Origin of the sequence: Pseudomonas sp. Ant30-3 (assembly GCF_000690905.1) — a bacterium.
GTDB lineage: Bacteria > Pseudomonadota > Gammaproteobacteria > Pseudomonadales > Pseudomonadaceae > Aquipseudomonas.
On the sequence record NZ_JMCL01000030.1, the window covers coordinates 113,156 to 222,810 of the forward strand.

Consider the following 109,655-nt stretch of genomic DNA (forward strand, 5'->3'; position numbering starts at 1 on the left):
GGGTCGATCAATAAAAAAATGAGACATGGCAACTAAGTTCCTTAAAGGGCAGCGGCACTGAAATCAGTCACCAAATCAACATTGCTTGCTTCAGTCGGCTTTACCTGAGCCCCTGGCTTCAAGCGCTGCAAACCCTCCGTGACGACCTTGTCTCCAGCCTCAATACCTTTACCGACCAGCCAAGCGTTACCCACGGTCCGCAGTGTTTGTAGGTCGCGAAGTTCGACCGTGTTATCCGGCTTCAGCACCCAAGCCGTGGCGACACCTCGGCTATCGCGAATGATGGCTTGCTGCGGCACCAACTTGGCCCCTTCTTTCACACCTTCCTTGAGTTCCGCATGAACGAACATGCCCGGAAGCAGTTTGTGATCCGGGTTGGGGAACACCGCTCGCAAGGTCACTGAGCCGGTACCTTCGTCGACGCTGACCTCGGAGAATTTCAGCACTCCCGGTAGGGAATAAGCGCTGCCATCGTCGAGACTCAAATTGACTTGAGCCTGATTCTCGCCGGCACTTTGCAGTCCGCCTGATGCCAAGGCGCGCTGCAGCCCCAAAATCCGGGTGATCGGCTGGGTCACGTCGACAAAAATCGGATCAAGTTGGGTGACGGTGGCCAACTCCGTGGCCTGCCCATTTGTGACCAGCGCACCTTCAGTAACGGCGGAGCGGCCGATCCGGCCGGACACCGGCGCCAGCACACGGGTATACCGCACGTTGATCTCAGCCATCTGAACCTCAGCCTGCGCCTGCTTCCATGTCGCATAGGCGTCGTCGTATTGCTGACGGCTGACCGCGTTGGTCTTGAGCAGTCGCTCGTAACGTTGAGCCAGTTTCTCGGCGGTCCCGAGATTGGCCCTGGCCTTGGCCAGTTCAGCTTGATAGGAAGCAGGATCTATCTGATAAAGCTGCTGACCCTGCTTGACCTCTGCCCCCTCTTCAAACAGCCGTTTTTGCACGATTCCACTGACTTGCGGCCGTACTTGCGCAACTCGAAAAGCAGATGTACGACCCGGAAGATCGGAGGTCAAGGTCAAGGCTTCAGCCTTGACCGTGTAAACGCCGACGTCGACTGCAGGGTTTTCAACCGCTAGTGGTTGAGATTTACCGCATCCCGCCAACAAGACAGCAGTGAAGGGAAGGATATGTAAGGCACGCAAAGGCCATGAGCTGTTCACCGGAGATCTCCTAAAAGCAGATAAAGCATGATCTGATGTATCACAATTAAATTCAGTGTACCATGATGCAGTCCGATCGCGGCAAGCGCTTTTTCCGGCTCACTTATTCGTTAGAGTTCTTGATTCGATTAGAATCGGTCACCTGTTCCCCCGCAGTGCTGGGTGACAGATACGTTCAACATCTCGATGCGGTGAGCTGTTTAATTGAAGAACACCGCGAGCAAGACGATAGAGAGAGAAATAATGAGCAGGGATTCAACCTTGGAAAATAAACACAACGGCATTCTGGTGATCGCCAAGGCTGCGGCAGTGATGCGGGCGCTAGGTGACAATCCAAAAGGACTTAGTCTTGCGGCGATAGCCCATATTGTTGAATTACCCCGCTCTACCGTTCAGAGGATCATCGCTGCGCTGGAAGTCGAGTATCTGGTCGAGTCTCTGGGTGCGCGAGGAGGCTTTCGCTTAGGACCTGCGCTTGGGCAACTTATCAATAAAACGCAGTCGGACATCATCTCGGTGGTCCGTCCCTTTATCTGCGAACTTTCGCTGCTTGTGGGGGAGTCGGTCACCCTGGCGTCATTGATAGGTGACAAAATCTATGTCGTCGAACGGATTGTTTCCGAACGGGAACTACGAATCGTCTTTCCAATCGGTATCCAACCGCCGTCGTATGCGACCTCAAGTGGCAAGGTGCTTCTCGCCGGCCTTAACTCTGAAGCCGTTATAGCGCTGCTTCCCGAGTCACTGCCCAAACTGACACCCATGACCCTGGATAAAACCGCATTGCTTACGCAATTGGACGAAATTCGCGTTCGCAGTGTTGCTCAAGATCAAGAGGAGTACATCGAAGGCATCTGTTCAGTGGCTGTATCGATCAATACGTATCTGGGTAACTATGCAATTGCCGTCGTTGCTCCGGCTTCTCGCACCGCTGCGCGAGCCGAGCAATTTGAAGCGGCCCTTGTGGAATGTAAGCAAAAAATAGAACGAATGATCGGTTCTTCTCTCTTGCCGAAAAGGGAGAACTTAAATGGCTAGAAAAACCGCCGAGGAGGCAGAGCGTACACGTCAGAAAATTTTGGCGTCGGGCGCGCAAGTATTCGCAGTAAGCGGCTTTTCTTGCGCGACGTTAGAGATCATTGCGAAACAGGCTGGGCTGTCGCGAGGCGCTGTATATTGGCACTTCAAGGGCAAGGAAGAGTTGCTGCTGGCCGTATTGCAAGACATTACGCTACCTGTAGAACGTTTTTTTTCTGCCGGGATGAACCTGCAGCGCAATATTCAGCGTTTGTTCGTCGCCATCGAACAAACCTTAATAAAGGTTGAGTCACGTCTACTCTGCGAAATCCTGTTGAAAAGAAGTGAGAACATCGCAGGTGAAGCACCTATCACCGAAAGGCTGCATAAGGTCCAAGGAAATTTCACTTCTCAGATGCAATGTATGCTGGAAAGCGCGATAGCCAAAGGTGAAGTGGACCCGTTACTGGATATCAACGTCACCTGCCGGCTGTTTCAGATGTGTTTAAGCGGTCTTTTCTTTGAGTGTGTACAGGGTGCCCTCGACATTCCGCGTCACATCAAGATGACACTCAATATGATCAGCGATGTCCTTTTCAAGCCACCACCGCGCCTTCTCAGCATTTCGAGCGGACGCACGGGATCACTCTTTGAATAACCCATAGTTTCGTAGACTGTTGGCGCTGCTCGATGAACTGCGCCAGATACGTCAGCAAGGAATTGCCTTCGAACACGAAGAACATCACAAGGGGATCAGCTCAATCACAATAGGTGTCGGACCACCCAGGGCTTTTATTACATAAACGTGGTCGGCCTGTGGCCCATTGTGGCGAGTTCGCGATCAGCGGCAACATAGAACAGATCGACGCGGAGTTGAATGCTGCGGTCGGGCACTTTCGCACATAAATATTAACGGTTTAAGACGAAAAATTTTCGTCGTTGGGTATGAGTCGTCGCGAGAAGGTTGTCCCCGCTCTCGTCACGTTACCCAGACGCAAAGCATCGCCGAAAGCCTGCTGGGTAGGTGGGCGCGATAGTACTAGCAACAAGGTGACGATATATTCCTGAGCATTGGCTTGTAGTGTGGTGAGAGTGCCGAGCCTCGCGCCTACGCCAGCAATTGGCTCACATCACCATGGAGTGCTATGAACAAAAAAGCGATCGCCATCTTCTCCTGGCCTTCGAAGTTAGGTTTCGCGCCATCAAGGCATTTGCCGGATGCGACCCCATTGCGCCGAGGTGCTGACTGCTAGCAGCCTGTCGGACTCGAATTCATGAGCAGGGCATCAATAATGGGGCGAAGCAATTTGCCTCACTATTTAGGTATTTCCAGGCATTTTTGCCCCGGGCTTCCTGGGTGCGAGCGGATTTAGCCCATTTTTACCCGCATTGGACGGATTTGTGGCGCATAACGGCCATGCGTTTCAAATTCCAGGCCAGACAGACCAGGCGCCATTCCCCGCTCACCTTGTCCTTGCCCCGCAGCAGGAACTGACGGAAGCCCATGACCGATTTGATGATGCCGAACACCGGCTCCAGGGTCTGTTTGCGCAGGGCGTAGAGGCTGCGCCCCGGCTGAGTCTTGAGCTTGTGCGCCATGCGTTGCTGGGTCGTAGCATCGGCGTCGAGCGGCGGGGGTTCCGCAAAGCGCGCCCGCCAGCCGGGGTGGTGGTCTTCGCGCGCCACCACCAGGTAGGGTTCGATTGCGGCCGCTTCGCAGGCGGCGATGTTGCTTTCGCTGCTGTAGCCGCAGTCCCCGAGCAGCGCCTGCACCTGGCCCAATGATGCCGGCAGCGCCTTGAGCTCGGCCAGCATGGGGACAACTTGTTGCTTGTCGTTGTCTGTTTGAGTGAGGCCCTGCGCCACTATGAGTAGCGTGTCGGTATCCACCGCAGCCTGGGCGTTGTAGCACTGTTCGAAGCCGCCGCCGGCCACCCGCATGATGTTCGAGTCTTCGTCGGTGAGGTTGATTTGGTCGTGCGCCATAGGCCCTTCCACCGGTGCGTTGGGCGGCGTGCCGCCGGGCTTCTTACCAGTTTCTGCCGTACGCGTCGCACGCTGGGCGAGTTTTTCCTGGTAGATGGCCTGATCCTGCTCGAAGCGCACGCCTCGATCTTGGCCTTCGCCGCAGCCATGGCGACCAATCGATCTTGCCGGCGTTTTATCTCGTCCGGCAGGTCAACGCCATCGGGGAGTTCTGTCTGGTCGGAGCTTTCTGCCAGCGCCAGGAGCTCCTGCACTTAGGTCTTGAGTTGGCGTTCGAGTGCCTGGATATGGCCATAGGAAAGTGCACTGTGGCGTGAGGCATTGGCATGCAACTTGGTGCCGTCGAGGCTGGTGGTGCCGAGCTTGAGCAGCTTCATTTCCCCCGCCAGCTCCAGCACCTGGAGGAAGATGTCGACCAACTCGTCGAGGAAGCTGGCCAGGGTGTCGTGATCGGGGTGGCTGCCGGCTGCGAGGTAGCGAAAGGCGAGCGACTCGTAAGTGGCGCGCTCAATCTTGCGGCTGGAAAAGGTGCGGTGACATAGCCATAGACCAGTAGACTGAGCAGCACCTCGGGGTGATAGGCGGCGCTGCCGCGTCCGCCATAAACCCGGGTGAGCGTGCTCAGGTCGAGCCGTTCGATGGTTTCGAGAATGAAGCGGGCCAGGTGATCTTCTGGCAGCCAGTCATCCAGCGATGGCGGGAGCAGGTAGTCAGTCTTGCGGTCGATCGGGCGAAAGCGGTTCATACGGAGGCATCGGCTGGGCGGGGCCGCGATTATCCTGGAATACAGCGATTAAGTCCGACAGGCTGCTAGGCCTTCGATTTTTTGCGCCTTCAAGATGGTACCGACGATGCAGTAGATTGTCCCGTCCAGCGACTTCCCCGTGTGAGGCTCATCTCGCGACCCATCCACACAGCCCGTTCCAGCAGCGCAGGTGTGGCTTGATCGGTATCGGTACTACTGGGCTCGGCTCCACCAATTTTGAACTGCATCCGCTGCTGTTGCCAGCATGGTGGGATCGGATCAAGCCCACTCCGCCCGCGTGGCAAGCCCGAACAACTCGCGCAAACCACTGATACCCAGCTTGCGGTACAGGCGTTTGATGTAGGTAGCGGCGCTGATGGGGCGCACGCCCAGTCTCTCGGCAATATCATCAACAGCATAGCCGGTCATCATCAGGCGCAGTAGCTCTTGTTCACGCAAGGTCAGTTCAACGTGCTGCTGCCGGATCACCCGTTCTGTCAGCAACAGGGGTATCTCGTTGGCCTGCAGGTAAGCGTGGCAGTGCAGGCGCACTGCTTGAACCAGCAGGGGGCGATGGTTTCCAGGTAATTCATGTCCTGTTCGGAAAAATGTCCATGTTCACGACCACGGTAGAAGTTCACCGATAGCCAGCAGTTGCTTTCGCAGCGGGTAAGCAAGGCTACCCGCTCGCAAATCTGTGGCTGCTCGTAGCAGATGCGCCGGTACTCGGTATGGGCAATGTCGTCGATGGACTGGCGTTGCACTATGGTGCTCTCGCCGGCGCCCCACTTGCTCATGGCCTGCTGGTTGCCGTCGTGCTTGCAGACTGCATATCCAAGACCCGATCTGTTGACGAGGCATTGGCGATGTATAGTGAGCGCCGATTTGAACGATGCAAAATCATTTGTGACGCTTCATTGCAACTTTGTCGCTATGAGCAGGAAGACCCACTGAAAAATAGAGAGCAGTCGGCGGCTCTATTGCTGAAAACCTATCAATATTTGGGGCAGCCTATCTAGAAACATCAGGTCGACGTTATCTGTCAAAAAGTCTCGATTCACCTCTCAGGGTAAATCGGGTCTGAGTTTACTCATAATTATACAACGACCGGCAACCAATCAGCGCTGGTCAGCTTTCTGAGTTCGTTACTCCCAGCAAATGGTATATGTATTCGATATGCGACTTGGCAAATTCCTTGTTTAACGGAACGTGGCCGATCATCAGTCGCATATAGATTGCAGAATAGATGGTCGCGGTAGGAATGGCAGTCACCTGCCACCCCCCCGCACAGATCCGTACGTGCAGAATTACCGCATACGGCTCCTGCCTTGGGTTTTGACGCCGAAGCGGGTTATGGGATACGGGTGCATAGTTAGCTCGCGTGGATAGGGTATGAACAACCGGGCTAGCGCAATCATGCGCTCCCAATTCAACCGGTGCCGCTGACTTCGTCGTTTAAGAGCATGCCTCCACGCCCTGATAATTTCACGGCGAAAAGCATCCAACCGCCGCGTATTGCCGGGGACATGGTAATAATTGCAATACCCTCTAAACAACCGACTCAGCCACTGACCAATCACTGGGACTGGCTCGTGCCTGCGCTTGTGAAGTTGCACTCGGATTTCCTTGAGCGTTGCCCTCATACGTTTGCCGATAGTTACGCGTCCAACCTCGAACTTCCCGTTCTTGGCCTGACTACAGAAATGCGTGAACCCAAGGAAATCGAATGTTTCGGGTTTTCCTTCCCCTCTCTTCTTACGATCCTCCACCGCGAACCGGCCAAACCGTAGCAAACGTGTTTTCTCTGGGTGTAGAGTCAGGTTGAATTGAGCGAGTCGAACTTCCAACGCATGGCGAAAACTCCGTGCATCTTCAGGCTTTTCAAACCCAAATACACTGTCGTCTGCGTACCGCACGGCAATCATTTCGCCTTGTGCCGTACGCCCACGCCATTGTCTTACCCATAAATCCATCACGTAGTGCAGGTAAATATTGGCTAGCAGTGGTGAAACGGGCGCACCTTGTGGTGTGCCTTGCTTCGCAGGAATTCGTTTTCCGTTTTCGAGAACACCTGTACGTAGCCATCGAGCTATTAGCGCTAACACACGCCTATCCGCGATTCGGTGTTGCAGGAAGCACATCATCCACTCATGGTCGATGGTGTCAAAGAACGCACGTATATCGACGTCCAATATCCACCGTACCAGTGTTTTCTGTATTCCCACCGACAGAGCGTCCAATGCATCATGTTGCCCTCGACCAGGGCGAAACCCATACGAAAGTCCGAGAAAGTTCTGCTCATAAATCGCATTGAGCACTTGTACGATTGCTGCCTGGACGATCTTGTCTTCCAAGGCAGTTACGCCCAGCGGCCGCTCGCTACCGTCTGCCTTTGGGATGTACACCCGCCGAACAGGTTTGGCTCGATAGCGACCACTGTGCACGTTGGCGTGCAGGGCTTTCAGCTTTATGAGAAGGTCTTGCTCGTACTCTCGCCACGACAGGCCATCCACACCACTGGCCGCATCTCGCTTGAGGTGTAGAAACTCTCGCGCAATAGCTCGACCGTTACGTGGTGCAGCAGGCTCGTGAACTTGACCCGGCGATCCCGCCGGGCTGCTTGACGTACAGCGAGCAACCCTGACAACACATTTGTCCGGCTCTGAGTCCGGGATGCGGAAGGCTGTTCACTGTTCCCCTTGGCTAACTCCCTTTCCTCCATTACCTCCGCCGAGCCAAGCTCATTGTTCGGCAACTTCTCAGGTACTACGGAGTTATCCGACTTCTCATGCGCGTAGACGGCAGACATTTGGCTTGTGGCCTCTTCTGCCCCGTCTGGTGTGTCATGACCAGACACGAATGAGATCTCCCAGCTTCCGTACAGTTGACTTCCCAGCATGCTCAGGGTCTACGACCGCGCAGGGCGTGATACATGACTTGCGATTATCGTCATGCACACCGTGGCCTTCCGCTTCGCATAACAGCGTCGGCGCCCCAAACTGATGATTTCGCGGCTCAATGGCTGGCCTGCTAGTTTCCCCTGCCAACGCTTCGCCATACACCTCGCGGTGCATAGCGCATGACTCGGGGTCGAGGTGTTTCGCCATAACTTCTCTCGTAGGGACTTTCACCCTTTATCAACTGCCAGCTTGGCTGGCGCACTAAGCGCTCCATAAACCCCACATTCAAAGTCACCACCTGATCCCCGATGCTGTGCTCCCGATTCTTTTCCGGAGCCCGCACCTCATGATGCGTCCCGACGCCAAAGTCGAAAAAGTCTATCTCTACCCCAAAACCGTCGACTTCCGAAAACCCATCGACGGCCTCGCGGCTCTGGTCGAACTGGATATCAAGGTCGCGGTGTTTGACCTGGTACTTTTCGTCTTCCTCAACAAGCCTCGAAACCGAGTGAAGATTTTATATTGGGGTGTGTCACGAACGCTGGCGTAAGCCAGCGATGCTGTATCAAAGATGGGGGCAGTCCAGTGGAGCTTGGAGAGTGTCTAGAAAAACCGGGACTATTCAGTACAGATTGTCGATCGCATAGGCTTGTTGGAAGCTTCCTTGATTGGCTGTAGGTGGAACTCGGTAGCGCAGCATGGAATAATTTTTCCCTAGGCTGTTGACAGACCTACCGAACAAGTCCAGAATTGCGTCCATTCCTGAGATAGGAAGGCGGAAAATATTTTGTTAATCAAATGGTTAGAGGCTGGGTTCTAGTTCCGTTTCCCGCTCCAGGATTCAGAAAAAAGCCACTCAGATGAGTGGCTTTTTTTCGTCTGGAGTTTCCCGCTGTCAGTGTTTGTGTTGGGTGCAGGTTGTTGCTTTCGGTAGGCCTGGCCCTGAAATCGGGCTAAGCCTATTGGCAGCTACAGATACGTGCGGAAGTGGAATCAGCCCTCGATGAAAACCTTCAGCGGTGGTTCGTGCATCAGGAAGTTCTGGTGCGAGATGTTCCAGGCATAGGCGCCCGCGAGAGTGAATACCAGCAGGTCACCAATTGCTAACTGCGGCACCGGTTGTTGCCTGGCGAGGACGTCCTTGGGCGTACACAACTGACCCACCAGCGTTACGAGCTGGTCGCTGATTTGCGCCGGCTGCGAGCCTCGCAGTACCGTGAACGGATGGTCGTGGCCTTGTGCCGCAGGCGTGCGGAAGTGGTGAGTACCGCCGCGTCCGATGGCAAAAAACTCACCATGGCTGCTTTTGATGTCCAGCACCTGCATGAGGTAATAGCCACAGGCAGCGCTGATGAAGCGGCCGATCTCGAAACGTATGCGGGTCGCGCCCATGTCATACTCGTCGATCAAGCCCTTCAGGCCCTGACAGAACGATGGCCAGTCGAATGACCTCGCCGCATCCTGATAGTTGATACCCATTCCTCCGCCAACATTCAGCAGCGGTAGTTGCAGGTCGTGGTCGGTGCACAGCTGACGGAAGGTCAAAAAGTAGCTGCGAATCAATTCAAGGTGCGCGTTGACATCCAGCTGGTGCGACAGCAGATGAAAGTGCAGCCCCTTGAGCTCCAGCGACGGCTCTTCGCGCAGCAATTGCAGGGCGTTTGCCAGACCTTCTTCATCCAGACCGAACGGCGTGGGTTTGCCGCCCATGACCAATCGACTCTGCGGTGCCTGAGCCAGCTTCAGATTCAATCGCAGCATTACCGGAGCCCGCACACCGCGTTCGTGGGCGATGCGCGCCAGACTTCGCAGTTCGGTCACGCTCTCCACGTGAAATGCTGAAATCCGGTACTGCATCGCGATGTCCAGTTCGCGATCGAGCTTGCCGGGGCCACCAAAAATCAGCGGCTGGTCGGGGCACTGCTCATGCAGCCATGTCAGTTCGCCGCCCGAGGCCGCCTCGAAACCGTCCACCCACGGCGCCAGGGTCTTCAGCACCATGGCCTCCGGGTTAGCCTTGGCGGCGTAGAACAGTTCGCAGTTTTCCGGCAGCACCTGACGCATTGCCTTTACATGACGTTCAAGGGCCGGCAGATCGTAGACGTACGCGCACAATGGCGCGTCGTGTTCGGCCTTGAGCTGCTCGATGCGGCGGGTGACGGAGGCAGGAAGACTCATGCGCGTTTCCTCTTTTCAGTGATCGTCAGCGGACTGGGCAGTGAGGTGTAACCGGCCTCTCGGTCGGCGCGCATCATCAGGCGCGTCATGAAGTTTTCTTTGCTCGGGAAAGGCGCGCCGGCGCACAACTCCCGCAGTTCTGTGGGATGGCCGAGAAGCGCGGATTGCGCGTGCAGCAGGTCGCCGATTCGCGCCCATAGCTGTTGTTCCAGCACGTCGCTGCCGTTGGCCAGGTGGAAAATCGCTTCGCCGAGATTGTTCACCAGTGCGCAGTAACCGACTCGCTGCCACGCCTTGTCCGCGCTGTAGTACACCGAGCTGCGAGTACGTTCATCCAGCGCACTCAGACGTTCGGCGGGCCAGATTTCAGGGACCAGCTTGGTGCCTTCCAGATCGCGAATCCAGATGTGGTCAGGCAATCCGTCTTCACTGAAACCAATCACCGTATTCTGCAGATGCGGCTCCAGCACTACGCCTTGGCGGAACAGGCAATACAGCACACCTGCGAGCATCTGGCTGGCGTAGGCATCCAGCCAGTTCAGCGTGGCTTGCTCAATGGTCAAACCCACCTTTTTGGCGTAGCGCCGCACCTGTTGGCGGCACACGCTGCGACCTTGGTTATCCCAAGTGAACAACGCCATTGCCACTTGCGGCTGGTACCGCTCGCAGTCGGCGACGGAAATGTTTTCCCGGTAAACGATACCGAAGCATTCGGTGACTTCGCGGGACTCTTCGAGCGTACCCAGGGCGCTGAGGTCCAGGCTGGTAGCGCTTGGCTCGGACATCAACATGAAGCCCGGTTGTTGTGTCGCCAACTCGCTCATGATCGGGCCGAGCAGACGAGTGAGGGCGACGGCGCTGTCCAGTTCATACCAGGCGTTCTTGCGTACGCAGTTGGTCAGACGCACATGCATCGAGAACTTCATGAAATAGGCCATCTGCGGATGGTAGAGCGTGCGCACCGACGACGTCGGGTACATGGCCTGACCGAGGGGGCCGAGGTATTCGATCAAACCCTGTTGTTGCGCACGCTGTACCAACGGGTCGGCCAGCACCCGGGCGACTTCCCAGGGGTGGCACGGGTAGGCGTCTTCGCGTCCCGACAGTTGGCGCAGAGTACTGCGCGGATCTTCGCCCTGATGACGAATAAGCGTGGGGTCGACCTTGAACCAGTGCAGCTGAAAGTGCGCACCGACTTCCGGCGAGCACGCCAGCAGGTCGTCATGGGAGACGCCTTCGCGACTTTTCGGTGTCGGATGCAGGGCGTGTCCCCACAGCTGATGCTGCTCGGAGGCCAGCAGGCTGTTGGCCGCGTCGTTGGCCGGGCGTGAATGACGCAAAAAGGTGCTAGTAACCTGCAGGCTGTTGGCGACCTGTTGCAGCATCTCGCCGACGCGGTCGGCACCACTCAACGGTGTACAGAGCAGGCGCGCCAGTTCGAGGGCTTTCAACGGGCGCCAGCTCTGGTTGCTGCCTTTGAAATAGGGCGCGCTGGTGTAATGGCAGCGACCCAGAAGGCTGGCGCGATCAATGCGTATGACCAACCGGCCAGCAGGCAGGCGAATGCTGATGCGACGGCCGTTGACCTGGCGCAGGCTCATCGGCAGATCCTGCGCCTGATAGTTCAGGTTCGCCTCGTTGCGTGGCAATGCATACTCGCGCAAATAGCAATTGAGCAGGCACTCGATGGCATGTCGCTGGGCTTCGCCATCGAGGGCGTTATCGTGCAGCGATACGGGGTTCAACGATGCAGTGTTCATAACGAGCGTCATGCCGGAATCTCCCGGGAGGTCATCAATAGAGGGCGCGCGAGCACCATGGCCGTCATGGCGGCCAGGCACGCAATAAGGAAGGGGGACGCGATGCCGCAGGTTTGACTGACCAGTGCGGCGGCGGCACCCGCAGCGGTACCGGCCCATTTGCCACTGGAGTCGAACCAGCCGAACAATCGACCGGCGCTGCCTGTTCGGCTGCGCTGGCTGAGGCAGCGGTGCAGCCCGACAAAACTGAGCAGCATGCCGGCCCCGCTGATCAGACGCAGAATAAACAGCAGCTCGGCCTGCACGCTCCAGAATTGCAGCGCGTTACTGATTGCGAGCAACGCCAGCCCCGGCAACAGCAGGTTGCTCTGCTGTCTCTGTACCCAAGGCAGGGCCAGCAGGTAAACCAGGTGCGGCAGGCTGTAGAGCATGCCGATCACGGCATCGCTGCCAATTCCCAGTTGCTCGCCGAAAGGCATGAAGTAGGGAAAGGTGACGACCATCGCGAAGCTGAACAGAAACTGCACGGCCAGCAGCCGTGGCATGTCTTGCGGCAGTTCGCCCAATGCCTCGGCTTTTTTACTGCCCAAGACATGCCTGGGGGCATCCTTGGGCAACGGCAGGATGAGTACGAAGGCCAGCAGGGGTAACCAGGCCAGATAGCGATACAGGCTCAACCCCATGCCTTGAGCAGTCAGCAGCCCCAGCAGAATCGGGCCACTGATCATCGCCAGGCGCGCCGAATACTGTGTCCAGTTCAGGGCGCGGGATAAATCGCCGCCCTTGAACTGGGTCGACAGGTAGGCATTGGATGCCGCCATCGCGCCGCCGAAGGTGCCCTGGATGATCAAGGCCAGGACGAATACCGTCAGATTGGGGCTGAAGCCTGCCAGCAGAAAACCCGCGAACAATCCGGCATGAGCACGCAGCAACGACAAGCGACAGCCGTTGCGATCGGCCCAGCGTCCCCAGATCGGCGCCGCCAGTGCGGTGCATAGCGTCGGCAACACGAACAGCACTCCCATGGCCCACCCTGGCGTGTCAGGTGCGAGGTCAGCGAGGATGCGCGGCAGGTACAGTGGAATACCCAGCGCTGTGAAGGCTGAAAGGTAATGTCCCAGCAGGACGCTGGAGATCAGTCGCCGTTGCATGGGGTGTCCTCCTGCAGGAAGTTCGCCGCGCTGTAACCATAGAATTTGTTGATGTCGCTGGCGCCTGAATGCGCCTTGCTGAACAGGCTGCCGGCGCTGAGCAGGTATTTCACTGGCAATTTCGGGCTGTCGAGCAGCCATCGGCGCGCATCGTCGCAGTCGATACCTTCGGCTTCGAGTTGTTGCAGGCAGGTCCTCAGACGCTGACGCAGCGAGTCGTACAGGCCGGATCGCGAGATCAGGCCTGCGGTCGCTATCGCTTCCAGGATCGCAACAATGTTCAACTGCAACGTGATGGTGCAGAACATCTCGGCCAGCGGCTGGCTGCTGTCGACGCGAATGCGCTCGTCCTGCAAGGCCGCCGGCAGATCAGCGAGATCCGGGCAGGCAGTGGCGAAACGCTGAGGCCACAAACGAGCGGCGTCGTTGTCCTTCATCAACAGACGCAATGGCTGACCTTGCTCGAACATCAATACGGCGTTCTGCTGGTTGGCCTCCAGCGCGATGCCGTAATGCAGCCACAGTCGCAGATGCACCTGCAGCAGTAGATCGAGATAATCATCCAGCCAGTGTTGCAACGACCCCGCGTAGAAGCGCTCGGCCAGTTGTTCAAGGAACAGGCGCCCGTCGGCAAGCGGGCTGGCCAACGCGGCGACTGGAACCAGAGTGATGTTCTCCAGCCCTGTCGGATAACGGCGCGCGATATAGGCCAAATGTCGACTCTCGGCGGCATGACCACCGTGTTTTTCGTCCACGTGCAGATAACGTGACGACAGCGCCACATCGCGCTCGGTCAGGGCCTGCAAGGTGGTCTGGAACCAGTGACCGTCGTAGAGGGTGCCGGGCTTGATCAGGCGCAAATTGCGCGCACCGAGCGTGCTGACCAACAACGGCAGTTTGATATGCCACTGAGGTTGAGTGATGCAAACCACCGTGCGCACGGACAGCGTTGGCTCGACCTGCATCGCGGTACGCGGAGCCTTGAGGGACCCATCAGGCAAGCCGTATTGCTCCAGTTCGCACCATGTCAGCGGGTGCACTGGCAGTAATGAATGACTGTTTTGCAGGGCTGATGACAAGCCGACTTCCTCGAAGTCCGGCCAGTGCGGCGGCTGCGCGCTGGTCAGGGTCAGGGCGTTGTTGGGAATCGCCAGCCAGTTGAGTTCGAAGCGCGGCGCGAACTCCGGCGCGTAGCCTCTGAGCGCGGCGGCATCGAAACCGCTTTTGGCCCGTGCCGTTGGATAAAACGGGTGATCCAGGTAGCTCGCCAGTTGATCGATCTTCAGCAACCTCTGCGACCAATCCTTCAGGTCGATCACATCGCTCAGCGCAGGCGCATGTTGCCGATACGCCTGATTACACAGGGTCCGGTGTTCGCTCGCGCAATCGGCTTCGTTCAGATACGCCGCGAACAGCGCCAGACTGTCTTCGTCCAGGCCGTGGCTCAGGTGGCCGAGCCAGAGCGCGTAGCCGCGTTGAGTCTCGCCGTGGCCTTGTGGCGACACTTTGATCCAGGCGTCACCTGTTCCGATCCAGTCCTGCAACGGATACGCCTGGACCACCGGCAGCCAGAGTTCGTCGGGGCCCAGGTGGGCGATTCGCAGCCAGCTTGCATCGGACTGATGCTGCAAGTGTTGACTCAATTCTTCCGGCATCGGGCAAATCTGTCCTGCGCTGACGATCCCCCGGATGTCCTCCCGCAGGCAGCAATCGATGATGCGTCCAGTCATGTACGCCTGATCCTCGGCGTCCGGATACCGGCTCATGACATCACCCACTTCAGGTTGTTCAGCGTCATATTCAGTTGCGCTTCGAGGCTTGCTTCATCCGGGGCGATCAGTCTCAGTACGCCAACATAGTCCTTGTTGGAATGGCTAATGGTCACGGTGTCGCCGGTGTTGTGAAGTGCGCGGTAATCGCACCAATGGCTCTCACTTTCGCGATTGAAGCTGGCACTGGCCTGTTTCAGCTGTCCCGAACAGTCGGCTACAAGGTAATGAACGGTAGCTTCGGCCTGCGCGGGTTGTGTATCGACCAGCTTTTCTCCCAGATGCAGAGCGATGATGCGGTCGAACCAGCCCTGTGGCAGGAGTCTGTCCAGCAGGAACTCGCGGCCATCACCGATGCTGCGGTAGTTGATCTCGACCAGTACCGGGCCGTGGGCGGTCAGAATGAACTCGCTGTGGCAAACGCCGAAATTGACCCCGAACGCGGCCACTTGAGCCAGGGCGCCGGCGCGCTGCGCGCGGCTGAGTTGGCCATTCCAGCGTGCGGCGAGTTCTACGAAATGCGGCGGTGCCGAAAGGGTGACGTCGAAGCCACCGATGGCTTGCAGATTGCGCCCGTCGCCCAGCGTCTCGAGGGTAAATAAAGGACCCTCCATGTACGCCTCCAGCAACAACGCCCGGTCCGGCTGCTGCTGCCAGAACTGTTCGCAGTAAACGGCCAGATCGGCGGCGTTATGACACAGTCTGACGTCCAGGCTGGCGACACCTTCACGAGGCTTGGCGACCACTGGCCACGGCGCATCGGTAGGCAGTCTGGAATTCGATGTGATCACCTGGAACCAGGGGCCGGGCAAGCCGAGACGTTGCATGCGCTCGCGCATGGCTGCCTTGTTTTTTGCCGCATAGCACAGTTGCCAGTCCTTGCCGGGGCATTCGAATAATTGCGCCACCATGGCTGTCGCGGTCTGCAGGTGATCGCTGTTGGAGAACACTGCAGCGGGGCGCAAACCCTGACTGTTGAGTGTCTCGACGACCGCGAGCGGGTTGAACACATCACATTCGATAACGTGCAGCTCATCCGGCGAAATGTGCGAGGTGGCGAGCAGGCGTCGGTGCTCCTGAGCGTGGTCAGTAATGATCACGATCGGCAACCCGCGTGCGTGCGCGGCAAGCAGAAAACCCTCGAGAATGGCTGGGTGGGCGACGTGGGCGAGAATGACGAATGGGTGTTCCATGGCAGTTTCCTGGGGGCAGCTGCTGACCGTCCCGGAGGATCGGGCAGCAGATTGACAGGGGCGCAGATGCGCGGTTTAGAAGCGGTAGTTGACGCCGAGGGTGAGCGAGCGCTCTGGCGCGGCTTGACGACCCCATGGGCTGGTGTCGATACCGCGGAAGTAGTACTCGCGGTTGAACAGGTTGCTGACCCCCACGGACGCGGTCAAAAGGCTCTCGTCCGCCAGCTTGAATTCACGCTCAAGGGCTGTGTTCCAGAGCCAGTAAGCAGGCAGTTTGCCCACGCTGGCGGTGGCATCTTCATCGCTGGAGTTGGCAGCATCGGTGTAAGCGCTGCTGACATACAGGCCGTCAAGGTTGTAAGTCCAGTGCTCGGCAAAACGGTAACGACCGTCAATCGTGAACTGATTGCGCGAGGAATACGGCACTTCGTTGCCCTTGAATGTGCCGTTGCGTTGCTTGGCATCGAGGTACGCAAAGCTGGCGTGCAGGTCCAGATCAGGGAGCGCTTGCGGCGTCCAGAAAATCTCGCTCTCGAAACCCTGGTGACGTGTGCTGCCAAGGTTATTGAAGCGGTCAGTCGTGGCGTTGTAACTGATCTGGTCGTCGAAATCGATGCGGTACAGATTGAAATCTACGCGCAGGCCGTCCCACGGTGTATAGCGCACGCCGGTCTCATAGTTCCACGCCAGTTCGGCGCCGACATCGCCTTCCTTGACGATCTGCGTGACTTGCGGTGGGCGCAGGGACTTCTGGGCGTTGGCGTAGACATACCAGGTGTCGGTCGCCTGATAACCCACTGTGAGGCCCGGCAGCCATTCTTCGGATTTGTTCTCGCGCGAGAAGCCGGTGATGCCGTCTGCGTAATCCATGCGGGCATTTTCGTAGCGCACGCCGGGGGTGATGGTCAGACGATGATCAAGCAGGCTGATGGCGTTGCTGAGGTAGAACGCGCGGGCGTCGTCATCGAACTTCCAGTCCCGGAATGGCGTCGTTCTACCGGTAGCGACGCTCTGGCGGTTGACCTTGTAATCGATGTCTTCGCTGACATAACGGGCGCCCAGCAACCAGGTCTGGCCAACCGTGTCGCCATCGATGGTGGCACTGATGCGCGGCTCCGAGCCCCAGACTTTGAAATCGCGTGGACCGTCCTGTTTGGTCACCGCCGTACCGTCCGGAGTGAACGGCAGGCCGACGACGAAGTTGCGGTAGCTGTCGTGGGCGAAATTGGTCCAGCTGTATTCCACTGAGTCGAACGGCCCTATGGCGCCCAGGCGCTGGGTGTAGGTACCCCATACGCGATTGGTGTCGCCCTCGAAGCGGTCCAGCGGGCGCGTCGATTGCCGTGGATCATCCTTGTAATCCTTAACGCTCAGTGCACCGGCCAGGTCCATATCGGCCTTGTAGTGCTGGATACCGAAGCTCAGATCGCGATCGTCGTCGATGTTCCACTGTCCGCGCAGACGGTAATTCTGAACATCGGTTTCGGAGTGCTCGCGCCCGGATTCGCCACCCAGGGTGTTGAGGTCCAGTTGCAGGCCGAAGTTGTCGGTCAGGTAGCCGCCGGTGCCCAGATAGTTGTCCCACAACCGGCGCCCGCCAGCGTTAAACGTCAACTTCTCCTGCAGCGTGGTTTCCCACTCGCGCGGAATCGGCTTGCTGATGAAATTGATTACTCCGCCAACGTTGTTCGGGCCGTATTGCACCGCGGCGCCCCCACGCACGATATCAATGCGATCGACAGTGGCCATGGTCATCGGAAACAGTGACATACCCGTCTGGCCATACGGTGCCAGTGCCAGCGGGATGCCATCCGACAACGCTTGAATCCGGCCGCTACGACTTTCGTACAGGCCGCGTACCGATATCTGTGGCAAGGCGCCGGTGCCGGTTTCGTCAAAAATCTTGACGCCCGGTACCCGTTGCAACGCATCGTCCAGACCGCGAACGCTGGCTTTTTTCAGTTCGCTTGCGTCAACGACGCTGCGGCTGCCGGCGTAGGTACGCACCTCTTGATCGCTGGCCGTGCCGAGAACGTCACCCTGAATCACCACGGGCACCAGTTCCATGCTGCTGGCAGGGCTGGCGGACGCATCGACGGGTTGTTCGGCGGCCATGGCAACCTGGCAAATACTCAACGTGATGAGACTGAGAGAAAAATGTAGGGAATTTGTTGTTTTCATGTGGGCTACGTTGGCTCATCTTTTCGGTTGGAGAGTTACGGTTGGAGAGAATGCAGGCGGGCTTTCAATGCGTTATGCAGCAAGCCCCGGTCTTCACCGGCGAGAAAACTCCGGATCCCGCGAGCGCGCCACAGCGTGTTTTGTTCGGGCGTGCGGGGATTTGGGCAGAAAGGTATTTCGGCGCTGAAGCAGGCATCGGCCATGTTTTGCAGCGTTTGCCAGACTTGAGGGTTGAGCGGATCGGGTCCCAGGCCTAGATCGAGGGACAGGTCCAGCGCGCCCTCCATGATCATGCCGACGCCCGGCAGTTGCAGGATGTCGTCGAGCGCGTCGACCCCGGCGCGGCTTTCGATCATGGGAATAATCGGCGTCTGACGATTGGCCAGATCAATGTATTCGGGTAATGGAAGGCGACCGAACCCGGTGATACGGCCACCGGTGATTCCACGCTTGCCCAAGGGAGGGAAGAAGGCCGCTTCGATGGCGCGCTGAACTTGCGCGGCACTTTCGGTACGTGAAAGGACGATGGCTTCGATACCGGCATCCAGCGCCCGACCGATCAGTTTTTCGTCCACTTCGGGTATGCGCAGCCAGGGCGAAATACCCGCGGCCTCACACGCGCGGACACAATGCATGATGTCTTCTTCAGAGCGCAGCAAGTGCTCAAGATCCAGAATCACGAAGTCATAGCCCGCAAATGCGAGCATTTCGCAGAGCATCGGGGAAGGTAGAGAGTTAAGCAGGCCGTAGACGTTGTTCCCTGCGTGTAACCGGGAGAACACTGGAGAGGTTCGTATCACTGCGCTAATCCTTCAGGCTGGGTGCGCGCTAATAGTAATCATTCCCAAACATAAGTAAACATTTTTAGTCAGCGCTACGGGATATTCGATCTATCATCCCGAGCGAATCGTCTGGCTTAAGGACGCAACGTCTAAATGGAGAACACAATGACCGACACCAAGCCACGGCTTTCCAAAGCCATCCCGATTCTGGCGTCGACGGATATCGCGCGCACACTCGATTTCTACAGAGGCTTGGGGTTCAAGGCTCGGCATGTTGAAGATTTTTCTTATGGGATGGCGGCCTGGGGCGACGTCGAGCTGCATTTCTGGAGCTGCGCTGACAAGTACATCGCCGAAAATACGTCCTGCTACATTCGCGTTGACGATATCGATGCCCTGCATGCGGTACTGAAGGGTGCGTTACCGGAACTCCAGGACGTGAGTCGCACAGCCTGGGGTACCGCCGAGATTGCGTCATCGATCCGGATGGCAACCTGCTGAAGTTCGGGCAGTCGCTCGATTGATGCCAGTGTGATGCGATGCTGCGACAACAAAAAGCCACTCAATGAGTGGCTTTTTCATTCGTGCGATTTACTTTTGAAACCGCCCATCAGTGCAAGAACGGATCAAAGCTTCGGCAACTGCCCGATACGCCCCATCATTTCCGTCACTATCTGCAAGTCCAGCAGAAACTGGTCAACCGTTTTGAACTCGTTATCGGTATGGCCGGTGTATTTCGCCTCAGGCCGCGCCAGGCCAAACTGCACGCCATTCGGTAATTCATGCACCGAAGTCGCGCCGGCCGAGGTGCCGAATTTATGTTCCATGCCCAGGTTTTCGCTGGCAACGGCCAGCAGTGCCTTGACCCATTCGCCTTCCGGATTGCGGTACATCGGTTCGGCGACCGAATAAACGAACGCCACGGCGACCTTGGACTTCTTGCTCCAGGCGTCCAGCTTTTCGGCGATTTCAGTCTTGAGCACTTCCGCAGACTTGCCCTTCGGCACGCGCAGGTTGACCGCCAGTTTGAAGGTTTTTTCATCCATGCCGACAAATGTCAGCGAGGTGGTCAGCGGACCCATGAACGCATCGGAGAAGCCCACGCCCAATTTTCCACCGAGGTAATCCAGCCCCCAGTTGTCGGCGGCGTAGCGGGCGGCGTCGGTAATGTAGTTGTGCTTGAGCGCGACTTTGCCGTCGAGGCTATTGATGAAGTCGAGCATTCTGGCCACCGGGTTGACGCCGGATTCTGGCTCGGAGGAGTGCGCTGAAACACCGGTAACTGCCAGTTTGACGCCCTTGTCGACGACTTTGGCAGTCACGCTGAAGTCGCCACCATTGCGCTTGACGTAGTCCGCTCCGGCCTTCTCGAGTGTAGCGGCCAGTTCGGCGGGTAGGTCGGTGACCAGCGTAGCGACCGAAGCAGATGGGATCTGGTTGGTCGCCAGGCCGCCGGTCATGCTGGTGATTTCGGCGCCTGTGCCCTCGGCTGGGCGCCGGGCAAAATTCGCCATGACCGTGCCGGAGCCTTTTTCAGCAATCACTACCGGGTAACCGCCGTCCAGCGCCAGGTTGTAGTTGGGTGTCGGGTTGCGTTCGAAGTAGTAAGGGATGGCGTCACTGGTGGTTTCTTCGGTGGTGTCGACCAGCAGTTTGAAATTGCGCGCCAGGGGCAGTTTTTCTTCCTTGATGACTTTCATGGCATACAGCGAAACGACGATGCCGTTCTTGTCATCCTCGGTGCCGCGACCGTACATGCGGTCGCCGATCAGTGTCACCTTGAAGGGGTCGAGCCGCGTGCCGTCCTCCAATACCCAGTTATCTGGAGTCACTGGCACTACATCGGCATGCGCGTGAATGCCGACGACTTCAGGGCTGCTGCCTTCCAGCGAAATCTCGTAGACACGGTTGTCGATGTTGCGGAATTTCAGGTTGAAGGCTTCTGCGAGGTTCTTGATCTTGTCGGCGATCTTGATGAATTCCGGGTTGTCATGCTGGGCCACGCCTTCGACCTGAAAGGTCGGGATGGCCACCAGTTCGCGCAGCGTCTCGGTCGCGGCGCTGCCGTACTTGATCCGCGCGTAGAGGCCAAGCAGACGATGAATTTCGTTCTGTTGTTCAGCGGTGAGGGACTTGTCGCCCAGGAAAGCGCCGATTGCCGGGCCAATATCATTGGATTTGGCCAGGTCGGTTTTCGCCAGGCTGGCGAGGAACTGGCGGAAATCCGTAACCGAGGCCTCGTCAAACGTCTTGAGGATGGTCGCGTTTTGTTGCGGCGTAAGGTTGGCCTGGGCCGATGTGGTTAAGGCCGACAGGCCAGCCACGAGCAGAGTTGTCGCAGCCAGATGTTTGAACGAAAAGTGCATTGCGGAGCATTCCTTTGCGGGTGTGGTGAAGGTGATTGAAACAAAACATTTCCAAGGTAACACCACTGAGCGATTGGGCAATCGCTCATTCGGAATTTGTCGCGGAGCAGGCTGAAAGGGGCGCTCAGATGTAAAAAATGAAATTCAACTGGCTACGTTATAGGGTAACAATATAATCTGTATCCCGATTCCCTCGCGACTCTTTCAACTCACCCTTTTTGCAGTGCGAACTTTTCATGACTGTTGCTACACACCCTCCTGCTGGAACGGCGATTGGCCGACTTCTGTCTATCGATGCCTTACGGGGCATGGTGATTCTCTTCATGCTGCTCGACCATGTGCGTGAAACGTTTTTCCTGCATCGGCAGGTGTCCGATCCCATGGACATCGCCACGACGGAACCGGCGCTTTTTTTCAGCCGCACCCTGGCGCATTTGTGCGCGCCGGTATTCGTCCTGCTCACCGGCCTGTCCGCCTGGCTGTACGGCGAGAAATATGCCGGCAGAAGCGATGTTTGCAGCTTTCTGTTTAAACGCGGTCTGTTTCTGGTGGTGCTCGAATTCACCCTGGTGAACCTCGCGTGGACGTTCCAGCTGCCACCCACTGTCATCTACTTGCAGGTGATCTGGGCGATTGGCTTGAGCATGATGGCGCTGGCGCTGATGGTTTGGTTGCCGCGCCCGATATTGCTCGCGCTGAGCCTGGCAATCATCGCCGGCCACAACCTGCTCGACGCGGTGCATTTCCCGATTGAATCAGCGATGCATGTGCCGTGGGCGATTCTGCATGACCGTGGCTGGATCGATGCCGTCGACGGGCTTCGTCTGCGCACTTCGTATCCGGTTCTGCCATGGATCGGCGTCATCGGGCTGGGTTACGCCATCGGACCGTGGTTCGGGCGGGCGGCCGATGCGCAGACTCGTCAGCGCAGACTGTTGATCGCAGGTGTCCTGGGATTGATCGGGTTCGTGGCATTAAGACTCTTCAACGGTTACGGCGAGGCGCCGTGGCATGAGGGTGAGACCGCCGTGCAGACGCTGATGAGTTTTTTCAACATCACTAAGTACCCGCCGTCACTGCTGTTCGTCACGCTGACCCTGAGTGTTGGCTGTTTGCTGCTTCTGTGGTTCGAACGCCTGCACACCACGCGGTGGCTGCGACCGCTGGCTGTATTCGGTTCGGCGCCGATGTTCTTCTATCTATTGCACTTGTACGTACTGAAAGTGCTGTACCTCATCGCCGTTGCGCTAGCAGGGCCTAATCAGGGCATTTTGTTCGGTTTCGACTCGATAGTCGCGGTGTGGCTCACTGCGATTCTGTTGACGATCGCACTGTATCCGCCGGTGAAATGGTTTTCGGCATTGAAGGCGCGGCGGCGTGACCTTGCGTGGTTGAAATACCTGTGACACGTGCACTTTTATAAAGCCCGAGCGCTTCGATTGCACTAAGGGAAGGCATCGCGTTGAACGTGTAGACACGCTCAACGCCGAGAAAACCTTTGTAAATCAGTGTTTTTTTAATCTGGCACAAACACTGCAACACATCGGTCAGGCCCACCGCGAATGCAATCGAGTGGGCAGCCCCCTCGATCAACGACGATCGATTCACGGGCAACATCGGTGGACCAGGCACAGTCGTCTGCAGTCGATACCGCAAAAGAACAGGCAAAGGCGCCTGGAACCGAAAGGTTTCAGGCGTTTTTTTTTGCTTTCTGAACCGCTTTAGCCGGGTGCTTCTTATGAATTCCAATGTTGCCGCGTTGAACAAATTGCAAACTCTGGTGGTGATCGGCAATGGCATGGTCGGCCATCATTGCGTTGAACAGTTGATTGAGCGGGGCGCGCTTGAGCAGTATCGGCTGCACGTGTTCAGTGAGGAGCCGATGCGCGCCTACGATCGCGTGCACCTTTCCGAATACTTTACCGGCCGCGATGCCGAGTCGTTGGCCCTCGGTCACGCTTCGCTCTATCAGACGCCGGGCGTCACGCTGCATTTGGGCGTGCCGGTGCTGGAAATCGACCGCGCGCGGCGTCAGGTGATTACCGCGCAAGGGTGCGTCGCTTACGACAAACTGGTGCTGGCCACGGGTTCATATCCGTTCGTGCCACCGGTCGAGGGCGCCGAGGGCAATTCACGCCTGGTTTACCGGACCCTTGAAGACCTCGACGCGATTCGCGCCGCCGCTGCCAACGCCAGACGCGGCGTGGTGGTGGGTGGTGGATTGCTCGGTCTCGAAGCCGCCAATGCGCTGAAAAGCCTTGGCCTGGAAGCGCACGTCGTCGAGTTTGCACCTCGCCTGATGCCGGTGCAGCTGGATGAAATGGGAGGCATGGCACTTAAGTCGCAAATCGAACGCCTCGGCGTCGGCGTGCACTTGTCCCGCGCAACCCAGTCGATCACGGCGGGTGAGCAGTATCGCTATCGAATGAATTTCGCCAACGACGAATTTCTCGAAACCGATCTCATCGTGTTCTCTGCCGGCATCCGCGCGCAAGACGCGCTGGCCCGGCAATCGGCGCTGGACATCGGCCCGCGTGGCGGCGTCGTGGTGGACAACCACTGCCTTAGCAGTGACCCGCATATATATGCCATCGGCGAATGCGCTTCGTGGAACGGCAGCCTGTTTGGCCTGGTTGCGCCGGGCTATCAAATGGCACGCGGCGTGGCAGCGGTCCTGTGCAATCAGGTCGCCGAGCCGTTCACGGGCGCGGACATGTCGACCAAACTGAAACTGCTCGGCGTCGATGTTGGTTCCATCGGCGACGCTCACGGCAGCACGCCGGGCTCACGCAGTTATCAATTCATCGACGAAGCCAGCGCCAGCTATCGTCGCCTGGTGGTGGATGCCACCGGCAAACATGTGCTCGGCGCGGTGCTGGTCGGCGACAACAGCTATTACGATACGTTGCTGCAATACATGCAGAACGCGATTGCTTTGCCGGCGGAACCGGCGAGTCTGATTCTGCCGTCGTCCGCAGGCGCGCCGACACTGGGCCCGGGTGCGTTGCCGGAATCGGCCACGATCTGCTCGTGCCACAACGTCACCAAAGGTTCGATCTGCTCGGCCATCGACGGCGGCTGCAGCGACCTTGGCCTGCTTAAAGCGCAAACCAAGGCCTGCACCGGTTGCGGCGGTTGCGCGGGTCTGCTCAAGCAGGTTTTTGAACATGAGCTGATTGCCCGAGGCGTCAGCGTTGATAAAAGCCTGTGCGAACATTTCGCCTACACCCGTCAAGAGTTGTATGCATTGGTCCGCGTCGAAGGGGTGATCACCTTTGAAGAGTTGCTCGCCAAACATGGTCGCGGCCATACCGGTTGCGATGTGTGCAAACCCGCGGTCGGTTCGATTCTCGCTTCGTGCTGGAACCGGCCGATCATGGATGCGTCGCTGGTGCCGCTGCAGGACACCAACGACACCTTCATGGCCAACATGCAGAAGAACGGTACTTACTCGGTGGTGCCGCGCATTCCCGGTGGCGAGATCACTGCGGACAAATTGATCGCGATCGGGGTGGTCGCGAAGAAATACGACCTTTACACCAAGATCACCGGCGGCCAGCGCATCGACCTGTTCGGCGCGCAATTGCACGAGTTGCCGGACATCTGGGCCGAGCTGATCGAGGCCGGTTTCGAGACTGGCCATGCCTACGGCAAATCGACCCGCACGGTGAAGTCCTGCGTCGGCAGTACCTGGTGTCGTTACGGTGTGCAGGACAGCGTGCAAATGGCCTTGACCATCGAGGACCGCTATAAAGGCCTGCGCTCGCCGCACAAGCTTAAGTTCGCGGTGTCCGGTTGCACCCGCGAGTGCGCCGAGGCGCAGAGCAAAGACGTCGGTGTGATCGCCACCGAGAAAGGCTGGAACCTTTATATCGCCGGTAACGGCGGCATGCGCCCACGCCACGCCGAGCTGTTCGCCACTGACCTCGATGACGCCACGCTGATTCGCTACATCGACCGTTTCCTGATGTTCTACATCCGCACTGCGGACAAATTGCAGCGCACCTCGGTCTGGCGCGAAAGCCTCGAAGGCGGCCTCGATTTCCTCAAGGACGTGATCATTCACGACAGCCTGGGCCTCGGTGCGGAGCTCGAAGTGCAGATGCAGCTGGTGGTCGATCGCTACGAATGCGAGTGGGCCAATGCCCTCAAGGACCCGCAAAAACTCAAGCGCTTCCGCACCTTCGTCAACGATAAACGCCCCGATCCGGACATTCATTTCGTTCAGGAGCGCGGTCAGCGGCGCCCGATCATGGCCGCCGAACCTAACCTTATTCCCGTCACCGAGGAGATTGCCTGATGAGCCAGATCAATACGCAACCCATCGCAGCCATGACCGGTGCCGAGGTGTGGACGCCGGTGTGTGAACAGCAGGACCTGGTCGACAATTCCGGGGTGGTGGTTTGGCTGGACGGTGCGCAGGTGGCGCTGTTTTATCTGTCGGCGGCTGAGGGTAAAAACCTCTATGCCATCGACAATCACGACCCGCAATCGGGGGCCAATGTGATCGGCCGTGGGCTGATCGGCAGCATCAAGGGCGAGATGGTCGTGGCATCGCCGATCTACAAACAGCATTTCCGTCTGGAAGACGGCAGCTGCCTGGAATACCCGCAACAGCGTCTGCGTGTGTGGCCGGTGCGCTTAAATCAGGGTGTGGTTGAAGTCGGCAAGGCATGACGCCAGATAAGACAGTGGCGCTGCCTGCCCTGTGGGAGCCGATCTTGCTCGCGATGGCGACGTGACATTCAGCGTTTGAGTTGACTGTCAGACCGCGATCGCGAGCAAGCTGTGCTCCCACAGACATCCATGCGTTTCAGCGGGAGATAAGCCCGTGGTCCATGGCGTATTTGACCAGTGCTGCGGGCTTATCGATGTTGAGTTTGCGCCGAATGCTCAGCCGGTGGGTCTCTACGGTGCGCACGCTGATGTCGAGTTCGCGGGCCATTTCCTTGTTGTTCAGACCTTGGGCCATTTTCGACAGCACCTGGTTCTCGCGTGGGGTCAGCTCGTTGTCGGTGGTTTTATCGGCAATCAAACGCTGGGCGATCTCGGCGCTGTAGAAGGTGCCGCCGCTGGCGATGGCTTCGATGGCGGCGATGATTTCCCGTGACGGTGCGTTCTTCAGCACGTAACCGCTGGCGCCGGAGCGCACCGATTCACTGACATATTCGTAGTTGTCGTACATGCTCAACACCAGCACTTTCAGCGCCGGATACTGACCGCGCAGAACGCGGGTGAGTTCGAGGCCGTTGATGTCCTGCAGGCTGATATCGACCAGCAGCAGATCCGGCTGGCAGCGGCCGACCATCTCGATGGCGTCCGCACCATTTTCAGCTTCACCCACGACTTCAAGTTGGGCCATGACCGACAGCAGCGCTCTGATGCCGTCACGCACCAGCGAATGATCGTCAACCAGGGCAACACGGATCGGGGAGGGCAGGTTCATCGCAGGCATTCACTCTTAAAGGGCGGATCAGCGTCTTGCGCCGGGAATTTTCATCGGCAGCAGCACATCCAGCACGCTGCTGCCCGGCATGGATATCAGTTCAAGGCGGCCACCGAAATGTTCGACACGTTCGCGCATATTGCGCAGGCCGATGCCGGCCTGGTGACGTTCGACCTGGGCGACGTTGAAGCCGATGCCGTCATCGACCACCGTCAGTCGAATGGAATCTTCGGAGCCGTGCAGGGTAATTGAAACGTGCCTGGCCTGCGCGTGGCGCTCGATATTGGTCAGGCCTTCCTGGACGATGCGAAACAGTGACACAGCAGCGCCATCGACCAAATGGCAGTCGAATTCATTGTCGTTGTACGTGACCGTGAGCCCGCTGCGTTGCTCGAATTCTTCGGCAAGCTGGCCGATGGCGGCGGACAAACCCAGGGTGTCGAGCAAAGAAGAGCGCAGGTCGTGCGAGAGACTGCGCACTTCGCCAATCGCCTCGCCCAAGCGCTGGGTGGCTTCGCGCAAAATGCTAAGCCCTTTGTCCTGGCCATTTTCCAGCACGTGGCTGGCGAGCTCGAACTGAAACTTGATCGAGACCAGCACCTGGCTGATGCCGTCGTGCAGCTCACGGGACACTCGTGAGCGTTCCTCTTCCTGCAAACTGACGATGCGCTGAGTCAGGCGCTGCAGTTTTTTGTCGGCGAGGCGGTGTTCGCTGACGTTGAGGGTCATGCCGCTGGCGAACACGAAAAGCACGGCCACCAGCGCCACGGCGGCAATCGCCAGCATCGTGGTGCGAATGCCTTGCGCCACTTCGTCGCGAGCCTGTTGGGTGGCGCGTTCGACGTCCTCAAGGTAAATGCCGGTGCCGAGCATCCAGCCCCAGCTGTCCAGCATGACGACGTATGCAAGCTTGTCGGTGACCTGGCCGGACGACGGTTTATTCCAGGCATAGCGCTGAAAGCCTTCCCCCGATTGCGCGCTTTTAAGCAGCGCCTGAATGACTGGCAAACCTTGCGGATCTTTCATGTCCCACAGGTATTGACCGACCAGATCGGACTGGCGCGCGTGCATCAGGCTGCGACCCTCGCGGTCGTACACGAAGAAATAGCCGTTGATGCCGAAGCTGAGTTTGCGCAGTTCTTCCAATACCTGACGCTGTGCCTGCGCGTTGCCCTGGCCATTGTCGTAGAGCGGGGCGATCAGGCTCTGCGCCATTTCCACGTAGTTTTTCAGCTCGGCGCGTTTGCTCGCCAGAATGCTGTCTTCGATCAACTGGGCCTGCTGATCACCGAGCTGGCGGTTCAGCGAAAACACCAACGCGCAAATGACCGCAATCGCCAATACCAGCGGCAGAATCCCGAGCGCGACGATTTTGTGTTTGAGTTGCATCTGGGGCCCTGACCGGCACATGCCTAAGCGGTGGCCGGGCATCATATGCCAAGCAGCGCGTACCCAGAAGCGTGGGGAGACGGAATGAGTGTCGGGATCAGTTCTGGCGCAATTGCTCCGCCAAAAAATCGATTAGCGCAGACACTCGCTTGCTGCAGGGCCCGCTCGACGTTACAGCGTAGAGATCAACATGAGGTAACGCATAGTCGTCCAACGCAGTGGATAGCAGATTCTGGTCGATCTCGCGCTGAATTTCCCAACGGTGTTTCAGCATGACGCCGTACCCCTTCATGGTCCAATTCCGCAGCACAGGACTGTGCGTGAACCAAAGAATGGATCAACAATGAGGGAAGACATTTCAGAAATATACCGGGCTGCCAGCGGCTGCCCGGGCCCATGCACTGCCGCGTAGAAGGAGAGCGTCATTGAAGAATTTATGGCTGGCCACGCTCGTTGCGTCCATCGTGAGTGTGAGCTTCTGGTTGGCAGTGTCCTGGTTGGCGGAGGTCGATGAACCTTGGGACGCGGGAGCCTACTGGACCGTCATCTATCCTGCAGCCCTGGCGCTGACATTGATGCTTGGGCTTTTGTTTTCAAAACACAGGTGGCTGTCGGGGCCTGTCGTTATGTTCGGACAGGTTCCCTGCGTGATGATGAACGCCGAAGCGGGGCCGTTACTCGCTGTCGGCCTCCTGTACGCTTTGTTGTTATCGATCCCGGCGGTGTTGCTGTCGTGGGCAGCGCGTCCGTTGTATCGGCGGCTAGTCGCCAACTGATGCACAAGTCGGCGTCGCCCATGGAATCCCGTTGCGATTGAAATCAAACGTGTTGTTTTGGCTTCGATCGAGCCGCACCTACGTAGAACTACGTAGATTACGCGTACGTAGTAACGCGGATTTATTTGTAGACGGCATGCGCGGATATTGGGCCAGCTCCGCTCAGCGGACACAATTATAAAAAATTACCGCCGCAGTCACTGGCTGTCGGCAGGAGACACGCTATGCCCCGTATGGCTAAACACCTCGCCTGGTTTGCCGTGGCTGTCCTGGGAGCGTTCGCGCTGAGTGTCGTGGCCTTGCGCCGCGGCGAAGCCATCAACGCCCTGTGGATCGTAGTCGCAGCAGTCGCAATCTACCTCGTCGCTTACCGTTACTACAGCCTGTTCATCGCCACCAAGGTGATGCAGCTGGACCCCAATCGTGCCACGCCCGCCGTGCTCAACAATGACGGTCTGGACTTCGTGCCGACCAACAAACACGTGCTCTTCGGCCACCACTTCGCCGCCATTGCCGGTGCCGGTCCGCTCGTCGGCCCTGTGCTCGCCGCGCAAATGGGCTACTTGCCCGGTACGCTCTGGCTGATCGCCGGTGTAGTGCTGGCGGGCGCGGTGCAGGATTTCATGATCCTGTTCCTCTCCACCCGTCGCAACGGTCGCTCGCTGGGCGACATGGTCCGAGAGGAAATGGGCCGCATTCCCGGGACCATCGCGCTGTTCGGCTGCTTCCTGATCATGATCATCATCCTTGCGGTGCTGGCGTTGATCGTGGTCAAAGCGCTGGCCGAGAGTCCGTGGGGCATGTTCACCGTGATGGCGACCTTGCCGATCGCAATGTTCATGGGCATTTATATGCGCTACATCCGCCCGGGTCGTATCGGTGAAATCTCGATCATTGGTGTGTTGCTGTTGCTGGGCTCGATCTGGCTCGGTGGGCAGATCGCTGCCGATCCGGTCTGGGCCAAGGCGTTCAGCTTCACCGGCGTGCAAATCACCTGGATGCTGATTGGCTACGGTTTTGTCGCAGCGGTATTGCCGGTGTGGCTGATCCTCGCTCCGCGTGATTACCTGTCGACCTTCCTGAAAATCGGCACCATCATTGCGCTGGCGATCGGCATCCTGATCACCATGCCCGATCTGAAAATGCCGGCACTGACGCAGTTTATTGACGGCACCGGGCCGGTGTGGAAGGGCGGTCTGTTTCCGTTCCTGTTCATCACCATCGCGTGTGGTGCGGTCTCCGGTTTCCACTCGCTGATTGCTTCCGGCACCACGCCGAAATTGCTCGCCAGTGAAGGCCATGCCCGCTACATCGGTTACGGCGGCATGCTCATGGAATCGTTCGTCGCGATCATGGCGATGGTCGCCGCTTCGGTGATCGAGCCGGGCGTTTACTTCGCCATGAACAGCCCGGCGGCTATCGTTGGCAGCGACGTAGTAACGGTTGCACAGACTGTCAGCAGCTGGGGTTTTGCGATCACTCCGGAAGCATTGCAGGCCGTGGCCACCGACATCGGTGAAACCACGATCCTGGCCCGTGCCGGCGGTGCGCCGACCCTGGCGGTCGGTATCGCACAGATTCTGCACAGCGTGCTGCCGGGTGAAAACACCATGGCGTTCTGGTACCACTTTGCGATTCTGTTCGAAGCGTTGTTCATTCTGACGGCCGTTGATGCCGGTACCCGTGCCGGGCGCTTCATGCTGCAGGATCTGCTCGGCGCCTTTGTGCCGGCGTTGAAACGCACCGAATCCTGGACCGCCAACCTGATCGCCACCGCTGGCTGCGTGGCGATGTGGGGCTACTTGCTCTATCAAGGCGTGATCGATCCGCTCGGTGGCATCAACACCTTGTGGCCGCTGTTCGGCATCTCCAACCAGATGCTGGCCGGTATCGCACTGATGCTCGCCACCGTTGTGCTGATCAAAATGAAACGCCAGCGCTACATCTGGGTGACCATGCTGCCCGCCGTGTGGTTGCTGATCTGCACCACGACTGCCGGCTTCATCAAGCTGTTCGACGCCAACCCGGCGATTGGTTTCCTGTCGCTGGCCAAGAAGTACAGCGATGCGCTGGCCAATGGGCAGGTGCTGGCACCGGCGAAAAATATCGATCAGATGCAGCATGTGATCTACAACGCGTATACCAACGCGACGCTGACGGCGCTGTTCCTGTTCGTGGTCTTCAGCATCCTGTTCTTTGCGCTCAAGGTCGGTATCGCCGCCTGGGGCACCAAGGAGCGCACGGATAAAGAAGCGCCGTTCCAACCTGTGCCAGATGCCTGAGCGAGGAGGGCCGCATGTTCAATGACCTGAGTCGCCTCGGGAAATACCTCGGTCAGGCCGCGCGCCTGATGGTGGGGATGCCCGATTACGACAACTATGTCGAGCACATGCAGACCAAACATCCGGACCAGCCGTTGATGAGTTATGAGGTGTTCTTTCGGGAGCGTCAGGAGGCTCGTTACGGCAGCAAGGCCGGACCAAAGTGTTGTTGAAATACATCTTCAGGTAACACGATAAAACCGTAGGAGCAGAGCTTGGCCAGTCTGACTCCTACGGTTTTTTTTCGTCCATGTTAAACGTGCTCACGGTAGCTCTTCCCAAGAGACCTCGGTCAAACCAGCTGAACTTGCATGTTCAAGCAAGCGCAGGTGATCGTCCTGCGGGTACGATTCCCCATACAAAAGGCCTACGCCGGAGTGCAGGCACGCGTAATACCAGGCATCTTCATCGGTCATGTGTGAATCCGGCTGGACGAATATTCGTCGAGCCTTGCTAAAGCTGTAGGTGATTTGAAAATGCCGAGGGCGCGTCATCCGATTCTCCAGGTGATGTCGCTACGACATTAGTGGCGGAGTGCCAGTTCCGTGGCTGCTGTAAAAAATTAAGTAACCGGTCAAGAAAAAGCCCGCTGATAGCGGGCTCTGACACATCACAAAGTATTCAACTGCCGCCGCTACCACCTCCACCGCCACCACTGCTGCTGCCGCCACCCACCTTGTCACCGCCGCCGGTTTTCGCACCGCCAGGGGTCGGGCCGCTGTCAGTGGTTCCGCCGTCGGCACCTTTGGGCAACGAGCCGGCATCCGGGTCGGCATTGGTGCTTGGGGAGGCAGGCTGCCGGGTGTCCGTCGCCCCATCACCGGACGTTCCCGTGCCAGTGGAAGTGGCCGCCATAACGTGAAACGAGCATGCCGAGAGGATGCCGGCAAGCGTGAGCACCGCAATTCTGTTGTTCATCATTTTGAATCTTCCTTGCGAGTGGATGACACCACATTGGAAGTGCGCTGCTTGAAAACGTGCGAGTCAGCGGACGGGCGGCATGCTCAATCGACGATTTCCACGCGCTCGGTGGCAAGAACGTATCGCTCATCAATTCATTGGAACTCCCGAGCGCAGTTTTTCGTCATCTGAATGGATGGGCTTCAGGCACATGACGCTGCAGCCCCGACACGCTTGTTTTTCATTTCGAAGGCGAGGACGACATGAATACTTCAGATAACAGGACTGACAATCAGCCTGGCAATCAGCAATCCGGGGGACCGGAAAAGGGCTTTGACCAGATCAAGGAAAATGTGACAGAGGCGCTCGGTGGTGCGCGGCAGCAAGCGGATGCGCAATTCGGTCAATACCGCGACACGGCAGCAGACCAGATTGAAGCACTGGCCCAGGGCGCCAAATCTGTGGTCTCGGAAATGGAAAGCAAGGATACCCTCGGCATGTCCGATTACCTTGCCGATGTTGCCGATTCGATGACCGGGCTGGCCAGCAACCTGCGTGGGAAAAGCGCCGAGGAACTGTTGCACGACGGTGCCGATCTGGCGCGGAAAAACCCGACACTGTTCATCGCCGGCAGCATCGCGTTGGGCTTTGCGCTGTCACGGTTCCTCAAGGCGGGTACCGCACCGGCTGCATCTTTCAACGATGATCGTGATCCGGCCGAAAGCAGCTCGATGCCGCCCTCAGGTGGTTTCGGCGCTCAGCGACCTTACGAAAGCTCCATGCCCTCGCGCAGCGGGTCCGACTCCGGGCTGGCAACCGGCATTACTCCGACCTCGCCAAATGAGCAAGACCATCCCTCGGACTTCGCCTCGTCTGCAACGCCCGGGTCCTCGACATCGACCTCGAGCCCAACCACAAATCCGACCTCCACACCGGGCTCCGCAAGCTTCAACTCGACGCCAGGTTCCTCGACTTACAAAGGAGAGCTGTGATGAACAGAGAAGATACTGAGTTGCCGGGTAGCCGTCCTGCTGCCGCGCCGGAAAACGATGCCTCGGTTGTCGGGTTGTTGCGCCAGCTATCCCGCGAAGTGCCAGCGCTGTTTACCAAAGAACTGGCACTGGCCAAGGCCGAGCTGCAGGCCAGCCTCACCACCATGAAGGCCGGGATAGCCGGTGTGGCCGGGGGCGCGATCGTGCTGCTCGCCGGTTTCATCATTCTGTTAATGGCGGTGGTTTACGGCCTGAGCATGGTCATGGCGCCCTGGCTGGCGGCATTGATCGTTGGCGTAGTGGTGATGATCATTGGCTTCACCATGCTGCAGTCCGGCAAGAAGCAATTCGAGCCATCCAACCTCAAGCCTGATCGTACGCTGGACGCCTTGAACAAAGACCAGGAAGCGCTGCGGAGGAAAGTCTCATGAACCGTGAATTCGACATCGAATCAGAAAAAAGCCCTGAAGACATCGAGCGCGAAATCGATGCTCAACGCGAAAGCATTGGCAACATCGTCGATGCCCTGGAAAGCAAGTTCACTCCGGGGCAAATGTTCGACCAGGCCATGGGCATGATGCAAAACAACGGCACCACATTCCTGACCAATCTGGGCACCAGCGTGCGCAACAACCCTGTGCCGGCGGTCGTGACGTCGGTCGGATTGCTGTGGCTGATGATGAGCCAGAACCGTCCACCTGCAGCACGTCATGTGTACCGCACAGGGCCGGATCAGGACAGAACAGGCCAGTGGGCCGATGGTCTGTCTGATGGCGTCGACAGCGCCCGCGACCGTATGCATCAGACCGCCGATTCGCTCAAGGGCGGCTATCAGTCGGTCAAAGGCAAGGCGGCTCATCTGGCAGACAACCTGTCATCGGCCACCGACAGCCTAAGCCACACCGCGCATGACGTCAGCGATCGCATCAGCCACACCGCGCACGATGTCAGTGACCGTGTTGCACGCAGCACCCAGCAGATGGGCAACCAGTTCAATCAGTTGCTCAGGGACCAACCGCTGGTGGTTGCCGCTGCAGGCATCGCTTTGGGTGCGCTATTGGGCGCTGCATTGCCGTCTACCCGTACCGAACAGCGTTACATGGGCAAGACCAGCGCGGACATTGCAGACAAGGTCAAACAGCAGGCACGCGAAGGGATGGAAGCGGTGCGTGACACGGTTACCAAAACTACCGACCATCCCGACACCAAGGAGAATTCAAACGCCAACACCACGGCCAACGCGAGTTCGAATGCTCAATCTTCGACGCAAACACCCAAGCCGGGTGGTACCGCTGCGGATTTGTCAGGGGGGTTGGGTACGCCTTGAGCAAAACAAAGCGGGAGGCCTTGAAAGCCTCCCGCTTTTTTTGCAACTCACCACAGATGACTCAGTTTCCGTCTGCCACTTTGCGTTCGATCTCTGCGGTCTTGCGTTGCAGCTCGTCCACCTCCTGCTCTTTGACGCGAGTCGACGAAGGCGTGATCGTTTTGTCCACGCCATCGGTATCGCTGTCGCTGTCCTGAAGGTCGCGTTCAACCACATTCACCGGTTTGCCTGCCGCATCGGTGGGTGGCGCATTCGCCGGTTTGCCAGTGTTCACACGGTCGTCGTTATTCATTTCACATTCCTCCGTTGGCTTACATCAGTGGAGCATCGCGGCGGCCCAAAAGTTTGACTGGATCGCGCCGTGCTCGACGATTGGCACCCGAGGCGTGACGGTATCCACCCGGCAAAAAAATGCCTCTGGTCGGCATTCCTGAACCTATGCCGACAATCGCTGATCCATCCAGAAATACGTCAGGAATCCGACCGCCATGAACTCCTTCAGAAACCTGCTGACGCCGGCCCATGAGCGACGACTGCGTGCGCTGGATCGTTGGCACCAAACGCTGGACAACGCCGCGCTGCGCAAGGAGTCTCCGGATGCCTATCACGAGGAACTGCTGCGTCAGACAGACGAGATGGACCGCCAGTGCATTGTCAGTTGGGAGGAGTGGCGGGACTTGCGTCGTGAAGCGGACCAAGCGTATTTGCGCGCGGTCGCGGGTGATGATTATCACTGAGGGTCGCTAATGAACACCGACCTGAGATTCGGCATAGAAGAGGAATACTTCATCACCGAACTGGCCAGCCGGAGAATGTCCGCGCAGCCGTCTAAAGCAGCCATCCAAGCATGCGAAGCGGCGCTGGGTGAGTACTTTGCCCTGGAGATGTTCCAGGGTCAGATCGAAGTTGCCTCGCCGATTTTCAACAATGTCGCCGAGGCTGCTCATTACCTCGATGAAGCCCGCGCCAGCCTGCGCCATGCGCTCGAACCTCATGGCTTGGGCTTGTTAAGCGTGGGCAGCCATCCTTTGGCCGACTGGCGCACGCAACGTGCGACCCAGCAGCCGCATTTTTGCAAATTGTTTGAAGACTACCGTCACGTCGCGCAGCGTAGCGTGCTTTCTGGATTGCACGTGCATGTTGAAGTGCCGAGCCAGCTGGACCGCATACGGGTGATGAACGAGGTCCTGCCATGGACGCCATTATTGCTCGCGCTGAGCTGCTCGTCACCGTTCTGGGACGGCGCTGACAGCGGCTACATGAGTTATCGGCAGACGGCCTGTGACGAGTGGCCGCGGATGGGTATTCCGGAGTTCTTCGCTGACGAGCTGGCCTATGACGCCTACGTGGCGTTGCTGATGCAAACCGGCGCCATCAAGCAGGCCGGTGATTGCTGGTGGGGCGTTCGACCTGCGGGCAAATACCCGACGCTTGAGTTACGCATGACCGACGCCTGCCCGCGCGTGGACGACGCGCTGTGCATCGCCTCGTTTTTCCGTTTGCTGGTTGCCTACGCCATCGAGCACGCGCAACCCGGCGCGGACTACTCGCAAAATTCCCGCTGGATACTCCTGGAGAACCGTTGGCGGGCCAAACGCTACGGCGTAGAGGCTGCCTTCGTCATCGAGGGTTACGACCGACCGTTCACCACCGAGCAATGGCTGTTCCGGGCGCAACAGGTACTGGGTAAAACAGCGCACGAGATGGGTGTGGAAGACGTCTTTCGACAGCTGCGCCGAATGCTCGCAGAAGGCAGCAGTGCGCATCGACAGCTGGGGATTTTCCAGCGCACTTTAACCGACGGCAACGATACCCAGGCGGCGCTGGCGGCGGTGGTCGATCACTTGATGAAGGAAACCGCGAAGCCATCACGCTTCGTCGACCACACGCTGGAAACATTGAACGCCGGTTGAGGCAGTGTGCCTGATTAGTATCAACTATCTGGAGAGCACGACCATGTCGGAAGCAGTCAGCTATTTCATGATCGCCATTGCGGTGTTCATTTTGCTCGTGGACTTGTGGGCAATCGTCAGCGTGTTCAGAAGCGACAAGCCGGTCGGCATCAAGGCGGCATGGGCGATCGGCCTGATCGTTTTTCCGGTCATCGGGCTGATTGCCTGGGGCATCGCCGGACCTCGTGGGATCAAGCAAGGACCAACGTCGCCCGAGCACAGCAAAGGTTGAAGGCGCGATCGGGATTTCCCACGCAAAGTGACCAAGCCCTGAAATCCAGGGCTTGGTCATTTTCACGATTGCCTCATACCGCAATCGGTTTGAATCAAATAAATCCATGCCGCACCACAAATCCTGTGGGAGCATGGCTTGCCCGCGAAGGCGGTGGATCAGTCAGCAAAGGTGCCAACTGTTCGTGCCCCCTCGCGGGCAAGCCCGGTTCCCACAGGTTTTGGGACCCGCCGCAGATTTGCATCCTCCACGGCTGAGTCAGACTTTCGCCGGGTTCTGCTTCTCCGGGTCGATGCCATAGAGCACAATCGCCTCGGTCACTTTTTCCCTTCCAATCGCGCCGTCATCAGCCAGCGCCTTTAATGCCGCCAGTGCGATGAAATGGCGATCCACTTCGAAGAAGGTGCGCAGTGACTCGCGGGTATCCGACTGTCCGAAGCCATCCGTGCCCAATGCCACAAAACGTCGTTTGGGCACGAACGGGCGGATCTGGTCGGCGAAGATTTTCATGTAGTCCGTGGCGACCACCACCGGGCCCTGCTTGTTCTGCAGGCTACTTTCCACATGACCGATGCGCGGTTCCTGATCCGGATGCAGCAGGTTCCAGCGTTCCGCGTCCTGGCCGTCACGGCGCAGTTCGGTCAGGCTGGTGACGCTCCACACCTCACTGCTCACCCCAAAGTCCTGTTGCAGCAACTGGGCGGCGGCAATCACCTCCTGCAGGATCGAACCGCAACCCATCAACTGAACATGCTTGCCTTCGACCGGCTGTGCCGGAGCCGAGAGCCGGTACATGCCTTTGAGAATGTCCTGTTCAACACCTTCGGGCATTGGCGGGTGAGCGTAGTTTTCGTTGAGCAGGGTGATGTAGTAATAGGTGTCTTCGTTTTCGACATACATGCGGCGCATGCCGTCCTGGATGATCACCGCCAGTTCGTAAGCGAAAGTCGGGTCGTAAGACACGCAGCACGGCACGGTGGAGGACAGCACGTGGCTGTGCCCGTCGTCATGCTGCAGGCCTTCGCCCATCAGCGTGGTTCTGCCGGACGTGGCACCCAGCAGGAAACCCCGGGCGCGGGCATCGCCTGCCGCCCAGGCCAGATCGCCGACGCGCTGAAAGCCGAACATCGAGTAGAAGATGTAGAAGGGCACCGTCATTACGCCGTGCGTGCTGTACGACGTACTCGCGGCGATCCATGAGGAAATGCCGCCGGATTCATTCAGGCCTTCCTGCATGATCTGGCCGTCGCGCGCCTCTTTGTAATAACTCAACTGGCCGGCGTCCTGGGGCGTGTACAACTGGCCAACGTGGGAATGGATGCCGATCTGACGGAACAGGCTTTCCATGCCGAAGGTGCGTGATTCGTCCGGAACAATCGGCACGATCAGCTTGCCGATGTTCGGGTCCTTGAGCAGCGTGCCGAGGATGCGCACGAACGCCATGGTAGTTGAAATCCCGCGCTCGCCGGTGCCTTTGAGCTGGGTGTCCAGCGCCGATAACGGCGGAATCTGCAGGGGCTCGACGGCACTGAAGCGTGCCGGAATATAGCCGCCCAGTTGCGCGCGCCTGGCTTGCAGATAAACGGCTTCGACACTGTCCGCGGCCGGTTTGAGGTAGGGCATGTCGCCCAGTTGATCGTCGCTGAGGTCCAGCCCGAAACGATCACGGAACGCCTTCACCGCGTCGTCGCCCATCTTCTTCAGCTGATGGTTGATGTTCTGGCCTTCGCCAGCTTCGCCCATACCGAAGCCCTTGACGGTCTTCGCCAGGATGACGGTCGGCCCGCCGGTGTGGCGCATCGCGGCTGCGTAGGCGTTGTAGACTTTTTCCGGGTCATGGCCGCCGCGTGACAACTTCCAGATCTCGTCATCGCTGAGGTCGCTGACCAGTTCGAGCAACTCGGGGTACTTTCCGAAAAAGTGCTCACGAACGTAAGCACCGTTTTGCGATTTGTAATTTTGATAATCGCCGTCCACGCATTCCATCATGCGCTGGCGCAGCAAGCCGCTTTTGTCTTTTTCCAGCAAGGCATCCCAACCGCTGCCCCAGATGACTTTGATGACATTCCAGCCGGCCGCCCGGTACAGGCTTTCAAATTCCTGGATGACTTTGCTGTTGCCGCGCACGGGTCCGTCGAGGCGCTGGAGGTTGCAGTTGACGACAAAAATGATGTTATCGAGCTTCTCTCGACCGGCCAGGGAAATCGCCGCCAGAGATTCCGGCTGATCCATCTCGCCGTCACCGAGAAACGCCCAGACTTTACGACCTTGATGCTCTTTCAGGCCACGGTCTTCGAGGTAACGCATGAACCGCGCCTGATACGCTGCGGTGATCGGCCCGAGCCCCATGGATACCGTCGGAAATTGCCAGAAGTCTGGCATTAGCCTTGGATGTGGGTAGGAAGAAACGCCATCGCGGTCGGTCTCGCGGCGGAAATTATCCAGCTGGTCTTCACTCAGGCGACCTTCGAGATAAGCGCGGCCGTAGATGCCTGGCGAGGAGTGGCCCTGGATGTACACCATGTCGCCGGCAAATTGCTCGGTGCGCCCGCGGAAAAAATGCTCGAAGCCAACGTCGTACAAAACGGCCGCCGAGGCATAGGATGCGATGTGTCCGCCCACGTTCGAATGCTTGCCGGCGCGCAGCACCATGGCCAAGGCGTTCCAGCGAATGTAAGCGTTGATCCGGCGCTCGATGGCCAGGTCACCGGGGTAGGGCTGCTGACGGTCGACCGGGATGGTGTTGACGTAAGGCGTGGTGACGCGCCCATAGAAATCACCGTGACGGTTGGCATCGAAATCAAGCATTTGATCGATCAGGTAATGAGCGCGAGAACGCCCTTCGACGCTTGCCACCGATTCGATGGATTCGAGCCATTCGCGAGTTTCTTGTGGATCCTCGTCGAGAAACAGGGGTTGTTGAGCCATCGTCGTCTCCTGGACAGTGCAGCAGCACCGAGTCGTTTGGTGCCTGGTGAAGGGGCGTGGGTAGACGCCAGCCTTGAGGAATTTTTGTAGTTGCAATTGCAACTACGAGTGAGAACTTAGCCTGCGCCACGCTACAATTGCAACTAAATCGAATTCATCAGAAGGGTGAAGCATGTCGTCAAGTGATCCGGATACCTGGTTCAGATTCGTCCGGGCCCACCGTTGCCTGATCCGCGAAATCGAGCGTCGGCTGGCTGCCGCCGAGCTCCCGGCTTACGCCTGGTACGACGCGTTATGGGGCCTGGAAAGCGGCCCGGACGGCAGCCGACGCATGAGCGAACTGGCTGACGTCATGGCGATCGAGCGCTACAACCTGACTCGCCTGGTGGATCGACTGGAGGCCGAGGGCCTGGTCACCCGCAGCCGTGCCAGCGACGACGGTCGTGGTGCGTATGCCGTCATCACCGAGAGCGGCAAGGTACTGCGAAAAAAAATGTGGCAAGTCTATGAAGGGGCGGTCGACGAACTGTTTCTGGCGCAGTTCGATAGCGAGCAACAGCAGGTCTTCAGCGATGCGCTTGAGCGAGCGGCAACGGCCGCGCGCAACAGCGGGCGCGCGGGTTGAATAACGTGCGCGGTCATTGCAGCAAATAACGGTTCATGGCTTCACTGACGCACGTCTGTGCGATCCGCCCGTCATCGGCCAGAGCCCGCAACGCCAGGACGACAATCCAGCGTTTATCCAGCGTTGTGTCGAGGGTCGCTTCAGGCGAGTCAGCACCCAGCGTCACGAAGCGTGACGTGATATGGGCACCGATCTGATCGGCGACATGCCGGCCATACCCCGTCACCGCCACCACCGGGCAATCGTCGAGGCTCATGCAGTCGAGCAAATGCGCTGATCGCCGCGGCATGGCTGGATGCATGCGGTTCCATCGCTGCGCCCTGTCTGCATCCCGCGCCAACCGCGTATAGCTGGGGCAACTCCAGAGCTCGCTTTCGACGCCCCAGTCCTCGCGCAACATTTGCGCCGCGGCAACCACCGACTGCAATGCCCGGCCAGCGCCCAACAAGCGAACCCTGGGACCTGCGGCTTCAGCAGCGACTTCGCTGAGCCTGTACATCCCCCTGAGCGCGTGGCTCGCGCTGACTTGGCTGATGGGCGCAACAAAATCATAAGGCTCGTCATGCAGCGCCATGTAGTAAAAACCGTCGTTGCCTTCCACGTACAGGCTGTGCAAAGCGGCGAGCGCAATAGCGTGCGCTTCGGCACCGCTGGCGGGGTCGAAAGGCATGCACTGCGGGTTGGCGGCCAGCCAGATCGAGACCCAGGGATGAGCGCCCTTGGGCCAGCGCGAGGGCAGGGTCTCTATGTCATTGCACAGAATGCCGCGATGGGCCGACTCGTTTGAAAGGGCGCACAGTTCGGCGGACGTCGCAGAACTGGCGAGGTACAACAGGGGTTTTTCGCTGGCACAGGCGGCAGGACTAAAGCGCAGCGGCCACGCATTGATTCGGGTGTGAGCGCCATCGATTTGCGACTGCTTGTTGGCGCGCACGACCCAAATATGTCGGGCGGTTCCGGGATCCCGTTCCAGTCGATTGGCGATGTCGATCATGGTGTAGAGCGGAGAGCAAAACCCCACAGTGTGCGGCTGCGTCATGCTGCGGATTTTATCAATGCAAGCCTGAGCGGCAACGCGGGTATCCGGTGTTTTGCTGAAGCTGGAAAAGCCGATCATGCCTGATATCTCCGTGCGATCCATCGTGCTTGCACCATACTGCACGCCTCAATATGATTGCAAATGCAATTAGAATGTCCTCAACAGGAGATTTCATATGAGTGCGTCTTACCCCATCACGCTTTACACAGCGGATACACCCAACGGGCAGAAAATCAGTATTTTCCTGAAAGAAGCTGCCATTGATTGTGAAAAAGTGAAGTTCGACCTGTCCGCGGGCAGGCAACATTCGGCGGATTTTTTGCGGATCAATCCCAATGGGAAAATTCCGGCCATCGTTGATCATGAGGCTGGTATCTCGGTTTTCGAATCCGCTGCCATTCTCGGTTACCTGTCGCAAAAATTTGAATGTCTGCAGCCTGATTCTTCTGCTGTAAAACTGTCCGTTCAGCAATGGTTATACTTTCAGGTAGGGGCCATTGGTCCGATGCTGGGGCAGTTGTGGTGGTTCCTGCACGGCAGCACGACGCGCAACGAAGAAGCCATTGCGCGCTACCGTAAAGAGGCGCTGCGAATCTATGGAGTGGTGGACAAACAGCTGGCCTCGCACAGTTATCTGGCTGGCGATGAGTACTCCATCGCCGACATCGCGGCGTTCACCTGGCTGCGTACCCATGAAGAGCTGGCGCTGGATATCACGTCGTATACCCATGTGGTGCGCTGGCTGGCGGTGATTGAGTCCCGTCCTGCCGTACAGGCAGGGCTCGCCGAATCTCGCAACGCTCCAACGGATTAACACGGGACTGGCCTGGGAGCCTCCCGGGCCTCAACGCCGCTGACTGGTACAGAGGAGGGCGGATGTCCGACAGTCCGTTTGACATCGGCTAATGCAATATTGATTCAGTGCCCACGGGCATCCTTGTAGTGTTGATTTGGCTTTACTACGTAGCGGGACCGAGATTGAATCATTGCCTCAATTGAGATGCAGCAGCGCAAACGTCAGCCGCAACCATAAAAAAAGGAGTTTTTATGAGCACTCGGTACTTGAAAGGGGGCAAAGCGTTACACCCGATTTCGCAAATGGATGAACGTCTGAGAACTGCTTTTGAAAAATGCCTGTTGCCTCTGGAGGGCTGCCATTACGCCTATTTCCTCACGTCCAAGGCTCGTGAGGTTGAACCAAGAATCTTTTCCAACTATCCCGAGCATTGGCTCGATGTGTATAAAACCGAGGGTTACCACCTCATAGATCCTGTCATCAGACACGGCATGAAATGTATAGCGCCGTTCTTTTGGCATGAGGCGCTTGAATCGAAGGATTCAGGGATGGGGCGGGAGGTGTTTGCGTCCTCGGAGAAATACCGGATATCCGATGGTTTCACTTTTAATCTGCATGATGCCCACGGGCTTTTTGCCGCATTGAGCATCAGCAATACCGAGCGTCGTCATGATTTTGAGCAGTTCATGACGGGAAACGCGGCGGAAATCCAGATGACACTCGTTCAATTTCAAAGCCGTTTAACGAATTGTTTTTCCCTCAATGAGCTTTTTCCTGATCTGGATGAGACCGGCCTGTCGGATCGCGAGTTGAGCGTGCTCAAGTGGGTTGTCATGGGTAAGGCATACAGGGAAATTGCCGCCATTTGTGCCATCTCGATTCGCACTGTGAAATTCCACATGGCCAATGTCGTCAATAAACTTCAAGTCTGCAACGCCAAGCAAGCCGTGTACAAAGCTGTAAGTCTGGGGTTGGTCTAAAAGGTGCCTGCGCCTTGATTAGCAGGTGATCTCCAGTGCCTTGCGCAGTGGCTGTTTACTCTTCGACTCGATCACCTCCTTGAGTCGCTTATCATTTTCGGAAGACACTGGCATATTCAGCAACAGCACTTTTTCCCCCGGTGAAGCCTCGCCTGTAGCCAACACTTCATACAGCCATCCCGCCCTTAGAACGATGCGCGACATGGCCTGGCTGACCACCGTAATGATCGATCGCAAACCCTGTCGAGTGGCGTGATCGTGCATCGCCAGAAGCAACATTTCGGTGATCGGTGCTCTGCTCAGGCCTAGTGCGCGGGAACGGGTCTTGTCGACGAAAAAGCGGCTGGACTCAGCAATCAACGGGTCTTTGGGCAACGTACAGTCGAAGAAGCCGCGAAAAGGTCCCTCCACCATGTAAGGGTTCAGCGTATTGATCAAACGAAGGCTGGCCAATGGTATGCCTGCATAGACGCCTACCAGGTAGGTTGAAGAGGCATTGTCATATTCGTCAATCTCCCTGCCCTCGTTAACGATGACCCGCCAGTCCAGACGGTCGGCGAACACTTCCTTTCTCAATCGGAACAGGTTGCCCATCAGTTCTTCTGAGGCATCTGAATAATCGACTTTGTGAAAAATTACCTGGTCCATGCGTTTATGAATTCCGTCCGTGTACAACTACATTAATCGGTTTGTAACGCGCGAGGAGAATGGCGATTGAAACTGCAAAATACAACTGTACCTAAAGACAGGTGTAAAAAAAATACAAACCTGCACTGAGGTACAGTTGTAGAGCAAAAGAGCAACGTTAATTATTGGGTCGGGTTTATCTGCAGATTTGTGAGCAGGCTATCTACGTAGATAACTAAGTTGACTCTTACAGGAATAACAAGATGAATGTTGCAGCCCGTCATGACGTCAAGGAAGACATCACCCAGCATGAAATTTCTGCCCTGAAAACACGCTTTAACCTGGCTGACGCCCACACGCACCAGGATCAGAGTGTGACTCAGCGAAAAATTGTCGAGCGCTTGCCCGAACTCTGGTATCGCGCGCAAAACCGCACGCAGTATCAGAGCGAGCAAGAATTCATTCAGGCGTTTTTTTCCTTTCACGGACAACAACACGCGCTTAAGCGACACGATGAAATTTACCTCGTGTACGCCGCCTCAATTGCGATGCACATCACCGCAACCTACCTGCGCAAACGCAACATGAGTGTGGGATTGATCGAGCCTTGCTTCGATAACCTGCACGATCTGCTCAAACACATGGAAGTGCCGTTGACTGCACTGGATGAAAGCCTTTTCCAATCGCCAGCAAGCGTCTACACAAAACTTCAAACGGCAGCAGCCGATGTTGATTCGATTTTTCTGGTAGATCCCAACAACCCGACCGGTTCAAGCATGTTTGCCACTGGCGCCGACACCTTTGTGGAGGTGGCGCGTTACTGCAAGGACCACGGCAAATTGCTGATTCTGGATTTCTGCTTTGCGGCATTTTTCAAAACAGCAGGCGGCTGCCGATTCGACGCTTATGCAATCCTGGACGACATTGGCACCCAATACATCGTTATGGAAGACACCGGTAAAACCTGGCCACTGCAGGACACCAAGTGCGCAACGATCATGGCCAGTACGGACATCAACGCTGACATCTACAGCATCGTCACCAGTGTATTGCTGAACGTCTCGCCCTTCATTCTCAATGTGGTGACCCAGTACATTCGAGACAGTAGCGAAGACGATTTCGAATCTGTTCGCAGCGTGCTCGAAGTCAATCGCACAAGCGCCAAACGCCACCTCGATGGCCATTTTCTTCGGTACGTAACGCCCATGGTCGAAACCAGCGTTGCATGGTTTGAAATCATGCGCGGGGGTGTCACAGCCGATGACTTGCAGGCGTATTTGATGGAGTACGAAGTCTACGTGTTGCCTGGCAAATACTTCTACTGGAGTCAGCCGCAGGCGGGGCAAAAGTACATTCGTCTGGCATTGGCCCGCAAACCCGACGAGTTCGAGCAGGCCGTCAACACCATCGCCCGCGCTCTGGAGCAGTACCATGACTGATCCCATCATCCCGGTTATCGATGCCACTGTGTTCATGGGCATGCACCATGCCGATCCCGGCATCCGAGAGACATCCCTGGCTTTTTTCAACGCCTTCTATTCACGTCAGATCCTGATGAGTTTCGGTCAGATCGGAATGTGCGATGCCATCATCTGGAAGAAGAGCCGCCAGTTGCAGGATGTCTATTACCCCTTTATGGACGTCCTCCATACGGACATGGACATTCAGCGTCAGGGCTATTGCAGCAAAGTCCTCAAGCGTGCCTGCCTGCAGACGAATTGGGCGCATCTGAGCGTCGAAAAAAAATTACTCGCCGCGCAGGTAGTCGAGCATCAGCAACCACTCTTCACCCACGACAGTGCACTGCGTGAACTGGAAGCGTTACAGCCTTTCCTGCAACCGTTTCCTTCATTGATAAATGGCCCCGTCTTCCCTGAGAAACTGCAAAGTCTTTACGAACAGTCCCGTGAGATGTCCATTGAACAGGAGGACTTTCAGCATGTCGGCTAAAAATGTTTTCGTCCCGTTGATTACCCCGCTTGATGAGCAATCGCGTATTTGTGAAACCAGCGTGCGCCGGTTGATGCACAGCTCCAGGCCCTTCGTTGACGGGTACATTCCCTGCCTGACTTCCGGTGAGGGCTGGCGCCTGGGGCGTCGCGACTGGCAACGTATGCTGGAGCTGACGCTTGCCCACGCACAGGATAAAACAGTGATCGCTGGCATCGAACGTGCCACTACGGCCGAGGTGATTGAATACGCGCTGCTGGCCCAGGAGCTGGGTGCTCAGGCGATCATGTTTACTTCGCCTTTCGCATCCGGGACGAATCAGAAAGACATCATTGAGCATTACCGCGCCGTTCATGACGCCGTTTCCATGGATATCTTCATCTACAACGAGTCTGCGCTATCCGGCAACGAAAAAAGCTTTGATACGTTAATGGCGATTGCGCGGTTACCCAGGGTCATCGGCATCAAGGATTCACCCTCGCAGCCGCGCGTCCAAAGCGAGATCGATCAGCTGCGCAATGAGGGTCTGGATTACTTCCTCGGCTGGGAAATGCTCCTGGCTAGAGAGCTGCAGTCCGACGGCAATGTCGTGTCGTTGGCCAATCTGGAACCTGCACTCTGTCGCATGGCAATAAGTGCACAGCAACCTTTGGTAAGTGCGCTGGTGGAATCGCTCGACCAGCGCTTCGAACTCGCTGCGGACGATTGGTACGCGCACGTCAAAAAGGAACTCAAGGCGCGAGGCATCATCACCACGGACAAAGTGTTGGTGGCAGAGGGGGCCATGGCATGAACGCACAGCAAAAAGATCTGTTCCTGGCCAATCGCGCCTGTATCAAACAGCTTCAGCCATTGCCCGCACATATCCTGGCCTTTGAGCGTGACTGGATCGATTCAACGATCCAGAAAACGCGAACTGCCAACACGCCCTCCGACCTGGCCGGTTTGCGCAAACAACTCGCGGAACTGGTAGAACTGGAACGCAGCGTAATGCCGCCCAGCGCAGCCTACGTTGGCGATCATATGACGCGTGAGGAATTCAAGATCCTGGTGCAGGAGTTCGCGCTGGATGGCCTGACCGAGGCGCAGGTGTTCTATCACCTTATGCCTCGACTGAGCCTCGCCGCTCAGATGCCTATGTTGCGGATGATGATTGATGAGTTCGGCTCCGGCAATCTCAAGCGTTCCCACACCACGCTGTACATAGACCTGCTGAACGAATTGCAGATGCCGACCGACCTGGCGTTCTACATTGACGTCAATGCTGCAGCCGGGTTCTCGTTCCCCAACATGTTTTGCTGGCTGACAATGCGGGCGGATGATCCGTCCTATTTCGCAGGAGTCATTACCTATTTCGAAACGGTCGTGCCGTTTTTCTTCGAGTGCTACACATCGATTTGTTCGCGTTTGCAAATCAAGGCTCACACGTATTATTCCGAGCATGTGCACATTGATGTGTTTCACGCCATCGAAGGCCAGCGTTTGCTGAAAGCGATGGATGCGACGGGCGATCTGGACCCGGTCAAAGCGTGGGAGGGCATCTGTATGGGACGGGAAATTACCAATGCAGCTTTTGATGCGGCGGTCGATAAGGCCAGGCGTCAAGAATTTTTTGACAAGGAGCGTGAGATTGAGCGAGCCCTCTGAGTTTCATCGCCCCGGCAGATTCACCGTGGAACTCGGCGATCAGCTTTTTGAAGTGCCGCACACGTGCCCACATCGCGCAGGGTGGCTGGAACACGGTATGGTCAATGAACAGCGCAAGAGCATCACCTGTCCATTGCATTTCTCCGTGTTCAGTCTAGAGACCGGTGAGCAACTGAGCGGCCCGCCCTGTGGGCGCCTGGATGTCAGACGCTTGATTTGATCATTGCTTTTGGCGAGTCCTGCGCCGTGAATGGGGGTAGGATTTCGCCAATATCGCGTCGTTGTCAGCTGACAGACAAATGTACCCGCCGCTATCCACATGGGTTCCATCCGTTTACTTCCAGGTCAGCGCCTTGACTAGCCTGGAGGCTTTTGCGTTCAGCTTCAGGATCGCGATACTCCGGGCACATCCATATTGATCTTGCGCCACGCCGCTTGGGCAAAACTGTAGACGGAAAAAGCGATCAGGCCCAATGCGATAATCATCAATATGACTGCACCTGCCGGCAGGTTCTGCAGGGCATCGAGCGCGTCTTTCATGCCCGGCGGGTCCATGGCTTTATAGGCCGAGCCGCTGACCAGCAGTAACACGGCAATTTCGATGAAGACTACGCCTCGGGCAATCAGGCCGAATCTAGAGACCGGACGCACATAACGCATCACGTCTTCATCCGCTTCGAAGTACTTCTCGAACGTCGCCTTCCAGCCTTTGATGATGTGAGCAATGCCGACGCCCAATGGCACCAGTGCGATGAGGTAAACCAATACGTTCGAATATTCCCAGGACAGCAGGCTGGCCAGCAGGTCCTTGGTCTGACCACCTCCGGAATCGCCCGAGCTCTTGCGCCCACTGACGAGTAGACCCAGGGCAAAAAACGCCAGTGCGCCATTAACCAAACCGCCGGCCAGCAATCCGGTACGAATGACAAGGCCTTTGAATTCCTTGCCGTGATGATCGACGTCGCGGGTCGCTTGCAGCACACGCCAAGCGGCGAACGCCAGCAGGCCCGCCACTACCAGCCCGACCAGCACGTAACCGAATGGCTGGCTAAACAATGCTTCCAGGCTTTTGTGACTATCCTTGGGTTTAGTCGAGTCTTGAGCAGCCAGTAACGCGAAGATCCCGATGATCAGGTAAATAACGCCTCGCGCGGCATAACCGCCGCGTGCGAGAACAACCAGGCCTTGATGAGCGGACATACGTCTGATTCCAGAAAAAGTATTACTACAGAAGACCCATAAACCCGCAAGGCGTTCGAAAAAATCAAAGCAAGGCTCACGCCTGTCGCGCCGCCGCATTCAAGGTGAACGAACGCTGCGTTGTCCTCATGCTCTAGTTGATACGGCTGGTGTTCATTCGGCGGAGTAAAAGCAAGCATCAAGTCACAGGTACGACCTCTATGTCCTGAAAGCGCCATCGCCGCGAACTTCATCCGATCAATTCGGTCGACCAGTCAGCGGCTTCTCTTTTCGCACGACGATCCAGAAATACTTACAACAATGGTGATCGCGATGAATTGTCTTATTTGTGTCAGCGCCGCAGAGCGCATTCAATGTCATGGGCCTTGGGAGGAAAGGGACTGTCCTGACTGCGGACGCTATCGGGTGTCCGATGAACTGATTCTCGCGCTTATCGACCAAGGACAAATCTTCGACGTCGCGAAAACCCGAGGTTGGCTGGACCGCCAACGGATGCAAGTGGCGATTCCGGCAATCGTAAAAAGCGAGGCGCTGCTGGTTTCTTGAGTTTATTGCGCAGCCCCACGCTGCTTCAAAAGCGATCGAGTCGGTAGGGGTGCAGCGCGGGCAAACCGGGCTTCGCAGAACCCGCTGACACCAGTCCACAAACCAGTTCGGCAGTCACCGCCGCCTGGGTCAAGCCCAAATGCTGGTGCCCGAACGCCAACAGCACCTTGCCCTCACACACCCGGTCGATGATCGGCAGGGAATCCGGCAGCGACGGACGAAAGCCCATCCACGGAGTCGCCTCCTCAGCGTTCAGATCCCGACGAAACAGACCTTTGCTCAGGTGATGCAACTGCCAGGCGCGCTGCATGTTCGCCGGGCTGTGCAGGCCAGCGAATTCGACGGTGCCTGCCAGCCTCAGCCCGGCGGCCATCGGCGTCATGATGAATCGGCGTTCCAGTGAGGTGACGGCGAAGGGCAGCCGATTGTGTTCATGGGGCAGCATCAGGTGATAACCGCGTTCGGTATCCAGCGGGATCTTTTTGCCGGTCAATGCGGCGGTCAATTCGGCTGAATGAGCCCCGCAGGCGATCAGTACCTGCCGAGCTTGCAACGTGCCTTGGTCGGTGACGAGTGCAACGCCATCCTCGTGCAAGTGACCGCCCTGAACATGCTGTTGCACAAACTCCACGCCACTGGCTTGTGCGGCGTTCACCAGCTCGCAAACCACGCGATAGGGATCGAGGAAATGCCCGGTGCGCGGGAAGAACAGCCCGCCCTGAATCTGATGGCTGAGTTGTGGCGCGGCGTTGTGCACTGCGCCGGCAGACCAGAAATCCACCGGCACCTGTTGCTGATGCAAGCGCTTTTGCAACGCTTCGATCGCCTGTCGCGCGTCGGCGCGTTCGAACACCAGCAACGAGCCGTCCTCCTTCAGCAGGTGGCGACGCTCAATGGCCGTCAGCAACCGCTGCCACGCACCCAGGCTGCTTTCATTCAGCGCGCGCAAACCGGCGACTGTTTGCTGGAACGGCGCCGAGCGCAGGTTGAGCAACAGACGCGTGAACCAGGGCAGGGCGCGCGGCAGGTATTTCCAGTCCAGGCGCAGCGGCCCCATCGGGTCCATCAGCATCGACGGCAGCCGTTTGAGAATGGACAGGTCGGCAATCGGGAACACCTGCTCGGTCGCCAAATGCCCGGCGTTGCCAAACGAAGCACCGTGGCCGGGCGCCTGTCGGTCGATGACCACGACCCGCAAGCCTTGACGCGCCAGGCGCAAGGCGCAGGCAACACCGATGATGCCGGCGCCGACGATGGCGATATCGTGCGGCGGGTTAGCCGTGTTTGGGTCGCGCATGTTCCGGGGATCCTTGCGGTGGCGTTTTTCAGGCGAGATCGGCTGACCAGCTCTCATACCATTGCCGGAACAACGCGTATTGTTGCTCGGCGTAGCGGCGCTGGGAATCGCAGAGTTCGTCGGTCTCATTGAAATGCAGGGCGTAACCTTGATCGCCGTTGAGCACCATCAGGTGCTTGTAAAACAGCACCAGGTCGCAACCTTCATCGAACGAGGACAGCACGGCCAGCGCCGATTCCAGTTCGCGTGCCAGGCGGCGTGCCTTGGCGTCACCGTTGGCGGCCTGCCTGCTCAGGGCTACCAGTTGCAGCACTTCACGCGGCAGGGCATTGCCGATGCCGGTGATGGCGCCGGTGGCGTTGCAGTTGACGAAACCATGGACCACTTGCGTATCGACGCCGACCATCAACGTCACGCTGTCATCTTTGCCGGTGATGTTTTCGGCGGCGTAGCGCAAGTCGGCGGCACCGCCAAATTCCTTGAAGCCGATCAGGTTCGGGTGCTCGCGACGCAATTCAAAAAACAGCTCGGCGCGGGTGGCAAAACCATAATAAGGGCTGTTGTAGATGACGGCTGGCAACCCCGGCGCCGCCTCGAGGATGGCCGCAAAGTGAGCTTTCTGCGCGGTGGCGGAGGCACCTCGCGAGAGTACGCGAGGAATCACCATCAAGCCGTGCGCGCCTACCGCTGCTGCATGCGCCGCGTGAGAAACCGCTTCGCGACTATTGACGGCGCCGGTGCCAACAATCGTCGGCACACCGGCGTCCACCAGACGCGCAACGCCTTCCTGGCGCTGGGCTTGCGTAAGCAGCGGCCAGTCGCCCATGGAGCCGCAATACACCACGGCGCTCATGCCGATATCCACCAGTTCGCGACCTTTGGCCACCAACGCATCGAAGTCAGGTTTTCGCTCTGCGTTGCAGGGGGTCATCAACGCCGGAATGCAGCCAGTGAAAATGTTTGCGCTCATCAGTCTAGCTCCTGGGATTTTTTCAAGTCTGGATAAGGGGAGGGGGCCATTCAGATGCCCCAGGCGAAAGGGTCCTGGTCGTCGATCAGCAAGGTGCTGTCGGCCGTCATGTAAGCGCGTCCGCTAATGAATGGGCGGACACGTTTGCCTTCCCATTCGAAGCGGCCTTCGAACTGGCTGCCGGTGATGCTCGCCTGAACCCAGATCTCGCCCTCGGCGAGTTTGCCGTCGGCCGCCAGACACGCCAGTTTGGCGCTGGTGCCGGTGCCGCAAGGGGAGCGGTCATAGGCTTTGCCGGGGCACATGACGAAGTTGCGGCTGTCCGCCTCGGCATCGTCGGCGAACAATTCCACGTGGTCGATCAGCGCGCCGTCTTCGCCGTGAATTCCTTGAGCTTCCAGCGCTTTGAGTATTGACCAGGTGAAAGCGCTGAGGGCGTCGACGTTGTCCATGTGCAGCGCATGGCCATGCTCGGCCACCAGGAAAAACCAGTTGCCGCCCCAGGCGATATCGCCGTAGATGCGGCCGTAACCTGGCACTTCCACCGGCACCTGTTTGCGATAACGGTAAGCCGGCACGTTGCGCAGCGTGACCGCGCCGTCTTCGTGCAGGGTGGCACTGACCGCACCGACGGGTGTGTCGATGGTGTGCACCCCCGGGCTGATGTGCCCAAGATAATGCAACGATGCGACGAGGCCGATGGTGCCGTGCCCGCACATACCGAGGTAACCGGCGTTGTTGAAGAAGATCACCCCGCAGGTCGCTGCGGCCGAAACGGCTGGGCAATACAGCGCGCCGACCAATACATCGTTGCCTCGCGGTTCGAGCAGACAGGCTCGGCGCCATTGATCATGCTCATCACGCAGGGCGTCGCGCTTTTCAGCCATGGAGGTGCCGGGCAGGTTGGGGAAACCTGACATCACCAGGCGCGTGGGTTCGCCGCCGGTGTGGGAATCGATGACGTGGAGTTTTTTCATGGGAGGGTCCATTCAGTGACGGCTCGGCGTTAACACTGAACTTGCGGACGGCGCGGCGATTGATGTTTTATGTCGGGTAGGATGACGAAATCGGCATAGTTGGAGCGCTGGAGGGCGTTTCGCAATTCAACGGGGGCGAGCCCCCTCGCCACAGGGCAGCGCTCGACACCGGCGCGACCGTGCGGCAATCTGCTAACACTTGCAGGAGTAAAGCTTGGTGGGAGCAAAGCTTGCTCGCGATTACGCACTGTCAATCGCCGACAATCTTGAGCAGAGGCAGCAAAACCAATGACACCCAACGCATTCGCTCACCTTTGCCAAGACCCCGACTCATCTCGCGCGCAAACCCTCGAAGACCTGCTCTCCAGCATCGCACCGCTTTTGCCAATGCTGGACGTTATCCCCAACGCCACCATTTTCATCAAGGACAGCCAGGCCCGTTATGTCATGGCCAATCGCACGCTGGTCCAGCGCTGCGGCCTGAAGGACTTGAAACCGCTGCTGGGGAAAACCAGCGCCGAGGTGTTTCCGGCACAGTTGGGGCCGGGCTATACCGAACAGGATCGCCGCGTGCTGGAGCAGGGTTTGGTGTTGGAGGATCAACTCGAACTGCACCTTTACGGCAGCCGCGAACCCGGCTGGTGCCTGACGCACAAGCAGCCACTGTTGAATCGGGAAGGTGTAATCATCGGCCTGACGGGCATTTCGGTTGACTTGCAATCAGCTGCTGACACCCACCCGGCTTATCAACGGCTGGCCGCTGTCGATCAACATATCCGCGCTCATTTCCACCGGCGCATCGCATTGGCCGAACTGACTCGCATCGCCGATATCTCGGTCGCGCAACTGGAGCGGTATTGCAAGCGTGTATTCCACCTGACGCCACGGCAAATGATCCAGAAGATTCGCCTCGAACATGCGCATCGATTGCTGATCACCGCATTGCCCATTACCGAGATTGCATTGCAATGCGGCTATACCGATCACAGCGCATTCACACGTCAGTTCAAAGCTTTGACCGGGTTTACGCCGCGCCAGTATCGGCAGGCGACGTCTGGTTGAGCGGGGGCCTGGATATCCGCTTGATGGCGACGGGCGATTCTCAGCATGCCCCACAGCATCGAAATAGCAATCGCCAGCCAGGCGGCGATCATGCTGAAGATTGTCATTGCAAGGCTCATAAATTCCTCCACTGCTGTGTCGTCTTCCTGCTCTCCCTTTTAATGACCCTGTGATGGCACAGGGATTCAAATTAATGGCCCGTCTGATGGCCAGAAACGACAAAGCCCCGAATGAACAGGGCTTTGTCGTTATCGTGGTGCAGTTGTGACGGTGCAGTTACCGGTTGCGAGTGACCCGCCACACGGTATTGGCCAGGTCATCAGCGATGATCAAAGCACCACGCGGATCGACCGTGACACCCACAGGCCGGCCGCGGGTCTTGCCGTCCGTGCCACGGAAGCCGGTGGCAAAGTCGACGGGCTCGCCCGCCGGCTTACCATTGCTGAACGGCACGAAAATGACCTTGTAGCCGACCGGGTCAGGACGATTCCAGCTGCCGTGCTCACCGACGAAAACGCCATCGGCGAATTTCTCGCCCATTTCCGGTATCGAGAAGTCGACGCCGAGCGCAGCCACGTGCGAGCCGAGGCTGTAATCCGGTTTGATCGCGGCCGCGACCTTCTCCGGATTCTGCGGTTGCGCACGTGAGTCGACGTTCTGGCCCCAATAGCTGTAAGGCCAGCCATAGAAGCTGCCTTCGCGCACGGAGGTCAGGTAGTCCGGTACCAGATCAGGCCCCAATTCATCGCGCTCGTTGACCACCGCCCACAGTTGCCCGGAATCGGGCTGGATGGTCAGTGCAGTCGGGTTGCGCAAGCCGGTTGCATACGGTTTGTGCGCACCGGTTTCGGCATCGATCTGCCAGACCATCGCCCGATCGATCTCGACCTCCATGCCGCGCTCGGTGACGTTGCTGTTCGAACCGATGCCGACATACAGGAAGCGTCCGTCAGGGCTGACGGCCAGCGCCTTGGTCCAGTGGTGATTGATTTCGGCTGGCAGGTCAGTGACTTTGACGGGCGGTCCGCCGGCCTGAGTCTGGCCGTCGACATAGTCAAAGCGCACCAGCGCATCCTGGTTGGCCACGTACACTTTGTCATTGGCGAAAGCCAGGCCATACGGTGCGTTGAGATTTTCCGCAAACACGGTTTTGGTCTCGTACGTGCCGTCGCCGTCAGCATCGCGAAGCAGGGTCAGGCGATTGCCGCCCTTGACCTGAGTGTTGCCCTTGGCTTTGATGTAGCTGGCGATGACATCCTTGGGCTTGAGTTTCGCGGCGCTGCCGCCACGACCCTCCGCCACAAGAATATCGCCGTTGGGCAGCACCAGCGTCTGGCGCGGAATTTTCAGGTCGGTGGCGATGGCCGTAATGCTGTAGCCCTCGGGCACCGTGGGTTTTTGCTCACCCCAGGCCGCCGGTTCAGCAATCTTCATGCTCGGCAATAACGTGTGCTGCACTTCCGGCATTTTCGGGTCCGGCCCGCGTGCCTGGGTCTTGTCACCGTCGGCACCGCATGCGCTCAGCAACAGCGCCATACTTAAGGCAGTCAATGCGCCTGGATATCTCATCGCTCATCTCCCGAACGCAGATTGGTCAGCCCTGTCCATGCCGCGACGAAGGCCAGAAGAGTGACGATCACGGACAGCACCAGGCCCGAAGGCATGGCCGCCCAGGCGTCCTTGGCGTGTTCGAAGGCGTTCACCAGCCCCAACACCCAGGTCAGCAACAGCAGCAGAAAATACATGACCGGTCGCCCGGACTTGCGCTCCGCGCGAAACAGATTCGCCAGTGCAAACAACAGCGCCAAACCACAGAACAGCAAACCGCCGGCAATCAGCCACGAGGCAAAATTGCTCCACTGAATCTGGTAGCTCTTGTAATAAGCGATGTCGCTAAGCAGACCGCCGAGAAACAGCGGAACCGTGCCGGCGAGGAGGATGGCGTGAAGCGGGCCAGGCGTACTTCGGTAGGTCGGTTGGACGGTAACGGTCATGTCGACTCCTAATGGTTCTGCGACCCTGGGCTGAACCTCAGCGCTGATCGGGTCCATCAGTGGCGCGCAGGTTGCGCCTAGGGAATGATCGCCGCATGCGCGCGATAGTTCCCGCGGATTCTGACCGAGATGCTTGCAGGAGCTGGCTTGCCAGCGATGGCGCCGGCGAATCCATTCGCCTGAAACTCGACGCACCGCGCGCTACTCAATTAATCATCCCTATTCTTAACAGTGGCGCATTGCCTTAGAATCGGCCGCAAATATCCAGAAGCCGGGCACACCAGCCGCGTGAGACAGGGACGAGACGCTATGTGGAATCTGCATCCGGAAGTGGCTGGCCCGGGCATCCTGTACCTTCCTGGCACGGGCACGTCGCAATGTTGACCAAGCGGCGCAATTCCCTGATTGGCTTCATTGTCCTCGCTGTCGGCCTGGTCGGGTTCTGCGCATTGCTGTTGCTGAAGTCCGAAACCCAGCGCAGGGAGACGCGGTTTTCGGAATACGTGCAGAATATTTCCGGCATCGTGCGCAACCAGCTCGACACCAACGAAGCGGTGCTGGCGGGGTTTTCCGCTTTCCTGCAAGCCGTCGATCAAAGCGATACGGAAGCCGCCGCCCGCTATGCCGCCGCTGTGTTATCCGCCTACCCGCACATTTACATGCTGGAAGCGGCGAGGGCGGTTCCCGTCGCCGAGCAAGCGGCGTTCGAAGCGTTGCTGCAACGCACCTGGCGAGCAGATTTCCAACTCAAGGATTTCCCGAGTCTGGCCGGACAGCCGGGTCACCCTCAGGTCTATCTGAAGGAAACATGGCCGGTGTTGTTCATGTACCCGTCGCTGCCGGAATCCAGTTCGATCTACGGCGTGCGGCTGGAAACCGTCGGCCACTTGTCGTACGCCCTCGCGTTGACCCGCCATCATCAAAAACCGGTTGTCTCGCCGGTTTTTTCGATGTTCGAGGGCGATAACGCTTACATCCTGATGCAGTCAGTCACACGACCATCGCAGGCGCGAGAGCAGGTGCGGCCGAATTTCTTCGGCAGCACGATGATGTCGTTGCTCCTGGTTAAAACCGGAGCGCTGCTCGAGGCCGTGAACGATGCAAACATTGATCCGCTGGTGCGCATCGATGCCATTCTTAAAACGGCGTCCGGTACGCAAAGTCCGGTTTTTTCCACGCCACCGCTACAGGCCGGTGTGCTCGATCGTTTCTTCTTGCCGCGCTTGGCCGACCGGGTCGAAATTCGCAACAATTCCCAGCCCATGACACTGGTGTTCGAACGTCAGCTACGGTTCACAGACGTACTGACTGACGAAATGCTGATCATCCTGACCTTGCTCGGCGGAGTACTGATCTGCATGCCGGTGGTGTTAGTCAGGCACTTCAAGGCCATCGAGCGAGCCGACCTCGAGCATCAACGTTCTGCCTACCTTGCCACCCATGACGTGCTCACCCAATTACCCAATCGCTACCTGTTCGCCGATCGCTTTGATCAAGCCTGGTCAAACTGGCAGGAAAACGGAGTGCAGTTCGCCGTCTTGTTGATCGACATGGATCACTTCAAGGACATCAATGACCGGTATGGCCATGAAGCCGGTGATCAAGTGCTGCGGGCGGTGGCCAGCCGCATGCTGCAAGCCACTCGCTCGTGTGACACGGTTGCCCGGTACGGGGGCGATGAATTCGTCATTCTGCTGTCCAGCCTGACCCCTCACGAGAGCGCCCAACTGTTGGCTGCAAGGGTATTTGAATCCATTGCGCAGACAGTTGTCACAAGCGCTGGTGAGCTATCCATTTCGTGCAGTATCGGCGTCTCGTTGTGCCCGGAACACGGGCAAACTCTCGACACGTTGCTCAAAGCGGCGGATCAGGCAATGTATGGCGTGAAACAAGTAGGGCGTAGCGGGGTCGCCATGACCGAACCTGCGACGCATTAAATCAACCTTGATATCCGCATGAAAAAGAGACGGTGCATCAGTTGGGGGACATCCTGAAACATTTATCCCGAGAGGAACTCGAAGCCGAGGTGGCGAGCCTTCGTCTGGCGCTCGAGGCTGCCAGACTCGAGGCGCAAACGCCGCCCTCCGGCCGGGATAATTCCCCGCGCAACGACGCCGGGTCTGCACCGCCATCTGCGGACACGGGCGACCACGCAAACCAGCGACAGTCAGGCGCCGTGACGACCGAACGACTTGTTTCAGCGCAAATGCAGGCGGAGCTGGAGGCCAGTCGCTCGGCCCTCGCCAGCAGTGAGGCGCGTCAACGGGCAATCTTCGACAGTGCCATTGATTTTGCAATGATCCTGACCGACCCGGACGGCAAGATCACCGACTGGAACTCCGGCGCGACTCAGGTCACGGGCTGGACCGCAGCGCAAATGCGTGGCCGCAGCGCAGCGCGCTTTTTCACCCCGGAGGACCGCGCGGCCGGGCGGATCGAGCTGGAAATGGCCATTGCGCTACGCGATGGTCGTGCCTCCGATGAACGCTGGCATTTGCGCCAGGACGGGCAGCGCTTCTGGGCCTCGGGGGAAATGATGCCGCTGTGGGGTGATCACGATGTTCACCTCGGTTTCGTCAAGATTTTGCGCGATCGCACCAATGAGCACCTCGCGGGCCGGGCGATCGAAGAAGCTCAGGCTCGCTACCGCTTGGCCGTCAAAGCCACCAATGATGCGATCTGGGATTGGGATTTGACCTCCAATCGTGTCCAGTGGAATGACGCGCTTGAGCAGGCTTATGGTCATCCTTTAGCCAATGTAGAGATGACCGGTGAATGGTGGATTGCGCAGATTCATCCTGACGAACAGCAGCGTATCTACGCTTCAATCCACGCGGTGATCGATGGCAACGGCACAGCGTGGAACGGGGAATACCGCTTCAGACGAATAGACGGCTCGTACGCCCAGATACTTGATCGAGGGCACATTATTCGCGACGAGGATGGCCGCGCCCTGCGCATGATTGGCGCGATGCTTGACCTGACCCGGGTGCGCAGCACAGAAGCCGCACTGCGCCAGAGCGAGGAGCGTTTCCGTACGATTCTGGAGACGATCGAGGCGGCGTTTGCCATCGTTCAGGTCAAGTTCGATGCCAACGACGAACCCGTGGACTACCGCTTTCTGGAAGCCAACCCGGCGTTCGAGCGTCAGGCAGGTGTCGACCTGCGCGGTCGATGGGTCACTGAATTCGCGCCCGATCTGGAGCGTTTCTGGTTTGAGACCTATGGCCGGGTGGCAAAAACCGGCGTGCCGGCCAACTTCGAGAGTTACGCAAAAGCATTCGGTCGCTGGTTTGACGTGCGCGCGGTGCCTGTGGGCGATCGCGCCGATCGGCAACTTGCGATTTTATTCAGTGACGTGACCGGACGCCGTGCTGCCGAAGAACGTCTGCGCCAGAGTGAAATGATTGCTCGGGCGAACTTCGAGCGAGTCCAGCTCGCACTCGCGGCGGGTGCAATCTTCGGCACGTGGCACTGGGATCTGACTAAAGACAGTTTCACCGTCGACGAAGCTTTCGCGCGCGCCTTTGGCCTCGATCCGGCGTTGGGGCACGAAGGTTTGAGTCTCGAACAGGTGATCGCCACCGTTCATCCTGAAGATCGGTCCGGGCTGAAAGCGGCGATTGATGAAGTGATTGCACGTGGCGGCGCGTACGCCCACCAGTACCGGGTGCGCCGCGCAGACGGCAAGTATTACTGGATCGAAGCCAACGGCCGCGTCGATCACGCTGAAGACGGCACGCCGGTCAGTTTTCCAGGCGTAGTGATCGACGTAGAAGAGCGTCGCTCGGTCGAGGCGCAGCGTGACCGCGCCACCGCCGCATTGCGCTCGCTGAACGACCACCTCGAGCAGCGCGTCGCCGAGCGTACGGCCGAGTTGATGCAGGCCGAAGAGAAGTTGCGTCAGTCGCAGAAGATGGAAGCGGTAGGCCAACTGACAGGTGGCCTGGCCCATGACTTCAATAATCTTCTGGCCGGCATTTCCGGTGCTCTGGAACTGATGGCGACACGAATCGCTCAAGGGCGCTTGTCGGATGTCGATCGGTATTTGCTGACGGCTCAAGGGGCGACAAGGCGAGCTGCGGCGTTGACGCATCGATTGCTCGCGTTCTCCCGACGGCAGACCCTCGATCCGCGACCGACCAACGTCAACACACTGATCGAGGGCATGAGTGAGCTGATCCAGCGCACGGTCGGCCCCAGCATTTCATTGAAGACAGTCGGCGCCGACGATCTCTGGCCTGCATTGGTGGACCCCAGCCAACTGGAAAACGCATTGCTCAATCTGTGCATCAATTCCCGCGATGCCATGCTCAATGGTGGGCAGATCACCATCACCACCGCCAACCAGTGGGTAGGTGCGCAGGAGGCACCGGCGCTGGATTTGCCTGCCGGCCAGTACCTGACGCTGTGCGTCAGTGACACCGGAGCAGGCATGACGCCGGAAATCGTCGCAAAAGCGTTCGATCCTTTCTTCACTACCAAACCTATCGGGCAGGGCACGGGGCTCGGTCTTTCGATGATCTACGGTTTCGCCAAACAGTCAGGCGGTCAGGCGCGCATTTCTTCCGAGGTCGGACGCGGGACCACGATGTGGATTTACCTGCCCCGGTACTTTGGTGACGCGAGCGTTCAGGAGCAGGCCGAAAGCGATATTGCACCTGATTTTGCAGCAGTCGGCGAGACGATCCTGGTAGTGGATGATGAGCACACCGTACGCACGCTGCTGGTCGAAGTCCTGGACGAGTTGGGCTATCGCGTCATTGAAGCGGCGGACAGTGCCGAAGGGCTCAAGGTTCTACGATCAGGGGTACGTATCGATTTGCTTATCTCTGACGTGGGTTTGCCGGGCGGCATGAACGGGCGGCAGATGGCAGACGCAGGCCGAGAGGTTCGTCCCGGCCTGAAGACCTTGTTTATCACAGGCTATGCCGAGGCTGCTGCCATTGCCCAAGGTCATCTTGAGCCGGGGATGCATGTGCTGACCAAGCCGTTTGCAATCGATACGCTGGTTTCGCGGGTGCGCAGGTTGATGGGCGGATGAACCTGCCCGGCCGGGCAGCTCAATGTGCGGTTCTTCGCCATGGTCGTCTGGAAAAAATTGCCCGACCGTCCGAGCAAGGCGCCGTGGCTGAGCGCCGCTGAGGCCGAGCAGATTGAACGTACCCTGGCTGCAGAATCGGAGGAGGGTGCCGGTGCCAGTGGCCACTCGTTCAAGCAATGCACATCATCAACGTGCTGATATGACAAGGCCCTGAATATTCTGGGCCTTGTCATTTGAAGACAGAAATCGAGCATTGCTTGGCGATTTTGGCGCTAACTCGCTTCGGGTCGCGTAATCGTACCCGCTTTCACCTCGTCGGCGTAACCGCTGAGCTTGGTTTGCTCAAGGCTCATCAGCTCGCAGATTTTCTTCAACGCCTGCGCCTTTGTGCTGTTGGCTTCGCTGCCAGCCATGTCGGACAGTTGAACCACTGCCCAGCCGATAATCGAGGCGGCATCCTCGAGGTCGTAAAACAGTTCTTGCCGGGCAGTTCGGGGGCCTTGGAGGCCGCGTATCAAATCGGTCATCTGTAGTCAGTCCTGATGGCGAGGGATAAGTTCAGGCCTGACCGCCCACTGCGCGCCAGGCCGCTTGCGCGAGTTGCTGCCTGTGAAGTTCAGGACTCCCTTTGACTCTTTGGGAGAGCCAGGCTCGGCAATAACTCTCTGCGGAACCGATGATGAGTGATGGCATTAATTCGAAGGGTAATTCCAATAGTTCCCGACGGGGGGCAGGGTCATTGAACCAGTCTTTCAGTTGAGCGTTTCGGCGCAGATTGGCTTCTTTCAGCTGATCATTAAAACTGCTTTGCGCGACGGCAAAGCGCGCCTGGTACTGAAAGCGCGCCCAGTCCGGCTGGCTAACTACCCAATCCACGTAGCTATAAACCAATGCTTGAACCCATTCCCTGGTCGTCGTGACCTCTGCCAGGTAGCTATCGCGAAGTCGTGCCTGGTCATCAAGAGCTGTCATATACAGCGCAGCTACTAAACCTTCCTTGTTCTGGAAATGATGATAGATGGCCCCCACGCTCATCTCGCTGGCGACCCGGATGTGATCAATGGTGGTCGCTTCAATGCCCTGTTGGTTGAAGAGTGCGAGCGCGCATTTGAGGATGTGCCGCTTGGACTCGGCACGGCGCCCCGGATAGCAGCGCTCAAGGAGGTCATCAGGTTCCATTCTTCAGTCCAGGCAAAAAGGACAATGGTAATTCAAACGATGGTGGGGCACGAGCGATTGACTGACATGCCTTAACAGAATAATGTTCCGCAACAGAACAATATTCTGTTTGTCGATATCGACTCATCCAAGCCAGAGGAATCCCATGAGCCAGACTCTCAGCATGTACCAAAGCGTTGGTTCGTCCGCGTTCAGCAATATGGCCTGCCAGATGGCGCCGTACTTCAGCACCATCAATCCGGAGATTTCAGTTTTGACCCCCGGTCGCAGCGAAGTGAAAGTGCCGTTTCGCAAGGAAATCACCAACCACCTGGCTTCGGTCCACGCCATTGCGCTGTGCAACGCCGCAGAACTTGCGGGCGGCATGATGACTGAGGTGTCCGTACCGAGCGGCGCGCGCTGGATCCCGAAAGGCATGACCGTCGAATACCTGGCCAAAGCCAAGACGTCCATTCATGCGATCGCGGATGGCAGCGCAATCGATTGGGAAACGGCGGGTGACAAGGTGGTTCAGGTCGATATTTTTGATGAGGGTGAGGTAAAGGTGTTTACAGCGCGCATCACGATGAATGTCAAAATCACCTGAGCAGCTGCAGCCATTTGGCTGAACCGCTGATCCTGGATGCAATGGCGAGCCGTGGCGATTTCGACATGCGTGCGGCGTTTACCAGGAAAAATTTGCCAAACGGCAGAAACGAAAAAGCCCTGAATAATCAGGGCTTTTTCGTATAAAGATGGCGGCGGCGATGTTCTTTCACGGAGTCCATAAAAGAGCCCATCAATGTATCGGGAGGCCAGTTGTAGCCTGGCTTTTGAAACCTTGGCTTGCCCAGGTACCTATGAGGACGGAGACGGGTTGCGTTTGATGGTGAAGCTGAGTGTGCGAAATCCTGGATCTTGCGACTCCAACTGGCTGGAGTTCGCCGTGGGATGGGATAGGGAAAATTTCCTGACGTCTAATCAACGGCAACTCTTGAACAAAGAACTGACTGCTTTCCCAGGACAGGGGTGGGGACTCCTGCTCAATTTCTTCTCTTCCAGCTGAGGTGATTGAAATAAAACGCCATTCGTCGGCGTCTTTGGGCACTTTCGATAATTGGCAAAGTCGGTGTATTAGCCCAAAACAGTAGGTTTATATGCGATCCCTAATCCTCGATATGCCTAATGGGCGTGAGCTGATCGACGAGCTCGATTTAGCGACTGAGCTAATGATGTCTATCCCCGTCGACCAAGTAGGTGGTCAGCAATGGCAGGATGCTTTCGATAGGCAGCAAAGGGCGTTTGCCGAATGGAGAAAATATCTTCTGCGGTTGGCAGATGGCCGTTTGGCGGATCTGGAGCTGCAAGTTGCATGACTCAAAGTAGTCGGCAGACTTCGCTCATTGGCATCGGTTTGTTCCAGATGACGTGGTGTCGCAGATACCAGCCAGTGATCCATGAACATTTTACTTGTACAAGTATTCTCTCGTTGTATAGGTTTTGTGCCAAACTTCAGGTATGGAGCATTAAGTCAGCAAAATCGGTCCATACCACAGCGCAAGTTAATCGAGCCTTACCATGATTGTGAAAGACGACTTCAGATTCCAATCACACGTTCTTCTTGTGGAGCTTGATGCTGCAACAACCCAGCTGATGATGCTGGTAGTTGCAGGCGAGCTCTCAGGAGTTCATTGGGATAAAGCGTTCGCACGACAGAGCGCTGCCTACTCGGCGTGGGTCGGCGCCGCAGCGGGCGTCCAAGTAGACCCCATGCCAGTACTTGATGGTCGTCCTGCTGACGGGTCGTTGACTCAGGAAACGTGAGCATCCATTGATGCGAGCCCTTGAGTTCAGGAAGGCCTGCACTTACAGGCGGTGGAGGGGTAGATATTTTCCGCTATCTCGACAGCAGCGATAGCGTTCATGGCGCCGCAGACCTGATCAAGAACTCGATGTGCCCCAAGACAAGATCGACGTGGCGGCCCTGGGTGCTACTAAAACGCTTGCGCTGCGCGGATTGATTTTGTCGAGGTACGCAAATAAAACAGGTGGGAAACAGAAAGGCTTAAAAGCAAAAAGGCCCCATAAATGGGGCCTTTTCGATGCGAATATGGCGGAGGCGATGGGATTCGAACTCATGGACCTGTTACAGTCGACGGTTTTCAAGACCGTTGCCTTAAACCACTCGGCCACACCTCCGTTTGCGTTGCGGGCGCCATAATACCTGAATGAAACACACTGTCAAACTCTCTACGTAGCTTGTTACAGAGCGTCTGTTATGATCTTTGCGACTGAACGTTTCAAACCAACAGGAGTGTCGCCATGCGCGAACAGGATTACGCAGTTAATAACAGCGTGCAGGCTGGGCAGCTAGAGGTTAGCCGCGTCCTGCGCAACACTTATGGCTTACTGGCCCTGACCCTCGCATTCAGCGGCGTGATGGCGTATGTCGCCCAGCAGATGCGCGTTGGCTACCCGAATATTTTCGTGGTGCTGATCGGTTTCTACGGCCTTTTCTTCCTTACCAACAAACTCCGCGATTCCGCGTGGGGCCTGGTGTCGGCGTTTGCCTTGACCGGTTTCATGGGTTTCCTGCTCGGCCCGATCCTCAACCGTTACCTGGGTATGCAGGGCGGCGCTGAAGTCGTCAGTTCGGCCTTCGCCATGACCGCATTGGTATTTGGTGGTCTGTCGGCCTACGTGCTGATCTCCCGCAAGGACATGAGTTTCCTCGGTGGTTTCATCACTGCCGGTTTCTTCGTGTTGCTGGGTGCGGTGGTCGCAAGCTTCTTCTTCCAGATCAGCGGTCTGCAACTGGCGATCAGCGCAGGTTTCGTGCTGTTCTCCTCGGTCTGCATTCTTTACCAGACCAGCGCCATCATTCATGGCGGCGAGCGTAACTACATCATGGCGACCGTCAGCCTGTATGTATCGATCTACAACCTGTTCGTCAGCTTGTTGCAGCTGTTCGGCATCATGAGCCGCGATGATTGATCGCAGGCTTTGAGTAAAAAACCCGCTTCGGCGGGTTTTTTATTGTCTTCGTTTTCTGTGGGTGACAGATCTAAAGATCGCGGCCTCGCTTCGCTTGGCTGCTCCTGCAGTAGTCGGTCGTGCGGTTACCGCATATCACTGTGCCATCGGCGGCAACCGTCGCTTGACCGGAGTTTTCTTGACGATGGCGGTGTTGGTTTCGGCATGGCTGTTGAGACGGTCGAGGAGGGTGTCCAGCTGTTCCATCGACCGCACGTGCAAGCGGGCAATGAAACAATCGTCGCCGGTGACCTTGTCGCATTCGGTGAATTCGGGAATCGCCTGGATCTGCCGCTCGACCTCCTGCAACTGCCCCGGCAGCGGACGAATGCGCACAATGGCCTGCAACTGGTAGCCGAAGCACTTCGGATCAATCTCCACCGTGTATCCCTTGAGGACGCCGCGTTCCTCAAGCCGTCGCAAGCGCTCGGCGACACTTGGCGAAGATAAACCGCTGATGTGCGCGAGGGCCTTGAGTGAACGCCGCGAATCTTCCATCAGTGCAGCGATGAGCACTTGATCAATGTCGTCGGTCATTGCAAATCCCCGATAAGGTAAGTGTTGGCAAATGCCTTCATAAGAAAGGCAGATCTGAAGTTTAGCCTGATTTATACACTGGAGATGCCTGGAGGCGGATTGACATAATTTGCACTCAAACAGAGGAGTCAGATGATGGACAATTCGATTCGGCGCGGATCATTCGAGATGACCGCCGCCATGCTGATCTCCGGGACCATTGGCTGGTTTGTGCTGGTTTCCGGCCAGCCGGTGCTGGACGTGGTGTTCTGGCGTTGCGTGTTCGGCGCCGTCACTCTGCTGCTGATTTGCGCGGCGTTCGGCTTCCTGCGCCCCGGCATCCTGACCCGCACCACCTTCTTGCTGGCGGTCATCAGCGGCGTGGCGATCGTCGGCAACTGGGTGCTGTTGTTTGCCTCTTATTCACGCGCCTCGATTGCTATTGGCACAGCGGTTTATAACGTTCAGCCGTTCATGCTTGTCGGATTGGCCGCGCTGTTTCTCAACGAAAAAATCACCCTGCAAAAGCTGTTCTGGCTCGGCGTTTCTTTTTTGGGCATGCTCGCCATTGTCAGCGCCCATGGCCAACAGGGCGAAAGCGGTAGCGATTATCTGGTGGGCATTGCGCTCGCGCTGGGGGCTGCGTTTCTTTACGCCATTGCGGCGTTGATCATCAAACGTCTGACTGGCACGCCACCGCATTTGATTGCGCTGATCCAGGTCAGCACCGGCGTGCTCCTGCTCGCGCCATTCGCGCACTTTTCGGCGCTGCCACAAGCGCCGAGCGCTTGGGCCAGTCTGGTGACGCTGGGCATTGTGCACACCGGCGTGATGTACGTTTTGCTGTATGGCGCGATTCAAAAATTACCGACGGCACTGACCGGGGCCCTGTCCTTTATCTATCCGATTGCAGCGATTTTCGTCGACTGGTTCGCCTTCGGTCATCGTCTGGAGTTGCTGCAATGGGTTGGCGTTGCCGCGATTCTGTTGGCAGCGGCCGGCATGCAACAAGGCTGGACCCTGAAATTCCGGCGCCCCGTCACGCAGTCATGATGACTCAGATATTCCAGCGCGGCGCAGTAATGGCCAGGCGGTGGCGCAGCAGACCGATGTTGCTCGCCAGCTGCTGGACCAATAAGCGGTAGCCGTCGAGAGGGCTGAACACCGGCGCCTCCAGACTGGCTTCGGTTGACGCTTCCAGTGGTCGATTGAGTCGCTGCGAAGCACCGGTTTTCAACGCCCGCGCCATGCCAATCAGTTGCACGCGGACCAGTCGATGCTCGGCGTTCAGCGCTGCCTGCAGTTGTGCCATGGCGTTGACATCGCGGACATCCGGGCGGGTGTTGCCGAGGATTTCCAGGGTGCTGACACACATCCGCAAGTGCCGCTGAATTGCATCCAGTTCGGTCATGGAAATCTTTACCTCTTTGGACACCGACGGCATTAGCGAACGCAGCTGTATCATCGCCATGTTAAGACGATTCATGACTTTCACGTGCTCGTCATCGTTCACCGACTCGCCGTTGAGGATGCGCCCGTAAATCGTCGCGCAATCGCGCAAGGCATCCGCCAGGTTGTAGCGCCATGAATACACCGCGTACAACGGCAGGGCGAAGGAAAATGCCAGGGCCAGTGCGCAGCCAATCAAAATATCGACCCCGCGCCACAATCCATCGCTGACCGGATTGTCGCCATGCCCGGCAACGATGAACACGGTAATTGCCGCCAACAGAGCGGTGTAGCCGCCCTTGCCGATGGCGTGATAGGAGAAAGCCCCGCACACCACCGACATGGCCAAATACGTCACCCACGGCATGCCCAGCCATGACTCCTGGGCCATCAACAGCAGACCGATGCCGGCGCCGAGCAATGTGCCCGTCGCTCGCTCGACGGCTTTTTTGCCGATGTTGCCGTGGTGCTGCAAGCCGCCGATCACCACCAGCATCGTCACCGACGCCCACTCGCCGTGGGGCAGGTTGATGCCGGTGGTCAGCAGTATCGAAGCGAGCAAGCCAAGCGACACACGCACCGCGTGAATCAGTTTGGCGTGCCGATAGCGCCGATAAGGGTCCAGTAACGGACGCAGTAATCGGCGTAGAAGCGGTGGCAGTCGGTGGCTGTTGAACGTGCTCAGGCGTGCTGTCCTCAGAAGATGTAATCGGTGGTCAGGAAACTCGAACTGCGGCCGCTGATGATCTCGCTGATGAGGTCTTTGTTGGTTTCCTGAAATTTGGTCGCGACCAGCGTGCGAATCGAAAATACCCGCAGCGCATCATGCACCGACAACGTACCTTCGGCCGAGTTCTTGCGGCCGTTGAACGGGTAGGTGTCAGGGCCGCGCTGGCACTGGGCGTTAAGGTTGATCCGTCCGACCTGATTGGCGAAGGTATCGACCAGCCGGCCGACCGCCACCGGATTCGTGCCGAAGATGCTGAGCTGCTGGCCGAAGTCCGACTCAAGGACGTAATCAATCACCGTGTCCAGATGCCGGTACGGCACGATCGGCACCACCGGGCCAAATTGCTCTTCCTGATACACGCGCATCTGCGGCGTCACCGGGTACAACACCGCCGGATAGAAGAACGAAGCGCGGGCTTCACCGCCGTTGGGGTTGACCACGGCCGCGCCCTTGCTCACTGCATCCGCCACCAGTGCGTGCAGGTAATCAACCTTGCCCGACTCCGGCAACGGCGTCAGCGCCACGCCACTGTCCCACGGCATGCCGGGTTTCAGTGTTGCCAGTTTGGCATTGAATTTTTCGATGAACGCCTCGACCACGTCTTCATGCACGAAAAGGATTTTCAACGCAGTGCAGCGCTGGCCGTTGAACGACAGCGACCCGGTGACCGCTTCGCTCACCGCATTGTCCAGGTCGACCTCGGGCAGGATGATGCCTGGGTTCTTCGCGTCCAGACCCAGGGCGGCGCGTAAACGGTGCGGTTTCGGGTGGAGTTTTTTCAGGTCGCTGGCGGCTTTGTTGGTGCCGATGAATGCAAAAATGTCGATCTTGCCGCTGGCCATCAAGGCGCTGACAGTTTCGCGGCCACTGCCGTAGATCACGTTGATCACCCCGGCCGGGAAGCTGTCGCGAAACGCCTCCAGCAATGGACGAATCAGCAACACACCTAGTTTGGCCGGTTTGAACACCACCGTGTTGCCCATGATCAACGCTGGAATTAGCGTGGTGAATGTTTCATTCAACGGGTAGTTGTAAGGTCCCATGCACAGCGCGACACCCAGCGGCACGCGACGGATCTGGCCGAGCGTGTCCTGTTCCAGCTCAAAGCGGCTGGAGCGGCGATCGAGTTCCTTCAGCGCGTTGATGGTGTCGACGATGTAGTCGCAGGTGCGGTCGAACTCCTTCTCCGAGTCCTTGAGGTTCTTGCCGATTTCCCACATCAGCAACTTCACCACCGCTTCACGTTGTTCGCGCATTCGCCGCAGGAAGGTTTCCACATGCTGGATGCGCTCGGCCACGCGCATGGTCGGCCACAGGCCCTGACCGCGATCATAGGCGCGGACGGCGGCGTCGAGGGCAGTCAATGCGGTGTCGGCGTCGAGCAGCGGTGTGCTGCCGAGAATCACTTGTTCGTCGCCGGTTTCGCCGCTCAGGTAGACCGGGCTGCGGACCTGGGCGAGGGCGCCGGGCCAGGTTTTCAGCTCGCCATCGACCAGGTATTCACGCTGTTCGGTGGGGCCGTCGAGGCGGTATTTTTCCGGAATGTCGCTGGAGTGTGGAAACAGGTTGCCAAGGATTGCTGTGGTCATTTCGCTACTCCATGTGAGGTAAGCCATGCATTGGCGGCTAGCCGTTCAGATTCACTTCAAAGGTTATACGCCTTATTGCTCGGACTTTTTAAGTGCCGATCCGTCGATCCCGCGATCTTTTGACCTGAGCACACACAACGGCCAGTGCTGCGGGTAAACTCCGCGCTCTTTCCAAAGGAGTTCATATGAGTCACTACCAGCCGGGCATTCTCGCCACCCCCGTTCCGCCTCATGCCCGTCATATGTTCTTCGCCCTGCAATCCATCGAGGCTCTGCCGGCCGCGCTCGACAAGCTGATGACGCTGGTGGACGGCAAGTCGGCGGTGGTGGGGTTTGGTGAGTCGCTGGTCAAGGCACTGCACGTGCAGATCGACGGCTTGCGGGTTTTCCCGGCGATGGCCGGCGTCGGCGTCGACAATCCTTCGACGCAGCATGCGCTGTGGTGCTGGCTGCATGGCGTCGATCGGGGCGAGTTGCTCAACCGTAGCAATGCTCTCGAAGCCGCGCTTGCTCCGGCGTTTCGCCGCGTGCAAATGAATGAAACCTTCCGCCACCAGACCGGCCATGACCTGACCGGCTACGAGGACGGTACTGAAAATCCTCATGACGACGCCGCGGTCGCAGCGGCCTTGTTGGGTGAAGGCGCTGAAGGTCTGGTCGGCGGCAGTTTCGCCGCGATCCAGAAGTGGCAGCACGACTTCAAAGGCTTCAACGCGATGTCCGCCCATGAGCGGGACCACATCATGGGCCGCCGTTTGAGCGATAACGAAGAGCTGGATGACGCGCCGGTTTCTGCCCACGTCAAACGCACTGCTCAGGAAAGCTTCGCCCCTGAAGCGTTTGTGGTGCGCCGTTCGATGCCGTGGATCGAAGGTGATCGCGCCGGTCTGATGTTCCTGGCGTTCGGTTTTTCCCTCGATGCGTTCGAAGCACAATTGCGCCGCATGAGTGGACTCGAGGACGGCATCACCGACGGTTTGTACCGCATGAGTCGGCCGGTGACAGGTGGTTATTACTGGTGCCCGCCGATGAAGGATGGCTACCTGGATTTGCGCGCGTTGCGTATCGGCTAATTGCCCGAACTCTGGTCGTAACGAAATCCCTGTAGCAGCTGCCGAGCACCGCGAGGCTGCGTCGATCAACCGAATCAACTCGTCAGCTCCTAAGGGTAAACATTCCATTGCACCTATAGAGCCTGACTAACGGCTCTTGCCGGAAAAAAAGCAAAAGAGTACAAATGTACTCCATGACTAATCTTACTCCTCGCCGTACCGCCATCCTGACCTTCATCCGTGATCGAATCGCGGAACACGGTCAGTCCCCGAGCCTCGCTGAAATCAGCGAGGCGTTTGGTTTTGCCTCTCGCAGCGTGGCGCGCAAGCATGTGCTGGCGTTAACGGAAGCCGGTTTTATCGAGGTCAATCCGCATCAGGCGCGGGGCATACGCTTGCGCGGCCAACCGGCGCGGGCAGGGTTGCTCGACATTGCGATTCTCGGCCGGGTGGCCGCCGGTGCGCCGATCGGCGCCGATGCCGAGGTGCACAGCCGTTTGCTGTTCGATCCCGCAATGTTCTCCCGTGTGCCGGATTACTTGCTGAGGGTTCAGGGCGACTCGATGATCGAAGACGGCATCCTCGATGGCGATCTGGTCGGTGTGCACCGTAATCCGGAGGCGCTCAATGGCCAGATCGTCGTGGCACGGCTCGATGGCGAAGTGACGATCAAACGCTTCCAACGCATTGGCGACAAAGTTCAACTGCTGCCGCGCAATCCGGCTTATCAGCCGATTCTTGTGCGCGCCGATCAGGATCTGGCGATTGAAGGCGTGTTCTGTGGCCTTGTGAGGCAAGGGTGATGGGCGCCGTCGTCGCGCTGGATACACTGTTCAATGGCGGTCAGGTCTGGAAGGGGAGACCTGCGCCACCGGCCGCCAGCCCACAACCGACCGGCCATACCGCGCTGGACGCGGCATTGCCCACGGGCGGTTGGCCGGAAGCGGCGCTAACCGAAATCCTCCTGGTCGGGCAGGGCGTTGGTGAGTTGCAACTGGTGTGGCCGGCGTTGGCGCGACTGTCGGCGGCCGGTGAGCGCATCGTGCTGGTAGCCCCGCCTTATGTGCCATACCCCATGGCGTGGGTTAATGCCGGCGTCGATCTGCGCCAGTTGTCGATCATCCAGGCCAGCGAGCGCGATGCCCTGTGGGCGGCGGAGCAATGCCTGCGTTCGGGCAGTTGCGGCGCGGTGCTGTGCTGGCCGCAAAAGGCTGACGACCGTGCTTTGCGCCGCCTGCAGGTGGCGGCGGAAACCGGTTCGACCCTGGCGTTTGCCTATCGCTCGATGCAAGAGGCGCTGAATCCTTCACCTGCCGCACTGCGCATTGCCATCGATGCCAGGCCCGCGCAGTTGCGGGTGCTCAAGTGCCGTGGCGGGCTGGCCCGATCCGCACCCATTGCCTACCCTGTGGGGCATTGAGGTTGCCATGCGCTGGGTTTGCATACTTTTCCCGCAATTGGCGCTGGACGCGGTGCTGCGTCAGCGTCCCGATCCCGAGCAGCCTCTGGCTTTATTGACTGGCCCGGCTCAGCGTCGGGTGTTGCAGGCAGTCAATGCATCGGCCCGCGCGCTGGGCTTGCGTCCGGGGCAGTCGATGACGGCTGCGCAAACCCTGAGCAAGGGCTTTGTTACCGCTGAATATGACAGCGCCGAGATCGAACACTGGCAGCAGTTTCTGGCCGCATGGGCCTATCGCTTCAGTTCCCAGGTCAGCGTGCACTACCCGCGAGCGGTGGTATTCGAAATCGAATCCAGCCTGGGCCTGTTCGGTGACTGGCCGCAATTCGAAGCGCGTTTGCGCAACGAACTCGGCGAACTGGGCTTTCGTCACCGGATCGTCGCCGCGCCAAACCCGGCAGCGGCGCGAATCCTGGCCAATGCTTATGACGGACTTGTGGTACCCAACGATCAAGCCCTGCAACATCATCTTGGACAATTGCCCGTTGACCGCATCGGCCTGGAACCCAGCGTTGCCACGGCGTTGACGCGCATGGGTTTGCGCACGCTGAATCAGGTACAGGCGTTGCCCCGGCAGAGTCTGGCCCGGCGTTTTGAAGTGCAGGTGCTCAAACATCTGGACACGTTGCTCGGCGCAAGACGTCTCGCGCTTGCATTCTATTTGCCGCCAGACCGTTTCGACGTGCGCATCGAACTCAACTTCGACGTGCAATCGCATCAGGCACTGCTGTTTCCGTTGCGCCGCCTGACCGGTGATTTGTCGGCGTTTCTCTGTGGCCGCGACAGCGGTGTGCAGCAATTCGATCTGCACCTTGAGCATGCCGGGCTGGCGGACACTGTGATCAAAGTCGGCCTGCTCAGCGCTGAGCGCGATCCGGCCATGCTTTTCGAACTGGCTCGAGGGCGACTCGAACAGGTTCAGGTCGCGGCCCCGGTACGCGGTTTTCGTCTGCGCGCAGAAGACCTGCCGACCTTCATTCCGCAATACCAGGAGCTGTTTGACGATCGTCCCCAGCAGTCCTTGCCTTGGGAACAACTGCGCGAACGCTTGCGTGCTCGATTGGGGGATGAGGCAGTGCAGGGTTTACGCTTTCAGGCTGACCATCGCCCGGAATGTGCGTGGCAGGCGAGGGTCGACAACCAGCGCAATGAAGTGCTGCCGGGCGTGCAGCGTCCGGGATGGTTGCTGACCGAACCCCTGGCCGTTCACGAACATTCCACGCGTATTCTAATGGGGCCGGAGCGGATCGAGTCGGGCTGGTGGGATGGTGGCGATGTGCGTCGCGATTATTACCTGATCGAAACCCGTACCGGCCAACAAGGCTGGGCTTATCGTGCGGTAGGTGAGAATGGCCCGTTGTGGTTGCATGGCTGGTTCGCATGAACTTTGAATATGCCGAGCTGCATTGCCTGTCGAACTTCAGTTTCCAGCGGGGGGCTTCCAGTGCACTGGAACTCTTTCAACGGTCGAAAAAACTCGGCTATCAAGCATTGGCAATTACCGACGAATGCACCCTGGCCGGCATCGTCCGCGCCTGGCAAGCGGCCAAATCTGTGGAGCTGCCGCTGATCATCGGCAGCGAAATCAGGGTTGAAAATGGTCCGAAACTGGTCTTGCTGGTGGAAAACCTACAGGGTTATCAGAGTCTGTGTCGGCTTATCACCCTTGCACGCAGACGCACGCAGAAGGGTTTGTATCAGGTGCTGCGTGAGGATTTCAGAGAGTCAATGCCGGGGCTGTTGGCGTTATGGGTACCGGATGCACTCGATGATGTCGAGCAGGGCCAATGGCTCAGGCAAGTGTTCGCCGATCGTCTTTGGCTGGCCGTGCAATTGCATCGCGGGCAGGACGATCCGCGGCGGTTGAAAGGGTTGTTGATGCTGGCCAAAGAATTGCAAATCCCGGCCGTGGCCAGCGGCGATGTGCACATGCATTGCCGGGCCCGGCGGGCGTTGCAAGACACCATGACCGCGATCCGACATCACCTGCCGGTCGCGGAAGCGGGCATGCGCCTACACCCCAATGGCGAGCGGCATTTGCGCGGCCTCGATGCGTTGCAATCGATCTACCCGCAAGCCCTGCTCGACGAGACCATGACCATCGCCCGGCGTTGCACGTTCGACCTCGGCCAATTGCGTTATCACTACCCACGCGAGTTGGTCCCTGAAGGCCAGACTGCCACGTCCTGGCTGCGGGTGTTAACTGAACAGGGCATACAGTGGCGCTGGCCCGATGGGCCGAAAACCGAAGTGCTGACTCAGATCGGCAAAGAGCTGGAGCTGATCGCCGAGCTGGGCTACGAAAGCTACTTTCTGACGGTGCACGACATTGTGCGTTTTGCCCGTGAGCAGCAAATTCTCTGTCAGGGCCGGGGTTCGGCCGCCAACTCGGCGGTGTGTTTTGCATTGGGCATCACCGAAATCGATCCTGATCGCACCACGCTATTGTTCGAACGCTTTCTCTCCAAAGAGCGCAACGAGCCGCCAGACATCGATGTCGATTTCGAGCACGAACGCCGCGAAGAAGTCTTGCAGTATGTTTTCCAGCGCTATGGCCGCACTCGCGCGGCGCTGACGGCGGTGGTCAGCACTTATCACGCGGCGGGCGCCGTGCGCGACGTGGCCAAGGCCTTGGGTTTGCCGCCCGACCAGATCAATGCCTTGGCCGATTGCTGTGGTCACTGGAGCGATGAGACACCGCCGGTGGAGCGTCTGCGCGAAGGCGGTTTCGATCCCGAGAGCCCTGTGCTGCACAGGGTACTGAGCCTGACCGGGCAACTGATCGGTTTCCCTCGGCACCTGTCCCAGCACCCCGGTGGTTTCGTGATTTCCGAACAGCCGCTGGACACGCTGGTGCCGGTGGAAAACGCCGCGATGGCCGACCGCACCATAATCCAATGGGACAAGGATGATCTGGACGCCGTCGGTTTGCTCAAGGTTGATATCCTCGCCCTCGGCATGCTCAGTGCGATACGCCGATGCTTCGATCTGCTGCGTCGGCACCGTGATCTCGACCTTAGCCTGGCGACAATCCCGGCCGAGGACGCCGCCACTTACGAAATGATTACCCGCGCGGACACAGTCGGCGTGTTCCAGATCGAGTCGCGGGCACAGATGTCGATGTTGCCGCGACTCAAACCCAAGACCTTTTATGATTTGGTCATCGAGGTGGCCATCGTTCGCCCCGGGCCGATTCAGGGCGGGATGGTTCACCCTTATCTGCGCCGTAGAAATGGTCAGGAAGCCGAAACCTATCCCTCGCCGCAACTGAAAACAGTGCTCAAACGCACCCTCGGCGTACCGTTGTTTCAGGAACAGGTGATGCAGATTGCGATTGTCGCGGCCGATTACAGCCCCGGCGAAGCCGATCAGTTACGCCGCTCAATGGCGGCCTGGAAACGCCACGGCGGGCTTGAGCCGCATAAGCTGCGTCTAGCGGCCGGGATGAAAAAAAACGGCTACACACCGGAGTTTGCCGCGCTGATTTTCGAACAGATAAAAGGCTTTGGCAGCTACGGATTTCCAGAGTCCCACGCTGCCAGTTTTGCCTTGTTGACCTACGCCAGTTGCTGGCTGAAATGCCATGAACCGGCGGCGTTCGCTTGCGCACTGATCAATAGCTGGCCGATGGGGTTCTACAGCCCCGATCAGATTCTGCAGGACGCGCGCCGTCATCATTTGCAGATCCGTGCGGTGGATGTGCGGGCCAGTGACTGGGACTGCGGCCTTGAGAAAATCATTGGCGCACAACCGGCCATTCGCATGGGGTTGCGAATGATCAAAGGCTTTCGCGAGGACGATGCCCGGCGAATCGAGCACGCCAGGGCGCAGGGGGCTTTCATCGACATCGCCGACCTCGGCGAACGGGCGCGCCTCGATGCCCGGGCCCAGGAGCAGCTCGCCGATGCCGGTGCATTGCGCGGGCTGGCCGGTGACCGGCACCAGGCACGCTGGGAAGTGGCGGGTGTACAGAAGCAGCTCGGCTTGTTCAGCGGGTTGCCCACTCAGGAAGAGCCCGCTGTCTACCTGCCCAAACCCTCCGTGGCCGAAGACCTGCTGGCTGATTACAACAGCGTCGGCACCACCCTCGGCCCGCATCCGCTGGCGTTGTTACGCGATGAATTGAAAGCCCGGCGCTGCCGCAGCTCCAAAGAGCTGCAGGAGGTTGAACATGGCCGGCCGGTGAGTATTGCCGGGCTGGTGACCGGTCGACAACGACCGGGAACTGCCAGTGGTGTCACTTTCGTTACCCTCGAAGACGAGTTCGGCAACGTCAACGTCATCGTTTGGCGCGACCTGGCCGAGCGACATCGGAAGGTTTTGGTGGGCTCACAGTTGCTCAAGGTCGATGGCCGCTGGGAGAGCGAGGGCAATGTCCGGCATTTGATAGCGGGGCGCTTGAGCGACCTGACGCCACTGCTGGATGGCATCAGTGTGCGCAGCCGGGATTTCCATTAAATCCCTGCGGCTGTGAACGGTTCAGGAATGGCGACACACTCGTTGTCCAACAGGACCGTCAATGCTCAGCTATAACTCTATGAAACCATTGGCAACCTTGGTGCTCGAAACAAACGGGCGCCCGCCGATGCCATAGGGTTAATATCGCGCCTGACAGCCACTTACAGGACACTGAGCCAGTCAATGCAGTTTCTATCCAATAACCACGGATGTGTGGGCTGGAATGGTGAAATGGCCGAACGCATCTGTGCGTTCGACTGGAGCCTGACCGATCTGGGAGACATCCAGCACTGGCCGAAAAGTCTATGCTGCGCAGTGCAAATGTTGCTCGCTTCGCCGTTGCCGATGGTGATGCTCTGGGGCCGGGCCGGTTACATGATTTACAACGACGCCTACTCGGAGTTTGCCGGGGGCCGTCATCCGTATCTGCTTGGAGCTCCGGTGGAACTGGGTTGGCCGGAAGTCGCCGAGTTCAATCGCCATGTGGTTGACACCTGTCTGGCAGGCGGCACGTTGTCTTTTCGCAACAAGGAGCTGGTGTTGCTCCGCGATGGCGTCCCCGAAGACGTCTGGATGGATCTCTATTACAGCCCTGTTGCCGATGACGAAGGGATCCCCGCTGGTGTTCTGGCGATGGTGGTCGAGACGACCGAGTACGTGATCTCCGAGCGGCGCCGGCGCGAAGCCGAAGATGCTTATCGGGCCGATAATGAGCGGGTGCGACTGGCACTCAATGCCGGGGCATTACTTGGCTCCTTTGTCTGGGACATCAAGGGCAATACGCTGTCCGGCGATGAACGTTTCGCCCGCACCTTTTCCTATCCTGCCACGCGCAACCTCGCTGACCTGTCCTCCGAAATCGCACAAGCACTGATTCATCCGGATGACCGTCGCTGGGTCCAGGAACAAGTCGATCAATCCGTGGCCAGCGGCGCACCTTTCAACGCGGAATATCGGGTGCAGCGCCCTGATGGCGCTTACCTGTGGGTGCTGGCCAGTGGTTGCTGCGAGTTCGATGAACAGGGCGAACCGTTCCGCTTTCCGGGTGTGCTGATCGACATACACGAGCGTAAAACTGCCGAAGAATCATTGTTGCGATTCACTCGTAACCTTGAGCAACGGGTTGCCGATGAAGTGAAAGCCCGCCTGGACACCGAAGAACAACTGCGTCAGTCGCAGAAGCTTGAAGCCATCGGCGGCCTCACGGGCGGAGTGGCCCATGACTTCAATAATTTGCTGCAGGTCATTGCGGGCAACCTGCATCTGCTCGCGCGGCATGAGCCGGACAACGCCAACGTCCAGCGCCGGGTCAGCGCGTCGATCGCAGCGGTCGAGCGCGGCGCGAAACTGTCTTCTCAGCTACTCGCGTTTGCCCGCCGCCAGCCGCTGACGCCGGCCGTGTGCAATCCCTGGCAAATCTTCGATGACCTCGGCGAGCTGCTACAGCGCGCGCTGGGTGAAACGATCCAGATCAACGTGAACCTGCCCGACGAGCCATGGCGGATTTTCGTTGACCGCCATCAAATGGAGAATGCCATTCTCAACCTGGCGATCAATGCCCGAGACGCCATGAAAGGTGAGGGCGTAATTGTGCTCGGTGCGGATAATGTCTGCCTTGATCACGAATTTTGCGCAGGCAAGGGCATTTCGGCCGGCGACTATATTCGCGTAGAGGTGGTGGACTCGGGTGTGGGCATGGCCCCGGAAGTGCTCGCCCAGGCGTTTGAACCGTTTTTTACCACCAAGGCTGATGGTCAAGGGACGGGTCTGGGCTTGAGCATGGTGTTTGGTTTCGTCAAACAAAGCGGGGGCCACATCGAGATGTCCAGCGAGGTCGGGCAGGGCACTCGCGTGCAGCTGTATTTTCCACGAAGCCTGCGTCCGGTGCCCAGTGAAACTACTACTCAGGATTCACCGCAACGCGGTGGACACGAGACCATTCTGGTGGTGGAAGACAACGAAGCCGTGCGTACGTCGGCGGTGGAATTGCTGCTCGAGGAAGGTTATCAGATTCTCACCGCTGCCAACGGTGACGCAGCGATGCAGCTGTTGCTGGAAGGCGTAGCGGTTGACTTGATTTTTACCGATGTGGTCATGCCAGGCCTGATCAAAAGTTCTGAACTGGCCGCCTGGGCCAAGGTGCAAACACCGCCCGTTGCGGTGCTGTTCACTTCGGGTCACACCCGCGACATTATCTCGCGCAACCATCAGCTCAGCGCCGACACCTGGCTGCTGAGCAAACCTTATGGTCCCGAAGCGCTGCTGAGCATGATTCGCGATGTGCTGGGCGGCTGAGTTTTCACCGGCTGCGCGACACGTATGCTCGTCGCCTGTAGGAGCAAGCTTGCTTGCGATAGCTATGGACCTGATAAGTCGCCATCGCGAGCAAGCTTGCTCCTACAAGCAAAGTCCTGGGCAATTCATGAACCTTTCACTCAAGGCCTACCAATGACTTCCAAGCGCACCTCGAACCCTCCTTCCGGCATGGTCAGAGTGCGAGGCGCTCGGGAACACAACCTCAAGAACGTCGATGTCGATATTCCCCGCAATGCACTCGTGGTGTTCACCGGCGTCTCCGGTTCGGGAAAATCCTCACTCGCGTTCTCGACCCTGTACGCCGAAGCGCAGCGTCGTTATTTCGAATCCGTTGCGCCTTATGCGCGACGCCTGATCGATCAGGTCGGCGTGCCCGACGTTGATTCCATAGAAGGCTTGCCGCCTGCCGTTGCATTGCAACAGCAGCGAGGCACGCCGAGCACGCGCTCTTCGGTGGGAAGCGTGACCACGCTGTCCAGCCTGATTCGTATGCTTTATTCCCGCGCCGGCAGTTACCCGGCGGGGCAGCCCATGCTCTACGCCGAGGATTTTTCGCCGAACACGCCGCAAGGCGCCTGCCCGCAATGTCACGGTCTGGGTCGGGTTTACGAAGTCACCGAAGCGTTGATGGTGCCTGACCCGAGCCTGACCATCCGCCAGCGCGCCGTCGCTTCGTGGCCTACGGCGTGGCAGGGGCAGAACTTGCGCGACATCCTCGTGACCCTCGGTTACGACGTCGATAAACCCTGGCGCGAACTGCCGAAAAAGCAGCGCGACTGGATTCTGTTCACTGAACAAACCCCAACCGTGCCGGTGTACGCCGGGCTCACGCCGGAAGAAACCAAAGTCGCGCTCAAACGCAAGATGGAGCCCAGTTACCAAGGTACGTTCACCGGTGCGCGGCGTTACATCCTGCATACCTTCAGCCATTCACAAAGTGCGCTGATGAAAAAGCGCGTTTCGCAATTCATGCTCGGCAGCCCATGTCCGCTGTGCGATGGCAAACGGCTCAAGCGCGAAGCGTTGTCGGTGACGTTCGCCGGCTACGACATCGGTGAGTTGTCGCAGATGCCCTTGCTGCAGGTCGCTGAAGTGCTGAGACCGGTCGCCGCACGCAGCTACCTCGAACAGGCTGAAGAAGCCGGCGAGGTGTTGACCCATGATCAGACCCGCGAAGCGCGCCAGCAACGCGTGACCCATGGCGCCAGTGCCCATGCCAATGCACCTGACGTGCGCCACACACCCAACCTGTCGGTGGAAAAACGCCTGGCCGCGCAACGCATCGCTCAGGATTTGCTGGAGCGAGTCAGCACACTGACCGATCTTGGCCTCGGTTATCTCGCGCTGGAGCGCAGCACACCGACACTGTCGTCCGGTGAGTTGCAGCGGTTGCGTCTGGCGACACAACTGGGTTCGCAGTTGTTCGGGGTGATTTATGTGCTGGACGAGCCGTCGGCCGGTTTGCATCCGGCGGACGGCGAGGCGTTGTTTGAATCGTTGCAACGGCTGAAGGCTGCCGGCAATACCTTGTTTGTCGTCGAGCATGATCTGGAAACCATGCGCCGCGCTGACTGGCTGATCGACGTCGGCCCCGCAGCCGGCGAGCAAGGCGGTCGTATCCTCTACAGCGGGCCGCCATCCGGATTGGCGCAGGTAGCAGACTCGCAGACGCGTGCCTACCTGTTCGCCGATCAGGTCACGTCACCGCGCGCCCCTCGCAAGGCGACCGATTGGCTGCGTCTGGAGGGCATCACCCGCAATAATCTGAATAACCTCAGTGCAGAGTTTCCGTTGGGCTGTTTTACGTCGGTAACGGGTGTGTCGGGTTCCGGCAAATCGAGCCTGGTCAGTCAGGCATTGCTGGAGCTGGTGGGGGCGCACCTCGGTCGCGCCAGCCGCGACAGCGAGGCCGAGGAACTGAGCCTTGAAGACGATGCACCGCAAGTCAGCGGCGGTCAGGTGACGGCCGGGCTGGAATCGATCAAGCGCCTGGTCCAGGTTGATCAGAAACCCATCGGCCGTACACCGCGCTCTAACCTGGCGACCTACACCGGACTGTTCGACAGCGTGCGCAAGTTGTACGCCGCTACGCCGCAGGCGCAGGCCGAGGGCTACGACGCAGGGCAATTTTCGTTCAACGTCGCCAAGGGGCGTTGCCCGACGTGCGAAGGCGAGGGTTTTGTCAGCGTCGAATTGTTGTTCATGCCGAGCGTCTATGCGCCATGTCCGACCTGTCACGGCGCGCGCTACAACCCGCAAACACTGGCGATCAGTTGGCAAGGCCTGAATATCGCGCAGGTTTTGCAACTGACCGTAGAAGAGGCCGTAGAGGTGTTCGACGGGCAAGCGGGCATCCGTCGGTCTCTGGAGGTGCTGCGTGACATCGGCCTGGGTTATTTGCGTCTAGGCCAACCGGCCACAGAGTTGTCCGGCGGCGAAGCCCAGCGCATCAAACTGGCGACCGAGCTGCAACGCAATCAACGTGGCGCAACCCTGTATGTGCTGGATGAACCCACCACCGGATTGCACCCGCGTGATGTTGATCGCCTGCTCGAACAGTTGAATACGCTGGTGACGGCAGGGCACACGGTGATCGTCGTTGAACACGAAATGCGCGTGGTGGCCCAGAGCGATTGGGTGATCGACATCGGACCGGGGGCAGGGGATCAAGGTGGCCGCATCGTCGTCGCCGGCACACCGCAGAAAGTCGCGAAAACCAAAAAAAGCCGAACCGCGCCGTTTCTGGCGAGGACATTGGGGCAGTGAGCCTACACAATGCGCCCTTGTAGGAGCAAAGCTTGCTCGCGAAGGCGATTTCAGATCCAGCATCAATGCCGCCTGACACACCGCCATCGCGAGCAAGCTCTGCTCCCACAGTTAACCGAGTTAGGTCTTGAGAATCGAGCATTATCAAGTCCGCCTTCGCGAGCAAGCTCTGCTCCCACAATTAACCGGGTTGGCCGCTGGACCAGTGGTCGACATAAAACTTTGTAGGAGCCAGCCTGCTGGCGATTTGGTTCAGGCAGCGCCGTCCAGCGAGCGGCGGACTTTGTCCAGCAGTTCGCTGATCTGAAAAGGTTTGATCAGCATGTCCATGCCGTCGCCGAGGAACACCTGGCGATTGACGGCGTTTTCGGCATAGCCGGTCATGAACAGAATCGGCAAGCTTGCACGCCAGCTGCGCGCGACATCCGCTAGTTCACGCCCGTTCATGCGGGGCAGGCCGACGTCGGTGAGCATCAGGTCGATGCTGGTGTCGTTCTGCAGGCGGTCGAGTGCGCTTTCGATATCGCCGACCTGCGTACACCGGTAACCGGCATCCAGCAGCACTTCTGTGACGAACATGCGCACCGCCGCCATGTCTTCGACGATCAGCACATGTTCCCCCGACCCCTGCGGATCTACCGCGCTCGGCGTTTCCTCAACCGGAGTCGGATCGGCAGTGGCCGGCAGCATAATGGTCACTTCCGTGCCGCGCCGGGCGACGCTGCGAATGTTCGCATCACCACCCGATTGCCGGGCGAATCCGTAAATGCTCGACAGCCCCAACCCCGTGCCCTGACCCAGCGGCTTGGTGGTGAAGAACGGGTCGAACACCTTGTCGATCACGCTGTGTTCAATGCCGGTGCCGTCATCGCGAACCGACAAGGCGACATAGGCGCCGTCCGCAATCTTCAGGTCGCCGTGTGAATACGCGGCATACGTGCTCACCCAGATATTGCCGCCTTGCGGCAGCGCATCGCGGGCGTTGATCACCAGGTTGAGCACGGCACTTTCCAGCTGAATCGGATCGACCAGCGCAATAGCCGCCTTGGACGTCAATTCGAGCTTTAGTGCAATGTGTTCGCCGATCGTTCGCATCAACAGTTCTTCCAGCGAGCGAATGTGCTCGTTGATATCGACCGGGCGTGTATTCAGCGGTTGCTGACGGGCGAACGCCAGCAGACGATGGGTCAGGGAAGCGGCGCTCATGGCTGAATTCAGCGCCGCATCCGCGTAAAACTGAACCTTGTCTGTGCGCGAGTCAGCGATACGTTTCTGGATCAATTCCAGACTGGTGATGATGCCGGTCAGCAGGTTATTGAAATCGTGAGCGATGCCGCCGGTCAACTTGCCCAACGCATCCATTTTCTGCACTTGCAGCAGCTGGGCTTCGGTGCGTACCCGCTCGGCGATCTCACGTTCGAGCTGCGACGTCGCATCATCAAGTTGCGCAAGGTGCGAGCGCTCACGGCGGCGATGCTCGGTCACATCCTCGACGAACACCAGGCTCAACTCGGGCGTATGGTACGGCGAGATCTGCCATTCGGTTTCCCGCAGTTCGCCCTCCACGCGCATATTCAACGTGCCTTTCCAGCGCTCGCCAGCCGTCAGGCGCAGGCGCAGCTCACCAAGAATCGAGTCTTGCTGATCGGCGAAACATTCGCGCAAGGCATCAGGGTCAAGGTTGTCGTGAATCAGTTGAGCGAACGCATGGTTGCACTCGTGCACCTTGAACTGGGCGTCGAGCACCGCGATCGGCGCCGATACATTGACAAAAATCTCGCGGAACCGCGCTTCACTTTCGCGCAGCGCGTTTTCCGTGTCGCGAACTCGCAGCAGGGTGCGCAGAGTCGCGAGCAGCACGTCCGGGTCAACGGGATGAATCAGGTAAGCGTCGGCACCGGCGTTCAGGCCAGTAATGATGTCGCCGGTCTGGATCGACGCGGCTGAAACGTGGATCACCGGGAGCAAGGCAGTGGCCGTTTCGGAGCGCAGTTTGCGCACAATGTCGAAGCCGCTCATGTCCGGCAGATTGACGTCGAGGATCAGCGCATCGATCGCTTCGCTGTCGATCAGCGCGAGGCCTTCGCCACCGGTACCGGCTTCGAGCACGATGTAGTCATGGCGCTCCAGACGTCGACGCAGGGCGTAGCGCGTGGCGACGTTGTCATCGACGATCAGTAAGCGGATGTCACGTTTCATCAGCAGATTCCGTTGCGATGGCCAGCGGGATGATCACAAAGAAGGTCGAGCCAACGCCCGGAATACTTTCCACCCCGACTTCGCCGCCGAGCAGCTCCGCAAAGCGTTTGCACAGGGACAATCCGAGCCCGGTTCCGCGCAGACGCTTTTGCAGAGGCGAGTCAACCTGGGAAAAGTCCTCGAACAATGCCCCATGCAGCTCGGGAGCGATACCTATACCCGTATCGCTGACGGCAAAGCGCACATGATCCGCGCCTTCAAGCCGGGTGCTTACGCGCACTTCACCGCGAGTGGTGAACTTCAGCGAGTTGGAAATGAAATTACGCAGGATCTGCCCCAGCTTCTTGTCGTCGGTATAAAGCCTTGGCAAACCGACAGGCTCTTCGAAGATAAGATCCACGGCGCTGGCATCGACGATTGGCCGGAACATGCCCCGCAACGCAGCGAACAGATCGAACATGTCGAACCACGCCGGCGAAATGCTGATACGACCGGCTTCGATTTTCGCCAGGTCCAGCAGGTCGTCGACCATATCGCTGAGCTCGCGTGCAGCGGTGCTGACGAAGGCGACCTGCTTGTGCTGCTCTACGCTTAGAGGACCGTCGAGTTCATCGGTCAGCAGACTGGAGATGCTCAGAATCGACCCCAGCGGTGTGCGGAATTCGTGACTCATGTACGACAGGAAGCGGCTTTTCAGATCCGAGGCCTGGCGCAACTCGTCAGCCTGATTGTCGAGCTCGGCATACAGGGCCAACACGCCCTGGTTGGTTTCATCGAGCTCTTCGCGCAGGGCCGTTGCTTCGCTTTGCAACCTGGCAATCAGCGCAGCCTGCTCGTCCAGCTGGCTCACAGGAACCTCAGGCATGACCGGCCTCCAGATCAATGACGAGTACGGTGACATCGTCCCGGCCGCGACAGAAATCGCGATGCAGGAGGGTGGCTATCACCGCGGGATGGCGGTGCACCAGGCCTGGATAATCCTGCAGGTTCCAACGGGATTGAAGGCCGTCGCTGTACATGATCAATAGCTGTCCATTCACATTAGCGTAGTCAAAAGATTGTGCTTTGCGGTACTGCCCGCCAACGATGCCGGGGTGGGAAGCCATTCCGCGGGATTTGTCCGGGGCAATCAGGCTGGCGCCAATGTTGCCGATACCGACGAATCGCAACGCATCATCGTGGCCATCGAACTGCATGATGGCCAGTGCGCCACCACGGGTGCCGATCATGGCGTGATGGATGTCTTCAAGCAATAGCGTGGCCGACGTGAATGGGGTGAGGGCGAAGACTTCTTCACCCGCCCGGGCTCCACGTTCTGCCTCCTCACCATGCCCCAAGCCATCAATGACCAGCGCACTGATCCGAGCGCCATCGAACGCCACGTGCCACACGTCGCCGCAGGCGGGATCGTTGTGTAAGGAATGCTGGCTGACGCCCATGCGTCGATCGGCTGTCTTGTCCTGTCGCGGATAGAAACGCGTCAGCAACACCGTGCCCCGTGCATCGGCGTAGACATCGAACACTTGCGCCTGCCGCGCCACGGCGCCAAGGCCAATGCCTTGGGTGCCACGGGTGGAGAAGCCATCGATCAGGCACGCGTGCACATCAAAGCCTTTGCCGCGATCTACCGCGAGTATTTCAATGCCGTCGCCCGATGGCCGCGGCAATACGCGCAGGTGCAGCTCGCCTCGAACGGCATGCTTGAGAATATTGCTCGCCAGTTCGGTGGCCACGAGCGCAACGCGACCTGCATCGGTGGCATCGAAGCCGTGTTCTTCGGCGAGTTTTTGCGCGGTGCGGCGTGCATGACCGATCTGACTGCTGTCCTCGATCGGCAGCACCTGCGTCAGCGTGCCTCGAATATTCATGTCCATCGGGTGATCGTTATGCGGGTGCCTTTGCCAGGCTCGGTTTCGAGTTCGAACTCTTCAACCAGCCGTCTGGCCCCCGTCAATCCAAGGCCGAGGCCGCCACCGGAGGTCCAGCCGTCGGTCATCGCCAGCTTGAGGTCCGGAATGCCGGGACCTTCATCGCGAAAGACCATACGCAAGCCTTTGCGTGAGCCTTCCTCGAGTATTTGCCAATCCATGTCGCCGCCACCGCCGTAGACCATGGTGTTGCGCGCCAGCTCGCTGACCGCCGTGACAAATTTGGTCAGGTCGATCAGGCGCATCCCGCATTCCTGTGCGAGCTTGCGCGCCAACTGCCGGGCGAGCACCACGTCCTGCTCGATAGCGATTGGTTGAGTGCCGTTGCTGACCACGTTCATGTGGATTGCACTCGGTCTCGCAATAGTTTCATACCGCGCTCGACATTCAACGCGGTGCTTACGCCCGGCAATGTCATGCCCAACTCGACCAACGTGATGGCGACCGCAGGCTGCATGCCAACCAGCACGGTTTCGGCGTCCATGATTTTCGACAAACCGGAAATGGTACCGATCATTCGGCCAATGAACGAGTCGACCATGTCCAGTGCGGATATATCGATCAGCACGCCACGCGCCGATGTTTTGCTGATGCGCTCGGACAGATCGTCCTGCAGCGTCAGGGCCAACTGGTCATGCATGTCGACCTGTATGGTCACCAGCAGGAAGTGGCCCATTTGTAAAATCGGTATGCGGTCCATTGGCTTAGTCCGCCTTGTTGACGGTAAGTCCCAGACGGGTCAGGGCCAGTTTCAATGCGTCCGCCAGGTTGGCTTTGGTCACTACGCCTTGTAGATCCAGACCCAGGTGCACGATGGTTTGCGCAATCTGCGGACGCACGCCGCTGATGATGCAATCGGCACCCATCAGGCGAATCGCAGTAACGGTTTTCAGCAAGTGCTGAGCGACCAGGGTATCGACTGTCGGTACGCCGGTGATGTCGATAATGGCGATTTCGGAGCCGGTGTCGACGATCCGCTGCAGCAGCGATTCCATGACCACTTGAGTACGCTGCGAGTCGAGGGTGCCGATCATCGGCAGCGCCAACACGCCATCCCACAGCTTGACCACCGGGGTCGACAGTTCCAGCAACTCTTCCTGCTGGCGCTTGATCACGGCCTCGCGGGATTTCTGGAAGGTGCGGATGGTGTGCATGCCCAGTGCGTCGAGCAGTTCGGACACTTCCCAGAGTTGCTCGGCCAGCAGTGCCGGGTTGTCCTGGTAGTGGTTTTGCAGCAATGCAAACAGCGGGCCTTTCAACGCGAAGATAAAGCTGGCGGTCTGGTGTGAGTCCTGGCCGAGCAGGGCGCGGCTGTGGGAGAGTTTTTCCAGGTATTGACGGATTTCATCCCAGCCCGGCAACGCGACATTCTGGCCGTTGCCTTTTTCCAGGCCGGAGATAATCAGATGCAGGAATTCTGCAGTCTGCTGCTTCAGGTCATGTTCTTTGAGATTGCGCGTGGCACCACTGGCCTCGAGGCCTTTTGACCATTCGGCGAGCAATTGCGCCTGGTTGTTCTTCAATGCGTCGAGTGTGGTGGTTTGCAGTGCTGCCATGTGCTGTAACTCCCAGGATAGTATGTGCCGGCTCCCTAAAATCAACCGACGCAATTCAATGACATTTGCGCTATGAAATAGTTGTTCGAGTCGCCAGGATTTTTCCGGCGTCACATTACTCTAGTTCGTGCCTGCCAACACTGCGCTATTTGCGCCGGGTTCGTTGTTCGGATGGAACCATGACGTCGACGAGGCTTCGAAACTTCAAGGCTGATTAATTCAGCCGTGTACTGGCAGCTATAAACGAGGTGACTATGACAGACGAATCGAAGCCGCGGGGGCAAGATCCCCAGGGCTCGCCATCTGATCGCAATGATCCGGCAATTGACCCCGCGACTGAGCCGCAGACCCCGGGCCAGACGGGCGGGCAAGTTCAGACGGGAGAGCCGGAGAGTGCTGATCAAGCGGTTGATCAGAAGAATCACCATGATGACAATGACAACGACTTCAGCCCGGGCTTCAAACCCAATCTCGACCGCCCGGCTCCCAGTGATGACACCGACGCCGATATTGATACCGATGGCGGCTAATAAAAACCGCTCAAATAAAAAGGCCGCATCTTCAGATGCGGCCTTTTTTATGGCGGCGAGATTATGTGCTCGGATGAGCGGCTTGCAGCTTTTTAGCCATCTCCAGATGCTTTTTCAAATCTGGCAGCATTTTTTGCGCAAAACCTTTCAGCTCGGTGGCGCCTTTGGTTTTGTCGTCGGTGACGGTGTTGGCTTGTTTCTCGAACAGTTTGATGGTTTCTTCGTGCGCCATAACCTGGTTGTTGGCGTAGGCAGCGTCAAACGATTCGTCACGTACCTCGAGGATTTTCTCTTTGGCCTGCTTCACCAGCGTCGTGGTGTCCGGCACTTCGATGTCGTTCTTTTTGGCAATGGCAGCCAGTTCATCATTCGCCTTGGAATGATCGGTGATCATCATGTTGGCGAAGGCCTTGATGTCAGCCGACTGACTTTTTTCCAGAGCAAGACGGCTGGTTTCGATTTCTGCGATGCCGCCAGCCGCTGCGTTGTCGACAAAATCGTTGTCGGTGGCGGCGAACGCGGTGCCCATGCTGGTGCTCAGTGCTACAGCCATAGCGAGGTGGCGCAGGTTAAATCGGTCCATTGGTCAATCTCCACACAGGTTTTTTGTATGCGATCCAGATGATCGTTAATTAATTGAGGGCCGGGCTGCGGCAAAGGTTTTATCGCATTTCCCGGAGTACGACGAACGGCACCGCTGGTCTGATTGGCAGTCGACGAACCCGACCATGGAGACCATTCTGAGGATTGGTGAGCGCAATTGGTCGCGTTCGCTACCGATCAACCAAACGGAGGTGTTCCATGCCGGTGACCCACGATCTTTATCAGGATTTGCAACTGTCAAAGGAAGAGATCCAGCAAAAACGCACCAAGGATCCGTTACTGGATTCATTGATCAATAAATATTCGCTGGCCGACGCGGAGGTGGTGAAAGCTGAGGAGGCGAAATCCAACGATGATGCGGTGAGGAAGCTCAAGGAAGCGCGATTGCTGGTCAAGGACAAGATCATCAAACAACTCCAAGCATCATCCTGACGCTGAATTCATCACCGACGACCGGTGCGCAAATTATTTGAACAGCGTTAAATCCCGGCACCTCGAATGATCAGAATCCGAATCAACGGATGCCTGCGAGGTGCCACATGTCTGAACCCAAATTCCCCAGTGAAGAGCAGGGCGCATTCGACCCGATTCCTACCCATCCGGAACCGTTGAGCCCTGGACGCACCACGGTTAATCCCGAGGATGAGCCAGGCATCGATGAGCTGCCGAATAATGAAGGCGCGATACCGATGGACCAGGATGACGGCACGGACATCGATCGCGACCGAATTCGTGAAGAAACAAACAACGCCGATAGGGACGACGTGATCAACCCTCGCTGAACCCGATCCCTGCAGCTGGCGCAGCCTGCGTTCGGCTGCGCAGCAGTGGTCAATCAAGCGACGCGGTCGTAACGTGAACTCCATTGATAGAATTTACGAGTACGGCGTCCGATCGCGGTACGGCCGGACGCAGGCTGCGCCAGCTGCTACAAGGGGTCAGGTCATTCAGTTCAGCGCATTCAAAGGTTTTTGCAGCGCCGTACTCAGCGGCAATCTCGCCATGTGTGAAGCTTTCAGCGAGCCGAAATACAGCCAGTCGCCATACTCGCGTACCGTGGTGATCGGCGAGTAATTACCGTCGCTGGCGTCCTGCAAGTTGGCGATCACCTTGCCCTCAAGGTCCAGTCCCAGAACAAATGCACGTTTCTCCACCGGCGTCGGTAACACGGTCAGCGCTCGCACGATGATCTTGCGCAGCACCGGGTGCTGCGCCGTGGCGTCGAGCAGGGCACTACGCGGTGAGTACAGCGCCACCCAGAAACGGTCTTTGCCGTTGTATGAGAGGTTGTCCGGCAACCCCGGCAGATTATCGATGAACACATCGCGGGTGCCGGCCTGCGGGCCGGTCAGCCAGTAACGGCTGATGCGATAGGCGCCGGTTTCGTTGACCAGCACAAAAGCCTCGTCGGGACCCAGCGCGACTCCGTTGGCAAACTCCAGTTTATCCAGCAGCAGCTCGGTCTTGCCGGTCTGGAAGTCATAGCGCAGCAAACGACCATCGCCGCCGTGCTCAATGATGGCCTCGCCGTCATGGCCATAACCAAAGCGGCTGGACGCATCGCTGAAGTATGCAAAGTGCCCGGAGTCGTCGATCACCACATCGTCGGTGAAGCCGAACGGCACACCATTTGCTTCGGTGCTCAAGGCAACCACCTGACCCTGCGAGTCCAGCGACAGCAAACCCTTGATGCCGTCGGCGATCACCAGCAAACCGCTGGGATGGCGCGCCAGGCCCAGCGGCCTTCCACCGGTATCGGCCAACACGCTGGTGGTGTTGCCGTCGAGACTGGTGCGCAATATGCGGCCGTCATGCAGGCCGGTAATCAGCACGTTTTCCTCCAGCAGCAAGGCCTCTGGGCCGTCGATGCTGTCGGCGCCCACAGATTCGATATTTTTTAAATGCTCATTGTCAGCATAGAGGCCGCTGGTCAGCGAGGGCGCCGGCGCCGGTGACCAGGCCACCGGTTGCACTTTGGTCGGCATCAACAGCAAAAAGGCGCCACCCGCCACCAGGATAGCCAGCACGCCGTGACGAAACCGGAAAGACCGGCTCACGTCAGGGCTCCTTTCGCTGCCAGGTAACGGTGTGACATCACCCGCAACGCCTCCATCGACGCAGCCGATTCGTGATCGATGCGACGCTTGAGCAACAGTAGATTGGCAATACGCAGCGCCAGACCGCTGAACTGATAGTCCAGCGTGCGAGTGAACCGGGTGCCTTCGCCCTCGGCCGCACATTCGTAGATCAGCTTCAAAGACAACCCGTTGTCGCCCTCGGCGCGCGCGCACCAGCGCAGGCCAGGCAGGTACTCATCAACCCTCCAGCGCAAATGCCCGTCGCGGCCACCGGCGCGGATGTCTTCCTCGAACCGCGCGCCGGCATGCAGGGCGCCAGCCGGACCGTCAATGTTGAGAGACGAGGGGTGCCACTCAGGCCAGCGAGTTACGGTGCTGGCATAGGCGAGCACGTCAACCGGGTTGCCGGCAATGTCGATCTGATGCTGCATGCGGGTCATGGGCGTTCTCGTCGGGTGCAGATGGGTCGGCCACGATCCGTGGTGTCGCCGTGCCAGCAGAGTAGCTGATCGCGCGTGTCCATGCGGGTTTACCTGGGTGTCACAAACGCCATGATCCGGTGCAAATCGAAATCAGGTGAGCGGGTTCCAGCGCTGCGACCAGTCATCGTCGGATTTGATCACTTCGCGCAGCAGGTCAAACGCTCGCTGCAGGGTGGCCGAGTCACGATCGCGGGAGTAGACGAGATAGGTCGGGTAACTGAATTCCGGAGCTTTAGGTACCGGCTCCAGCACGCCGCTTTCAAGGTAACTCTGGACCACTCGCGTACGAAAATAGCCGCTGCCGCCGTTCTCCAGAATGTACTGCAGGGCCAGCGGGCCGAGGTTGAAACTCAGCGCGGCCTTGGCTTTTTCCGGCAGTGCGGCATCGTGCTGACGACGAAAGTCCGGGCCCCAATCGATGTATACGTAGGGCTCGGGATTCCCCGCAAGACGCACCAGGATCAGCTTTTCTTCCAATACCTGCTCGACTTGCAGGCGCGGCCAGTATTCCGGTTGATAAACCAGTGCTGCATCAAGCACGCCCAGTTCCAGCTGGCGCAGCAGGTTTTCGCCATCACGAATTTCCATGCGCAGGGCATGCCCGGGAATTTTCTCGCGTAACTCGCCGGCCCAGCTGAGCATCAGTGGATTGCACAAACTCACCTCGCCACCGATGTGCAGCACATCGTGGTATCCCTCTGGCAAAGGCAAGTCCCGGCGCGCCGCCTCCCAGGTTTCCACCAATTGATTGGCGTACACCACAAACGCTTCACCGTTGGGCGTCAGGCGTGCACCGGCACGGTTGCGCACAAACAGTGTGCTGCCGAGCTGGCTCTCGAGTTTTTGCACCCGCGCCGTGATCGCAGTCTGGGTGACATGGAGTTTTTCGGCAGCGGCAGCGAGGCTGCCGTGGCGAACGATTTCGAGAAAAGTGCGGGCGAGGTCGATGTCCATGGGGCAGCCGGTGCGAGAGGTGCGCCATTGTAATCGCATACGTACCTTGTAGCAGCTGGCGCAGCCTGCGTCAGGCTCGGCCTTGGCCAGGCCGCGATCGGACGCAGGCTGCGCCAGCTGCTACAAAAGCCCGATCAAAAGGCGAAACAGGAACAGCCGAATGCGCCCCAGAACGCGCGGAAATCACTCACCGGTGCGGACGACAATCGCGCCCGTTCATGGTTGTGCGCGTGTACCGCACAGGCGCCGACGCATTGATGCACTTGCGCGGTCAGCGGCGTCAGATTTTTCCAGTGCCCCGGCACCTTGGTCACAGGCGACCATTCAGGTACGACGGGAATGGCTGGCGGTCCGAGCTTCTCGAATTCGGCGGTGCCATAGACGATCTTGCCATCGACGATTGTCAGTACGGATTCGATCCATTTCACTGCCTCGTCTTCAATGTGGAAATAATCGGCGGACAGCGCAATCAAGTCCGCCAGTTGACCGACCTTGATCTGGCCTTTCTTGCCTTGCTCTGACGAGAACCAGGCGCTGCCATGGGTGAACAACTCCAGCGCCGTATCGCGGCTCAACCCTTGCGGGTACAACTCAAGACCGCCGACCGTGCGGCCGCTGACCAGCCAGTACAGCGATGTCCACGGGTTGTAGCTGGACACCCGCGTGGCGTCAGTGCCGGCGCCGACGGGCACACCTTCGGCGAGCATGCGCGCAATCGGCGGCGTGTGTTCGGCGGCCTTGGCGCCATAACGGTCGACGAAATATTCACCCTGGAAAGCCATCCGGTCCTGGATCGCAATACCGCCGCCCAAGGCTTTCACCCGTTCGATATTTTGCGGTGTGATGGTTTCGGCATGGTCAAAAAACCACGGCAAGCCGTTGAACGGAATGTCGCGATTGACCTTCTCGAACACATCGAGCATGCGGCTGATGGATTCGTTGTAGGTCGCGTGCAACCGAAACGGCCAGCGTTGCTCAACGAGGTGGCGCACCACCGGCTCCAGATCCTGTTCCATGGTGGCCGGCAGGTCGGGCCGGGGTTCGAGGAAATCTTCGAAATCCGCAGCCGAAAACACCAGCATTTCCCCGGCGCCGTTGTGCCGCAGAAAATCGTCACCCTGGCCGTACTGCGAGGTGCTGGTCCAGTTCTTGAAATCGGTCAGTTCTTCTTTGGGCTTTTGCGTGAACAGGTTGTAGGCGATGCGCACCGTGAGCTGCTGATCGCGGGCCAATTGCTGGATGACCTGATAATCGTCCGGATAATTCTGGTAGCCGCCGCCAGCATCAATGGCGCTGGTGACGCCGAGGCGATTGAGTTCGCGCATGAACTGGCGAGTTGAATTGACCTGGTATTCCAGCGGCAGTTTCGGCCCCTTGGCCAGGGTCGAATACAGAATCATCGCGTTGGGCCGGGCGATCAGCATGCCGGTCGGGTCGCCATTGGCGTCGCGCTGAATCTCGCCGCCCGGCGGGTTCGGCGTGTCGCGGGTATAACCCACGACTTTCAGCGCCGCGCGGTTGAGCAGGGCACGGTCATAGAGGTGCAGCACAAAAACCGGTGTATCCGGCGCGGCTTTATTCAGTTCGTCCAGCGTCGGCAGACGTTTCTCGGCAAACTGGAATTCGTTCCAGCCACCGACCACCCGCACCCATTGCGGCGTGGGCGTGCGATCGGCCTGATCCTTGAGCAGGCGCAACGCGTCGACCAGTGACGGCACGCCTTCCCAGCGCAGTTCGAGGTTATAGTTCAGGCCCCCTCGGATCAGGTGCAAGTGCGAGTCATTGAGGCCGGGAATCACCGTGCGGCCATGCAGATCGATGATTTGTGTGCCGGGCCCCTGCAGCGCCATGGCCTGAGCGTCGCTGCCGACCATGACAAAACGTCCGTCCTTGATCGCCACCGCACTGGCCTGGGGTTTCTTGCGGTCAACAGTGTGCAGGCGGCCGTTGTAGAGAATGAGGTCGGCGGGGGCATCGGGCATGGTTTTACTCCCTGCGAACAGTGGGCTGATCCAGGCACCGACGGCGCCTGCCGAGAGGCCTTGCAGTACACGGCGGCGGTTGAATCCATCGTGATCGTCAGGTGCGCTCATGGCAATGCACTCCGTTCAGTCGTTCCAAAATAAGGGATGGAATGCCGATGACTGACGCCTGCGGCCAAAGGAAATATAGTCGGCAAAATCGCAAAGGGCCTTTTTCGCAACCTCGAAACGACGAATCCCGCCTCAAGGGGCGGGATTCGTTTGCAGCCAGACGTGCGCCCTGGAAAGGGCGCGACGTGCTTACGCCGGGAACAGCTCGGACAATTTCATGGCCAACATCATGTCGCCTTCAGCGCGCAATTTGCCGCCCATGAACGCTTGCATGCCATCGGTCTCGCCGCTGACGATGCCTTGCAGGGTTTCGCCGTCCATCACCAGGGTGACCTGTGCGTCCGGGTTTTCGCCTTCTTGCAGCTCGCAGGTGCTGTCCTTGACGATCAGCGAGAAGTTTTTGGTTTCGTCGATGCGGAAACCGAAGACCAGGTCCAGACCGGCAGCGGCCGCTGGGTTGAACTTGGCTTTCATTGCTTGTACAGCGTCAGCTACGGAGGTCATGGTTCGATCCTTTTGTTTGGGAATTACAGCTGGGTGATTACAGCCAGGGTCACAATAGTCCGGCCTCAGCGAAACGTGATGAGGTCCGGGGCCTTCAGCAGTTGCAGGTGCGCGTAACTGTTGAAGGAAGCCAGGGACACCTCACGACCACGAAATTTCAGTTGGTTGAGCGAGGTGTTGACGATTTGCCAGTTCAATTCAAAAGCCTGTCTGGCAGGCATTTGCGTGATGAGGTGGAGCAGGGCAGTGATGGTACCGCCGGACGTGAACACCGCGATTTTCTGCGTACTGTCGGCCTGCTCGAGGATACGATGAAGGCCACCCTGAACCCGCTCGACAAACCCCAGCCAGCTTTCCAGGCCAGGCGTGTCATACGTACCGGCGAGCCAGCGTTCGATGATCAAGGCGAAGATACGCTGGAACTCGGCGCGGTTCTGCGCGGCATTGCGCAAGATGTCGAGGGCTTCGGGTTCATCGTCCAGCATGGCCGGCAGCAGCGCGCGGATCACCGCGTCGGCGTCGAATTCGTTGAAGGCGGGATCGGTTTCCAGGGTCGGCACCGCAATGCCGACGGCAGCGTATTGTTCCAGTGCGCTGTTGGCCGTGTGTTGCTGGCGGCGCAGGTCGCCGGCAAGGCAGCGGTCGAACCTGATGCCGAGGCCCGCGAGGTGCTGGCCAAGGATTTCTGCCTGGCGGATACCGGTCGGCGACAGAACGTCATAGTCGTCTGCACCAAAGGAGGCCTGGCCATGTCGAATCAGATAGATGCTGCCCACGTCCGCGTCATCCCGGTACGTTGAAGGTTTGGCGAGGTTATGAGGATGGCGGTGAGCTGTCAATTAAAAAACATACGCTTGTTTGAAATGCCTGTTACAGCTCTGTTGCCAGAGGTTTCCCAGCTGGTCGCCAACGCGGCGCATGGGTATGCTGGCGTCATCCCGCGCAGTTTGTGTTGCGCATTGTAGTGAAGGAGTCCCTGTGGAGTTTTTGTCCGAGTACGCCATCTTCCTGGCGAAGACGGTGACATTGGTGATTGCGATTCTGGTAGTCCTGGCCAGTTTTGCCGCGTTGCGCAGCAAAGGCCGGCGCAAATCCAGTGGCCAGTTGCAGGTCAGCAAGCTCAATGATTTCTACAAAGGTTTGCGCGAGCGCCTGGAGCAGACCTTGCTCGACAAGGATCAGTTGAAGGCGCTGCGCAAATCCGAAGTCAAATCCGAGAAGAAACACAAGAAGAAGCCCGACGCCAAGGCCAAGGCGCGGGTATTCGTGCTGGATTTCGACGGCGACATCAAGGCCTCGGCGACTGAAAGCCTGCGTCACGAAATCACCGCACTGCTGACCCTTGCCACTTCCAAGGACGAAGTGGTGCTGCGTCTGGAAAGCGGCGGCGGCATGGTCCACAGCTATGGCCTGGCCTCGTCGCAACTGGCGCGCATCCGTGACGCCGGCGTCCCGTTGACCGTGTGCATCGACAAGGTCGCGGCCAGCGGCGGCTACATGATGGCGTGCATCGGCGAGAAGATCATCAGTGCCCCGTTCGCGATTCTTGGCTCGATCGGCGTGGTCGCGCAGCTGCCCAACGTCAATCGACTGCTGAAGAAGCACGACATCGATTTCGAAGTGCTGACCGCCGGCGAGTACAAGCGCACGTTGACCGTGTTCGGCGAAAACACCGAGAAGGGGCGCGAGAAGTTTCAGGAAGACCTTGACGTCACTCACGAACTGTTCAAGAACTTCGTCGCACGTTATCGCCCGCAACTGGCGATCGATGAAGTGGCCACCGGCGAAATCTGGCTCGGCATTGCTGCGTTGAACCGCCAGTTGGTGGACGAACTCAAGACCAGCGACGAATACCTCGCCGAACGGGCGAAGACAGCCGAGCTCTTCCACTTACACTATGCCGAACGCAAAAGCTTGCAAGAGCGCATCGGCATGGCGGCCAGTGGTTCGGTTGATCGCGTGCTATTGACCTGGTGGAGCCGCTTGACCCAGCAACGCTTCTGGTAAGCCTGGCAAGCTGATACAAAAAAGCCCTGAGCCGGATGTCCGGTTCAGGGCTTTTTCATGGGCAGCGATTAACGGCGACGGAACAGTGGCAACGGTTCGTCCGTGGCAGCCTGATAAGTCACCGAGAAGTCCTTGAGGCCTTCGAGCGCCTCGTACGGATCTTTGTCTGGACGAATGGCAAACGCATCGAAGCCGCATCGACGCAGATAGAACAACTGATCACGCAGCACATCGCCGATGGCCCGTAGCTCGCCCGTAAAACCGTAACGGTCGCGCAGCAGCCGAGCATTGGAGTAGTTGCGACCGTCGGTGAATGCCGGAAAATTCAGGGCAATAACCTTGAACTCATTGACCTCGTCACCGATTTCTTCCGCTTCTTCGTCAGCGTCCAGCCATACACCCAGGCCGCCATCACGGGCCTTGAGCATGCGGCTGTGTTCGCGCCACAGCTGCAGCGGAACGATGTAATCGTCGCAGTTGGTGATTTCGTCGATGTTGAAATCTTTCGGCAGCAGGTGCCAGGTTTCGTCGACGACTTCGTTGTTCTTAATGATTCGCTGCATAGACGCGCTCCTTGAAGAGGTCGATGCCAATACGCTGATAAGTGTCGATGAAGCGCTCGTCTTCGGTACGTTGTTCGACGTACACGTTGATCAGCTTCTCGATCACGTCAGGCATGGCTTCCTGGGCGAAGGACGGGCCGAGGATCTTGCCCAGGCTTGCATCACGGCTGGCACTGCCGCCGAGGGACACCTGGTAGAACTCTTCGCCTTTTTTGTCGACACCGAGAATACCGATGTGGCCGACGTGGTGATGACCGCAGGCGTTCATGCAACCGGAGATGTTCAGGTCCAGCTCGCCAATGTCGAACAGGTAGTCCAGATTGTCGAAACGGCGCTGGATGGATTCGGCGATCGGGATCGATTTGGCGTTGGCCAGCGAGCAGAAATCGCCACCCGGGCAGCAGATGATATCGGTCAGCAAGCCGATGTTTGGCGTGGCAAAACCTTGCTCGCGCAACTCGCCCCACATGGCGAACAACTGGCTCTGCTCGACGTCGGCCAGGATGATGTTCTGTTCGTGGGAGGTGCGCAGTTGGCCGAACGAGTAACGGTCGGCCAGGTCGGCCACGGCGTCGAGTTGCTTGTCGGTGATGTCACCTGGGGCAACCCCGGTCGGCTTCAGCGACAGGGTTACGGCCACATAACCCGGCTTCTTGTGCGCGAGAGTGTTGCGGCTGCGCCAGCGGGCAAAACCCGGATGCTGCTGATCGAGCTCGGCGAGCTGTGCGTCCTGGCTGTCCAGCGCCTTGTAGTCCGGGTCGACGAAGTGCTTGGCAACGCGCTGCACTTCGGCTTCGGTCAATGTGGTCTGGCCACCGCCCAGGTGTTCCATTTCCGCGTCGACTTTCTGTGCGAACACTTCAGGCGTGAGGGCTTTGACCAGAATCTTGATCCGCGCCTTGTACTTGTTGTCGCGACGGCCATAACGGTTGTAAACACGCAGGATGGCGTCGAGGTAGCTCAACAGGTCTTGCCACGGCAGGAATTCATTGATGAATGCGCCCACCACCGGGGTACGGCCCAGACCGCCACCCACCAACACACGGAAACCCAGTTCGCCAGCGGTGTTGTGCACCGGCTCGAGACCGATGTCATGAACTTCGATGGCGGCACGGTCGGAGGTCGAACCGTTGATCGCAATCTTGAACTTGCGCGGCAAGTAGGCAAATTCCGGGTGGAACGTAGTCCACTGGCGGACAATCTCGCACCAGGGGCGCGGGTCGATCAGCTCGTCGGCGGCAACACCGGCGAACTGGTCGGTGGTGACGTTGCGCAGGCAGTTGCCGCTGGTCTGGATCGCGTGCATCTGCACAGTCGCCAGTTCAGCTAGGATGTCCGGAATGTCTTCCAGTGCCGGCCAGTTGAACTGCATGTTCTGCCGGGTACTGATGTGGGCGTACCCCTTGTCGTAGTCGCGGGCAACCTTGGCCATCATTCGCGTCTGTCGCGAAGTCAGTTGGCCGTAGGGCACTGCCACGCGCAACATCGGCGCGAAACGCTGGATATAAAGCCCGTTTTGCAGGCGCAGAGGGCGGAATTCTTCTTCGCTCAGCTCGCCTGCCAGATAGCGTCGGGTCTGATCACGGAACTGCTTGACGCGGTCCTCGATGATCCGCTGATCGTACTCGTCGTATACGTACATATAAGTCCTGTTCTCAGGCTTGGGCCGGTCGGATCCAGTGGCGTTTTTCGCTTGCTGAAGTTTCCGATACTGCCTCGGCAATTCTGCGCGCACGGCCGCGCACTCCCTACGGAGCCGGGGCAAGATACCAGTTTGGAGTTATGCGCAAAAGTGATGTTTGAATATATGTAAAGAACTAAAAGAGCTAACGATATTCAATGTTGCTAAACCCACATTTGTGGTGCGGGCGAACCTCGTCTTTACTGTGGTCGAGTCTTTATGCAATCACCGATAAAACCGACAAGAGGCGATGCAATGAGCAACCCTATCAAAGCGACAAAGTCTGACAGTAAGGTCGATGCCTGGGCCATATTGTTTTTGATCATTCTGGTGGTGGGCACGGCGGTATTCTGGGTCAGTCATCAATAAACGACAGCGTCCGGGCGACGGCCATGAGGTCGCCGCCGGGCTGGGTTAAATCTAAATTCCTGCCAGATGCAGAATCAGCTTCACCACGCCGAACAGTGTCAGCGCAAATATGGCCGTGAACAGCACCCCGAGCATGACAAAGTGGATTGGCTTGCCATGAGTGAAATCCCGCTCGCGATTTTTTCCGCTTTGCACCCCGAGCGCCGCCGCCAGCACGCTGTGCACCATTTGCCACAGGGTAGGCGGTTTGTGATTGGCTGGATCGTCCATACATCCCTCGTCACTGAGTGGTGAACAGCAAGCATAGACAACCGCAGCAAGGCCGGCGAATAAGGGCTTAGTTGTCGTAACCCAGGTTCGGCGCCAGCCAGCGCTCGGTGACGCTCAGCTCCTGGCTTTTGCGCGAGGTGTAACTCTGCACCTGGTCCTTGTCGATTTTGCCCACGGCGAAATATTGCGCCTGCGGGTGCGCGAAGTACCAGCCACTGACCGCCGCCGCCGGGAACATCGCGTAATGCTCGGTGAGGAACACGCCGCTGCGGCCGGCTTTCATTTCGCTCGCCTCAGGGTCGAGCAAGGCAAACAGCGTCGACTTCTCGGTGTGATCCGGGCACGCGGGGTAGCCCGGGGCAGGGCGGATGCCGGTGTATTGCTCCTTGATCAGCGCTTCGTTATCGAGCGTTTCATCCTTGGCGTAACCCCAATGTTCCTTGCGCACCTGCTGGTGCAGCCACTCGGCGCAAGCCTCGGCCAACCGGTCGGCGAGGGCCTTGACCATGATCGAGTTGTAATCGTCGCCAGCGTCCTGATAAGCCTTGGCCACTTCTTCTGCGCCGATACCGGCGGTGGTGATGAAGCCGCCAACGTAGTCAGTGATCTCACTGTCTTTTGGTGCGACGAAGTCGGCCAGGGAGAAGTTGGGTTTGCCGTCGGTCTTGATAATCTGCTGACGCAAATGGTGCAGTTTGGCCAACGGCTTACCGTCATCGCCATACACTTCAATATCGTCGTCGCGCACTTGGTTGGCCGGCCAAAAACCGAACACCGCGCGGGCGCTGATCAGCTTCTCGTCGATCAGTTTAGCGAGCATTTCCTGGGCATCGGCGTACAGCGCAGTGGCGGCTTCACCGACCACTTCGTCCTGCAGGATGCGCGGGAATTTGCCGGCCAGGTCCCAAGATATGAAGAACGGCGTCCAGTCGATGTATTCAGCAAGGACCTTCAGGTCGATGTTGTCGAGCACTTTCGAGCCGGTAAACGTTGGTTTGACCGGCGCGTAAGTGCTCCAGTCGAACTGCGGTTTCTTGGCGATCGCCACCGGGTAGCTCAGACGCTCGGTGCGGGCGCTGCGGTTGGCGGTGCGTTCGCGTACGTCGATGTAGTCCAGACGGGTTTTCTCGACGAAACCGGCCTTCAATTCTTTCGACAGCAACTGCGTCGCCACGCCCACGGCACGGGAAGCATCGGTGACATAAATCACTGCGTCGTTGCTGTACTTCGGTTCGATCTTCACCGCCGTGTGCGCTTTGGAGGTGGTCGCGCCACCGATCATCAACGGCAGATGGAAATCCTGACGCTGCATCTCGCGCGCCACGTGGACCATTTCATCCAGCGACGGTGTGATCAGCCCGGACAGGCCGATGATGTCGCACTTCTGCTCCTTGGCCACCTGGAGGATTTTCTCCGCCGGCACCATCACGCCAAGGTCGACGATGTCGTAGCCGTTGCAACCCAGGACCACGCCAACAATGTTCTTGCCGATGTCGTGCACGTCGCCTTTCACCGTGGCCATGAGGATCTTGCCCTTGGCTTCCGGCTTGTCACCTTTTTCCAGCTCGATGAACGGGATCAAATGCGCCACAGCCTGCTTCATCACACGGGCGGATTTGACTACTTGCGGCAGGAACATTTTACCGGCGCCGAACAGGTCGCCAACGATGTTCATGCCGGACATCAGCGGGCCTTCGATCACTTCGATCGGGCGAGCGAACGACTGACGCGATTCTTCGGTGTCTTCGACGATGTGCGTGGTGATGCCTTTGACCAACGCATGCTCAAGGCGCTTGTTGACTTCCCAGTTGCGCCACTCTTCGGTCTCGGCTTCCTTGACGCTGCCATCGCCTTTGTACTTGTCGGCGATGGCGAGGAGGGCGTCGGTGCCGTTTGGGGTGCGATTGAGCACAACGTCTTCAACGGCATCGCGCAGTTCCGCCGGGATCTGGTCGTAGATCTCCAGCTGACCGGCGTTGACGATGCCCATGGTCAGGCCGTTGCGGATCGCGTACAGCAGGAATACCGAGTGAATCGCCTCGCGCACCGGGTTGTTGCCACGGAACGAGAACGATACGTTGGACACGCCACCGGAGGTCAGCGCATACGGCAATTCATCGCGGATGTAGGCACACGCGTTGATGAAGTCCACGGCGTAATTGTTGTGTTCTTCGATGCCGGTGGCCACGGCGAAGATGTTCGGGTCGAAGATGATGTCTTCCGGCGGGAAGCCGACTTCGTTGACCAGAATGTCGTAGGAGCGTTTGCAGATTTCTTTCTTGCGCGCCTCAGTATCGGCCTGGCCGGCTTCGTCGAACGCCATCACCACCACGGCGGCGCCGTAACGCTTGCACAATTTGGCGTGATGGATGAACTGTTCGACACCTTCTTTCATGCTGATCGAGTTGACGATCCCCTTGCCCTGAATGCACTTGAGACCGGCTTCGATCACTTCCCATTTCGAGGAGTCGATCATGATCGGCACGCGGGAGATGTCTGGCTCACCGGCGATCAGATTGAGGAAGGTCACCATGGCCTTCTTCGAATCGAGCATCCCTTCGTCCATGTTGATGTCGATGATCTGCGCGCCGGCTTCGACCTGCTGCAGCGCGACTTCGAGGGCTTCGGTGTAATTGTCTTCGCGGATCAGGCGGGCGAATTTCGCCGAACCGGTAATGTTGGTGCGCTCGCCGACGTTAACGAACAACGAGCTGCGATCGATGGTGAACGGCTCCAGACCGGAGAGGCGGCAGGCCTTGGGGATGTCCGGGATTTCCCGCGGCGCATAACCGGCCACGGCTTTGGCAATGGCTTCGATGTGGCCCGGCGTGGTGCCGCAGCAACCGCCGACGATATTGAGGAAGCCGCTTTGGGCGAATTCTTCGATGACCTTGGCGGTTTCCGACGGCAGTTCGTCGTACTCGCCGAATTCGTTCGGCAGGCCCGCGTTAGGGTGCGCGGAAACGTGGGTGCTGGCCTTGTTCGACAGCTCTTCCAGGTATGGGCGCAGCTCGCTGGCGCCGAGGGCGCAGTTCAATCCGACCGAAATCGGTTTGGCGTGAGCCACGGAGTTCCAGAAGGCTTCGGTGGTCTGGCCCGACAAGGTCCGGCCGGAGGCATCGGTGATGGTCCCGGAAATCATGATGGGCAATTCGATACCGAGTTCTTCGAACACGCCCTGCACGGCGAAGATCGCCGCTTTGGCGTTCAAGGTGTCGAAAATGGTTTCGATCAGAATCAGGTCGGCGCCGCCTTCGATCAGGCCTTTGGTGGCCTCGGTGTAGTTCTCCACCAGCTCATCGAAAGTGACGTTGCGATAACCGGGGTTGTTGACGTCCGGCGACAGCGAGCAAGTGCGACTGGTCGGCCCGATGACGCCGGCAACGAAGCGCGGTTTGTGCGGGGTTTCCAGGGTCTTGGCGTCGGCCACCTTGCGCGCCAGGCGTGCGCCTTCTACGTTTAATTCGTACGCGAGGCCTTGCATGCCGTAATCAGCCAGCGAAACCTGGGTCGCATTGAAAGTGTTGGTTTCGAGAATGTCGGCGCCGGCATCCAGGTAGGCTTTTTCAATCGCACCAATCACGTCCGGGCGGGTCAGCACTAACAAGTCGTTGTTGCCCTTGACGTCGCTTGGCCAGTCGGCGAAGCGTTTGCCACGGTAATCCTGCTCTTCAAGCTTGTAGCTCTGGATCATCGTGCCCATGCCGCCGTCGAGAATCAGGATGCGCTCTTTGAGGGCGTGCTTGAGAGCTTGAAGGCGAACACTGCGATCGGACATTGGGACTACTCGGAAAGACCATGACGAAGGGGCGGGATAATAACAAACCTGTGCGGTTTTAGAGCATGTCAGGTTTTTGCATGAATATCGCTCATGTTGGCAGGTGCGCCGGGTCGGTAGAATTGCCGGGTTTTTACCTCATCAGGACCAGGGATATGGCATCGCGCTTCATCAGCATTTTAGTGCTGTTTATTAGCTGGAGCGCCGTAGCGCAGGATTCGGCCACGTCCCCCGTCATTTCCTACAGCCGTGACATCCAGCCGATCTTCACGGAAAAGTGCGTGGCTTGCCATGCCTGCTACGACTCTGCCTGTCAGTTGAATCTGGGCAGCGGCGAAGGGGCGGCGCGCGGTGCAACGAAAACGCCTGTGTACGACGGCGAGCGCCGTAGCGCCGCAGCCCCGAGCCGGCTGTTTTACGACGCCTTCGGCGAACGTGCGTGGCAGCAGAAAGGCTTTTACTCGGTGCTCGATGCTCAGGGCAGTCAGGCTGCCTTGATGGCGCGCATGCTGGAGCTGGGCCATAAAACGCCACTGCAACCCAACGCCAAGCTCCCGGAAGGGATGATTCTGGGTTTGAACCGCAACAACATGTGCGCCATGCCCGTCGAGTTTGACGGTTACGCCAGTGCACATCCGCGCGAAGGCATGCCGCTGGCGGTGACCGGTTTGACGGATCAGCAGTACCAGACGCTGCAACGCTGGCTGGCGTCCGGCGCGCCGATCGATGAGCAAGGCCTGGTGCCGTCCGCCCGTGAGGCGTTGCAAGTGCTGCAGTGGGAGAACCTGCTGAATGCCCCGGGCGCCCGGCAAAGTCTGGTCGGCCGTTGGTTGTTCGAGCACTGGTTTCTCGCCCATCACTATTTTCAGGACGGTGAGCCCGGGCATTATTTTCAATGGGTGCGATCACGCACGCCGACCGGCCAGCCGATCGATCTGATTAGCACACGCCGCCCGAATGACGATCCGGGAACGAAGATCTACTACCGCTTGTGGCCGGTGCAAGGCGTGATCGTGCAGAAAACTCACATCACCTATCCGCTGAGTGCGGCGAAGATGGCGCGGGTCAAAAGTCTTTTTTACAGCGGCAACTGGCAGGTCAACGCATTGCCCGGTTACGGACCGCAAACCCGGGCCAATCCGTTCAGCACCTTCGAAGCGATCCCGGCCGGCGCGCGTTACCAGTTCATGCTCGATAACGCCGAGTATTTCGTGCGCACGTTCATTCGCGGGCCGGTGTGTCGTGGCGAAATCGCTACCGATGTAATTCGCGATCATTTCTGGGCGCTGTTCCAGGCGCCGGAACATGACCTGTACATCACCGATCCAAATTATCGCGGTCAGGCCACGCCTTTACTGGCGATGCCGGGGCAGAACGATGACGTCGGCAGCGTCCTCAGTCTGTGGCACGACTACCGCGACAAGCGGAATGAGTACGAAGCGTTGCGCCGCGACAGTTACGCCGATCTGCCGGCACCGAGCTGGTCGACATTGTGGGCCGGTAACGACAACGCGCTGCTGTCGATCTTCCGCCATTACGACAGCGCTTCGGTAACCAAAGGCCTGATCGGCGATGTACCGACAACCCTGTGGCTGTTCGACTATCCATTGCTTGAGCGCACTTATTATCAGTTGGCGGTCAACTTCGATGTGTTCGGTAATGTCTCCCATCAGGCGCAGACGCGTTTGTACTTCGACCTGATCCGCAACGGCGCCGAGCAGAACTTCCTGCGGCTGATGCCCGCTGACTCACGCGAGGATTATCTGGACGAGTGGTACCAGAACGGTGGCAGGGTGAAGATGTGGCTGGACTATGAAGCGATCGACGACGATAAGCCGACCGGTTTAAAGCTCGACGAAAAAGACCCGAAGCGCGATTTCGCCGCGCAGTTGCTCAATCGATACGGCGATCTCAACGCCAAGCCTGACCCGATCAACCGCTGCAGCGGCGCCTATTGCTCGCGGCCCGCTATCGATCCGCCGCTGCAGAGTGCCGAGCAGGCGCTGAGTCGCCTGACCTCGCGCCCGGCGGCGGGCCTGAAAGTGATTGATCATTTGCCGGAAGCAACGCTGTTGCGCATCGAAACGCAAAGCGGCCAGCGCGAGGTGTACAGTCTGTTGCGCAATCGGGCGCACAGCAACGTGGCGTTTCTGCTGGGTGAGTCTTTGCGCTACCAGCCGGGGCTGGACACCGTGACGATTTTCCCCGGTGTGCTCACCAGCTATCCGAACTTCATGTTCAACATTCCCGCCGAGCAAGTGCCGGCGTTCGTCGACGCGATGGAAAACGCCAAGGACGCCAGTGGCTTCGAGAAAATTGTCGACCGTTGGGGCGTTCGTCGCAGTCATCCGCAGTTCTGGTTTTACTTCCACGACATGAGCCGTTACCTGCACGAAACCGATCCGGTGGAAGAGGGCGTGCTGGACATGAATCGCTACGAGAATCTTTGAATCGACCTTTGACGGTGTCTGGGTGTCCCACTCTCATGGATACCCCGATCTTCTGTAGGAGCCGGCTTGCTGGCGATGGTGGGTCAGCCACGCGGCGTTGATTGACACGCATCGCCAGCAAGCCGGCTCCTACAGAATGGGGGTTGCTTGAGTTTTGTGGACGGGAACACAACCATGTTGATTTCAGTACAGGCATTGCGCGCGCTCGCAGCCTGGACGGTGGTTTGCCACCATTTCATGCAGATTTTTTTCGACTTCAAGGCTCGCGGCCCGATTGGTCAGCTGTTTATCGACAAGGGCGCGGTGGGCGTGGACATCTTCTTCGTCATCAGCGGTTTAGTGATTTTTCTCTCGACCGAAGGAAAGTCACTGCCGCCCGGACGTTTTCTGCTGTACCGCTTGTTTCGCATCGTGCCGGCGTATTGGTTGTACACGGCGCTGATGGCTTTGCTGGTAGTTTTCGCGCAACCGATGGTGCCGGATCAGACGATTGACTGGTCGCATTTCCTGCAGTCGCTGTTGTTCATTCCTACCGCAAACCCAGGCGGCTACGGGATTTATCCGACACTCAATGTCGGCTGGACCCTCAACTACGAAATCCTTTTCTACGTGCTGTTTGCCTGGGCATTGCTGTTCCGCCTGCAGCTGCGGCTGCTGATTGTGGCGGCTTTGCTGTTTGCCGTTTGCCAGGCGTGGACCGGCTACGGCTGGATCAGCCAGTTCTATCGCTCGGACATCGTTTACGAATTCCTGCTGGGCATCGCTATCGGCATGATTTACCGGCGCGGCTGGATCAAACCCGGTTTATGGCTGCCCCTGCTGGGCGTGGCTGGCGCACTGCTGGCGATTTACCACCTGCCGCCACAGCCACGATTCGTCACGTGGGGAATGCCGAGCGCGGTGCTGGTGATGGCCTGTATGTCGCTCGAACGTTTTTTCGAGCACAGTCGATTGTTCAAGCTGCTGGGTGATTGTTCCTACTCGGTGTACCTGATGCACGTGCTGGTGCTGTCCGCCGGTGGATTCATCGCACAGCGTTACGGTGTGAATCCTTACGTGATGTTCGCCGTGTGCGTCGCGACGATTGGTCTGGGGTCGTGGGCAAGCTATATCTGGGTGGAAAAGAGCAGCTATCGGTGGCTTAAAGCCAGAATCGACGACGAATCCTCCAGGGATAGCGAGCTGGCTCTTTCCCGACAAAAATACTAGGACTTTGTCCGGCGCGATGATTGGCGTAAACTGCGCCCAAGCCTGCGAGGAGTTTCCATGACCGCTATTACTATTACTGACGCCGCCCACGATTACCTGGCTGATCTGCTCTCCAAGCAGAACACCCCGGGCATCGGCATCCGCGTTTTCATTACCCAGCCTGGCACCCAGTACGCAGAAACCTGCATTGCCTACTGCAAGCCAGGCGAAGAAAAACCTGAAGACACCGCACTGGGGCTGAAAAGCTTTACTGCTTACATCGATTCGTTCAGCGAAGCTTTCCTGGACGACGCGGTCGTCGACTACGCCACTGATCGCATGGGCGGCCAACTGACCATCAAGGCGCCGAATGCCAAAGTGCCGATGGTCAACGCCGACAGCCCGGTCAACGAGCGTATCAACTATTATCTGCAGACCGAGATCAACCCGGGGCTGGCGAGCCATGGCGGTCAGGTCAGCTTGATCGACGTGGTTGACGACGGCATCGCCGTATTGAAGTTCGGCGGCGGTTGCCAGGGCTGCGGTCAGGCCGACGTGACCCTTCGCGAAGGCATCGAGCGGACCTTGCTCGAGCGCATTCCCGAATTGAAGGGTGTGCGTGACGTGACGGACCATACGCAGAAAGAAAACGCCTACTACTAAGGTGTTCGCTGCAGAAACAAAAAAACGGCACCCGTGAGTGCCGTTTTTTATGGGTCGATTATCTGTGAGTGATGGGATTCACCTGTGGCGAGGGGCTTTGGCGAGGGGATTTATCTGTAATGAGGGGATTGTGTGGCGAGGGGATTTATCCCCGTTCGGCGGCGGAGCCGTCGCAAGACCTGCTTGCGAAGTTCGCCTGAAGAAATACGGGGGCCGCTTCGCAGCCCAACGGGGATAAATCCCCTCGCCACGGTTAGTGTCTGTTCAGGAGGACAAATCCTGTCGCCACAGAAAGCTGGCTTATCACAAAGGTGTGTTTTGCTCATGGTCTATACAGGTGAGCATGCCCGGCGCGGTACAGCGAGGACTCGCTGAACTGATCACTGCCCAATACCCGGCCCACCAGAATCAACGCTGTGCGGCGAAATCCCTTGGCTGCAACTTTCTCGGCAATATCCGCCAGCGTGCCCACCACCCAATCCTGGTCCGGCCACGTCGCCCGGTGGATCACTGCGATAGGGCAGTCAGTGCCGTAATGCGGCAGCAATTCCAGCAAAATCTTATCAAGATGATTGACCCCCAGATGGATCGCCATGGTCGCGCCATGCTGCGCAAGATTGCCCAGTTCTTCACCGGCGGGCATCGCGGTCTTGTCGGCATACCGCGTCAGAATCACGCTTTGCGAGACGTTCGGCAGCGTCAGTTCAGCCCCCAACAGCGCCGCGCACGCTGCTGTCGCGGTCACGCCGGGAATGATTTCAAACGGGATGTCGTGCTCGCGCAGGTAGCGAATCTGCTCGCCGATGGCGCCGTACAGGCTTGGGTCGCCGGAATGCACGCGCGCCACATTCTGACCCTTGGCATGCGCGCTCTTGATCAGTTCGATGATCTGTTCTAGATGCAACTCGGCGCTGTTTATCACGTGTTCCGCCTGATGGCCTTCGAGGACAGCGGCCGGGACCAGCGAGCCGGCGTAGATGATCACCGGGCAACTGCGGATCAGCCGTTGGCCCTTGACCGTGATCAATTCCGGATCGCCGGGACCTGCGCCAATGAAATAGACGGTCATCGTCGGTTCCTGTCAGAAAGAAGGCTGGGCAACGCTTCAGATGAAGTTTGCTCATGATCAAAGATGGAAGTAATCGGGGTTACTACGCTGTGGAGGCCAAAGCGAGTGTGGCTTGGGCGTATTTCTGCCGACATATCAGCAATTTCGCCGGCGCCTGGTTCAACTGCTCGGCCAGCGCCAGCGCTGCGCTTTCTGCTACGCCGTAACAGCCGGTGCGCTCGAACGCGATGTCTGAGCGGTGGCTGAGTTGCAGCTGATAACCGGCCAGTTGTTCGCTGCTGAAATACGTCAAGGGCAACGCCAGCTGTTCGGCCAGTTCTGTCAGGCCCGCTTCCTCACGCTTCAAATCGATACTGGCCAGGGCCTTGATCTGATGAAGCCCGATCTGATGCGCTTGCAGGGCCTGATCGAGCAGGGCCCGCAACGTGCTGGCCGGGCAGCCGCGCTGGCAGCCCAGGCCGATCACTAATGTCGGCGCTGCGCTGGCATCTGTCATGCGTCGTATTGACCAGCGCTTTTACGGCGGAACAACCATGCACTGATCAGGCCCAGGGCCAGCCAGAAGGCGATGTTGGTCAACTGCGAAGCGATTTTGAACTGTGATTCCAGCGCTTGCGGGGCGAGCATCGAATGTACTTCCGGCTGCGGTGCGCCGATCACGTGCGGGACGGCGAGGATTGCCACGCCCAGAACCTTCATCAACCAATGACGGCTGAACACGATCAAGGCGATGCCGACTGCGGTGGAAGCGGCCGTGCAGATCCACCAGACCTGGCGCTGGGCCAGATCGGCGGCGGCCGTGCCCGGCAACTCAGGTGGCAGGCCCAGTGTCGGCGCCAGCACGAAGGTCGCGTAACCGGCCAGACCCCAGAGCAGGCCCTGAGCGGTTTTGGTCGGCGCGCGCAGGGTGTAAAGACCGGCGAGCATCAAGGCGAAACCGACGGCCACTACGAGGTTGCCACCGGTGGTGGCCAGCACGCGCTGCCAGCCATCTTGCGGTTCCCATGCTTCGCCATCGTGGCTGTGTGCGGCCGCACCGGCAGCGTGCTCGTGAAGTTCAACGGCAGCCGGTTCGGATTTTTCGTAGGTTTCGGCCTGGGTAATCAGCGGCGAAACCCAGAAGCTTTGCAGCAGTGTCAGCAACAGGGCGGCCAGCAGCCCGGAGAAACCTGCGGTTTGCGCGATACGCTTGATCATGTCGGCAGGTCTCAATGGCACGGGAAGGCAGCGCTGTGACGGGTATCGTGCGCGGCGTTGTGGACCGCTTCAATGTGCGAGAAACCGGCGAAATACACCAGGGACACACCAAGGATCGATGCACATACGGCAGCAGTCAGGCGTTGGGTCAGGGTTGTGGTGGTGCTTTTATCGGCAGTGCTGCCGGTGCTGCTGATGGTCGACATGGCGCTTCCCTCTGGTCTGTCAGCGGGTGAATAGAGCGCATGAAATCCCTGCGGATCAGGCACGCAGAGGTTCGAACAGCGCCCGCCCACCGCGGGTTTGTCATTCAGCGAACGAAACGATCACTGTGTGTTGCGGGCCGGTCTCCGGGCTCACGAGGGGTTTGGGGTCAGCCGAAACCTGCAAGCACCACCTTCCCATGTCGATAACCCGACACAGTGGATCTGACGCTTCGCTCGCTTACCGTTGCGGGGGCAGCACCGGACTGACATGGCCTTGAGTAAAGCACATGATTCACCGGTTTCCCGTTTCACCCTGTGAAGGGCACCCGTAACAAAGCGTGTAGGAGAGCATGGGCGGGGGTTTGGCGTCAATTAGCATGGGTTCTCATCTTTGTGCCGAGGGGGCTTGCCTGTGGTAAGGAGATTTGCCTGTGGCGAGGGGGCTTGCCCCCGTTGGGTTTCGAAGCGACCCCATCATTCTTCCAGAAATACCGCGCGAGCAGGTCTGACGACGGCTTCGCCGCCGAACGGGGGCAAGCCC

General features: G+C 58.4%; 102 protein-coding genes, 1 tRNA gene, 3 pseudogenes and 1 riboswitch (1 of these 107 cut by a window edge). Of the genes and pseudogenes, 50 read left to right on the forward strand and 56 right to left on the reverse strand.

The window, feature by feature from the left end; genetic code table 11:
* Both DU29_RS0108080 and DU29_RS0108085 read right to left on the reverse strand, forming a co-directional pair.
* Positions 1-27: the 5' end (the start) of an efflux RND transporter permease subunit gene (locus DU29_RS0108080; RefSeq protein ID WP_028621280.1), read on the reverse strand. The gene continues 3,111 nt to the left of window position 1, outside the view; the window shows 27 of its 3,138 coding nt (coding positions 1-27); its start codon is at positions 25-27; its stop codon lies off the left edge, out of view.
* 14 nt (positions 28-41) lie between these two features.
* Complete coding sequence (locus DU29_RS0108085) at positions 42-1,175, reverse strand: efflux RND transporter periplasmic adaptor subunit (protein ID WP_328286317.1); 1,134 nt, start codon at positions 1,173-1,175, stop codon at positions 42-44.
* Positions 1,176-1,418: 243 nt separating this feature from the next.
* Between DU29_RS0108085 and DU29_RS0108090 the strand changes: the two genes are divergently transcribed.
* From DU29_RS0108090 to DU29_RS1000000133690, 3 genes are read left to right on the forward strand one after another with little or no spacing between them, the layout of a single operon-like run.
* Positions 1,419-2,213 (forward strand): IclR family transcriptional regulator, encoded by a 795-nt coding sequence (locus DU29_RS0108090; RefSeq protein WP_028621282.1) that lies wholly within the window; start codon positions 1,419-1,421, stop codon positions 2,211-2,213.
* Positions 2,206-2,850 (forward strand): TetR family transcriptional regulator, encoded by a 645-nt coding sequence (locus tag DU29_RS1000000130905; protein ID WP_028621283.1) that lies wholly within the window; start codon positions 2,206-2,208, stop codon positions 2,848-2,850. The genes DU29_RS0108090 and DU29_RS1000000130905 overlap by 8 nt, the downstream gene beginning before the upstream one ends.
* A gap of 19 nt (positions 2,851-2,869) precedes the next feature.
* A complete protein-coding gene (locus DU29_RS1000000133690; RefSeq protein ID WP_161781281.1) occupies positions 2,870-2,995 on the forward strand; it encodes an IclR family transcriptional regulator domain-containing protein in 126 nt (41 codons plus the stop codon).
* A gap of 577 nt (positions 2,996-3,572) precedes the next feature.
* On the opposite strand, the pseudogene DU29_RS01000000129660 reads toward DU29_RS1000000133690, so the two are convergent.
* Both DU29_RS01000000129660 and DU29_RS1000000133185 read right to left on the reverse strand, forming a co-directional pair.
* A pseudogene (locus DU29_RS01000000129660) lies at positions 3,573-4,923 on the reverse strand (transposase).
* A 279-nt stretch (positions 4,924-5,202) separates the two neighbouring features.
* Positions 5,203-5,475, reverse strand: a complete 273-nt coding sequence (locus DU29_RS1000000133185) for a helix-turn-helix domain-containing protein (protein ID WP_028621284.1) — start codon at positions 5,473-5,475, stop codon at positions 5,203-5,205.
* 179 nt (positions 5,476-5,654) lie between these two features.
* Here DU29_RS1000000133185 and DU29_RS1000000132915 point away from each other — a divergent pair, with 179 nt between their 5' ends.
* Positions 5,655-5,942, forward strand: coding sequence for a hypothetical protein (locus tag DU29_RS1000000132915; RefSeq protein ID WP_028621285.1), 288 nt, complete (start codon positions 5,655-5,657; stop codon positions 5,940-5,942).
* 288 nt (positions 5,943-6,230) lie between these two features.
* Here DU29_RS1000000132915 and ltrA read toward each other — a convergent pair whose 3' ends face one another.
* Positions 6,231-7,436: a group II intron reverse transcriptase/maturase gene (gene ltrA, locus DU29_RS01000000129670; RefSeq protein WP_442961283.1), complete on the reverse strand. Its 1,206-nt coding sequence runs from the start codon at positions 7,434-7,436 to the stop codon at positions 6,231-6,233.
* 733 nt (positions 7,437-8,169) lie between these two features.
* Between ltrA and tnpB the strand changes: the two genes are divergently transcribed.
* Positions 8,170-8,373, forward strand: coding sequence for an IS66 family insertion sequence element accessory protein TnpB (gene tnpB, locus DU29_RS0108120; RefSeq protein ID WP_028621286.1), 204 nt, complete (start codon positions 8,170-8,172; stop codon positions 8,371-8,373).
* Between the two features lie 443 nt (positions 8,374-8,816).
* On the opposite strand, the gene DU29_RS0108125 is transcribed toward tnpB, so the two are convergent.
* The 7 genes from DU29_RS0108125 to DU29_RS0108155 all read right to left on the reverse strand — a co-directional run bounded on the left by DU29_RS0108125 (position 8,817) and on the right by DU29_RS0108155 (position 18,774).
* A complete protein-coding gene (locus tag DU29_RS0108125) occupies positions 8,817-10,001 on the reverse strand; it encodes a type III PLP-dependent enzyme (protein ID WP_028621287.1) in 1,185 nt (394 codons plus the stop codon).
* Positions 9,998-11,773: an IucA/IucC family protein gene (locus DU29_RS0108130; RefSeq protein WP_152635528.1), complete on the reverse strand. Its 1,776-nt coding sequence runs from the start codon at positions 11,771-11,773 to the stop codon at positions 9,998-10,000. The genes DU29_RS0108125 and DU29_RS0108130 overlap by 4 nt, the downstream gene beginning before the upstream one ends.
* Positions 11,770-12,912: an MFS transporter gene (locus tag DU29_RS0108135; protein ID WP_028621289.1), complete on the reverse strand. Its 1,143-nt coding sequence runs from the start codon at positions 12,910-12,912 to the stop codon at positions 11,770-11,772. The genes DU29_RS0108130 and DU29_RS0108135 overlap by 4 nt, the downstream gene beginning before the upstream one ends.
* Complete coding sequence (locus tag DU29_RS0108140; protein WP_028621290.1) at positions 12,897-14,678, reverse strand: IucA/IucC family protein; 1,782 nt, start codon at positions 14,676-14,678, stop codon at positions 12,897-12,899. Before DU29_RS0108140 ends, DU29_RS0108135 begins: the two co-directional genes overlap by 16 nt.
* Positions 14,675-15,874 (reverse strand): ATP-grasp domain-containing protein, encoded by a 1,200-nt coding sequence (locus tag DU29_RS0108145; protein WP_028621291.1) that lies wholly within the window; start codon positions 15,872-15,874, stop codon positions 14,675-14,677. The genes DU29_RS0108140 and DU29_RS0108145 overlap by 4 nt, the downstream gene beginning before the upstream one ends.
* Positions 15,875-15,949: 75 nt before the next feature.
* Positions 15,950-18,055, reverse strand: coding sequence for a TonB-dependent receptor family protein (locus DU29_RS0108150; RefSeq protein WP_028621292.1), 2,106 nt, complete (start codon positions 18,053-18,055; stop codon positions 15,950-15,952).
* 35 nt (positions 18,056-18,090) lie between these two features.
* Positions 18,091-18,774, reverse strand: a complete 684-nt coding sequence (locus DU29_RS0108155; protein ID WP_152635529.1) for an HpcH/HpaI aldolase family protein — start codon at positions 18,772-18,774, stop codon at positions 18,091-18,093.
* A 228-nt stretch (positions 18,775-19,002) separates the two neighbouring features.
* Between DU29_RS0108155 and DU29_RS01000000129675 the strand changes: the two genes are divergently transcribed.
* Complete coding sequence (locus DU29_RS01000000129675; protein ID WP_201770517.1) at positions 19,003-19,338, forward strand: hypothetical protein; 336 nt, start codon at positions 19,003-19,005, stop codon at positions 19,336-19,338.
* A gap of 125 nt (positions 19,339-19,463) precedes the next feature.
* On the opposite strand, the gene DU29_RS0108165 is transcribed toward DU29_RS01000000129675, so the two are convergent.
* Entirely contained in the window at positions 19,464-21,203 is a 1,740-nt protein-coding gene (locus tag DU29_RS0108165) for a dipeptidase (RefSeq protein WP_028621294.1), read from the reverse strand.
* 236 nt (positions 21,204-21,439) lie between these two features.
* Between DU29_RS0108165 and DU29_RS0108170 the strand changes: the two genes are divergently transcribed.
* The 3 genes from DU29_RS0108170 to nirD all read left to right on the forward strand — a co-directional run bounded on the left by DU29_RS0108170 (position 21,440) and on the right by nirD (position 25,880).
* Complete coding sequence (locus DU29_RS0108170) at positions 21,440-22,609, forward strand: DUF1624 domain-containing protein (RefSeq protein WP_028621295.1); 1,170 nt, start codon at positions 21,440-21,442, stop codon at positions 22,607-22,609.
* 332 nt (positions 22,610-22,941) lie between these two features.
* Positions 22,942-25,503, forward strand: coding sequence for a nitrite reductase large subunit NirB (gene nirB, locus DU29_RS0108175; protein WP_028621296.1), 2,562 nt, complete (start codon positions 22,942-22,944; stop codon positions 25,501-25,503).
* Complete coding sequence (gene nirD / locus DU29_RS0108180) at positions 25,503-25,880, forward strand: nitrite reductase small subunit NirD (RefSeq protein ID WP_028621297.1); 378 nt, start codon at positions 25,503-25,505, stop codon at positions 25,878-25,880. The genes nirB and nirD overlap by 1 nt, the downstream gene beginning before the upstream one ends.
* 136 nt (positions 25,881-26,016) lie before the next feature.
* Here nirD and DU29_RS0108185 read toward each other — a convergent pair whose 3' ends face one another.
* From DU29_RS0108185 to DU29_RS1000000133695, 3 genes are all read right to left on the reverse strand, one after another.
* Positions 26,017-26,649 carry a response regulator gene (locus DU29_RS0108185; protein WP_028621298.1) on the reverse strand — a complete coding sequence of 211 codons (633 nt, stop codon included), beginning with the start codon at positions 26,647-26,649 and terminating at the stop codon, positions 26,017-26,019.
* A gap of 27 nt (positions 26,650-26,676) precedes the next feature.
* Positions 26,677-28,038: a cache domain-containing protein gene (locus tag DU29_RS0108190; RefSeq protein WP_028621299.1), complete on the reverse strand. Its 1,362-nt coding sequence runs from the start codon at positions 28,036-28,038 to the stop codon at positions 26,677-26,679.
* 97 nt (positions 28,039-28,135) lie between these two features.
* A complete protein-coding gene (locus DU29_RS1000000133695; RefSeq protein ID WP_442961284.1) occupies positions 28,136-28,372 on the reverse strand; it encodes a hypothetical protein in 237 nt (78 codons plus the stop codon).
* A 91-nt stretch (positions 28,373-28,463) separates the two neighbouring features.
* Here DU29_RS1000000133695 and DU29_RS0108200 point away from each other — a divergent pair, with 91 nt between their 5' ends.
* The 3 genes from DU29_RS0108200 (at position 28,464) to DU29_RS0108210 (ending at position 31,308) form a co-directional block, all read left to right on the forward strand.
* Positions 28,464-28,814 (forward strand): hypothetical protein, encoded by a 351-nt coding sequence (locus DU29_RS0108200; RefSeq protein WP_177326949.1) that lies wholly within the window; start codon positions 28,464-28,466, stop codon positions 28,812-28,814.
* Positions 28,815-29,038: 224 nt separating this feature from the next.
* Entirely contained in the window at positions 29,039-31,096 is a 2,058-nt protein-coding gene (locus DU29_RS0108205) for a carbon starvation CstA family protein (RefSeq protein ID WP_028621302.1), read from the forward strand.
* Between the two features lie 14 nt (positions 31,097-31,110).
* The gene (locus DU29_RS0108210) at positions 31,111-31,308 is read left to right on the forward strand and encodes a YbdD/YjiX family protein (RefSeq protein WP_028621303.1); all 198 of its coding nucleotides are present in this window, start codon (positions 31,111-31,113) and stop codon (positions 31,306-31,308) included.
* 90 nt (positions 31,309-31,398) lie between these two features.
* On the opposite strand, the gene DU29_RS0108215 is transcribed toward DU29_RS0108210, so the two are convergent.
* Together DU29_RS0108215 and DU29_RS0108220 are read right to left on the reverse strand one after the other, a co-directional pair.
* Entirely contained in the window at positions 31,399-31,629 is a 231-nt protein-coding gene (locus DU29_RS0108215; protein ID WP_028621304.1) for a DUF6555 family protein, read from the reverse strand.
* Positions 31,630-31,756: 127 nt separating this feature from the next.
* Positions 31,757-32,056 (reverse strand): hypothetical protein, encoded by a 300-nt coding sequence (locus tag DU29_RS0108220; RefSeq protein ID WP_028621305.1) that lies wholly within the window; start codon positions 32,054-32,056, stop codon positions 31,757-31,759.
* Between the two features lie 242 nt (positions 32,057-32,298).
* On the opposite strand from DU29_RS0108220, the gene DU29_RS01000000129680 reads away from it, so the two are divergent.
* The 3 genes from DU29_RS01000000129680 to DU29_RS0108235 are packed head-to-tail and all read left to right on the forward strand — an operon-like array spanning position 32,299 to position 34,354.
* Positions 32,299-33,027 carry a hypothetical protein gene (locus tag DU29_RS01000000129680; protein WP_236645587.1) on the forward strand — a complete coding sequence of 243 codons (729 nt, stop codon included), beginning with the start codon at positions 32,299-32,301 and terminating at the stop codon, positions 33,025-33,027.
* Positions 33,027-33,458, forward strand: coding sequence for a phage holin family protein (locus DU29_RS0108230; protein ID WP_028621306.1), 432 nt, complete (start codon positions 33,027-33,029; stop codon positions 33,456-33,458). The genes DU29_RS01000000129680 and DU29_RS0108230 overlap by 1 nt, the downstream gene beginning before the upstream one ends.
* Positions 33,455-34,354 (forward strand): DUF3618 domain-containing protein, encoded by a 900-nt coding sequence (locus DU29_RS0108235; RefSeq protein WP_028621307.1) that lies wholly within the window; start codon positions 33,455-33,457, stop codon positions 34,352-34,354. The genes DU29_RS0108230 and DU29_RS0108235 overlap by 4 nt, the downstream gene beginning before the upstream one ends.
* Before the next feature lie 61 nt (positions 34,355-34,415).
* Here the strand turns inward: DU29_RS0108235 and DU29_RS0108240 are convergent, their stop codons facing one another.
* Complete coding sequence (locus DU29_RS0108240; protein WP_028621308.1) at positions 34,416-34,646, reverse strand: hypothetical protein; 231 nt, start codon at positions 34,644-34,646, stop codon at positions 34,416-34,418.
* Positions 34,647-34,842: 196 nt separating this feature from the next.
* On the opposite strand from DU29_RS0108240, the gene DU29_RS0108245 reads away from it, so the two are divergent.
* The 3 genes from DU29_RS0108245 to DU29_RS0108255 are packed head-to-tail and all read left to right on the forward strand — an operon-like array spanning position 34,843 to position 36,538.
* Complete coding sequence (locus DU29_RS0108245; protein ID WP_028621309.1) at positions 34,843-35,091, forward strand: hypothetical protein; 249 nt, start codon at positions 34,843-34,845, stop codon at positions 35,089-35,091.
* A gap of 9 nt (positions 35,092-35,100) precedes the next feature.
* Positions 35,101-36,267: a carboxylate-amine ligase gene (locus DU29_RS01000000129685; protein ID WP_050483090.1), complete on the forward strand. Its 1,167-nt coding sequence runs from the start codon at positions 35,101-35,103 to the stop codon at positions 36,265-36,267.
* A 43-nt stretch (positions 36,268-36,310) separates the two neighbouring features.
* Entirely contained in the window at positions 36,311-36,538 is a 228-nt protein-coding gene (locus tag DU29_RS0108255; protein ID WP_028621310.1) for a PLD nuclease N-terminal domain-containing protein, read from the forward strand.
* A gap of 258 nt (positions 36,539-36,796) precedes the next feature.
* On the opposite strand, the gene aceE is transcribed toward DU29_RS0108255, so the two are convergent.
* Positions 36,797-39,466, reverse strand: coding sequence for a pyruvate dehydrogenase (acetyl-transferring), homodimeric type (gene aceE, locus DU29_RS0108260; RefSeq protein WP_028621311.1), 2,670 nt, complete (start codon positions 39,464-39,466; stop codon positions 36,797-36,799).
* 172 nt (positions 39,467-39,638) lie between these two features.
* Here aceE and DU29_RS0108265 point away from each other — a divergent pair, with 172 nt between their 5' ends.
* Positions 39,639-40,091 carry a MarR family winged helix-turn-helix transcriptional regulator gene (locus DU29_RS0108265; RefSeq protein ID WP_028621312.1) on the forward strand — a complete coding sequence of 151 codons (453 nt, stop codon included), beginning with the start codon at positions 39,639-39,641 and terminating at the stop codon, positions 40,089-40,091.
* 13 nt (positions 40,092-40,104) lie between these two features.
* Here the strand turns inward: DU29_RS0108265 and DU29_RS0108270 are convergent, their stop codons facing one another.
* Positions 40,105-41,208 (reverse strand): transketolase-like TK C-terminal-containing protein, encoded by a 1,104-nt coding sequence (locus tag DU29_RS0108270; protein WP_033050357.1) that lies wholly within the window; start codon positions 41,206-41,208, stop codon positions 40,105-40,107.
* Positions 41,209-41,305: 97 nt separating this feature from the next.
* On the opposite strand from DU29_RS0108270, the gene DU29_RS0108275 reads away from it, so the two are divergent.
* Both DU29_RS0108275 and DU29_RS1000000131265 read left to right on the forward strand, forming a co-directional pair.
* Entirely contained in the window at positions 41,306-41,944 is a 639-nt protein-coding gene (locus DU29_RS0108275) for a glutathione S-transferase family protein (RefSeq protein WP_028621314.1), read from the forward strand.
* A gap of 233 nt (positions 41,945-42,177) precedes the next feature.
* Positions 42,178-42,906: a helix-turn-helix transcriptional regulator gene (locus tag DU29_RS1000000131265; protein WP_236645588.1), complete on the forward strand. Its 729-nt coding sequence runs from the start codon at positions 42,178-42,180 to the stop codon at positions 42,904-42,906.
* A gap of 18 nt (positions 42,907-42,924) precedes the next feature.
* Here the strand turns inward: DU29_RS1000000131265 and DU29_RS01000000129690 are convergent, their stop codons facing one another.
* On the reverse strand, positions 42,925-43,500 hold the full coding sequence (locus DU29_RS01000000129690; protein ID WP_236645589.1) for an acyl-homoserine-lactone synthase: 576 nt from the start codon (positions 43,498-43,500) through the stop codon (positions 42,925-42,927).
* 296 nt (positions 43,501-43,796) lie between these two features.
* Here DU29_RS01000000129690 and DU29_RS0108290 point away from each other — a divergent pair, with 296 nt between their 5' ends.
* Genes DU29_RS0108290 through DU29_RS0108310 form a run of 5 tightly spaced genes read left to right on the forward strand, consistent with a single transcriptional unit; the run spans position 43,797 to position 47,350 of the window.
* Entirely contained in the window at positions 43,797-44,972 is a 1,176-nt protein-coding gene (locus DU29_RS0108290) for a pyridoxal phosphate-dependent aminotransferase (RefSeq protein WP_028621316.1), read from the forward strand.
* Entirely contained in the window at positions 44,965-45,483 is a 519-nt protein-coding gene (locus tag DU29_RS0108295) for a DUF6190 family protein (protein WP_028621317.1), read from the forward strand. Before DU29_RS0108290 ends, DU29_RS0108295 begins: the two co-directional genes overlap by 8 nt.
* Positions 45,473-46,276, forward strand: coding sequence for a dihydrodipicolinate synthase family protein (locus DU29_RS0108300; RefSeq protein WP_028621318.1), 804 nt, complete (start codon positions 45,473-45,475; stop codon positions 46,274-46,276). Before DU29_RS0108295 ends, DU29_RS0108300 begins: the two co-directional genes overlap by 11 nt.
* Entirely contained in the window at positions 46,273-47,130 is an 858-nt protein-coding gene (locus DU29_RS0108305) for an iron-containing redox enzyme family protein (RefSeq protein WP_028621319.1), read from the forward strand. The genes DU29_RS0108300 and DU29_RS0108305 overlap by 4 nt, the downstream gene beginning before the upstream one ends.
* Complete coding sequence (locus tag DU29_RS0108310; RefSeq protein ID WP_028621320.1) at positions 47,114-47,350, forward strand: Rieske (2Fe-2S) protein; 237 nt, start codon at positions 47,114-47,116, stop codon at positions 47,348-47,350. Before DU29_RS0108305 ends, DU29_RS0108310 begins: the two co-directional genes overlap by 17 nt.
* Before the next feature lie 164 nt (positions 47,351-47,514).
* Here DU29_RS0108310 and DU29_RS0108315 read toward each other — a convergent pair whose 3' ends face one another.
* Positions 47,515-48,330: a DUF1206 domain-containing protein gene (locus tag DU29_RS0108315; protein ID WP_028621321.1), complete on the reverse strand. Its 816-nt coding sequence runs from the start codon at positions 48,328-48,330 to the stop codon at positions 47,515-47,517.
* Positions 48,261-48,563 carry a hypothetical protein gene (locus tag DU29_RS1000000132800; protein WP_161781282.1) on the reverse strand — a complete coding sequence of 101 codons (303 nt, stop codon included), beginning with the start codon at positions 48,561-48,563 and terminating at the stop codon, positions 48,261-48,263. The genes DU29_RS0108315 and DU29_RS1000000132800 overlap by 70 nt, the downstream gene beginning before the upstream one ends.
* A gap of 172 nt (positions 48,564-48,735) precedes the next feature.
* On the opposite strand from DU29_RS1000000132800, the gene DU29_RS1000000133190 reads away from it, so the two are divergent.
* Positions 48,736-48,876 (forward strand): hypothetical protein, encoded by a 141-nt coding sequence (locus DU29_RS1000000133190; protein WP_236645590.1) that lies wholly within the window; start codon positions 48,736-48,738, stop codon positions 48,874-48,876.
* 25 nt (positions 48,877-48,901) lie between these two features.
* Here DU29_RS1000000133190 and DU29_RS0108325 read toward each other — a convergent pair whose 3' ends face one another.
* Genes DU29_RS0108325 through DU29_RS0108335 form a run of 3 tightly spaced genes read right to left on the reverse strand, consistent with a single transcriptional unit; the run spans position 48,902 to position 52,120 of the window.
* Complete coding sequence (locus tag DU29_RS0108325; RefSeq protein WP_028621323.1) at positions 48,902-50,173, reverse strand: NAD(P)/FAD-dependent oxidoreductase; 1,272 nt, start codon at positions 50,171-50,173, stop codon at positions 48,902-48,904.
* Positions 50,174-50,201: 28 nt separating this feature from the next.
* Positions 50,202-51,143: a dihydrodipicolinate synthase family protein gene (locus DU29_RS0108330; RefSeq protein WP_028621324.1), complete on the reverse strand. Its 942-nt coding sequence runs from the start codon at positions 51,141-51,143 to the stop codon at positions 50,202-50,204.
* A gap of 50 nt (positions 51,144-51,193) precedes the next feature.
* Positions 51,194-52,120, reverse strand: a complete 927-nt coding sequence (locus DU29_RS0108335; RefSeq protein ID WP_028621325.1) for a 4-hydroxyproline epimerase — start codon at positions 52,118-52,120, stop codon at positions 51,194-51,196.
* Positions 52,121-52,408: 288 nt separating this feature from the next.
* Here DU29_RS0108335 and DU29_RS0108340 point away from each other — a divergent pair, with 288 nt between their 5' ends.
* A complete protein-coding gene (locus tag DU29_RS0108340) occupies positions 52,409-53,182 on the forward strand; it encodes an AraC family transcriptional regulator (protein WP_028621326.1) in 774 nt (257 codons plus the stop codon).
* Between the two features lie 276 nt (positions 53,183-53,458).
* On the opposite strand, the gene DU29_RS0108350 is transcribed toward DU29_RS0108340, so the two are convergent.
* Together DU29_RS0108350 and DU29_RS0108355 are read right to left on the reverse strand one after the other, a co-directional pair.
* On the reverse strand, positions 53,459-54,751 hold the full coding sequence (locus tag DU29_RS0108350; RefSeq protein ID WP_028621327.1) for a PQQ-dependent sugar dehydrogenase: 1,293 nt from the start codon (positions 54,749-54,751) through the stop codon (positions 53,459-53,461).
* Entirely contained in the window at positions 54,748-55,176 is a 429-nt protein-coding gene (locus DU29_RS0108355; protein ID WP_028621328.1) for a DUF2231 domain-containing protein, read from the reverse strand. Before DU29_RS0108355 ends, DU29_RS0108350 begins: the two co-directional genes overlap by 4 nt.
* 377 nt (positions 55,177-55,553) lie before the next feature.
* On the opposite strand from DU29_RS0108355, the gene DU29_RS0108360 reads away from it, so the two are divergent.
* The 3 genes and pseudogenes from DU29_RS0108360 to DU29_RS1000000132225 form a co-directional block, all read left to right on the forward strand.
* Complete coding sequence (locus DU29_RS0108360) at positions 55,554-57,113, forward strand: GGDEF domain-containing protein (protein WP_028621329.1); 1,560 nt, start codon at positions 55,554-55,556, stop codon at positions 57,111-57,113.
* Between the two features lie 269 nt (positions 57,114-57,382).
* Entirely contained in the window at positions 57,383-60,220 is a 2,838-nt protein-coding gene (locus DU29_RS0108365) for a PAS domain-containing hybrid sensor histidine kinase/response regulator (RefSeq protein WP_033050381.1), read from the forward strand.
* A gap of 33 nt (positions 60,221-60,253) precedes the next feature.
* Positions 60,254-60,394: pseudogene (locus tag DU29_RS1000000132225) on the forward strand (MFS transporter); the annotation flags it as partial.
* Positions 60,395-60,492: 98 nt separating this feature from the next.
* Here the strand turns inward: DU29_RS1000000132225 and DU29_RS0108375 are convergent.
* Together DU29_RS0108375 and DU29_RS0108380 are read right to left on the reverse strand one after the other, a co-directional pair.
* Positions 60,493-60,747, reverse strand: coding sequence for a hypothetical protein (locus DU29_RS0108375; RefSeq protein WP_028621331.1), 255 nt, complete (start codon positions 60,745-60,747; stop codon positions 60,493-60,495).
* 31 nt (positions 60,748-60,778) lie between these two features.
* Positions 60,779-61,399, reverse strand: coding sequence for a TetR/AcrR family transcriptional regulator (locus tag DU29_RS0108380; RefSeq protein WP_028621332.1), 621 nt, complete (start codon positions 61,397-61,399; stop codon positions 60,779-60,781).
* Between the two features lie 145 nt (positions 61,400-61,544).
* Between DU29_RS0108380 and DU29_RS0108385 the strand changes: the two genes are divergently transcribed.
* From DU29_RS0108385 to DU29_RS1000000132920, 3 genes are all read left to right on the forward strand, one after another.
* The gene (locus DU29_RS0108385; RefSeq protein WP_028621333.1) at positions 61,545-61,985 is read left to right on the forward strand and encodes a hotdog fold domain-containing protein; all 441 of its coding nucleotides are present in this window, start codon (positions 61,545-61,547) and stop codon (positions 61,983-61,985) included.
* Positions 61,986-62,535: 550 nt separating this feature from the next.
* Positions 62,536-62,754 (forward strand): hypothetical protein, encoded by a 219-nt coding sequence (locus tag DU29_RS0108400; protein WP_028621335.1) that lies wholly within the window; start codon positions 62,536-62,538, stop codon positions 62,752-62,754.
* Between the two features lie 202 nt (positions 62,755-62,956).
* The gene (locus DU29_RS1000000132920) at positions 62,957-63,202 is read left to right on the forward strand and encodes a hypothetical protein (protein WP_033050358.1); all 246 of its coding nucleotides are present in this window, start codon (positions 62,957-62,959) and stop codon (positions 63,200-63,202) included.
* Between the two features lie 287 nt (positions 63,203-63,489).
* Here the strand turns inward: DU29_RS1000000132920 and DU29_RS0108410 are convergent.
* Positions 63,490-63,577: transfer RNA gene (locus DU29_RS0108410), tRNA-Ser, on the reverse strand.
* A gap of 123 nt (positions 63,578-63,700) precedes the next feature.
* Between DU29_RS0108410 and DU29_RS0108415 the strand changes: the two genes are divergently transcribed.
* Complete coding sequence (locus tag DU29_RS0108415; protein ID WP_028621336.1) at positions 63,701-64,372, forward strand: Bax inhibitor-1/YccA family protein; 672 nt, start codon at positions 63,701-63,703, stop codon at positions 64,370-64,372.
* Positions 64,373-64,507: 135 nt separating this feature from the next.
* On the opposite strand, the gene DU29_RS0108420 is transcribed toward DU29_RS0108415, so the two are convergent.
* The gene (locus DU29_RS0108420; protein ID WP_028621337.1) at positions 64,508-64,948 is read right to left on the reverse strand and encodes an Lrp/AsnC family transcriptional regulator; all 441 of its coding nucleotides are present in this window, start codon (positions 64,946-64,948) and stop codon (positions 64,508-64,510) included.
* A 135-nt stretch (positions 64,949-65,083) separates the two neighbouring features.
* Here DU29_RS0108420 and DU29_RS0108425 point away from each other — a divergent pair, with 135 nt between their 5' ends.
* The gene (locus DU29_RS0108425) at positions 65,084-65,980 is read left to right on the forward strand and encodes a DMT family transporter (RefSeq protein ID WP_028621338.1); all 897 of its coding nucleotides are present in this window, start codon (positions 65,084-65,086) and stop codon (positions 65,978-65,980) included.
* Positions 65,981-65,984: 4 nt separating this feature from the next.
* Here the strand turns inward: DU29_RS0108425 and DU29_RS0108430 are convergent, their stop codons facing one another.
* Positions 65,985-67,037 carry an FUSC family protein gene (locus tag DU29_RS0108430; protein WP_028621339.1) on the reverse strand — a complete coding sequence of 351 codons (1,053 nt, stop codon included), beginning with the start codon at positions 67,035-67,037 and terminating at the stop codon, positions 65,985-65,987.
* A 35-nt stretch (positions 67,038-67,072) separates the two neighbouring features.
* Positions 67,073-68,695 (reverse strand): NADP-dependent glyceraldehyde-3-phosphate dehydrogenase, encoded by a 1,623-nt coding sequence (locus DU29_RS0108435; RefSeq protein WP_028621340.1) that lies wholly within the window; start codon positions 68,693-68,695, stop codon positions 67,073-67,075.
* Positions 68,696-68,880: 185 nt separating this feature from the next.
* Between DU29_RS0108435 and DU29_RS0108440 the strand changes: the two genes are divergently transcribed.
* From DU29_RS0108440 to DU29_RS0108470, 7 genes are all read left to right on the forward strand, one after another.
* Positions 68,881-69,768 (forward strand): Dyp-type peroxidase, encoded by an 888-nt coding sequence (locus DU29_RS0108440; protein WP_028621341.1) that lies wholly within the window; start codon positions 68,881-68,883, stop codon positions 69,766-69,768.
* 164 nt (positions 69,769-69,932) lie between these two features.
* Positions 69,933-70,550, forward strand: a complete 618-nt coding sequence (gene lexA / locus DU29_RS0108445) for a transcriptional repressor LexA (protein WP_028621342.1) — start codon at positions 69,933-69,935, stop codon at positions 70,548-70,550.
* Entirely contained in the window at positions 70,550-71,167 is a 618-nt protein-coding gene (gene imuA, locus DU29_RS0108450; RefSeq protein WP_028621343.1) for a translesion DNA synthesis-associated protein ImuA, read from the forward strand. The genes lexA and imuA overlap by 1 nt, the downstream gene beginning before the upstream one ends.
* 7 nt (positions 71,168-71,174) lie before the next feature.
* Entirely contained in the window at positions 71,175-72,590 is a 1,416-nt protein-coding gene (locus tag DU29_RS0108455) for a Y-family DNA polymerase (protein WP_028621344.1), read from the forward strand.
* The gene (locus DU29_RS0108460) at positions 72,566-75,664 is read left to right on the forward strand and encodes an error-prone DNA polymerase (protein WP_201770518.1); all 3,099 of its coding nucleotides are present in this window, start codon (positions 72,566-72,568) and stop codon (positions 75,662-75,664) included. The genes DU29_RS0108455 and DU29_RS0108460 overlap by 25 nt, the downstream gene beginning before the upstream one ends.
* Before the next feature lie 183 nt (positions 75,665-75,847).
* On the forward strand, positions 75,848-77,959 hold the full coding sequence (locus tag DU29_RS0108465; RefSeq protein WP_033050359.1) for a hybrid sensor histidine kinase/response regulator: 2,112 nt from the start codon (positions 75,848-75,850) through the stop codon (positions 77,957-77,959).
* A gap of 153 nt (positions 77,960-78,112) precedes the next feature.
* On the forward strand, positions 78,113-80,746 hold the full coding sequence (locus tag DU29_RS0108470; protein ID WP_028621347.1) for an excinuclease ABC subunit UvrA: 2,634 nt from the start codon (positions 78,113-78,115) through the stop codon (positions 80,744-80,746).
* A gap of 252 nt (positions 80,747-80,998) precedes the next feature.
* Here the strand turns inward: DU29_RS0108470 and DU29_RS0108475 are convergent, their stop codons facing one another.
* The 6 genes from DU29_RS0108475 to DU29_RS0108500 are packed head-to-tail and all read right to left on the reverse strand — an operon-like array spanning position 80,999 to position 86,429.
* Positions 80,999-82,945, reverse strand: coding sequence for a response regulator (locus DU29_RS0108475; RefSeq protein WP_028621348.1), 1,947 nt, complete (start codon positions 82,943-82,945; stop codon positions 80,999-81,001).
* Positions 82,935-83,810 carry a sensor histidine kinase gene (locus DU29_RS0108480; RefSeq protein ID WP_028621349.1) on the reverse strand — a complete coding sequence of 292 codons (876 nt, stop codon included), beginning with the start codon at positions 83,808-83,810 and terminating at the stop codon, positions 82,935-82,937. The genes DU29_RS0108475 and DU29_RS0108480 overlap by 11 nt, the downstream gene beginning before the upstream one ends.
* Entirely contained in the window at positions 83,803-84,813 is a 1,011-nt protein-coding gene (locus DU29_RS0108485) for an ATP-binding protein (protein WP_028621350.1), read from the reverse strand. The genes DU29_RS0108480 and DU29_RS0108485 overlap by 8 nt, the downstream gene beginning before the upstream one ends.
* Entirely contained in the window at positions 84,810-85,214 is a 405-nt protein-coding gene (locus DU29_RS0108490; RefSeq protein ID WP_028621351.1) for an anti-sigma regulatory factor, read from the reverse strand. The genes DU29_RS0108485 and DU29_RS0108490 overlap by 4 nt, the downstream gene beginning before the upstream one ends.
* Positions 85,211-85,573 (reverse strand): STAS domain-containing protein, encoded by a 363-nt coding sequence (locus DU29_RS0108495; RefSeq protein WP_028621352.1) that lies wholly within the window; start codon positions 85,571-85,573, stop codon positions 85,211-85,213. The genes DU29_RS0108490 and DU29_RS0108495 overlap by 4 nt, the downstream gene beginning before the upstream one ends.
* Positions 85,574-85,577: 4 nt before the next feature.
* The gene (locus DU29_RS0108500; protein ID WP_028621353.1) at positions 85,578-86,429 is read right to left on the reverse strand and encodes an STAS domain-containing protein; all 852 of its coding nucleotides are present in this window, start codon (positions 86,427-86,429) and stop codon (positions 85,578-85,580) included.
* A gap of 254 nt (positions 86,430-86,683) precedes the next feature.
* Here DU29_RS0108500 and DU29_RS0108505 point away from each other — a divergent pair, with 254 nt between their 5' ends.
* Positions 86,684-86,959, forward strand: coding sequence for a hypothetical protein (locus DU29_RS0108505; RefSeq protein WP_028621354.1), 276 nt, complete (start codon positions 86,684-86,686; stop codon positions 86,957-86,959).
* Positions 86,960-87,020: 61 nt separating this feature from the next.
* On the opposite strand, the gene DU29_RS0108510 is transcribed toward DU29_RS0108505, so the two are convergent.
* The gene (locus DU29_RS0108510) at positions 87,021-87,542 is read right to left on the reverse strand and encodes a DUF4142 domain-containing protein (protein ID WP_028621355.1); all 522 of its coding nucleotides are present in this window, start codon (positions 87,540-87,542) and stop codon (positions 87,021-87,023) included.
* Positions 87,543-87,760: 218 nt separating this feature from the next.
* Here DU29_RS0108510 and DU29_RS0108515 point away from each other — a divergent pair, with 218 nt between their 5' ends.
* Together DU29_RS0108515 and DU29_RS0108520 are read left to right on the forward strand one after the other, a co-directional pair.
* Positions 87,761-87,994, forward strand: coding sequence for a hypothetical protein (locus tag DU29_RS0108515; RefSeq protein ID WP_028621356.1), 234 nt, complete (start codon positions 87,761-87,763; stop codon positions 87,992-87,994).
* A 107-nt stretch (positions 87,995-88,101) separates the two neighbouring features.
* Positions 88,102-88,344 carry a hypothetical protein gene (locus tag DU29_RS0108520; protein ID WP_028621357.1) on the forward strand — a complete coding sequence of 81 codons (243 nt, stop codon included), beginning with the start codon at positions 88,102-88,104 and terminating at the stop codon, positions 88,342-88,344.
* 165 nt (positions 88,345-88,509) lie between these two features.
* Here the strand turns inward: DU29_RS0108520 and DU29_RS0108525 are convergent, their stop codons facing one another.
* The 6 genes and pseudogenes from DU29_RS0108525 to DU29_RS0108550 form a co-directional block, all read right to left on the reverse strand.
* The gene (locus DU29_RS0108525; RefSeq protein WP_028621358.1) at positions 88,510-89,619 is read right to left on the reverse strand and encodes an SMP-30/gluconolactonase/LRE family protein; all 1,110 of its coding nucleotides are present in this window, start codon (positions 89,617-89,619) and stop codon (positions 88,510-88,512) included.
* Positions 89,616-90,110 (reverse strand): annotated as a pseudogene (locus DU29_RS01000000129700) (SRPBCC family protein); the annotation flags it as partial. The pseudogene DU29_RS01000000129700 and the gene DU29_RS0108525, both read right to left, overlap by 4 nt.
* 102 nt (positions 90,111-90,212) lie before the next feature.
* On the reverse strand, positions 90,213-91,076 hold the full coding sequence (locus tag DU29_RS0108535; protein ID WP_028621359.1) for a LysR family transcriptional regulator: 864 nt from the start codon (positions 91,074-91,076) through the stop codon (positions 90,213-90,215).
* Positions 91,077-91,210: 134 nt separating this feature from the next.
* Positions 91,211-93,058 carry an amidohydrolase gene (locus DU29_RS0108540; protein ID WP_161781283.1) on the reverse strand — a complete coding sequence of 616 codons (1,848 nt, stop codon included), beginning with the start codon at positions 93,056-93,058 and terminating at the stop codon, positions 91,211-91,213.
* 300 nt (positions 93,059-93,358) lie between these two features.
* Entirely contained in the window at positions 93,359-93,673 is a 315-nt protein-coding gene (locus DU29_RS0108545; protein ID WP_028621361.1) for an SCP2 sterol-binding domain-containing protein, read from the reverse strand.
* A 65-nt stretch (positions 93,674-93,738) separates the two neighbouring features.
* The gene (locus DU29_RS0108550; RefSeq protein ID WP_028621362.1) at positions 93,739-94,449 is read right to left on the reverse strand and encodes a histidine phosphatase family protein; all 711 of its coding nucleotides are present in this window, start codon (positions 94,447-94,449) and stop codon (positions 93,739-93,741) included.
* Positions 94,450-94,651: 202 nt separating this feature from the next.
* Here DU29_RS0108550 and sohB point away from each other — a divergent pair, with 202 nt between their 5' ends.
* Entirely contained in the window at positions 94,652-95,680 is a 1,029-nt protein-coding gene (gene sohB / locus DU29_RS0108555) for a protease SohB (RefSeq protein ID WP_028621363.1), read from the forward strand.
* A gap of 68 nt (positions 95,681-95,748) precedes the next feature.
* On the opposite strand, the gene DU29_RS0108560 is transcribed toward sohB, so the two are convergent.
* The 4 genes from DU29_RS0108560 to metH all read right to left on the reverse strand — a co-directional run bounded on the left by DU29_RS0108560 (position 95,749) and on the right by metH (position 102,341).
* Entirely contained in the window at positions 95,749-96,243 is a 495-nt protein-coding gene (locus DU29_RS0108560) for a DUF934 domain-containing protein (RefSeq protein ID WP_028621364.1), read from the reverse strand.
* Positions 96,227-97,885: a nitrite/sulfite reductase gene (locus tag DU29_RS0108565; RefSeq protein ID WP_028621365.1), complete on the reverse strand. Its 1,659-nt coding sequence runs from the start codon at positions 97,883-97,885 to the stop codon at positions 96,227-96,229. Before DU29_RS0108565 ends, DU29_RS0108560 begins: the two co-directional genes overlap by 17 nt.
* Before the next feature lie 459 nt (positions 97,886-98,344).
* Positions 98,345-98,563: a DUF2970 domain-containing protein gene (locus DU29_RS0108575; protein ID WP_028621366.1), complete on the reverse strand. Its 219-nt coding sequence runs from the start codon at positions 98,561-98,563 to the stop codon at positions 98,345-98,347.
* Positions 98,564-98,630: 67 nt separating this feature from the next.
* Positions 98,631-102,341: a methionine synthase gene (gene metH / locus DU29_RS0108580; RefSeq protein ID WP_028621367.1), complete on the reverse strand. Its 3,711-nt coding sequence runs from the start codon at positions 102,339-102,341 to the stop codon at positions 98,631-98,633.
* Between the two features lie 155 nt (positions 102,342-102,496).
* Between metH and DU29_RS0108585 the strand changes: the two genes are divergently transcribed.
* The 3 genes from DU29_RS0108585 to nfuA all read left to right on the forward strand — a co-directional run bounded on the left by DU29_RS0108585 (position 102,497) and on the right by nfuA (position 106,642).
* Complete coding sequence (locus tag DU29_RS0108585) at positions 102,497-104,791, forward strand: fatty acid cis/trans isomerase (RefSeq protein ID WP_028621368.1); 2,295 nt, start codon at positions 102,497-102,499, stop codon at positions 104,789-104,791.
* Positions 104,792-104,965: 174 nt separating this feature from the next.
* Complete coding sequence (locus DU29_RS0108590; RefSeq protein ID WP_028621369.1) at positions 104,966-106,000, forward strand: acyltransferase family protein; 1,035 nt, start codon at positions 104,966-104,968, stop codon at positions 105,998-106,000.
* Positions 106,001-106,057: 57 nt separating this feature from the next.
* Positions 106,058-106,642: a Fe-S biogenesis protein NfuA gene (gene nfuA / locus DU29_RS0108595; protein ID WP_028621370.1), complete on the forward strand. Its 585-nt coding sequence runs from the start codon at positions 106,058-106,060 to the stop codon at positions 106,640-106,642.
* Between the two features lie 322 nt (positions 106,643-106,964).
* On the opposite strand, the gene cobM is transcribed toward nfuA, so the two are convergent.
* The 4 genes from cobM to DU29_RS0108615 all read right to left on the reverse strand — a co-directional run bounded on the left by cobM (position 106,965) and on the right by DU29_RS0108615 (position 109,114).
* The gene (gene cobM / locus DU29_RS0108600; protein ID WP_028621371.1) at positions 106,965-107,711 is read right to left on the reverse strand and encodes a precorrin-4 C(11)-methyltransferase; all 747 of its coding nucleotides are present in this window, start codon (positions 107,709-107,711) and stop codon (positions 106,965-106,967) included.
* Positions 107,712-107,793: 82 nt separating this feature from the next.
* The gene (locus DU29_RS0108605; RefSeq protein WP_028621372.1) at positions 107,794-108,207 is read right to left on the reverse strand and encodes a cobalamin biosynthesis protein; all 414 of its coding nucleotides are present in this window, start codon (positions 108,205-108,207) and stop codon (positions 107,794-107,796) included.
* Positions 108,204-108,908 carry a CbtA family protein gene (locus DU29_RS0108610; RefSeq protein ID WP_028621373.1) on the reverse strand — a complete coding sequence of 235 codons (705 nt, stop codon included), beginning with the start codon at positions 108,906-108,908 and terminating at the stop codon, positions 108,204-108,206. Before DU29_RS0108610 ends, DU29_RS0108605 begins: the two co-directional genes overlap by 4 nt.
* Before the next feature lie 11 nt (positions 108,909-108,919).
* Positions 108,920-109,114 carry a CbtB domain-containing protein gene (locus DU29_RS0108615; RefSeq protein WP_028621374.1) on the reverse strand — a complete coding sequence of 65 codons (195 nt, stop codon included), beginning with the start codon at positions 109,112-109,114 and terminating at the stop codon, positions 108,920-108,922.
* A 118-nt stretch (positions 109,115-109,232) separates the two neighbouring features.
* A riboswitch (cobalamin riboswitch) is annotated at positions 109,233-109,459 on the reverse strand.
* Positions 109,460-109,655 lie beyond the last annotated feature (196 nt).

Coding starts and splice junctions, on each gene's coding strand:
- DU29_RS0108325 (WP_028621323.1), bottom strand. CDS start 50,173: ATGCGCGACCCAAACACGGCTAACCCGCCGCACGATATCGCCATCGTC.
- DU29_RS0108385 (WP_028621333.1), top strand. CDS start 61,545: ATGAGCCAGACTCTCAGCATGTACCAAAGCGTTGGTTCGTCCGCGTTC.
- DU29_RS0108365 (WP_033050381.1), top strand. CDS start 57,383: ATGCAGGCGGAGCTGGAGGCCAGTCGCTCGGCCCTCGCCAGCAGTGAG.
- DU29_RS0108380 (WP_028621332.1), bottom strand. CDS start 61,399: ATGGAACCTGATGACCTCCTTGAGCGCTGCTATCCGGGGCGCCGTGCC.
- DU29_RS1000000132800 (WP_161781282.1), bottom strand. CDS start 48,563: ATGAAGTTCGCGGCGATGGCGCTTTCAGGACATAGAGGTCGTACCTGT.
- DU29_RS0108485 (WP_028621350.1), bottom strand. CDS start 84,813: ATGAATATTCGAGGCACGCTGACGCAGGTGCTGCCGATCGAGGACAGC.
- DU29_RS0108235 (WP_028621307.1), top strand. CDS start 33,455: ATGAACCGTGAATTCGACATCGAATCAGAAAAAAGCCCTGAAGACATC.
- DU29_RS0108610 (WP_028621373.1), bottom strand. CDS start 108,908: ATGATCAAGCGTATCGCGCAAACCGCAGGTTTCTCCGGGCTGCTGGCC.
- DU29_RS1000000130905 (WP_028621283.1), top strand. CDS start 2,206: ATGGCTAGAAAAACCGCCGAGGAGGCAGAGCGTACACGTCAGAAAATT.
- DU29_RS0108125 (WP_028621287.1), bottom strand. CDS start 10,001: ATGAGTCTTCCTGCCTCCGTCACCCGCCGCATCGAGCAGCTCAAGGCC.
- DU29_RS0108355 (WP_028621328.1), bottom strand. CDS start 55,176: ATGACCGTTACCGTCCAACCGACCTACCGAAGTACGCCTGGCCCGCTT.
- DU29_RS0108415 (WP_028621336.1), top strand. CDS start 63,701: ATGCGCGAACAGGATTACGCAGTTAATAACAGCGTGCAGGCTGGGCAG.
- cobM (WP_028621371.1), bottom strand. CDS start 107,711: ATGACCGTCTATTTCATTGGCGCAGGTCCCGGCGATCCGGAATTGATC.
- DU29_RS0108575 (WP_028621366.1), bottom strand. CDS start 98,563: ATGGACGATCCAGCCAATCACAAACCGCCTACCCTGTGGCAAATGGTG.
- DU29_RS0108255 (WP_028621310.1), top strand. CDS start 36,311: ATGTCGGAAGCAGTCAGCTATTTCATGATCGCCATTGCGGTGTTCATT.
- DU29_RS0108440 (WP_028621341.1), top strand. CDS start 68,881: ATGAGTCACTACCAGCCGGGCATTCTCGCCACCCCCGTTCCGCCTCAT.
- DU29_RS0108130 (WP_152635528.1), bottom strand. CDS start 11,773: ATGACGCTCGTTATGAACACTGCATCGTTGAACCCCGTATCGCTGCAC.
- DU29_RS0108560 (WP_028621364.1), bottom strand. CDS start 96,243: ATGCAGCGAATCATTAAGAACAACGAAGTCGTCGACGAAACCTGGCAC.
- DU29_RS0108585 (WP_028621368.1), top strand. CDS start 102,497: ATGGCATCGCGCTTCATCAGCATTTTAGTGCTGTTTATTAGCTGGAGC.
- DU29_RS0108305 (WP_028621319.1), top strand. CDS start 46,273: ATGAACGCACAGCAAAAAGATCTGTTCCTGGCCAATCGCGCCTGTATC.
- DU29_RS0108535 (WP_028621359.1), bottom strand. CDS start 91,076: ATGGACATCGACCTCGCCCGCACTTTTCTCGAAATCGTTCGCCACGGC.
- DU29_RS0108155 (WP_152635529.1), bottom strand. CDS start 18,774: ATGCTCTGCGAAATGCTCGCATTTGCGGGCTATGACTTCGTGATTCTG.
- DU29_RS0108230 (WP_028621306.1), top strand. CDS start 33,027: ATGAACAGAGAAGATACTGAGTTGCCGGGTAGCCGTCCTGCTGCCGCG.
- DU29_RS0108145 (WP_028621291.1), bottom strand. CDS start 15,874: ATGGAACACCCATTCGTCATTCTCGCCCACGTCGCCCACCCAGCCATT.
- DU29_RS0108475 (WP_028621348.1), bottom strand. CDS start 82,945: ATGAAACGTGACATCCGCTTACTGATCGTCGATGACAACGTCGCCACG.
- imuA (WP_028621343.1), top strand. CDS start 70,550: ATGGGCGCCGTCGTCGCGCTGGATACACTGTTCAATGGCGGTCAGGTC.
- DU29_RS0108515 (WP_028621356.1), top strand. CDS start 87,761: ATGCCGGTGACCCACGATCTTTATCAGGATTTGCAACTGTCAAAGGAA.
- DU29_RS0108565 (WP_028621365.1), bottom strand. CDS start 97,885: ATGTACGTATACGACGAGTACGATCAGCGGATCATCGAGGACCGCGTC.
- DU29_RS0108315 (WP_028621321.1), bottom strand. CDS start 48,330: ATGTCCGCTCATCAAGGCCTGGTTGTTCTCGCACGCGGCGGTTATGCC.
- DU29_RS01000000129685 (WP_050483090.1), top strand. CDS start 35,101: ATGAACACCGACCTGAGATTCGGCATAGAAGAGGAATACTTCATCACC.
- DU29_RS0108265 (WP_028621312.1), top strand. CDS start 39,639: ATGTCGTCAAGTGATCCGGATACCTGGTTCAGATTCGTCCGGGCCCAC.
- DU29_RS0108455 (WP_028621344.1), top strand. CDS start 71,175: ATGCGCTGGGTTTGCATACTTTTCCCGCAATTGGCGCTGGACGCGGTG.
- DU29_RS01000000129690 (WP_236645589.1), bottom strand. CDS start 43,500: ATGGGCAACCTGTTCCGATTGAGAAAGGAAGTGTTCGCCGACCGTCTG.
- DU29_RS0108340 (WP_028621326.1), top strand. CDS start 52,409: ATGACACCCAACGCATTCGCTCACCTTTGCCAAGACCCCGACTCATCT.
- DU29_RS0108425 (WP_028621338.1), top strand. CDS start 65,084: ATGGACAATTCGATTCGGCGCGGATCATTCGAGATGACCGCCGCCATG.
- DU29_RS0108470 (WP_028621347.1), top strand. CDS start 78,113: ATGACTTCCAAGCGCACCTCGAACCCTCCTTCCGGCATGGTCAGAGTG.
- DU29_RS0108465 (WP_033050359.1), top strand. CDS start 75,848: ATGCAGTTTCTATCCAATAACCACGGATGTGTGGGCTGGAATGGTGAA.
- DU29_RS0108245 (WP_028621309.1), top strand. CDS start 34,843: ATGAACTCCTTCAGAAACCTGCTGACGCCGGCCCATGAGCGACGACTG.
- DU29_RS0108350 (WP_028621327.1), bottom strand. CDS start 54,751: ATGAGATATCCAGGCGCATTGACTGCCTTAAGTATGGCGCTGTTGCTG.
- aceE (WP_028621311.1), bottom strand. CDS start 39,466: ATGGCTCAACAACCCCTGTTTCTCGACGAGGATCCACAAGAAACTCGC.
- DU29_RS01000000129680 (WP_236645587.1), top strand. CDS start 32,299: ATGAATACTTCAGATAACAGGACTGACAATCAGCCTGGCAATCAGCAA.
- DU29_RS0108290 (WP_028621316.1), top strand. CDS start 43,797: ATGAATGTTGCAGCCCGTCATGACGTCAAGGAAGACATCACCCAGCAT.
- DU29_RS0108205 (WP_028621302.1), top strand. CDS start 29,039: ATGCCCCGTATGGCTAAACACCTCGCCTGGTTTGCCGTGGCTGTCCTG.
- DU29_RS0108300 (WP_028621318.1), top strand. CDS start 45,473: ATGTCGGCTAAAAATGTTTTCGTCCCGTTGATTACCCCGCTTGATGAG.
- DU29_RS0108400 (WP_028621335.1), top strand. CDS start 62,536: ATGCGATCCCTAATCCTCGATATGCCTAATGGGCGTGAGCTGATCGAC.
- DU29_RS0108505 (WP_028621354.1), top strand. CDS start 86,684: ATGACAGACGAATCGAAGCCGCGGGGGCAAGATCCCCAGGGCTCGCCA.
- DU29_RS0108420 (WP_028621337.1), bottom strand. CDS start 64,948: ATGACCGACGACATTGATCAAGTGCTCATCGCTGCACTGATGGAAGAT.
- DU29_RS0108150 (WP_028621292.1), bottom strand. CDS start 18,055: ATGAAAACAACAAATTCCCTACATTTTTCTCTCAGTCTCATCACGTTG.
- nirB (WP_028621296.1), top strand. CDS start 22,942: ATGAATTCCAATGTTGCCGCGTTGAACAAATTGCAAACTCTGGTGGTG.
- DU29_RS0108240 (WP_028621308.1), bottom strand. CDS start 34,646: ATGAATAACGACGACCGTGTGAACACTGGCAAACCGGCGAATGCGCCA.
- DU29_RS0108210 (WP_028621303.1), top strand. CDS start 31,111: ATGTTCAATGACCTGAGTCGCCTCGGGAAATACCTCGGTCAGGCCGCG.
- DU29_RS0108495 (WP_028621352.1), bottom strand. CDS start 85,573: ATGGACCGCATACCGATTTTACAAATGGGCCACTTCCTGCTGGTGACC.
- DU29_RS1000000132920 (WP_033050358.1), top strand. CDS start 62,957: ATGATTGTGAAAGACGACTTCAGATTCCAATCACACGTTCTTCTTGTG.
- DU29_RS1000000132915 (WP_028621285.1), top strand. CDS start 5,655: ATGGGCAATGTCGTCGATGGACTGGCGTTGCACTATGGTGCTCTCGCC.
- DU29_RS0108520 (WP_028621357.1), top strand. CDS start 88,102: ATGTCTGAACCCAAATTCCCCAGTGAAGAGCAGGGCGCATTCGACCCG.
- DU29_RS0108540 (WP_161781283.1), bottom strand. CDS start 93,058: ATGCCCGATGCCCCCGCCGACCTCATTCTCTACAACGGCCGCCTGCAC.
- DU29_RS0108185 (WP_028621298.1), bottom strand. CDS start 26,649: ATGAACCTGCCCTCCCCGATCCGTGTTGCCCTGGTTGACGATCATTCG.
- lexA (WP_028621342.1), top strand. CDS start 69,933: ATGTACTCCATGACTAATCTTACTCCTCGCCGTACCGCCATCCTGACC.
- tnpB (WP_028621286.1), top strand. CDS start 8,170: ATGATGCGTCCCGACGCCAAAGTCGAAAAAGTCTATCTCTACCCCAAA.
- DU29_RS0108480 (WP_028621349.1), bottom strand. CDS start 83,810: ATGCCTGAGGTTCCTGTGAGCCAGCTGGACGAGCAGGCTGCGCTGATT.
- DU29_RS0108270 (WP_033050357.1), bottom strand. CDS start 41,208: ATGATCGGCTTTTCCAGCTTCAGCAAAACACCGGATACCCGCGTTGCC.
- DU29_RS01000000129675 (WP_201770517.1), top strand. CDS start 19,003: ATGACCGACACCAAGCCACGGCTTTCCAAAGCCATCCCGATTCTGGCG.
- DU29_RS0108605 (WP_028621372.1), bottom strand. CDS start 108,207: ATGACAGATGCCAGCGCAGCGCCGACATTAGTGATCGGCCTGGGCTGC.
- DU29_RS0108590 (WP_028621369.1), top strand. CDS start 104,966: ATGTTGATTTCAGTACAGGCATTGCGCGCGCTCGCAGCCTGGACGGTG.
- DU29_RS0108190 (WP_028621299.1), bottom strand. CDS start 28,038: ATGCAACTCAAACACAAAATCGTCGCGCTCGGGATTCTGCCGCTGGTA.
- DU29_RS0108090 (WP_028621282.1), top strand. CDS start 1,419: ATGAGCAGGGATTCAACCTTGGAAAATAAACACAACGGCATTCTGGTG.
- DU29_RS1000000131265 (WP_236645588.1), top strand. CDS start 42,178: ATGAGCACTCGGTACTTGAAAGGGGGCAAAGCGTTACACCCGATTTCG.
- DU29_RS0108510 (WP_028621355.1), bottom strand. CDS start 87,542: ATGGACCGATTTAACCTGCGCCACCTCGCTATGGCTGTAGCACTGAGC.
- DU29_RS0108435 (WP_028621340.1), bottom strand. CDS start 68,695: ATGACCACAGCAATCCTTGGCAACCTGTTTCCACACTCCAGCGACATT.
- DU29_RS0108215 (WP_028621304.1), bottom strand. CDS start 31,629: ATGACGCGCCCTCGGCATTTTCAAATCACCTACAGCTTTAGCAAGGCT.
- DU29_RS0108360 (WP_028621329.1), top strand. CDS start 55,554: ATGTTGACCAAGCGGCGCAATTCCCTGATTGGCTTCATTGTCCTCGCT.
- DU29_RS0108140 (WP_028621290.1), bottom strand. CDS start 14,678: ATGAGCCGGTATCCGGACGCCGAGGATCAGGCGTACATGACTGGACGC.
- DU29_RS0108615 (WP_028621374.1), bottom strand. CDS start 109,114: ATGTCGACCATCAGCAGCACCGGCAGCACTGCCGATAAAAGCACCACC.
- DU29_RS0108545 (WP_028621361.1), bottom strand. CDS start 93,673: ATGACCTCCGTAGCTGACGCTGTACAAGCAATGAAAGCCAAGTTCAAC.
- DU29_RS0108500 (WP_028621353.1), bottom strand. CDS start 86,429: ATGGCAGCACTGCAAACCACCACACTCGACGCATTGAAGAACAACCAG.
- DU29_RS0108335 (WP_028621325.1), bottom strand. CDS start 52,120: ATGAAAAAACTCCACGTCATCGATTCCCACACCGGCGGCGAACCCACG.
- nfuA (WP_028621370.1), top strand. CDS start 106,058: ATGACCGCTATTACTATTACTGACGCCGCCCACGATTACCTGGCTGAT.
- DU29_RS0108375 (WP_028621331.1), bottom strand. CDS start 60,747: ATGACCGATTTGATACGCGGCCTCCAAGGCCCCCGAACTGCCCGGCAA.
- DU29_RS0108295 (WP_028621317.1), top strand. CDS start 44,965: ATGACTGATCCCATCATCCCGGTTATCGATGCCACTGTGTTCATGGGC.
- DU29_RS0108135 (WP_028621289.1), bottom strand. CDS start 12,912: ATGCAACGGCGACTGATCTCCAGCGTCCTGCTGGGACATTACCTTTCA.
- DU29_RS0108330 (WP_028621324.1), bottom strand. CDS start 51,143: ATGAGCGCAAACATTTTCACTGGCTGCATTCCGGCGTTGATGACCCCC.
- metH (WP_028621367.1), bottom strand. CDS start 102,341: ATGTCCGATCGCAGTGTTCGCCTTCAAGCTCTCAAGCACGCCCTCAAA.
- DU29_RS0108170 (WP_028621295.1), top strand. CDS start 21,440: ATGACTGTTGCTACACACCCTCCTGCTGGAACGGCGATTGGCCGACTT.
- DU29_RS0108165 (WP_028621294.1), bottom strand. CDS start 21,203: ATGCACTTTTCGTTCAAACATCTGGCTGCGACAACTCTGCTCGTGGCT.
- DU29_RS0108490 (WP_028621351.1), bottom strand. CDS start 85,214: ATGAACGTGGTCAGCAACGGCACTCAACCAATCGCTATCGAGCAGGAC.
- nirD (WP_028621297.1), top strand. CDS start 25,503: ATGAGCCAGATCAATACGCAACCCATCGCAGCCATGACCGGTGCCGAG.
- DU29_RS0108275 (WP_028621314.1), top strand. CDS start 41,306: ATGAGTGCGTCTTACCCCATCACGCTTTACACAGCGGATACACCCAAC.
- DU29_RS0108220 (WP_028621305.1), bottom strand. CDS start 32,056: ATGATGAACAACAGAATTGCGGTGCTCACGCTTGCCGGCATCCTCTCG.